Here is an 87,196-nt window from a genome sequence, read left to right as displayed (position 1 = left end):
GGAGCACCGTGGTGGGCTCGGCGTCGGCCGCCCAGACCGCGGGGCCGTTCGTGGGGGCGGACTCCGCAGCGGCCGGGCCTTCCTGCCCGGCGTCGCGCACGTAGGGGCGGACCAGGGCCGGGTCGCCGTCGAGCGGCGGCAGGACCGCGGTCTCGTCGTTGCTGAAGTCGCCGCCGACGGCGCCGTTGACGCCGCCGCTCACGCCGCCGTCACCGACGGCTCTGCCGTCCCCGTCACCTGGCGGAAACGCCATCATTCCCCCTGCTCGGGTCGCATGCGCGAACGCTCTTGCTCGGTCGACTCGTGGGTCGATCGGGGCGATTATGCAGCATCCGTGTGACGCGGCGAACAGGCGACCGGCAGGCGACCGTCAGTCGGTGAACACGCGGCCCGGCGCCTCGAGCGAGTCGTCGGCCAACGTGCGCAGCATGGCCAGGAGTTCGGCGTGCTGCTCGGGGGAGTAGCCCTCCAGCTTCTCGCTGAGCTGCTCCAACCGGGCCGCCGAGAGGCGGTCGATGACGTCCTTGCCGGCCGGAGTGAGCGTCAGCACGCCGAGCTCGTCCCGCTGGACACGTCCGGAGGCGACCATTGCGTCCAGTTTCGGGCGGATCTCGTCCGGTGTGACCTTAAGCCGTCGGCAGATCTCGTCCTCGGTGATGGGGCCGGCATTGTGGAGCCGGAAGAGCCCGTAGGCCTGCGGGACGGAGATGTCGACGCCGCTGCGGTCGATGGCGCGGCCGTAGCGCTCCCAGATGTTCTGGCGGCTGGACAGCCGGGTGATCATGCCCTCGATCTCCTCCGCCGAGCTGCGGAACGCGGGCGGCCCGGCCCCCTCGACCTGGTTCGTGCGCGTGGCCGTGCGCAACGGGACCTCGCGCAGGAACAGCGACAGGACGAAGGCCAGCACCGCGATCCCGGCCGCGACCAGGTAGACCGTCTGCAGCGAGACAGCGAAGATGTGCAGGAACGGGTCCAGCAGCGGCTTCAGCGCGGGCGGCGCCTTGTGCACGCTGGTCGGGTCGGCCAGCACCTGCTGCGTCGGGAAGTGCGGCGAGAGCGTCCCGTCCTTCTCCGCCGCGGTGATCTTCGACTTCAACTGGTTGTTGAGCACCGTGCCGAAGATCGACGCGCCGAACGAGCCGCCGATGGACCGGAAGTAGGTGACGCCGGAGGTGGCCGTGCCCAGGTCCGCGAAGTCGGTGGAGTTCTGCACCGCGATGATCAGCACCTGCATCACCAGGCCGAGTCCCAGCCCGAGGACGAGCATGTAGACGCCCATCACGGTGGCGCTGGTCCTCTCGTCCACCTGGGCGAGCAGCACCAGCGCGACGCAGGTCAGCGCGGTGCCGATGATCGGGTAGATCTTGTACTTGCCGGTGCGCGAGATCAGCTGGCCGGTGCCGATCGAGGTGATCAGCACGCCCGCCATCAGCGGCAGCAGCCGCAGCCCCGACTCGGTCGGGGAGTTGCCGTTGACCACCTGCATGTACAGAGGGATGTAGGACAGCGCCCCGAACATGCACAGGCCGATGATGAAGCCCATCCCGGAGCAGACCGTGAAGATCCGGTTGCGGAACAGCCGCAACGGCAGCACGGGCTCCGGCGCGCGCTGCTCCCAGAAGATGAAGCCGGCGATCAGCAGCACGGCGCCGATCCCGCAGCCCCAGACCTCCGCCGAGTTCCACTGCCACGTCGTCCCGCCGAGGCTCGCGATCAGCACCAGACAGGTGGACGCGGCGGCCAGCAGCAGGGTGCCCAGATAGTCGATCTTCGGCCGGGACTCGGGGCGCTTGGCGTGCAGCGCGGTCGCGATGACGGCGAGCGCGACCGCACCGACCGGCAGGTTGACGTAGAAGACCCAGCGCCAGTTGAGGTTGTCCACCAGGAAGCCGCCCAGCAGCGGGCCGACCACCGAGGAGACGCCGAAGACCGCGCCGATCACGCCCTGGTAGCGGCCGCGCTCGCGCGGCGGCACGACGTCGGCGATGACCGCCATCGCGAGCACCATCAGCCCGCCGCCGCCCAGGCCCTGGAGCGCCCGGAAGGCGATCAGCTCGGTCATGTTCCGCGACTGGCCGCACAGGGCCGAGCCGATCAGGAAGATGACGATGCAGATCAGGAAGACGTGCTTGCGCCCGAAGAGGTCGCCGAGCTTGCCCCACAGCGGGGTGGTCGCGGTGGCGGCCAGCATGTACGCGGTGACCACCCACGACAGGTGGTTCGCCCCGCCGAGGTCGCCGACGATCGTCGGCAGCGCCGTGGAGACGATCGTCTGGTCGAGCGCGGCGAGGAACATGCCGAGCATGACGCCCAGGAACACCAACCGCACCCGGCCCGCGGTCTCCGGCACGGGAGGCTGCTCCTCGGGACGCGCGTCAACCGCCTGCTGCTGGGCCATGCCCCCAGCAAACCCCGCCCCCGCCCCCCAGTCGTCCCAGCGAGGCCGAACGAGTGAGCCCCGCCCCGGTCCCGGTCCCGGTCACGCAGTCACGCAGTCACGCGTACGCGACCTCCAGCTGTTTGATGCCGTTGAGCCAGGGGGAGCGGAGGCGCTTGGGTGCGCCGCGGAGGCGGATGGAGGGCATGGCGTCGGCGATGGCGTTGAAGATGAGGTCGATCTCCAGGCGGGCGAGGTTGGCGCCGAGGCAGAAGTGGGGGCCGCCGCCGCCGAAGCCGAGGTGGGGGTTGGGGTCGCGGAGGATGTCGAAGCGGTCGGGGCGGTCGAAGACGTCCTCGTCGTTGTTCGCGGAGGCGTAGAAGATGCCGACGCGCTGCCCGGCCCTGATCTCCGCGCCGCCCAGGTCGACGTCGCGCGTCGCCGTGCGCTGGAAGGAGATGACGGGCGTGGCCCAGCGGACGATCTCGTCCGCCGCCGTCTGCGGGCGGCGCTCCTTGTAGAGCTCCCACTGCTCCGGATGCGTCAGCATCGCGTGCATGCCGTGGCTGGTGGCGTTGCGCGTGGTCTCGTTGCCGGCCACGGCCAGCACCAGGACGAAGAAGCCGAACTCGTCGCTGCTGAGGTTGCCCTGGCCGGAGGCGTTGACCAGCTGGGTGACGATGTCCTTCGCGGGGCAGGCCTTGCGCTCCTCGGCCATGCCCATGGCGTAGCTCATCAGCTCGATCGCCGACTGCATCCCCGTCTCCTGGCCCAGCGCCAGCTCGGGGTCCTCGTAGCCGACCATGGTGTTGGTCCAGTGGAAGATCCTGCTGCGGTCGGCCTGCGGGATGCCGATCAGCTCCGCGATGGCCTGCAGCGGCAGTTCGCAGGCGACGTCGGTGACGAAGTCGCCGGTGCCCTCCTTGGCCGCCGCGTGGACGATCCGCTCGGCGCGGTCGCGCAGGGTGTCCTGGAGCGCGTGGATGGCGCGCGGGGTGAAGCCGCGCTGGACGATGGAGCGGAGTCTGGTGTGTTCCGGCGGGTCCATGTTGAGCATGATCAGCTTCTGGCCGTCGATGCCGGACGGGTCGATGGAGGGGTGGAACCGGATGATCGCGGTGTTGGTGTGCGAGGAGAAGGTCTCGGGGTGGGTGGAGACCTCACGGACGTCCGCGTGCCGGGTCACCGCCCAGTAGCCGCCGTCGTCGAAGCCGGTCGTTCCGTCTGCCTGCGGTATCCAGCAGGCGGGCGCGGTGCGGCGCATCGTGGCGAACTCGGGGAGCGGCACGCGCTGCAGGTTCAGTTCCGGATCGGTCGGGTCGAATCCGTCGGGCAGGGCCGGACAGGACATCAAGGGCCTCCTGAGGGGCTCCTGGGGCTGGACGCTGTCGCTGATGGGACTCCGAACAGCTCTGACGGAGCGTCAGATTTTCACTCGACGGTAGTAACACGTTCTAGTGGATGCAAGGGCCTTGCGCCCAGGGTCTGCGGACGCATACAAAGGTCCGCAGAACTAGAACGAGTATCAGTTCTGGGCCACTCGGGAGGGACCGCTCATGGCCGCTGAGCCCGTCATCGTCGAGGCAGTGCGCACCCCCATCGGCAAGCGGGGCGGCGCGCTGGCCAACCTGCATCCCGCCTACCTGCTCGGTGAGACCTTCCGTGAACTGCTGGCCCGCACGGCCGTCCAGCCGGACGTCGTGGAGCAGGTCGTCAGCGGCACGGTGACCCACGCCGGCGAGCAGTCCATGAATCCGGCCCGCAACGCGTGGCTGGCGATGGGCCTGCCCTACGAGGTCCCGGCCACCACCGTCGACTGCCAGTGCGGCTCCTCGCAGCAGGCCAACCACATGGTCCACAACATGGTCGCCGCGGGCGCGATCGACGTGGGCGTGGCCTGCGGCGTCGAGTCCATGTCCCGGGTCCCGCTGGGCGCGGCCTCCGCGGGCGGCCACGGGCGTCCGTTCCCCGAGGAGTGGAACGTGGACCTGCCCAACCAGTTCGAGGCGGCCGAGCGGATCGCCCGCAGGCGCGGGCTGACCCGCGCGGACGTGGACCACCTCGGCCTCGTCTCCCAGCAGCGGGCCCAGCAGGCGTGGGCGGAGGAGCGGTTCAAGCGCGAGACCTACGCGGTGCAGGTGCCGACCACGGAGGCCGAGCAGCACGCGGGCCAGGGCATGTGGCGTCTCTTCGACCGCGACGAGGGTCTGCGGGACACCTCCGCCGAGGCGCTGGCCGGCCTGAAGCCGGTGATGCCGACGGCGGTCCACACCGCGGGCAACTCCTCCCAGATCTCCGACGGGGCCGCCGCCGTCATGTGGGCCTCCCGTCGCGCGGCCCGCGCTCTCGGCCTCACCCCGCGCGCCCGCATCGTCGCCCAGGCGCTGGTCGGTTCCGACCCGCACTACCACCTCGACGGCCCGATCGACGCGACGCGCGCGGTGCTGGGCAAGGCGGGCATGTCGCTGAAGGACATCGACATCGTCGAGATCAACGAGGCCTTCGCCTCGGTGGTGCTGTCCTGGGCTCAGGTGATGAAGGCCGACATGGACAAGGTCAACGTCAACGGCGGCGCGATCGCCCTCGGTCACCCCGTCGGCTCCACTGGCGCCCGTCTGATCACCACCGCCCTGCACGAACTGGAGCGCAGTGGCAGGGAGTTCGCCCTCATCACGATGTGCGCCGGCGGCGCGCTGGCGACGGGGACGATCATCCAGCGGATCTGAGGCGGCCGCGTCCGCCGGCGGCGGGCGCAAGGCGACGGCGCGGTCCGCACCGCGCCGTCGCCCTTGCACAGAAAATCAAGCAAGCATGCTTGATTGTTTCTTTTCCGGCTGCCAGGCTGGGCGCATCGCGTCGGGTGGGCTTGCCGGAAGGGGCAGAGGTGTCCGAATCGATCCTGCGGGTCGGGAACGCGTCAGGGTTCTACGGGGACCGGTTCGACGCCGTGCGGGAGATGCTGACCGGCGGGCCGTTGGACGTGCTGACCGGGGACTATCTCGCCGAGCTGACCATGCTGATCCTCGGCCGGGACCGGATGGGCGATCCGGGGCTCGGGTACGCCAGGACATTCCTGCGGCAGATGGAGGAGTGCCTCGGGCTCGCGCTCGACCGCGGGGTGCGGGTGGTCGTCAACGCGGGCGGCCTCAACCCCGGCGGGCTGGCGGAGAAGCTGCGGGAGCTGGCCGCGACGCTGGGGCTCGGGCAGGCGCGGATCGCGCATGTCGCGGGGGACGACGTGCTCGCCGCCGTGCAGGCGACGCGGACGGGGGTGCTCGCCGCCAACGCGTACCTGGGCGGGTGGGGGATCAGCGCCTGCCTGGACGCCGGGGCGGACGTGGTCGTCACCGGACGCGTCACCGACGCCGCGCTGGTCAGCGGCGCGGCCGCGGCGCACTTCGGGTGGGCGCGGGACGACTGGGACCGGCTGGCCGGGGCCGTCGCCGTCGGGCACGTGCTGGAGTGCGGCACCCAGGCGACCGGTGGCAACTACTCCTTCTTCCACGAGCTGCCGCCCGCCGCGCGGCTGCGCCCCGGCTTCCCGCTCGCCGAGATCCACGCCGACGGCAGCGCGGTCGTCACCAAGCACGAGGGCACCGGCGGCGCCGTCACCGTGGAGACGGTCACCGCCCAACTCCTGTACGAGACGGGCCCCGCCCGCTACGCGGGCCCCGACGTCACCACCCGCCTGGACACCGTCCGCCTCGCGTCCGACGGTCCGGACCGCGTCCGGATCAGCGGGGTGCGGGGCGAGGCCCCGCCGCCGACGCTCAAGGTGGGCGTCAACCGGCTCGGCGGCTGGCTCGGCGAGACCGTGTTCGTCCTCACCGGCCTCGACATCGAGGCCAAGGCCGAGTTGATGAAAGATCAGCTCGCCGCGGAGCTCGGCGAGAAGCAGCCCGCCGAGCTCCACTGGACGCTGGCCCGCACCGACCACCCCGACGCGGCGGGCGAGGAGGAGGCCAGCGCGCTGCTGCGGCTCGTCGTGCGCGACCAGGACCCGAAGCTGGTCCGCCACGCCACCGCGACCGTCCCCGTGGCGTCGGCGCTCGCCGGGTATCCCGGCTTCCATGTCGCCGGGCTGCCGCAGAAGCCCAGCCCGTACGGCATCTTCGAGGCGCTGACGGCCGATCCGGCCGAGGTCCGGCACACCGCGCTGCTCCCGGACGGCCGCGGCGTCGCGATCGAGCCCGCGCCCGCGAGACGGGTGCTGGAGCCGGTCCCTGAGCCCGAACTCCCGCAGCCGCTGGACGCGGCCTGGTTCGGGGCGGTCCGTCGCGCGCCGCTTGGCGCCGTCGTCGGCGCGCGCAGCGGCGACAAGGGCGGCAGCGCCAACGTCGGCGTCTGGGCCCGCTCCGAGGACGGCTGGCGCTGGCTCGCGCACACCCTCACGGTGGCGCGCCTGAAGGAACTCCTGCCCGAGGCTGCCGAGTTGGCGGTCACCCGGACCGTCCTGCCGAACCTGCGGGCGCTCAACTTCACCGTCGAGGGAATCCTCGGCGACGGGGTCGCCTCACGGGCCCGGTTCGACCCGCAGGCCAAGGCGCTCGGGGAGTGGCTCCGCTCCCGCCACCTCGACATCCCGGAGGCACTCCTGTGACCGTCCTGACCACCGACGTCGATCCGCGCGGCGCGGAGTTCGCCGAGCGGCGCGAGGCCATGCTCGCCAAACTGGCGGAGCTGGACGCCGAGCACGCCAAGGCGGTCGCGGGCGGCGGCCCCAAGTACGTGGACCGCCACCGCGCCCGGGGCAAGCTCCTCGCCCGCGAGCGCATCGAGCTGCTGATCGACCCGGACACGCCCTTCCTGGAGCTGTCCACCCTCGCCGCCTACGGCAGCGAGTACCCGGTCGGCGCGGGTCTGGTGACCGGCATCGGGCGGATCTCCGGCACCGAGTGCCTGATCACCGCGAACGACCCGACCGTGCGCGGCGGCGCCAGCAACCCGTGGACGCTGAAGAAAGCACTGCGCTGCCACCAGATCGCGCTGGAGAACCGGCTGCCGCTGGTGAGCCTGGTCGAGTCGGGCGGTGCGGACCTGCCCAGCCAGAAGGAGATCTTCATCCCAGGTGGCGCGATGTTCCGCGACCTGACCCGTCTCTCCGCCGCCGGCATCCCGACCGTCGCCGTCGTCTTCGGCAACTCCACCGCCGGCGGGGCCTACGTCCCCGGCATGTCCGACCACGTCGTGATGATCGACGAACGGTCCAAGGTCTTCCTCGGCGGACCGCCGCTGGTGAAGATGGCCACGGGAGAGGAGAGCGACGACGAGTCCCTCGGCGGCGCCCGGATGCACGCCCGCGTCTCCGGCCTCGCCGACCACTTCGCCGCCGACGAGGTCGACGCGATCCACCGCGCCCGCCGGATCGTCGCCCGCCTGGAATGGCGGAAGCAGGGCCCCGGCCCGGCCGCCGGGCCGGTCGAGCCGCCGAAGTACGACGAGGAGGAGCTGCTCGGCGTCGTCCCGTCCGACCTGCGGCAGCCCTTCGACCCGCGCGAGGTCATCGCCCGCGTCGTGGACGGCTCGGAGTTCGACGAGGTCAAGCCGCTGTACGGGCCCAGCCTGGTGACGGGCTGGGCGCGGATCCACGGCTACCCGGTCGGCATCCTCGCCAACGCGCAGGGCGTCCTGTTCAGCCAGGAGGCCCAGAAGGCCGCGCAGTTCATCCAGTGGGCCAACCAGCGCGACATCCCGCTGCTCTTCCTGCACAACACCACCGGCTACATGGTCGGCAAGGAGTACGAGCAGGGCGGCATCATCAAGCACGGCGCGATGATGATCAACGCGGTCTCCAACTCCACGGTGCCGCATCTGTCGTTGCTGGTCGGCGCCTCCTACGGCGCGGGCCACTACGGGATGTGCGGGCGGGCCTACGACCCGCGCTTCCTGTTCGCCTGGCCCAGCGCCAAGTCGGCCGTCATGGGCCCGCAGCAGCTCGCGGGCGTGCTCTCGATCGTCGCCCGCGCCTCCGCGCAGGCGCGTGGCCAGGCTTACGACGAGGAGGCCGACGCCGGTCTGCGGGCGATGGTGGAGCAGCAGATCGAGGCGGAGTCGCTGCCGATGTTCCTCTCCGGCCGCCTCTACGACGACGGCGTGATCGACCCGCGCGACACCCGCACCGTGCTGGGCCTGAGCCTCTCCGCGATCCACTCCGCGCCGGTCGAGGGCGCGCGCGGCTACGGAATCTTCCGACTGTGAGCGCGCAGCTGAGACGCAGAGGAGGTGGCGGGCCCCGGAGTGAGGAACGAGCGCAGGGGCACGCGACCGCATCGGAGTCGAAGCAAAGCAGGAACGAAGAAGGCGTGATGTGACGGCCATGACCACTGAACTGGGAGCCAACACCGTGATCGGATCCGTGCTGGTGGCCAACCGCGGCGAGATCGCCCGGCGCGTCTTCCGCACCTGCCGCGAACTCGGCATCTCCACCGTCGCCGTCTTCGCCGACCCGGACGCGGACGCGCCGTTCGTGCGCGAGGCCGACGCCGCCGTCCGGCTGCCGGGAGCCGTGCCCGCCGACACCTACCTGCGCGGTGACCTGGTCATCGCCGCGGCCCGCGCCGCCGGCGCGGACGCGGTCCACCCGGGCTACGGATTCCTCTCCGAGAACGCCGAGTTCGCCCAGGCCGTGCTCGACGCCGGGCTGACCTGGATCGGCCCGCCGCCGAGCGCCATCGCTGCGATGGGCGTGAAGACGCGAGCGAAGGAGCTGATGGCCGACGCGGGCGTACCGGTGCTCACCGTCGCGGGCGAGCCCACCCACGAGGACCTGCCGCTGCTGGTGAAGGCCGCCGCGGGCGGCGGCGGGCGCGGCATGCGCGTGGTCCGCGAACTCGGCCGGCTCGACGCCGAGCTGGCGACGGCCCGGCAGGAGGCGCTGGCCGCCTTCGGCAGCGACGAGGTGTTCGTGGAGCCGTACGTCGAGACCGGCCGCCATGTCGAGGTGCAGCTGCTCGCCGACGCCCACGGCACCGTCTGGGCGGTCGGCGAACGCGACTGCTCGATCCAGCGGCGGCACCAGAAGGTCGTCGAGGAGGCCCCCGCGCCGCTGCTCGCCGAGGACACCCGCGCCCGCCTGCACGAGGCCGCCCGGGCCGCCGCCCGCGCCATCGGCTATGTCGGCGCCGGGACGGCCGAGTTCCTGCTCGCACCCGACGGACGGTTCTTCTTCCTGGAGATGAACACCCGCCTCCAGGTCGAGCACCCTGTCACCGAGTGCGTCACCGGGCTCGACCTCGTCGCACTCCAACTCCTCGTCGCCGAGGGCGGACCGCTGCCGTCGGCCGAGCCGCCCGCGCCGCTCGGCCACGCCATCGAGGTCCGCCTCTACGCCGAGGACCCGGCCCGCGACTGGCAGCCGCAGACCGGCACCGTCGAGCGCCTCGACATCCCGGGCGTCACAGGCGAGTTCGCCCCGCCGCGCGCGGGCGAGCGGGCCGGGCTGCGCCTCGACTCCGGAGCCGTGGCGGGCAGCGAGGTCGGCGTCCACTACGACGCGATGCTGGCCAAGGTCATCGCCTGGGCGCCCACCCGGGCCGAGGCCGCCCGCCGGCTCGCGGGCGCGCTGGAGCGGGCCCGCGTCCACGGCCTGACCACCAACCGCGACCTGCTCGTCCGGATCCTGCGCCACCCCGAGTTCCTGGCCGGACGCGTCGACACCGCGTTCCTGACCCGGCACCCGGGCGCGGGCGCGCCCGAGAAGGACGTCGTGGCGCTCGCCGCGCTGGCCGCGGCACTCGGCGACGCCGCCGCCAATGCCGTGCCCATCGCCGGAGGTTGGCGCAACGTGCCGGCGCACCCGCAGGTCAAGCGGTACGCCCACGAGGGCGTCGAGCACGAGGTCCGCTACCGCCTCACCCGCGACGGCCTGCGCGCCGAGGCGTACCCGGACGTCGCGCTCGTGGCGGCCGCGCCGGACCGCGTCGTCCTCGAAGTCGAGGGCGTGCGACGGACGTTCGGCCTCGCCCGGTACGACTGCGGCCGGGGTGTGCCGCTCGTTCACGTCGACTCCCCGCTGGGCGCGATCGCGTTGACCGTGCTGCCGCGTTTCCCCGAGCCGGAGCGCGAGACGGCCGCCGGGTCGCTGCTGGCGCCCATGCCGGGCACGGTCGTTCGCGTCGAGGCGGCCGTGGGCCACGCGGTGACGGCTGGTCAGCCGCTGCTGTGGCTGGAGGCGATGAAGATGCAGCACCGCATCACCGCGCCGACCGACGGCGTGGTCACCCAACTTCGCGCGGCCGTCGGCCAGCAGGTCGACACCGGCGCGCTCCTCGCCGTCATCGGCGAGCCGACAGAGTCGTCAGCGAACCAGTCGATCGCCAGCCAGGAGGGGACTCGCACCCATGACCGCGACGTATGAGAGCACCTTCGTCGAATCCGAGGAGCGCCGCGATCTGCGCGCCGCCGTAAGGACGCTGGGGAGCCGCTACGGCCTCGACTACCTGATCGCCTGCGGCAAGGAGCACCGGCCCGCCGACGAACTGTGGCGCGAGGCGGGCAGGTCGGGCTTCCTCGGGGTCAACCTGCCCGAGGAGTACGGGGGCGGGGGCGCCGGCATCCAGGAGCTGGCCATCGTCCTTGAGGAGCTCGGCACGGCGGGCTGCCCGCTGCTGATGCTGGTGGTCACGCCCGCGATCTGCGGCAGCATCCTCGCCCGCTTCGGCACCGACGCGCAGAAGCAGGAGTGGCTGCCCGGCTTCGCCGACGGCACCCGCCGGATGGCCTTCGGCATCACCGAGCCCGACGCCGGCTCCAACTCGCACCGGATCACCACCACCGCGCGCCGCGACGGCTCCGACTGGATCCTGAGCGGCCAGAAGGTCTTCATCTCCGGCGTCGACGCGGCGGACGCGACCCTCGTCGTGGGCCGCACCGAGGACGCGAGGACCGGCAAGCTCAAGCCCGCCCTGTTCATCGTGCCCCGGGAGAGCCCGGGCTTCGAGTACAAGCCCATCGAGATGGAACTGCACCTGCCCGAGCGGCAGTTCCAGCTCTTCCTGGACGACGTGCGGCTGCCCGCCGACGCCCTGGTCGGCGACGAGGACGCGGGCCTGCTGCAGCTGTTCGCGGGCCTCAACCCCGAGCGGATCATGGCCGCTGCCTACTCCGCGGGCATGGCCAGGCTGGCTCTCGACCGCGCCGTCGAGTACGCCAAGGAGCGCACGGTCTGGAAGGACCCGATCGGCGCGCACCAGGGCATATCCCACCCGCTGGCGCAGGTCCGCATCGAGCTCGAGCTGGCCCGGCTGATGACCCAGAAGGCCGCGTTCCTCTACGACGCGGGCGACGACTTCGGCGCGGGCGAGGCCGCGAACATGGCCAAGTACGCGGCGGCGGAGGCGGCCGTGCGGGCCGTCGACCAGGCCGTGCAGACGCTCGGCGGCAACGGCCTGGCGTCCGAGTACGGCCTCGCCTCGCTGATCGCGGGCGTGCGGGTCGGCAGGATCGCGCCGGTCAGCCGCGAGATGATCCTCAACTTCGTCGCCCAGCACACCCTGGGGCTGCCCAAGTCGTACTGAGTCCCGTCCCGCTGGATCCGGTCCCGGTGGACGGATCCGCTGGTGCCCGCGGGGGCGACGTAGAGTTCCTCACGGAAAGGAAACACCGTGTCGACAGCAACCGCCGCCTCCGCGCGCGCCCCCAAGCAGGACCGCAGCAGAGCGACCCGCCAGCGGCTCCTGGAGGCGGCCGTCGACTGCCTGGCCGAGGCGGGCTGGTCCGGCAGCACGGTCGCCGTCGTCGCGGAACGCGCCGGCGTCTCCCGGGGCGCGGCCCAGCACCACTTCCCGACCCGTGAGGACCTCTTCACCGCGGCCGTCGAACACGTCGCCGTCCAGCGCCGCGCGGAACTCGACGCCCGCGCCGCTGCGCTCCCGGCCTCCGGCCCGCGCCGCAACGAGGCCGTCGTGCGGATGCTCGTCGGCCTCTACACCACTCCGCTGTTCCGCGCCGCGCTGCAGCTGTGGGTCGCGGTCAGCACCGACGACCAGCTCCGGCCCCGCGTCACCGAGCTCGAGTCCCGCATCGGCCGCGAGACCCACCGCACCGCGGTCGCCCTCCTCGGCGCGGACGAGTCCCGCCCGGGCATCCGGGAGACGGTGCAGGCCACCCTCGACATGGCGCGCGGCCTCGGCCTCGCCGACGTCCTCAGCGACGACAGCGAGCGGCGTGAGCGCATCGTGCGCCAGTGGGCGCGGATCCTCGACGCGCAGCTGTGAGCCGACTCGTTCGGGTGAAGACTTTCTGACCCCTGGCGTGCCTCTCCGACGCTCCGTGAAGCTGGTCCCGAACGCGGAGGGGGTGCACCATGAGTGCTATGACGCAAGAGGCGGTGCCTGCGGAGTCCGACCTCCTGGAGAGCTTTCTCGCCCTGGAGACCCCGAGGGGTTTCCGGGCCGAGCTCATCGAGGGGAGGATCGTGGTGTCACCTCCGCCGGACGGGGATCACCAGGACATCATCGAGCTCATCACGCATCAGGTGTATCGCCATGCGTCGGTCTCGATGCAGCAGTCGGGGAACACCGGATTGAAGCTGCCGGGTAGCCCGAAGAACCACGTGATTCCCGACATCACGTTCGCACCTCGGGAGCTCCGCCTCTTTCGCGGCGCTCCACCGTGGATGTCGAGCGACGGCGTCGCGATGGTGGTCGAGGTGACGAGCACACGGCCCTCGGACGACCGGACGATCAAGCGGCACTGCTACGCGCAAGCGGGCATCCCGCTCTACCTGATCGTCGATCGGACCGAGGGCCAGGTGATCCTTTACAGCGGCCCCTCGGGTGACGACTACCTGCACGGGGCGACGGTCGCGTTCGGAGAGTCGCTGGCGCTGCCCGAGCCGTTCGGGTTCGCGCTGGAGACCTCAGAGTTCCTCTGAGGTTCAGGACTGCCGGCGGCGGCGGGAGCGGCTCCAGCTGATGAAGAGGCCGCCGCCGACGCCTGCGACCAGCAGGGCGACGAAGCCGGAGATCTTCGCGGTGGTGTTGTCCTTCTTCGGGGCGGGGGTGGCGCTCGGGGCGGGCGAGGAGGTCGAGCTGTTGTTGTCCTGCCCCACGACCATGTTCGGGAGCGCGACCGTGTGGGTCGAGGACGAGCGGGGCGCGTCGGCGAACGCGGGAGCGGTGGCCCCCAGCAGAACGGACGCGCAGAGCGCCACGGCGGCCACCTGTGCGGCGGGTCGACGGACGGCGGAAAACATGACGAAAGGCCCCTTCGATGATCAACGTGTACGCATCACCCTAACCTGATCCGCCTACTGCTCCTGCACACGGCCGTGCCGGTCAACGGTCAACGTGCGTGGTACAGCGCGGGCTCCTCATCGGTGACGGCCTCCGCCAGGCCCGTCTTCACCAGTCGGCGCAGATGCGCCGCCGCCTCCGAGACGGCGAGATGGCGTGCCAGGAAGCCGAGTTCGGACCAGGGCCGGTTCCAGTGCATGCCCTGGGCGGCCTCCCACAGGGTCATGGGTCTGCCGCGCAACTGTCTGTGCAGGTCGGCGAGGCGAGCCGCGTGGTGGTCCAGCAACTCCCGCACCCGGCCCGGCGCGTCCGTGAAGCGGTACTGGTGCGCGGGCAGGATCTCCTCGGGGCCGAGCGCCGCGATGCGTTCCAGGGAGTCGAGGAAGTCGCCCAGCGGATCCGTCGGTTCGTCCTGCGGGTTCTCCGGGTACAGCGACACGACGGGGCTGATGGTCGGCAGCAGGTGGTCGCCGCTCAGCAGCCGGGTCCGCGGCCTCTCGTCGAGGAACAGGCAGACGTGGCCGGGCGTGTGGCCGGGCGTCCACATGACGCGCAGCTCGCGGCCGGGGACCCCGGCGCTCTCGCCGTGGACGAGTTCGCGGTCGGGGACGAGCGCGCCGAGCGCCGCAGGGCCGGCCTCGGAGTCGTCGCCCCAGGAACGCAGCGCCGCGAGGTGCTCCTCGGGCAGGCCGGCCGCGCGCATAGAGCGGGCCATCCGGTCGATCCACTTCTCCGCCGGGACGTCCCGGATCGCCCGCACGACCGCGGCCTCGGCCGCGTGCATGCCGACCCACGCGCCTGAGCTCGCCCGCACGTGCGCGGAGAGGCCGTGGTGGTCGGGGTGGTGGTGGGTGATCAGGACGCCGTGGACGTCCTCCAGGGCGAAGCCCGCCTCGGCGACGCCGGCGCGCAGCAGCTCCCGGCCGGTCGGGTCGTCCCAGCCGGTGTCCACCAGGACCGGGCCGGCGTCGCTCTCCAGCAGGTGGACCAGCGTGTAGCGCAGGGGGTTGTCCGGTATCGGCACGGGGATGCTCCACACGCCGCCGCCGAGATCCTGGACGGGCGGGAGCGCGCGATCGCGCCACGCCTTCCGGTCGGGCTGCTCCTCCTGCGGATCCGGCAAGGACACGGGCACGGCCACGGGCTGCCTCCTCGGAAATGCAACGCGTTCTTTGCGCAATACACCTATCGCGGCAGCGTACTGCATGGCCATTGCCGCCTATAACTAGAACTGGTATCAGTTCTCGTGGAGTGGATCGGGGAGTCGCGAAGACGCGGTTCGGGAGGAGAGAGACCGATGGTCGACGGCGTGACCGAGTACGGCGAGCTCTACATCGGCGGATCGCTCGTGGCGCCGGCCGGCGCCGAGGTGATCGAGGTGATCTCCCCGCACACCGAGGAGGTCGTCGGACGTGTTCCGCACGCCGCGCGCGAGGACGTGGACCGCGCCGTCGCGGCCGCGCGCCGGGCCTTCGACGAGGGTCCCTGGCCGCGGATGAGCATCGAGGAGCGGATCGAGGTCTGCGCCCGGATCAAGGACGGCATCGCCGCCCGCGCGGACGAGATCGCCCGCGTGATCAGCTCCGAGAACGGCTCCCCGTACTCGTGGAGCATCCTGGCCCAGGCCTTCGGGCCGGTGATGATCTGGGACTCCGCGATCACGATCGCGAGGGACTTCCGCTACGAGGAGTACCGCAACGGCGTCCTCAGCCCGTTGCTGGTCCGCCGCGAGCCGGTCGGCGTCGTCGCGGCCGTGGTCCCGTGGAACGTCCCGCAGTTCGTCGCGGCGGCGAAGCTCGCGCCCGCCCTGCTGGCCGGGTGCACCGTCGTGCTCAAGCCCTCGCCGGAGACGCCCCTCGACTCCTACCTCCTCGCCGAGATCGCCACCGAGGCCGGGCTGCCCGAGGGCGTGCTCAGCATCCTCCCGGCCGACCGCGAGGTCAGCGAGTACCTGGTCGGCCACGCCGGCATCGACAAGATCTCCTTCACCGGCTCGGTCCCGGCGGGCAAGCGCATCATGGAGGTCGCCTCCCGCAACCTCACCCGGGTCACGCTGGAGCTCGGCGGCAAGTCGGCGGCGATCCTCCTGCCCGACGCGGACCTGGACGCGGCGGTCGCCAACCTCATGGGCTCCTCCTACATGAACAACGGTCAGGCCTGCGTCGCCCTGACCCGTGTGCTCGCGCCGCGCTCGCGCTACGACGAGATCGCCGACAAGATGGCCGCCGCCGTCGGCTCCCTCGTCGTCGGCGATCCGCTGGACGGCGCCACGCAGGTCGGCCCGCTGGTCGCCCGGCGCCAGCAGCAGCGCAACCTCGACTACATCCGGATCGGCCAGGAGGAGGGCGCGAAGGTCCTCGCCGGCGGGGGCGTGCCCGCGTCGCAGCCGCGCGGCTGGTACGTCGAACCGACGCTGCTCGGCTCCGTGGACAACCGAATGCGGGTCGCCCGCGAGGAGATCTTCGGCCCCGTCGTCTGCCTGCTGCCCTACGACGACGAGGCGGACGCGATCCGCATCGCCAACGACTCCGAGTACGGCCTCTCCGGCAGCGTGTGGGCGGCCGACGCCGCCCACGGCGTCGAGGTGGCCCGGCAGGTGCGCACCGGCACCTTCTCGGTCAACAGCTTCAGCCTCGACTTCAACGGCCCGTTCGGCGGCTTCAAGAACTCCGGCCTGGGCCGCGAGTTCGGCCCCGAGGGCCTGGCCGGCTTCCTGGAGGACAAGACCATCAACCTCCCCCAGGGCTACCCCGTCCCGGAGGGTGAGTGAGCATGGGCGACCGCTGGCGGGTGGAGGTCGACCGGGGCGTCTGCATCAGCAGCGGCTTCTGCGCGAACAGCGCGCCCCGGTCGTTCCGACTGGACGCGGCACGGCAGTCGCATCCGGTCGAGGACGAGATCGACGCGTCCGAGGTGGTTCTGGCCGCCGCGGAGACGTGCCCGGTGGAGGCGATCCTCATCCAGATGGCGGAGACGGGGGATCCCGTCTTTCCCGACTAGGGACGCTTACTCCCTGGGGCGCGAGGAACTGCGCTGCCGGCCGCCGGCGTGCGGATGGCTCTGCTCGTTCGGGGATGCGCCACTCAAGGTGGCTTGTCGCGCAGTTCCCGGCGCCCCTGACGTGGTGCGACTAATCCATGGTCAGCAGCTTGCAGGCCGTCTCGAGGTCGATGCGGACCTGGGCGATCGAGGCGCGGCCGGAGAGCCAGGTGACCAGCGCCGAGTGCCAGGTGTGCTCGATGACCCGCACCGCCGCCAGCTGCTCGCGGGTGGGGGGTTCGGTCAGGCCCATGGCGTCGAGGATGAGCTGCCCGGTGATCCGGCTGACCTGGTCGACCTCCGCGCTCACCGAGCGGTCGGCGAAGGTGAGGGCGCGGACCATCGCCTCCGCGAGCTGCGGCTCCCGCTGCAGGCCGCGGAAGGTGCGCATCAGCGTGTCCGCCACCCGTGCGCCGGCGTCCTCGCCCACGACGGGGTGCTTGCGGGTCTGCTCCTGGAAGAGCTGCAGCTGGTCCTGCATCGTCGCGACCAGCAGGTGCACCTTGGAGGGGAAGTACCGGTAGAGGGTCCCGAGGGCGACGCCCGACAGCTCCGCGACCTCGCGCATCTGGACTGCCTCGAAGCCGCCGCGCGACGCCAGCTGCGCGGCGGTGTGCAGGATGCGGCGTCGACGCGCCTCCTGTCGCTCCGTGAGCGGTGGCGCTGCCGGGCGTGGGCTGGTCGTCATCGGGTGCTCCTACGTGCCTGCCACTGGACCTCACGCATGATGGCGTACAGCGCGGGCGTGGCGCGAATCACCCGCCCCGGCCGATTTGGTCAAGCTACGGACCGGTAATCTTCAAGCTCTCTCACTGCCCGCCATGCTGGAACGTGTTCTAGATTACCCTGGCCGGGATCGCCCCGGGAGGCCGCGTGCCGACCGGGCGGCGCACCGGGAGACCAGCAAGAGACCCAGGAGAGGGGTCGAGTTGACCGTGAGCCACGACGACGCGCCTCTGCGTATCGCGCTGCTCTCGTACAAGGGCAACCCGTTCTGCGGCGGGCAGGGCGTCTACGTCAGACACCTGTCGCGCGAACTCGCCCGGCTCGGGCACGACGTGCGCGTGCTCGGCGGCCAGCCGTACCCCGTCCTGGACCACCACGCCGTCGATCCCGACGGGACGGGAAAGCTGGCCTTCACCGAGATCGCCAGCCTCGACCTCTACCGTGATCCCGACCCGTTCCGGACCCCGGGGCTGTCGGAGTACCGCGGGCCGGTCGATGTGCTGGAGACCGCGATCATGCGCACCGGCGGCTTCCCCGAGCCGCTGACCTTCAGCCTCCGCGCGCGGCGTCACCTCTCCCTGCACCGCGGCCGCTACGACGTCGTGCACGACAACCAGACCCTCGGCTACGGCCTGCTCGGCCTGGATCGGATCGGCTTCCCGCTGGTCACCACGATCCACCACCCGATCACCGTGGACCGCAAGCTGGACCTGGCCGCCGCCCAGGGCGGGCTCAAGAAGCTCTCCGTGCGCCGCTGGTACGCGTTCACGCGCATGCAGCGCCGCGTCGCCGCCCGGCTCGACTCGGTGCTGACCGTCTCCGAGAGCTCCGCCCGCGAGATCGTCGAGCACCTCGACGTCGCGCCCGGTCGCGTCCACGTCGTGCCGATCGGCGCGGACGTGGAGCTGTGGTCGCCGGACCCGTCCGTCGCCGAGGTCCCGGGCCGGATCGTCACCACCTCCAGCGCCAACGTGCCGCTCAAGGGCCTGGTCTTCCTGGTCGAGGCGCTCGCCAAGGTCCGCACCGAGCGCGACGCCCACCTGGTCGTCGTCGGCCGGCGGCCCGAGGAGGGCCCGGTCGCGGACGCGATCAAGCGGCTCGGCCTGGAGGACGCCGTCGAGTTCCGCGGCGGCATCGACGACGCCGCCTTCGTCGACCTGGTGCGCAGCGCGGAGGTCGCCTGCGTGCCGTCGCTCTACGAGGGCTTCTCGCTCCCGGCCGCCGAGGCCATGGCCACCGGCACCCCGCTGGTCGCCACGACCGGCGGCGCGATCCCGGAGGTCGCGGGCCCGGACGGGGAGACCTGCCTGGCGGTCCCGCCCGGCGATCCCGGTGCGCTGGCCGCCGCGCTCGGCCGGCTGCTGGACGAGCCCGAACTGCGCGCCCGCATCGGCGCGGCGGGCCGGGCCCGGGTGCTGGAACGCTTCACCTGGCGACGCGCCGCCGAGCTCACCGTCGAGCGCTATCGCGAGGCGATCGCCACCGGCGTCGGGCAGCACGCCCGTGCGGGCCGCGGCTGGCGTTACGTCTGACCGCCCTTGCTCTCCTTTCTCTTCGAGCCTGTCATCGTTAGGAGCCCCCGGCCGTGCTGACCGTCGACTTCTCCCGCTTTCCGATCGCCCCCGGCGACCGGGTGCTCGACCTCGGCTGCGGCGGCGGACGCCACGCCTTCGAGGTGTACCGGCGCGGTGGCCGCGTGGTCGCCCTGGACCAGAACGCGGACGAGATCCGCGAGGTGCGCAAGTGGTTCGCCGCGATGGAGCTGGAGGGTGAGGCCCCGGCCGGCGCCTCCGCGATCGCGGTCGAGGGCGACGCGCTCAACCTGCCCTTCCCCGACGACAGCTTCGACAAGATCATCATCTCCGAGGTGATGGAGCACATTCCGGACGACAAGGGGGTGCTCGCGGAGATGGTCCGCGTCCTTCGTCCCGGCGGCTCGATCGCCATCACCGTCCCCCGCTGGCTGCCCGAGCAGATCTGCTGGGCGCTCTCCGACGCCTACCACGAGGTCGAGGGCGGCCACATCCGCATCTACCGCGGCGACGAGCTGCTGGAGAAGATGACCGAGGCCGGTCTCGTCCCGCACGGCACCCACCACGCCCACGCGCTGCACTCGCCGTACTGGTGGATCAAGTGCGCGGTCGGCGTCGACAACGACAAGGCGCTGCCCGTCCGTGCCTACCACCAGCTGCTGGTCTGGGACATCGTCGGCGCTCCCGTCATCGGCATGCTCACCCGCCTGACGGAGAAGGCGCTCAACCCCGTCATCGGCAAGAGCTTCGTCGCCTACGCGACCAAGCCGCGCACCGGCGAGGCCACCTCGTTCGACGGCGCCGCGTTCGAGGCGGGCGCGTGAGGACGCTGACCCTGGACGGTGTGCTGACCGCCCAGCAGGCCGCGGCGACCGTCCACAGCATCCTCGCCGAGCAGCGCGCCGACGGGGCGATCCCGTGGTTCACCGGCGGCCACCTCGACCCCTGGGACCACGTCGAGGCCGCCATGGCCCTCGACGTGGCGGGCGAGCACGCGGCCGCGGAGGCCGCGTACCGGTGGCTGATCGGCAGTCAGAACCCGGACGGCTCCTGGTACGCGGCCTACCGCGAGGGTGTGGCGAGCGAGCTGAACCGCGAGTCCAACTTCTGCGCCTACGTCGCGGTCGGAGCCTGGCACCACTACCTCTCCACCGGCGACGACGCCTTCCTGGAGGAGATCTGGCCCACCGTCGGCCGCGCCATGGCCTTCGTGCTGGCGCTCGGCCGCGCGGACGGCACCGTCTCCTGGCGTCGCGACCAGGACGGCTCCGCCCCCGACGAGGCCCTGCTGACCGGCTGCTCCAGCATCCACCACGCACTGCGCTGCGCCCTGGCGATCGCGGACCACCTGGAGGAACCCCAGCCCGACTGGGAGCTCGCCGCCGGTCGCCTCGGCCACGCGGTCGCCCACCACCCGGAGCGCTTCCTCGACAAGGACCGCTACTCCATGGACTGGTACTACCCGGTCCTGGGCACGGCGCTGCGCGGCGCCGCCGCGAAGGAGCGCATCGAGCGCGACTGGGACCGCTTCGTCGTCCCCGGCCTCGGCGTGCGCTGCGTCTCCGACCGCCCCTGGGTCACCGGCGGCGAAAGCGCCGAGCTGGCACTGGCGTTGTGGGCGATCGGGGAGTCCACCCGCGCGGTGGAGATCCTCAAGTCCATCCAGCACCTGCGCCACACCGACGGCGGCTACTGGACGGGCTACGTCTTCGAGGACGACGCGATCTGGCCTGAGGAGCGCACCACGTGGACGGCGGGCGCGCTGCTGCTCGCCGTGGCGGCGCTGGGCGGGGACGAGGCGACGGTGTCCGTCTTCGGCGGCGAGTCGCTCCCCGCGGGGCTGACGGAGGAGTGCTGCGCGGCTGTCCACTGAGGGGGCGCCGCTCCGTCCACGGGGTGCTAGCGTCCGCCCCATGGCTATGGAGTGGCTTGCACACGAGCAGTACCTCGATCACGCCGCCGATCACGCGCGCCGCACCGCGGAGCTCGCCGCGGACGCGGACATGGCGGCGCGCGTGCCGAGTTGTCCCGACTGGGTGCTGCGGGACCTGCTGTTCCACCAGGGCATGGTGTTCCGCTGGATCGGCGAGGTCGTGGCCCGCAAGGCGACCGAGCGGGTGCCGTTCCGTGAGGTGCCGGACCGGGAGATGCCGGAGGGCGGCGAGGCCGACTGGCTGCGGGCGGGGGCGGACCGGACGGTCGCGCTGCTGCGGGAGACCGGGCCGGACCTCGCCGTGTGGGGCTGGGCCCACGGCGGTGGGACGCGCTGGTGGGCGCGGAGGATCGCGCACGAGTCGCTGGTGCACCGGATCGACGCCGAACTGACCGTCGGCGTGCGGCCGGAGGCCGACGCCGCGCTGGCCGCCGACAACGTCGACGAACTGCTGACCAACGCCTCGGACTTCGACGCCCGTGCCTTCGCCGGCCGCTCCGCCCTCGCGGGCGACGGCGACAGCCTGCACCTGCACTGCACCGACGTGCCGGGCGAGTGGCGCCTGCGGCGCACCGCGGAGGCGTTCACCCTCGAGTACGGCCACGCCAAGGCGGACGCGGCTGTGCGCGGCAGCGCGCGGGACGTGATGCTCTGGCTCAACGGCCGTCTGCCGCAGGGCGAGGCCGGGCCGGAGCGGTTCGGCGAGGAGCGGGTGCCGGAGCTCTGGCGTGCGGGGCTCAGCCTCACCTGAACCGGGACCGCGAACGTCAGAGGACCAGCTCCGCCAGCGTCCTCAGCGTCTCCGGGTCGCGTGAGGTGACCAGCAGGTCGGTGACGGGCGTCGCACGCCACGCCGCCAGGCGGTCGGCGATGCGTTCGCGCGGGCCGACCAGGCTGATCTCGTCGGCGAACGCCGCGGGGACCGCCGCGACGGCCTCCTCGCGGCGGCCCGCCAGGAACAGCTCCTGGACGCGCCGCGCCTCGGCCGCGTAGCCCATCCTGGCCATCAGGTCGGCGTGGAAGTTGCGGGTGTGCGCGCCCATCCCGCCGACGTAGAAGCCCAGCATGGCCCGGATCGGCGCGAGCCCCTCGTCCACGTCCGCGCAGACGCGGGCGTGGACGAGGGGGGCGACCATGAAACCCGGCCGGGCGCCCGCCAGCGGCTCGGCGTAGAGCTCGTGCCAGCGCTCGGGGGAGAAGTAGAGCGGCAGCCAGCCGTCGGCGACCCGCGTGGTCTGCGCGATGTTCTTCGGCCCCTCCGCGCCCAGCAGGATCGGGATGTCCGGGCGCAGCGGGTGGACGATCGGCTTGAGCGGCTTGCCGAGGCCCGTGCCGTCGGGGCCGGGGTAGGGCAGCGGGTGGTAGCGGCCCTCCAGGGCGACCGGCTTCTCGCGGCGCAGGGCCTGGCGGACCACGTCCACGTACTCGCGCACGGCGGTGAGCGGGGAACGCGGGAACGGACGCCCGTACCAGCCCTCCACCACCTGAGGCCCGGACAGGCCGAGGCCCAGCAGCAGCCGTCCGCCACACAGGTGATCGAGCGTCATGGCGTGCATGGCGGTGGCGGTAGGTGTGCGGGCGGCCATCTGGGCGATGCCGGTGCCCAGCCGGATCCGCCGGGTGTGCGCGGCGATCCAGGTCAGCGGGGTGAAGACGTCGGAGCCCCAGGACTCGGCCGTCCACACCGAGTCGAAGCCGAGGCGCTCGGCCTCCTGGGCGAGTTCGACGAAACCGGGAGTCGGGGCCGCGCCCCAGTAGCCGAGGACCAGACCGAGCCGCATGACGGAACCCCCTCGTAGAGCTGACGGTCTGTCAGATTAGCGAGGGGGTCCGCAAGGAACAACGGCGCGCTCAGCCGCGCTGGATGCCGGTGGTGTCGACGAGCAGCCCGCTCTTGCCCTCCTGGGTCCGGGCGAGCAGCGCCTCGCCGCGCTGGGCGATGGCCAGGTACCAGGTGCCGGGCACGAGTTCGCCGACGGGCGCGCCCTTCGGGTCGTTCTCGGGCGCCAGCGGCCGGGCCGCCGGGACGGCGAACCAGAACGGCGCGAAGGCGGGCGCGGGCGTCACCGGCTCGGCGGCGGCAGGCATCGGCACGGCCGGGGACTGCGCGGCGGCCGGCGCGGCCGCGCCCAGGCGCACGGTCGAGGCCGAACCGGGCGGGGTGTCCTGCGGGGTGTGCCGCGGCAGCCGCGCGGTCGCGGCGGCGGAGGACTCGGGCGCGGCCGGGCCCGCGCCGGCCTGCTCCGCCGGGGTCGACAGCGGCAGCGTCGACGCCTGCCGCTCGGGCCCCTGGAACGGCTGGCCCGGCTGGGACTGCTGGACCGGCTGCGGGTGGAAGTGCCCGACGTGCGGGGGCTGCGGCTGGCCGGCGGGCGCGCCGAAATCCGGGAAGCCCGGCCGGCCCTCCGCGCCCTGCGGCGCGTACGGGGACGGCGGGGCCAAGGTCGTGGCCTGCGGCAGCAGTGGGGCGGCCAGGAACGGCAGGACTGGGGCGGCCACCGCCAGCAGGACGTCGAGTGCGCAGAAGACGAAGGCCAGGAACGCGCCGAGCTGCGGGCTGGAGGAGACCTCCGGGTGGCCGAAGAGGTCACCGGTCGGGCCGCCGAACAGCGTCCACAGCGCGGACCAGGCTGCGGCCACCGTCAGCACCACGCCCCACGGGCGCAGGCCGATGCCGAGCGCGGAGGGCTCGTGCGGCAGCAGCCGGCCCAGCAGCACCAGCACCGGACCGATCACGCCGAGCAGCACGACGCCGGGCAGCAGCGGGAAGAGCGAGGCATTCCACGCGTTGGTGGAGCAGGTGGAGGCCGTCCCGGTGCACTGGTCCGCGCCCGCTTGGAAGAACGTGAAGAAGGAGGAGACGAGGAGCAGCAGCGCCGAAGCCGCCAGCGCGGCGTCCCCTCGGGTGACGGTTCGCAGATTCACCGCGTAAGCCTCTCGTGTGTCGTGGGCCGTTGGCGCACGGAACCACTGGGACCGGTTGTGACCGTACCAGCCGGATCAGTTCCCCTCGTGGAGGACGAACTGGCTGAGGCCGTCGGCGATGCCCTGGGCCGCCTCCTGACGCCACGTGGCGGAGGTCACCCGCTGCGCGTCGCCGGAGTTGCGCATGTTGGCGCACTCGATGAAGACCTTCGGCACCGTGGACAGGTTCAGCCCGCCCAGGTCGCTGCGGATGTCGTAGCCCACGCCGCCGTTGATGTAGTTGGCGAACGGCTCGCCCGTCGCCGCCGCGAAGGCGGATCGCAGGTCCAGGCCCAGCGTGTGCGACGGGGCGACGATCGCGCTGTTGTTCACACCTCCGGCGATCACCGCCTGAGGCATGATCACATGGAAGCCGTGGTCGGTGGCGCCCGCCCCGTCCGCGTGGATGGAGATCGCCGCGTCCGCGTGGGCGCGGTTGCCGATCTCCGCGCGCTGGGTCACGCACGGGCCCCACGGTGTGCTGCCGTCCTGGGTGAAGATGACGGTGGCGCCCTCGGCCTCCAGCAGCGTGCGCACCCGCCGCGCGACGTCGAGGGTGAACTCCGCCTCCGGGTAGCCCGCGTTGGTCGAGGCGCCGGTGGTGTCGCAGGCCTTGCTGCTGTTGCCGACGAAGACCAGGCTGTTGATCTCGCTCGGGTGGTCGACGTTGTTCGGGTTGTGGCCCGGATCGATCACGATCACCTTGCCCGCGAGCGGCTTGCCGGCGCCCCCGGAGCCGGAGGGGGACGCGGAGCCGGAGGGCGGCGCGCTGCCGCCGGGCGTGCCCGAGGGGCTCCCGCTCGGAGCGGCGCCGCGGCTCGCTCCGCCCGCGGCGGCGGGACGGTTGCCCGATCCCTTGCCCGGCTCGCCGGCTATCGCCCGCCAGCCCAGCCAGCCCGCGAAGCAGAGGGGCACCAGCGCCGCCAGGACCAGCACGAGCGTCGTGGTCCTGGCGCGGTGCGGTCGCTGGGGCCCGAAGTCCTCAGAAGTCATTTTTCGTCCACGAAGGCAGTCCGTACTGTGCGGCGATCTGGTCCCATTCCACCACGAAGGCATTCTTGTCATTGGTGGCCGTCGTGTTGGCGGCGGTCACGGACTGGGGCAGCGGAGCGTTCGGGGTGCAGGTGCCGCTCGACGCCAGCGAGCCCGCGTAGCTCGCGTAGGCGTTGTCGGCGTTGGCCGAGTCACGCTCCGCCTGCGCGAGCTGCTGCAGCAGCGCGGCGCCGTTCGGCAGCTGCGAGACGTCCAGGGTGGTCGCCTGGTTCGCGAGGCTCTGGCGGCTGTTCGCCGCGTTCTGGAAAGCGCCCTGCGCATCGGCCAGGTTGGTGCAGCCGGACACGTCCGTGGCGGCCGAGCCGATGGACTGGCGCACGCCCTTGCTCTGCGACAGCAGGCTGTCGACGGCCTGCGCCTGCGCCTGCGCGCCCGCTGTGGCGCTCCCGGAGGCGGAAGGGGACGCCCCGCCGCTGGGTGAGCCGCTCGGCGCCGCCGAGCCGCCGGTGGAGCCGGACGCGCTTCCGCCGCCGCTCGCGACGGGTGAGGCGCCCGAGCCGGCGCTGCCGCTGGACCGTCCGAGCCCGAGCCCCCACACCGCGCCGACCCCGAGCACCGCGGCGACCACGATCACGATCGCGAGCATCACACCGGTCGACATCCGCCGCGGCGCTTCGTCGGCACCGGTGTAGGCGGCGGGCGGCGGCTGCGGGCCGCCGAAGTCCGGCCGCCGGAACGGCGGCGGCCCGGGCACCCCGTAGTCGGGGCTCTGCGCCGGGACCTGGAAGTTCGGCGCATACGCGGGCGCACCCACGGTCGGCGCCTCGGCGCCCGGCCGAACACCGGGCGGAGCGAAGGGAGCGGCACCGGCCTGAAAGCCGACCTGTGGGCTGGGCGGCGCGCCGAACCCCGCCCCGAACGGCGACTGCGTGCCGGGCGCGCTCACGGTCGGCACCTCGCCCGCGTGGCCGGGGTGGCCGCCGGGCGCGGCGGAGCGCGCGGTGGGCTGCGCACCTGGCGTGCCCATGGTCGGTACGTCGGCGCCCACGGGGCCGGGGTGGGCGCTGAATCCGGGGCCGTGCGGCGGCTGCGCGCCCGGCGGCGGGGGCTGCTGGACGCCGGGAGGAGTGAACGGGGTGGGACGGCCGGAGGCGTGGGGCGGAGTCGCCGGAGGCCGGCCCGGAGCCCCGGGGAAGTAGGGGCGGGCGATCGGCTGGTCGAGCTGGGTCGGCGAGGGCGCTTCCGCGGCGCCGCCCGCCGGGGGCGGGACGGTGCCGGGGACCGGCGGCAGCACCGCCGTCTCCTCGGCGTCGCTCGGCCGGGCCGCGCGCGGGTCCTGCGAGGCTCCGGCGTGCGGTCCGCCCGCGCCTCCGCGGACCCAGCCGCCGGCGCCGCCGTTGGCTGTCGGATCCCACACCGCGGGGCTCGTCCCGTCCCGTTCGCTCATCGCCCACCTCGCCGCGTACCGCAGGTACCCCGAAACCGATGGGCGCCACCGTATCGAACCCCCGCAGCGCGCAGGCGGGTTTGTGCGATCAAGAACTTCCGCGCTCAGCCCTCGCGGCACAGCACCCGCAGCGAGCCGGTGACCGAGACCTCGCGGAAGCCCTCGTCGAGCGCGCGCAGGTAGACCCGGTAGGGGGCCTGGCCGCCGTCCGTCGGGTCGGGGAAGACGTCGTGCACGACCAGCAGGCCCTCCGGCGCGAGGTGGGGGACCCAGCCCTCGTAGTCGCCGGTGGCGTGCTCGTCGGTGTGGCCGCCGTCGACGAAGACGAGGCCCACCCGCGTGCCCCACAGCGACGCGAGCTGCGGGGAGCGCCCGACGAGCGCGACGACGTGCGGCTCCAGCCCGGCCGCGTGCAGCGTGCGGCGGAACCGGGGGAGGGTGTCCATCAGGCCGACCTCGGGGTCGACCAGGCTGGTGTCGTGGTACTCCCAGCCGGGCTGCTGCTCCTCCGAGCCCCGGTGGTGGTCGACGGTGATCGCGACGGTTCCGGCCAGCCGGGCCGCCTCGGCGAGCAGGATCGTGGAGCGGCCGCAGTACGTGCCGATCTCCAGCAGCGGCAGCCCTGTACGGGCGGCCGCCTCGGCGGCTGCGGCGTAGAGGGCCAGGCCCTCGTCCACCGGCATGAATCCCGTCGCCGCCTCGAAGGCGGCCAGCACCTGCGCCTGCGGAAGGGCGGGGCCGGTCTGTTGCGTCGCGTCCATAGCGGGTCACCCTACCGGCCGGTCACCTGCGGGCACCGGCCGTTCGGGCCCCGCTCACCGGCGTCAGCCGGTGAGCAGGTCCTCGGCGATCGGCCCGGCCGCCGGGCGCAGCTCGGCGTCGATCGCGGCGGAGTCGGCCGGGCTCAGCCGGACCGCGGGCTCGGCCGTCTCACGGCTGCGGACGAAGGCCAGCCGCAGGTGGGTCGGCGGGTGGGTGCCGTCGAAGTCGTCGTGGGTCAGCTCGGACACGAGGAGACGCCGGGTGCGCTCCGCGGCCGGGATGGTCCGGACGTACTCCTGCACCTGCGTCCACAGGTCGCCCGCCGACAGCTCGGGCACGACCGGCTCGGCCGCACCGGGCGCACCGCCGCGGCGGTGTCGCTGGCCGGGGATGCGCTGACCGGCGACGCGACGTCGGTGGATGACGCTCTCGTACGCCGTCCCGAGGCGCAGCGCCTCGAGGAGGCCGGTGGCGCCCTCGGTCCCGGCGAGGCGGGAGGTGAAGGAGTCGGCCAGGTACTCGGCGCGGCGGCTGCCGATCCGGGTCAGCCAGTTCAGCAGCCGCGCGTAGAGCAGGACGAGCTGGGCGAGCCCGGCCGTCAGCCAGCTCACCAGCAGCATGACGAACGCCTCCAGGCCGTGGCTCCGGTTCCGCGCGAGGGCGCTGGTCTGCAGGATCCGCCACCACTCCTCCAGCCCGCTCAGCGCGGCGCCGAGCCACAGTCCGCGCCGCGCGTCGCCGTTGGCGCCGTGGCCGAACTCGTGGGCCAGCAGCGCCACCCGCTCCTGTTCCGACAGCGACGCCCACAGCGGCATGCCGAGCACCAGCACGACCCGGCGCCGCAGCCCCAGGCGCGCGTAGGAGGCGTTGAAACGCCGGCTGAGCACGATGGCATCGGCCCGTCGGGTGCCGAGCTCGTCGGCGACGGAGTCCGCCAGCGCCCACAGCGCCGGCGCGTCCGCGCGCGTGACCACCGCGGCCTTGCGGACGGCCTTCCGGTAGGAGCCGAGGCGCGGGCGGCACTGGTAGGCGATGCCGAAGAGCGCGGCGGCCGCGACCCAGCCCGGCCAGGAGCCGTAGGCGACCAGCAGGCCGCCCGCGACGAGCGCCGCCAGGGTGACCAGGTGCACGGGCAGCGCCAGCGCGGCCGCGGCGAAGAACGAGGCGTCCCGGTGGGGCTTCAGATCCCGGCCGGAGACGGCCTCCTGGAACAGCCGCTCCTCCAGCGCCCGGTCGAGCCGGCGGCGCAGGTTGTTCTCCTGAGAGGTCGGCTTGCGGGTCGTTTCCGGCAACGCGTTCCAATGGCACGAAGGGCACCAGACGGCAAATCGCGGGTCGTTGGTGAGCGAACCCGAGCATTCCGGGCAGACGGCGTTCTCGCTCGTCGTGGGGGTGGTCATGGCCGCAGATGATGCCCGAGCCGACGGCCCCGAGGAAAGGACCTCCCGGTGCCGGACTTCCCAATTTCTGGAACATGTTCTACTCTGACGCCACGTCAGCTTCGGAAGGGGACGTCCATGGCCGTCGGCATCAGCGAGGAGCACCGGGAGTTGCGGGGCTCGGTGCGGCGCCTGCTGGAGCGGGAGGTCCCCGGACCGGTGGTCCGGGCGGCGCTGGCGGAGGAGCCGGGTGCGGTGGGGACCGCCCGGCCCTCGTGGTGGAAGGCGCTGGCCGAGCAGGGGTTGCTCGGCCCGCACCTGCCCGAGCGGGCGGGCGGGGGCGGCGGCGGACTGCTGGACCTGGCCGTGGTGGTCGAGGAGACCGGCCGCGCGGTCCTGCCCGGCGGCTACCTGCCGACCGTCCTCGCCGCCGCGCTGCTCGCCCGCTGCGATCCCGACGATCAACGCCTCGCCGCTCTCGCCGACGGCGGGCTGACCGCCGCCGTGGCCTGGCGCGCAGCGGTGACGGCGACGCCGGACGGACGTCTGGACGGGGCGGCCGGCGTGGTTCTCGGCGCGGCGGAGGCGGAGCTGCTCGTCGTCCGGGCCGACGGTGGGGGCGGTCCGGTCTGGTGCGCGGTCCCCGCCTCCGCCGCGCGGATCACGCCGCTGATGGCGCTCGACCCGACCCGCGGCCTCGCCCGCGTCGAGTTCGACGACGTCCCCGCCGAGCACCTGGCCGCGCTCACCGACGACGACGCCCACGCGATCGTGCGGACCGTGCTCGCCGCCGAGGCCTGCGGCCTCGCTCGCTGGGCGCTGGAGTGCGCCGTCGCCCACGCGAAGGTTCGCGAACAGTTCGGGCGGCCCATCGGCCAGTTCCAGGCCGTCAAGCACCTCTGCGCCGGGCTGCTGGTCCGCGCCGAGAAGGCCGCCGCCGCGACCTGGGCCGCCGCACGGGAGACCGCGCCGCCGGCCGCCGCCGTCGCCGCGGCCCTGGCCGTCGACGCCGCCTGCGCCAACGCCGAGGACTGCGTCCAGATCCTCGGCGGTATCGGCTTCACCTGGGAGCACGACGCCCACCTGCGGTTGCGCCGGGCCCTCGCACTGCGCCAACTCCTCCGCGGCGAAGGGGCGCTGTGGCGCGCGGTCGCGGACACGGCCGCCGCGGCGGATCAGTGGCGTCCGCAGCTGGAACTGCCGCCCGAGGCCGAGGAGTTCCGCGCCGACGCGCGAGCCGCGGCGGCCTCGGTCGCCGGGCTCGGCCCGGCCGAGCAGCGCCGTCGCCTCGCGTCCGACGGCTGGGCCGCCCCCCACCTCCCGGCCCCGTACGGGCTCGGCGCCGGACCGCTGCGCCAGCTCGTCGTCGAGCAGGAGCTGCGCGCCGCGGGGGTGCGCCTGCCGGACCTGACCATCGGCAACTGGGTCGTCCCCTCCCTGGTCGCCCACGGCACCGACGCCCAGCGCGAGAGGCTGCTGATGCCGACCCTGCGCGGCGAGCTGACCTGGTGCCAGCTCTTCTCGGAGCCGGAGGCCGGCTCCGACCTCGCCTCGCTGCGGACCCGCGCGGTCCGGCAGCAGGACGGCAGTTGGCGCGTCGACGGCCAGAAGGTGTGGACCTCCAGCGCCCGGACCGCGGACTTCGGCATCCTGCTCGCCCGCACATCGCCGGAGAAGCCCAAGCACCAGGGCCTCACCTACTTCGTCGTCGACATGCGCGGCACCCCGGGCATCGACATCCGCCCGCTGCGCGAACTGACCGGCGACGCGGTCTTCAACGAGGTCTTCCTCGACGACGTCCGGCTGCCCGCCGACGCGGTGGTCGGCGCGGTCGACGACGGCTGGCGGGTGGCCCGGCACACGCTCGGCAACGAGCGCGTGCACATGGCCGACGCCAGCCCCACCGGCCCCGTCGTCCAGCGCCTGCTGCACGCCCCCGGCGGAGACCCGGCCGTCCTCGGCCGCCTGGTCGCCGACGAGCACGTGCTCGCCTGCATCGACCTGCGCACCACGCTCAGCGCGCTCGACGGCCTCGACCCCGGCGCGGGCGGCAGCGTTCGCAAGCTCGTCTCCGCGCCGCACGCGCAGCGGGTCGCCGCCTACGCGCTGGAGCTGTGCGGGGAGGCGGGCGCGGTCTACCAGGGCGTCGGCCGCGAGGCCGGGCACGCGGCGCTGATGTCGCGCTGCCTGACCATCGCGGGAGGCACCACCCAGGTCCAGCTCAACGTGGTCGCCGAGCGCATCCTCGGCCTCCCGCGCGACCCCCAGCCGTAGCAGCAGAGCCGCAGCAGCAGAGTCGGAGCAGAGATGACCGAGAAGGTGTTCCTCGTCGGCGTCGGCATGACGAGGTTCGAGAAGCCCGAGACGAGGGACTGGCACTACTGGGACATGGCCAAGGAGGCCGGCGAGGCCGCCCTGGCCGACGCGGGCGTCGGCTACGGGCTGGTCGAGCAGGCCGTGGCCGGCTATTGCCAGCAGCAGTCGACCGCGGGGCAGCGCGCCGTCTACTCCATCGGCCTGACCGGCGTCCCGGTCTACAACGTCAACAACAACTGCGCGACCGGCTCGACCGCGCTGATGGTCGCGCGCCAGTTCGTCGCGGGCGGGCTCAACGACTGCGTGCTCGCGCTCGGTTTCGAGGAGATGAGCAAGGGCGCGCTCGGCGCGGGAGCCGGTGCGGGCGGCTTCGCGGCCAGTCCCGTCGCGCGGCACTACGGTGTGATGGCCGCCCGTCACGGCTTCGAGGCCAGTCCGCCGACCGCGCAGATCTTCGGCAACGCCGCCCGCGAGCACATGGAGCGCCACGGGACCACCGCCGAGCAGCTCGCCCTCGTCGGGGTGAAGAACCACCGGCACTCGACGGCCAATCCGCGCGCCCAGTTCCGCGACGAGTACACGCTTCAGGACGTGCTGGCGGCGCGGACCATCCACGCGCCGCTGACCAAGCTCCAGTGCTCGCCCACCTCCGACGGGGCCGGGGCCGCCGTCGTGGCGAGCGAGCGCTTCGTGCGTGAGCACGGTCTGCGGGACCGCGCGGTGGAGATCGTGGCCCAGGCGATGACGACGGACACCGAGGAGAGCTTCGCCTCCGGCTCCTGCATCGACGTCGTCGGCAAGCCGATGTCGCGCGAGGCCGGGCGGGCCGCGTTCGAGCAGTCCGGCCTCGGCATCGAGGACGTCGACGTCATCGAGCTGCACGACTGCTTCTCCGTCAACGAGCTGCTCACCTACGAGGCCCTCGGGATGTGCCCGGACGGCGCGGGCGGCAAGCTCGTCGCCGAGGGCGCGACCACCTACGGAGGACGCTGGGTGGTCAACCCCTCCGGCGGCCTGATCTCCAAGGGGCACCCCCTGGGCGCCACCGGCCTCGCCCAGTGTGCCGAGCTGGTCTGGCAGCTGCGCGGCGAGGCGGAGGGCCGCCAGGTGCCGAACGCCCGGGTGGGTCTCGCCCACAACATCGGCCTGGGCGGGGCGGCGGTGGTGACCGTGCTGCGCAGGTGAACACGGACGGGTGGGCGTCCGGTCCGGCTCTGACTGACTGACCCGTGTCAGGGCGTTCTCAACTGAAGCGCTTTGCGCTAGAACTTGTTCTAGCTCAGCCCTCAGCCCGCGGGACCGGCCGGACCAGCAGCAGTCGGCGCCCGCGTCGAAGCGACCCCGGCGCGGCCGACGGTGCGGACGGCCGCGTCGGGGTCCACCAGTGCCGAGGCCAGGCCCGAGAATCCTGTGTGAGCGACCCCGGAAGACGAGAGAGGCCCTCCATGCCCATCAACCCCGCCGAAGCCCTCGCCGCCCCCGCACGCGTCACCGAACTCGCGTGGGACCACAAGGACGTGATCCTCTACCACCTGGGCATCGGCGCGGGCGCGCAGAAACCGGCCACCGACCCCGACGAGCTGCGCTGGACCTACGAGAAGGACCTCCAGGTGCTACCCAGCTTCGTCACCGTCGCGGGCGGCGGCCTGGCCAAGGCGGGCGCGTTCAACCTGCCGGGCCTGCAGATCAACCTCGCCCAGGTGCTGCACGGCGGGCAGCGCATCGAACTGCACCGCCCGATGCCCGCCACCGGCAGGGCCCGGCTGACCAGCTCGTTGGCCGCCGTCCACGACAAGGGCAAGGCCGCCGTTCTCGTGATGCGCAGCGAGGCCGCCGACGACGACGGCCCCCTCTACACCTGCGACACCGAGATCTTCGTCCGCGGCGAGGGCGGCTTCGGCGGCGAGCGCGGCGAGAGCGTCCGCATCGAACTGCCGGACCGCGAGCCGGACGTGGTGCGTGAGATCCCCGTCCGCCACGACCAGGCGCTGCTCTACCGCCTCTCCGGCGACTGGAACCCCCTCCACGCCGACCCCGACTTCGCCAAGCTGGCCGGCTTCGACCGGCCGATCCTGCACGGCCTGTGCTCCTACGGCGTCACCCTCAAGGCCGTCGTGGACGCCGTGCTCGGCGGCGACGCCTCCCGGGTGCGCGAGTACCGCACCCGCTTCGCCGGGATCTTCTTCCCCGGCGAGACGCTGCGCGTCCGGATCTGGCGCGACGGCGCGGACCGGCTGCTCGTCGCTGCGACCAGCGTGGAGCGCGACGACGCGCCCGTCCTCGCCGACACCGTCGTCACCCACCAGCCCTGACCCCTTCCCGACTCTCCCTTTCCCGACTCTCCCTCCGCACCGCCACGACCGAGGAGCGAAGAAGATGCGCGCAGCGGTTCTGCACGAGACCGGCCAGGAGAAACTGGAGGTCCACGACGGCGTCGAGACCCCGGCGACCGGGCCCGGCCAGGTCCGGATCAGGCTGAGGGCCGCCAGCCTCTGCCACTCCGACCTGTCCGCGATGAGCGGCGTGCTGCCGCAGCCGGCCCCGTTCGTCCCCGGCCACGAGGGCGCGGGCGAGGTGGTCGAGGTCGGCGCGGGCGTGACCGGCCTGGCCGTCGGGGACCGGGTCATCGTCTGCTGGATGCCCCCCTGCGGCGCCTGCCCCTCCTGCCTGCGCGGCGAGGGCAACCTGTGCCTCGCCGCCTTCGCCCACATGGGCACGCCGAACTACCGGCACGACGGCGAGGACGTCTTCGGCTTCTCCGCCACCGGCACCTTCGCCGAGGAGAGCGTCGTCGCGGCCGGCTGCGCGGTGAAGATCCCCGACGACGTCCCCTACGAGGTCGCCGCCCTCATCGGGTGCGGCGTCACCACCGGCGTGGGCGCCGCGGTCAACACCGCCAAGGTGCCGCCCGGTTCGACGGTCGCCGTGATCGGCTGCGGGGGCGTCGGCATCGCCGCGATCCAGGGCGCGAAGGTCTGCGGCGCGGCCCAGATCCTCGCCGTCGACCCCGTCCCCGCGCGCCGCGCGTGGGCGCTGCGCTTCGGCGCGACCGAGGCCGTCCACCCCGACGAGCTGAACGACGCCAAGGCCCGGATCACCGGCGGCGAGGGCTTCGACTACGCCTTCGAGGTCGTCGGCCGCTCGGCGACCGTGCGCGCGGCCTACGACGCGGTCCGGCGCGGCGGCGCGCTGGTCGTGGTCGGCGCGGGCGCGATGGACGACAACGCGCAGTTCAACATGTTCGAGCTGTTCTTCAACGAGAAGCGCGTCCTGCCCTCCCTCTACGGCGGCGCGGACGTGCCCGCGACCTACCGCAAGGTCATCGAGCTGTGGCGGGCCGGTCGCCTCGACCTCGAGGGCATGGTCACTCACCACGTCCCGCTGGAGCACGTCAACGACGCCATCGAGCAGATGCGCACCGGCGAGGCACTGCGGACCGTCATCGACATCAACACCGGGCAGGACGCGTGACCACCTCCCTGGCCGGCCTCACCGCCGTCGTCACCGGCGCGGGCCGAGGGCTCGGCCGCGCCGAGGCCCTCGAACTCGCCCGCGCCGGCGCGAACGTCGTCGTCAACGACTTCGGCGCGCCCGGCCGTGACGGCAGCGGCGGCGCGTCCGCGGCGCCCGCCGACGAGACCGTCGCCGAGATCCTCGCCCTCGGCGGCCGGGCCGTCGCGCACTACGGCGACGTCGCCGAGATCGGCACGGCGCAGGAGTTGGTCGACCTGGCGGTCGCGACCTACGGGCGGCTGGACATCCTGGTCAACAACGCCGGCATCCTGCGCGACCGCATGGTCTTCTCCATGACGGAGGAGGAGTGGGACTCCGTCATCCGCGTCCACCTGCGCGGCCACTTCGCCACGACCCGTGCGGCGGCCGCGTACTGGCGCGGGCGCAGCAAGGCGGCCGGAGCGCCGGTCTACGGGCGGATCGTCAACACCTCGTCGGAGGCGTTCGTCGCGGGCTCCGCGGGACAGCCCAACTACGCGGCGGCCAAGGGCGGCATCGTCGGCCTCACCACCAGCAGCGCGAACGCGCTGGCGCGCTACGGGGTCACCGCCAACGTCATCTGCCCCCGCGCGCGCACGCGCATGACGGAGGACGTCTTCGTCGGTTCCATGAGCGCGCCGGAGACGGGCATCGACCCGCTGGCCCCCGAGCACGTCTCCCCGCTGGTCGCCTACCTGGCCTCCCCGGCGGCGGCCTCGGTGAACGGCCAGTGCTTCGTCGTCCACGGCGGCATGGTCGCCGTCCTCGGCGCCCCGCCGGTCCTGGCGAAGTTCGACACGGCGAAGGAGGCCTTCACGCCCGGTGAGCTGGACGAGCTGATGACCCCGTTCTACGCGGGACGCAAGCCGGGCGACGGCTTCGCCAACATGGCCGTGCTGGGACTCAAACACGGGTGAGGTGCCACCCGGGGGCGCGGTTCCCCGCGCCCCCAGGGGTGCTACTCGGCGCGGCGGTGGCGGCCGTGGGGGTTCGCCTCCTGCGGCTCCTCCTCGGCGAGGTGGCCGCGGTGGCGGCCGTGCGGGTCCTCCTCCGCGGCGTTCTCAGTGGTGATGTCGGTGAGGGCATCAGACATGAGAGTCGTCTTCTCCGTGTTTGTTCTGTATTCCGGCATTCGTGCTGGTGACCCACCCTAGTAGCCCCGTGCACACCTCTCCCACCCGTTCACACCGTTCGCACGCTCCTCAAAAAGCTCGCCAACAACTCCTGCAGAAGAGGCGCACCCTCCTCCGCGAGCACCTCGTGGCCCGCGCGGGCCGCCTCGACGTACTGGAAGTCGGCCCCCTCGACCCGGCCGATCCGCAGCAACTCCTGCCGCAGCAGCCGGGATTGGGTGACGGGCACGACCTCGTCCCGATCGCCGTGGACGACCAGGACCTCCGCCGTCAGGCGGTGGCACAGCAACAGGACGTCCCGCGGGCCGTCCGGCAGGTCCGTCGCCGCGCCCATCCGCTCCGTGAGACCCCGCACCGCCGGGCCCGCCTCGGCGGCCAGGCGCGCACCGGAGAGGAACGGGGAGACCGCCGCCACCCGCGTGACCAGATCGGGGGCGGTGCCGGCCGCCAGCAGTGCGAGGAACGCGCCGTAGCTGACGCCGAACAGGGCCACCCGGCCCAGGCCCAGCGACTCGCGCTGGCCGCCGATGCTCTGCAGCAGCGCCAGCACGTCCTCCAGATCCGGACCGCCCCAGGCGTGCTGGACGGCCTGCGCGTGCTCGACCCCGTAGCCCGTGCTGCCGCGCTGGTTGGGGGCGACGACGGCCATGCCCTCGGCCGCCAGGCGCTGGAGGGTCGGCTCGAACTCCAGGTGCCAGGCGTCGGCGGGGCCGCCGTGCAACGCCATCACCAGGTGCTCGGCGCTGAGCCACGCGTCGCCGCCGTACACGACGCCCTCGACCGGGCCCGCGGCTCCCGGCAGGGTGACCGTCCGCGCGCTCTCCCAGGGGCGGCCGTCGCTGCGCCGGGTGCTGCCGTCCAGCCGCCAGCCGGTCTCCACGGGCTGCGGTATCACCTGCACCACGCTGGCCAGACCCGCGCTGCCGCCCTGGACGGGCGCCAGCCGGGGCTTCTCCGGCTGCGGCAGCGGCCGCGTCTCCCCGCTCAGCAGCAGGTCGACGTCGATCGAGGCCATCGCGGCCGGGTGGTCCGGCGCCGAGTAGGGCATCCGCAGGCCCGCCGCCGACCAGTGCGCCACACCGCCGAAGCGGCCGGGCGGGATCGGCAGCGGCTCGAGCCGGGTGCCGCCCGGCTCCCACAAGGCCAGCGTCGAACCGGCGCCCCAGTCCGCCTGGACCGCCACCCGGTTGCGCCCAGGCTCGATCGCGACCGGGCGCAGGAAGTGCCGGCCGCCGCGCAGGCACTCGGGGAAGTGCAGGGGCTCCGCCGAGCCGAGCCGACCCCAACCGAGCCGGTCCTCGCCCGGCGCGTCGCTGCGGACCAGGATCAGGCCGCTGCCCGGATCGCAGGCGACGAGCCGGTCGTTGCTGTGCTCGGTGAGCTCCAGCAGCGGCGAGAGCCCACCGGAGACGAGGTCCAGCACGATCGTCTTGACCCGGCCGGTGCCGTCGCCCAGGCGCTGCAGCCCGTCCAGAGCGAGCAGCCGACCGCCCCGGTCCAGCCAGACGCCGCCGCCGAACAGGCCGGGCAGCTCGGCGACCTGCTGCGGCGCGGAGACGCCGTCCGCGCTGACCAGCCACACCGAGGTGGAGCTCTGGCCGTCCGTGCCCAGGGCCAGCGCGACCGGCCCGCCCGCCCCCGGCGCGGGCAGCGGCAGCAGCCGCAGACCGGCCAGCGGGAGCCGGCCCGCCGACAGGTCCGCCTGCCCGTCCGTGCCGCGGACGATCAGCTGCTGCCGTGCGTCCTCGTGACGGCAGATCAGCACCCGCCCGTCGGTCAGCGCGACCAGCTGCGCGTGCACGTCCTCCGAGCGCAGCCCGCCCGCGCCCGGGCGCAGCGGCTGCGGCGCGCAGGCCTCGCCCGCGGCCCCGCCCAGCCGCCAGCTCTCCACGAACCACCGCCCGTCGGCCTCCGCCGCCAGGCAGGCCGCGTGCGCGCCGTCGGCGGCGAACGTGAAGCTGACGCGCCGCAGCGCGGCGGAGACCGACGCCCCCGGCCCGGTGGCGGAGCTGGAGCGGGGAGGAACGGTGAGGGGGATCGCGGTCACGGGTGCACCACCGCAGCTCGGTCGGGACGACACGGTCGCCGGAACGGAAGGATGACGGAAGGGAAGGATGAGGAGAGAACAGGAGAGAAAGAGGTGCGCAGCGTTCGGAAGAGCTCACGAGAGCCGCTCGCGTCGTTCGGGCTCGCCTTGGTTCGGGGCCTGGACGGGGCCCTCCGCGGTGGGGCCCGTCCGCACCACCGAAGCTACTGACGGGCGTGCGCCGCTCGCACGGGATCGCGGATACATCACCCGTACGGGTGGAGCTCCTTCCTGGCCCGTAACCTTGCGCGCTGTCCGACGCGGCCACCGCGCCGCGATACCCTCGGACACGTGCCGAAACTCTCCGACGTCCGCCGAGCCCTCGACGAGCTGTACCCGCCGGCCTGGGCCGAGTCCTGGGACGCGGTCGGCCTGGTCTGCGGCGACCCGGAGGACGAGGTCGCCCGGGTCCTGTTCGCCGTCGATCCGGTGCAGGCCGTCGTCGACGAGGCCGTCGCCTTCGGCGCGCAGCTCGTGGTCACGCACCACCCGCTCTACCTGCGCGGCACCACCACCGTCGCGGCCGACACCTTCAAGGGCAGGGTCGTGCACACGCTGGTCCGCCAGGGCGTCGGCCTGATCGTCGCGCACACCAACGCCGACCACGCCGACCCGGGCGTCTCCGACGCCCTCGCCGAGGCGGTCGGCCTGCGCGTCACCGGCCCGTTGATCCCGGACCCGACCGACCCGGCGGGACGCCGCGGCACCGGCCGGATCGGCGAGCTGCCCGCCCCGGAGCCGCTCAGTGCCTTCGCGGCCCGCGTCGCGGCCGGACTGCCCGCCACCGCCCAGGGTGTGCGCGCGGCCGGGGACCCGGACCGCCTCGTGCGCCGGGTCGCGGTCTGCGGCGGCTCCGGCGACAGCTTCTTCGCGGAGGTCCGCGCGGCCGGCGTCGACGCCTACGTCACCGCCGACCTGCGCCACCACCCGGCCTCCGAGGCCCGCGAGCACGCGGACATCGCCCTGGTCGACGCCGCCCACTGGGCCACCGAGTGGCCCTGGCTGCGCAGCGCGGAGAGCGCGCTGCTGGCGGTCTCCGAAAAGCACGGCTGGGGTCTCGAGACGCGGGTGTCCACCCACGTCACCGACCCCTGGACCGCGCACGCCCCCATGTCTTTCGCACCGACCACTGCCTGAGGAGCTCCAACTGAACGCCGCGCCCGCCGACCAGATCCGCCTGCTGGACCTGCAGGCACTCGACTCCCGCCTCGACCAGCTCGCCCACCGCCGGCGCACGCTGCCCGAGCACGCCGAGATCGAGCAGCGCTCCACCGACCTCGCCCAGCTGCGCTCGCTCACCGTGGCCGCCGAGACCCAGCTGAGCGACACCCAGCGTGAGCTCACCAAGGCCGAGCAGGACGTCGACCAGGTGCGCCAGCGTGCCGCGCGCAACCAGAAGCTGCTCGACTCCGGCTCCGTCGGCTCCGCCAAGGACCTCACCAACCTCCAGCACGAGGTCGGCTCGCTGGCCAAGCGCCAGAGCGACCTGGAGGACGTGGTCCTGGAGATCATGGAGCGCGTCGAGTCGGGGCAGACCCGCGTCAGCGAGATGACGGCCCGCCGCGACGAGGCCGAGCGCTCCGTCAAGGAGGCCGAGGAGCGCCGGGACACCTCCTACGGCTCGATCGACGCCGAGGTCGAGAAGATCACCCGCGACCGCGAGATCCTGGCCGAGGCCATCCCGGCCGACCTGATGAAGCTCTACATCCGCCTGCGCACCCAGAACGCCGGCATCGGCGCGGCGCGTCTCTTCCAGCGCCGCTGCGAGGGCTGCCGGGTGGAGCTCTCCATCACCGACCTCGGCGCCGTGCGCGCCGCCGCCGCGGACGAGGTCGTGCGCTGCGAGAACTGCGGGCGCATCCTCGTCCGCACCTCGGAGTCGGGTCTGTGAGCGCGCAGTTGGGGAGCCGAAGCTGAGCACGAACGGCGATGATGCCGTGACCGAAGGCGGGCAGGCTCGCCGGTTCGTCGTCGAGGCCGACGGCGGGTCGCGGGGCAACCCGGGCCCGGCCGGCTACGGCGCGGTCGTGCGCGACGGCGACACCGGCGAGGTGCTGGCCGAGGCGGCCGAGTACCTCGGCCGCGTCACCAACAACGTGGCGGAGTACCGCGGCCTGATCGCGGGCCTGCGCGCGGCGGCCGCGATCGACCCCTCGGCCACGGTCGAGGTGCGGATGGACTCCAAGCTCGTGGTCGAGCAGATGTCCGGCCGCTGGCAGGTCAAGCACCCGGACATGAAGCCGCTCGCGGCCGAGGCCCGTACGGCCTTCCCGGCCGGGCGGGTCCAGTACCGCTGGGTGCCGCGCAAGGAGAACAAGCACGCGGACCGGCTCGCCAACGAGGCGATGGACGCGGGCCAGGCGGGCCGGGCCTGGGAGCCCAAGCCGCCGCCGCAGGCGTCCCCGGTCACCGCCGCACCCGTCTCCGGGGCGTCCGCCGAGCCGACCGCCGATCAGGGCGCCGAGCCGAAGGCCACCGCCCCGGTGGGCTGGGCCGCGCCCGCGGACATGGGCAAGCCCACCACCCTCGTGCTGCTGCGCCACGGCGAGACCGCGCTGACGCCGGAGAAGCGATTCTCCGGCAGCGGCGGCGGCGACCCCGCGCTCTCCGAGCGCGGTCGCTGGCAGGCCGAGCGCGCCGCCGCGTCCTTCGCCGCGCGCGGGACGATCGAGGCGATCGTCAGCTCGCCGCTGCGGCGCTGCCGGGAGACCGCGCAGGCGGTCGCCGACGCGCTGGGCCTGGAAGTCCGGGTCGAGGAGGCCCTGCGCGAGGCCGACTTCGGCTCCTTCGAGGGGCTCACCTTCGCCGAGGTGAAGGAGCGTCAGCCCGAGGCCCTGAACGCCTGGTTGGCCTCGCCCAGGACGGCTCCGCCGGACGGGGAGAGCTTCGTCGCCGTCGGCCGCCGGGTGGCCGCGGCCCGGGATCGCCTGCTGGCCCGCTACGCCGGGCGCACCGTCCTGGTCGTCTCGCACGTGACGCCGATCAAGACCCTCGTCCGGCTCGCCCTCGGCGCTCCGACGGAGGCGCTGTACCGGATGGAGCTCAGCGCGGCGGCCGTCTCCGCCGTGGCCTTCTACGCCGACGGGAACGCGTCGCTCAGGCTTTTCAACGACACCTCACATCTGCGCTGACCAGCGAGCCGACCACCGACAACTTCATCACCGTCGACGTCGACGCGGACCACGCGCACACCTCGGTCACCCCGGGCGACGGCGACGGTCAGAGCTCGGCGACGACCACGTCCAGCGCCCACGGCTTCCCGCCCGTGGGCGGCTGCGCCTCCACCGTGAACTTCGCGTCTCGCAGCGCCTCCGCCAGCTCCGCGGGCGAGGCCGGCGCCGCGCCCGACTCCAGCAGCTGCCGCAGCAGGCGGCCCTTGGTCGCCTTGTTGAAGTGGCTGACGACGGAGCGCTTGGTCACCCCGCCCACGACCCGCTCGTGCAGCACCCGGACCGTCGCGGTGCGCGCCGCGACCTCCCCGGTCGGCTTCCACAGCGCCGCGTACGCGGAGGACCGCAGGTCCAGCACGAGGCCCTCCCCGGCGAGCTCCGGCATCGCGGCGGCCATCGGCCTGCGCCAGTGCGCGCCGAGGCCGCCGAGCGGCGGCAGCTTGGTCCCGCCGGAGCAGCGGTACGGCGGGATCCGGTCGGTGATCCGCACGACGCCCCACAGGCCCGAGAACACCACCACGCTCTCCTCGGCGCGGGCACGCGCCTGCGGCGCGAGGTCGGCCAGGCCGAGGTTGTCGTAGAGCACGCCCGTGTACAGCCCGCCCGCGGGCAGCGCGGCCGCGGTGCGGAGGTCCGCGTTGCGCGCCAGCTCGCCGCGCAGGCCCTCGCTGATCCCGAGCACCTCCAGCGCGGTCCCCTCGTCCCCCCGGCAGAGTGCGACCAGCGCGTCCAGCACGGCCTCCCGCGCCCCGGTCAGACCGGGCAGCACGAGCGACCCGAGATCGAGCGGCGCTCCCTCCCCGGTCGCGGCCTTGCCCTCCGACGGCGGCAACAGCACCAGCACTGAGCGACTCCTCCAGACACGGTCTTCCCGCCGACAACTCTAGGGCCTGGCTCCGGGGGCCCGTCCGGCCGCCTCATCGGCGCTCGCGCGGAGCCGCACCTCAGCGGCGCCGCGCGCCGCTGGAGGGCGCATCGAGGAACGGTGCAGGCGCCTGTCCGGGTGGCGGGACGGGCGTTCGGGCGGCGAGCCGTACTCGGTAGCCTTGGAGGCACCATGAACGCTAAGACTGCCGCCACCGCAGCCAGCCTCGATCCGGACAAGCCGACCCTTCTCGTCAAGGTCTTCGGCAAGGACCGCCCCGGCCTCACCTCGGGGCTGTTCGCCACGCTCGCCGAGTACGACGTCGACGTCGTCGACTTCGAGCAGGTCGTGACCCGGGGGCGGATAGTCCTCTGCGCGCTCGTGACCGCACCGCCCAACGACGGCGAGCTGCGGGCCCAGGTCCACCAGTGGGCCGAGAGCAGTCACCTCGACGCCGAAGTGATCTCCGGCCGCGGCGACAACCGCCCCCGCGGCGAGGGGCGCTCCCACGTCACCATCCTCGGCAACCCCCTCCCCGCGAGCGCCATCGCCGCGCTCAGCACGCACATCACCGAGACCGGCGGCAACATCGACCGCGTCTTCCGCCTTGCGAAGTACCCGGTGACCGCCGTCGAGCTCGCCGTGTCCGGCGTGCCGACGGAGGTGCTGCGGGCGGCGCTCGCGCCGGAGGCGGCCGCACAGCGCGTGGACGTGGCCGTCGTGGCGTCGGGGCTGCAGCGCAAGGCCAAGCGGCTGGTCGTCATGGACGTGGACTCGACGCTGATCCAGGACGAGGTGATCGAGCTCTTCGCCGCCCACGCCGGCTGCGAGGAGAAGGTCGCCGAGGTCACCGCTGCCGCGATGCGCGGCGAGCTGGACTTCGCCGAGTCGCTGCGGGCCCGCGTCGCCCTGCTCGCGGGCCTGGACGCGAACGTGGTGGACAAGGTCCGCTCCGAGGTCCGGCTGACGCCGGGCGCGCGCACGCTGATCCGGACGCTCAAGCGCCTCGGCTACCAGGTCGGCATCGTGTCCGGCGGCTTCACCCAGGTCACCGACGACCTGGCGGAGCGGCTCGGGCTGGACTTCGCCGCCGCGAACACCCTCGAGGTGGAGGACGGCCGCTTCACCGGCCGCGTCGTCGGCGACATCGTGGACCGGGCCGGCAAGGCCGCCATGCTGCGCCGCTTCGCCGCCGAGGCGGACGTGCCGCTGGAGCAGACCGTGGCGATCGGCGACGGCGCCAACGACCTGGACATGCTGAACACGGCCGGGCTCGGCGTCGCGTTCAACGCCAAGCCGGTGGTCCGCGAGGCCGCGCACACCGCGGTGAACGTCCCGTTCCTGGACACCGTGCTCTACCTGCTCGGCATCTCGCGCGAGGAGGTCGAGGAGGTCGAGGAGGTCGTGGAGAACGCCGAGGAGGCCGGGTTCGACGAGGACACCGAGGTCGGCGCGCCGTAGCCGACCCGGCCGGGGCGTCCGGCCACCATCGAGGGATGCAACTGCCCCTGCATTTCGGAACCGGACGCACCGCCCTGCTCTTCATGCTGGTGGCCTTCGTGCTCACCTTCACGCTCACCCGTCTGATCGTGCGCCTGATCCGCTCCGGCCGCGGGCCCTTCGGGAACGTCGCGGTGGGGGAGGTCCACGTCCACCATCTCGTGCCGGGCATCTTCCTGCTGCTGGTCTCCGGGGTGGTGGTCTTCCTCGCCGTGCCGCACGGCCTGTTCCGTGACTGCGTGGCGGCCGCGTTCGGCGTCGGCGCGGCACTCACGCTGGACGAGTACGCGCTGTGGCTGCACCTGTCCGACGTCTACTGGGCGGACGAGGGCCGCAAGTCCGTCGACACCGTCGTCGGCGTCGCGGCCCTCGGGGGGATCGGGCTGCTGGTCTCCAATCCCTTCTCGCGGCAGCCGGGGGAGGGGACCTGGTTGTTCGTCACCTTCATCCTGATCAACTGCGCCCTGTCGGTGGTCTCCGTCCTCAAGGGGCGGTACTTCCTGGGCGTCGCCGGCGTGCTGTTCCCCTTCCTGGCGCTGTGGGGCGCGCTGCGGCTCGGCTACCCGGGCTCGCCGTGGTTCCGCCGCTTCTACCGCGAGGGCGGCGCCAAGCGGGCGCGCGCCGAGCGCCGCGCCTCGAAGCGGCGACTCTCGGAGCGCTTCAAGGCCATGCTCAGCGGCCTCCCCGAACGTCGGTGAGTCGGCCCTCGGCTCAGCCGAAGTCGGCGCCGATCACGTGCTCGATGTTCCGTTCCGCCAGCGCGGTGATCGTCACGAACGGGTTCACCCCGGTGCTGCCGGGGATCAGCGAGCCGTCGGTGACGTAGAGGCCCGGGTAGCCGTGCAGCCGCCCGTACAGGTCGGTGGCCTGGCCCAGCACGCAGCCGCCGAGCGGGCGGTAGACGAAGTCGTCGCCCCAGGTCCGGTAGACCCCGAAGAGGTCGGTGCGGTAGATCGTCCCCTCGGCCCTGTTGATCCGGTCGAAGACGTTCGCTGCGGCCGTGATCGACGGCTGCGTCCACGCGGCCTGCCAGCTCAGGTCCACGCCGCCGGTGCCGGGGTTGTAGGTGAACGTGGCCCGGTTCGGGTTCTTGGTGATCGCCAGATAGAGGCTGATCCACAGCTCCGTCCCGGCCGGGAACGGGGAGATCTCCGCGAAGCACGGGTAGGTCGGGTCGTCCCAGTTGTCGATGCCGCGCACCGGCATGCACGCCTGCAGCGAACCGGTCGGCGCCCACAGGTAGTTGGCGCGACCGACCATCACGTTGCCGTTGTTGCCCCAGCCCTGGCCGACCGCGGCGGGCAGGTCCGGCAGCAGGCCGGTGTCGCGCATGGTGACCAGCAGCTTGCTGGTGCCCACGCTGCCGGCGCCGAAGAACACCTTGTCGGCGGTGACCGTCTTGACCGCGACCACGTTGCCGCCGGTGTCCAACTGCTGCATCGACACGCGGTAGCCGGAGCCCACAGCGGCGGGGGAGACGGAGGTGACCTTGTGCAGCGGGCTGATCGACAGCCGCCCGGTCGCGGCGGCCGCCGCGAGGTAGGTCTTGTCGAGGGACTGCTTGCCGTAGTTGTTGCCGTAGATGACCTCACTCGCCAGCGCCGAACGCGGCGCGCTCCCGGCCAGCTCCCGCTGCATGTAGGGGAAGCTGTAGACGTTGGGGACGAACACCGTGCTGAACCCGGCGTCGCCCGCCTGGCTGGAGCCGACGCGCGCGTACTGGTAGCAGCTCGCCGAGCCGTACCAGCCGGGATCGACGCTGTTGGCCCCCAGTCCGGCGTTCGCGCGCGGGTAGTAGACGGCGTACATCGCGTCCGCGTCGACCTGCGGCAGGATCTCCTCGAAGTACCAGCGTTTGGGCACCACCGCCATGCCGCCGTTGACGAGCGAACCGCCGCCCACGCCGCGCCCCTGGTACACGCGGGTGCCGGCGAAGTGCTCGGAGTCCAGCACGCCGGTGTAGCTGGGGATGGACCTCTTGTACGGCGCGCCGAGGAAGTAGCTCACCGGCTGGTCCGTCTCGGTGCGCAGCCAGTACGCGCGGCCGTCCGGGTTGAGCATGTCGCAGAAGATCTTCCCGTCGCTGCCGGGGGTGGTCCAGCTCTGGCCCATCTCCACCATGGCGACCGGGATTCCGGCCTGCGTGAGCCGCAGGGCGGTGACGGCCCCGCCGTACCCGGTGCCGACCACCAGCACCGGCACGTGGTCCCCGTTGCCGAGCGCGCTCGCGGGCGTGGCCGCGGCGGCCGTGATCAGTGCGGGCGCGGCCAGCGTCCCCGCTGTCGCAGCCGTCCGCGAGAGGAACTGACGTCTCGACAGGTTGCTCCCGGCACGAACCCTTCCAGGCATGACTCGACCACCACCGATCATCGACGGAACCCGGCTGAGCAGACCCATGGCGCGGACGCGCCGCCCGGATCAACGGAGGTGTGCTCGGCCCGGTCACGCGGCGGCGGGAACTGGAATCTCGCCCCGGGAGGTGGAGAAGTCAATAGCCACCGCGGCTCCGACGCCGTCGGCGCGGGCGGATCAGTCCTGCCGGGGGGCAGCAACCCGGCCGAGCGCCCGCGCATCCTCGGCTACCCGGGCTTCCGCGCTCCGGCGTGACGCCCGAGGGCCGCCCGCTACAGCGCGGCCGCAGGCGCGGGAGCGATCCCGACGAGGTGCGGGCCCATCGCCGAGCGGGTGAAGTCCCGGTGCCGCGCCATCCGGAGGCAGGCCGCGTCCACCAGGGGCCGGCCCTCGCAGAGCCTGGCCTCCGCCGCCCCGACGCGGCCCAGACGCGGCGCGGCCGCACCGCGCAGGGAGTCCGCGACCGCGGGGAAGTCGCCTTCGTACATCACCAGTTGCGTGGTCTCCCGCCACCTGGTCGCGCCGTCGGCGCCAGCCTCGGGCACCGCGATGACGTGGCTGCGGCGGCCGCGGAAGTCGGTCAGGTGCTCCGGCAGGTGCAGCAGCGTGGCCTTGTCCCAGCCGACGCCCAGCAGCAGCACCCGGGCGTTGAGCCGCAGCAGCGCGCCGAGCGGGCCGCCGGCGCCCAGTCCGTAGTCGAGCGGGTGCGGGGCCAGGACCTCCTGTGCCGCGGGTCCCAACGCCGCGAAGGAGTAGAGCGGGTGGGCGGAGCGACGCGCGGTCCGGCAGGCTCGCACCAGCTCCGGGAACCGGCCGAGGCTCGGCTGTGCGGGATGCACCTCGGGGTCGAAGGGCGGCAGGCTCGCACGGATCCGTGGCCACCACTCCTCGGGGACCCGGCGGCGGACCCAGGTGGCCGGATCGCACAGGTAGGTGGTGAACGTCGGCACCACCACGGTCCCCTGCGGTCCGAGGGCGTCGCGGAGCGCGACCAGCAGGGCGACGCCTCCGCCGATCGTCCAGCCCAGCGAGCGCAGCGAGCAGTGCACGATCACCGTGTCGCCGCGGCGCAGGCCGAGGGCCTCCAGATCCTCCGTCAGCGCGCGGCGCCCGAAGGGGCCCGGCGTGCCTTCTTCGGCGGCGGGGTGCAGCACGGGACGTCCTCCTCGGTCGGGTCGGCGGCCGCTACGACTCGGACGGCGCGGCCGCGACGGAGGCGGGCGCGCGCTCATCCGCTGGCGCGGCGGCCCGCTCCCGCTCCTGTTCCTGCCCGTGATCCTGCTGCCGCTCCTGCGGCCGGATGCCCGCGACGATCGGGGGCACCAGCAGCCCGGCCGCACCGAACAGGGCGGCCACCACCAGCCAGCCGCCGCCGTGGCCGGTTCCGACCAGCGCCGCGAGCAGCAACGGGCCGAGCACCGTCTGCAGGCTGTGGTAGAGCTGGAACGCGCCCAGGTACTCGCTGCGCCGCTCCTCCGGCGCGACCGCGAAGCCCAGGCTGAACGCGCTCGCCGAGTGCCACAGTTCGGCAGCGGTGACCAGGACCAGCGCCAGCACGACCAGGGCCGCCGCGGCCCACAGCGGCACGGCCCCGGAGACCGCCAGCGGCAGGCAGCCCGCGGCCCCGGCCAGCCCCGCGCGCCGGGCCACCCGGGCTGCGCCCGAAAGCTCCTCCGCGCCCCGGGCGAAGCGCATCTGCAGCAGTACCACGAGCACCGTGTTCAGGCCGATCAGCAGCGGGATCGTCGCCTTGGGCAGGTGGGTCCCGACGATGATCCACAGCGGGATGCCGATGCTCAGCACGGTGTCGTGCAGGCCGAGCAGCGCGTTGACGGCGACCACCCGCTGCAGGCGCCGGTCGCGCAGCGCCACCAGTCGCAGCCCTCCCCCCGGGCCCGGGCGGACCTCGGTCCTCGGCAGCCGCAGCACCAGCAGCCCCGCGACGACGAACGAGGCGCCGTTCACCAGCGGAAAGAGCTGGAGCATCGGGTGGCTGCCGAGGGCGGCGAGCAACGCGGCGGCCAGCGTGCCCAGGCCCATGCTGGCGTTGCCGACGGCGCGGATCGCCGCCCGGGTCGTCACCCGCGTCTCCTCGGGGGCGAACTCCGCGATGAGCGCCACGAACGACGGGCCCAGGCCGAACTGCAGCGCCCCGAGGAACCCGGCCAGCAGGTAGAACTGCCAGGCCGCGCTCACCGCCGGATAGACCAGGAAGCCGCAGCCGAGCACGACCAGGCGTCCGGCCAGATGCCTGCGCGCGCCGAGGGTGTCGGCCAAAGCCCCGGACATCACCGGCGCCGTCAGCCCCATCAGCCCGCCCACGGTGAGGCCGGTGCCGATCTGCTCCGCGCTCAGGTGGGTCACCTGCGTGAGGTAGACCGCGACCCCCGCGACGAAGAAGCCGCCGCCGACGCCGTCGATGCCGTGCAGCAGGGCCAGCGTCCGCATGGGGCCCTGCAGGGACGTGAGCAGGGATCGCACATCGGCCTCCCGGACGTCGCGGTGGTTAGGGTGCCTCCGACCACTCCGGACGGAGGAGCGAAAAGATCAACTGATCGTGCCAGTCCCCGGCGCGCCACTGCGCGCGACGCAGCCTGCCCTCCAGACGGAAGCCCGCCTTCTCGAGGGCCCGCTGCTCGGGGACGTTGTCGGCGTCCGTGGTCACCTGGATCCGCTCGACCCTGGTGTGGGTGAACAGGTAGGCCGCCAGCCGCCGTTGCGCCTCCGTGCCGATGCCCTTGCCGCGGGCTCCCGGGAAGAGGCCGATGGCGATCTCCCAGCACCAGGAGGTGTCGGCGCGCCCCCACGCGCGGCGGAACCACTCGACGCGCCCGGCCAGCTCCCCGCCCGCCGTCACCGACAGCATGTTCTCGTCGCCGCCCAGCAGCCCGCGCTGGGCGTGCAGTTCGCGTAGGCGCAGGGTCGGCGTCCAGCCGAACCACTGGTAGGGCCCCGGCCCTTCGGGCCCGGCGAACTCCGCGTCGAAGCGGTCCAGATCCTCGGCGGTCACCGGGCGCAGCGTGACCTCGTCGCCGCCGCGCCCGTCGCCGTCGCCCGGGTTGCCGCCGGTCCGGTTGTGGATGTCCATGGGAGCGGTCCTACCCGAGGTGCTCCGCCTTCAGCCGCACCGCGGACTTGAGCACCTGGCCGCCCTCGGCATTCTCCAGACGGTCTGTCAGCACGGCGCGCAGCGCGGCGAACCGCTCGGCGGGCGTCTGCTGGTGGTGCTGCTCGGTCAGCTCCACGTAGCGCGGGTCGTCGAGGAGTTCGGCGAGGAAGACCTGGGCGAGGTCCTGGGTGCTCGGCTCCTCGATGGTGATCGCCACGTGGATCGAGTTGCCCAGCCGCGCGGTGGCGGAGTGCGGGGTGCCGTGCGGCATGTAGAGGACGTCGCCGGGACGCAGGGTCACCTCCACCCGGCGGTCGGCCGGGATCACCCCGCCCGTGTAGCGGGTGGAGTCGCTGATCGAGGTCTCGTCGAGCCGCCCGACGACCCAGTCCTTGATCCCCGCCACCTGGAGCACGAAGACGTGCGCCCCGTCCATGTGGGCGGCGATCGCGGTCTTGCCGGGCGGGCTGAGGAAGACGAACGCTTCGAGCCCCGCGCGGAACTCCGGCTCCAGGCCCTTCACCAGAGCCCTGATCCGCGGGTGCCAGTGCTCGGCCTGGCTGAACTTGAACGTGCCGCCGGCCGCGAACTCCTCACGGATGTGCTTCTCGTTGACGTAGCCGGGGATGACGTGTCCGGCGATGTGGCGGCGGCGGGTCATGTCGGACACCGCGCTGCGCACGCCCTCGTCGAAGGCGGTGAAGTAGGGCCGGATCAGCAGACCGCAGTCCAGCTCCTCCCACATCTCCTCCTCGCTGATCAGCGCCGGCAGCTCGGCCGAGGAGCGGAACACCACGGGCTGGCTGCCCCAGTGGTTCTGGAAGAAGTCGTCGACATCCCCCACGAGTTGGGCGAGGGTGGTGGGCGCCTCGCCGGTCCTGTCGCTCATCCGGTCACCTCCCGCATCGAGGCCAGCGCCAGCTGCGTCCAGGCGCTGTCGTCCAGTCGGCCGGCGCCGTGCAGCAGGGCGGCGCGGGTGTTCTCGGTGCGCTGCTCCAGGGTGGTGGCGTGGAAGCGGTGCATCAGCTCCCAGTCCGTCTCCACCAGGTGGTTGACGAGCGCCTGGAGCAGGTCGTCGGGGGTGGGCTCGGTCAGCGTCAGCGTCAGGTGCAGCGAGTCGCCGTCCCGGGCCACCGCGTCGTGCGGCCAGCCGTGCGGGAGGTAGAGGACGTCGCCGGGCTCCAGCACGAACGTGTGGCTCGGCCGCTCGGCGTCCACGTCCAGACCCGCGCCGCTGCGGATCTGGCCGTCCTGGGCGAACAGTTGCCACTCCTTGCGCCCGTGCAGCTGGATCGCCAGCACGTGCGAGGCGTCGCGGTGCGGCAGCATGCCGCGGCGCTGGGGCGGGGTCCAGAAGACGTAGGAGTCGACGGCGGCGGGGACGACTGCCTCGATCTGCTCCACCAGACGGCGGGTCGGCCGGTGCCAGTGCGAGAGCTGGTTGAGCTTGAGCGTGCCGCCCGCCGCCATGAGGCGGCGGATGGCCACCGGGTCGGGGAAGCCGTCGCGCTGGTGGCCGATGACATCCCGGACGGTGGTGTAGTGCTCGGTGTGCGGGACGGCCCCGTCCCGGAGTACGGAGAAGTACGGCCAGCGCAGCAGGCTGGAGTCGAGCTTCTCCTCGATGAGGTCGGTGGTGATGTAGTCGGCGGGATCCACCGCTCCGCGCAGGATCTGGTGTTCCCGGCCCCAGTGTTCGGTGAAGGTCCCGCCGTCCTTCAGGACGTCGACGAGTGATGCCGCCATGGTTCGCTCCCGCTCTCCGCTCTATCCCTTCCCGGTGGTCTCGCCGAACCGAGCTCCGGACGGGCGCAGGCCCGACCGGAGCTCCGTGGAACGTCAGGCGGCGCTGATCTGGTTCATGATCGTCTTGGGGGCGTCGTAGCTGTCCTCCTCCTCGCTGAGCGAGGTCATGGCCAGGTCGGACTCCTCGGAAACGCTGGAGCTGTCGAGCGCCTTCTTGGTGTCGCGGATGCCCATCACTGCCTCCGATCGTGAAACCTCCTCCGCCGCGGACCGGCGGTTCCGGAGAGGTTGCCGCCCCCGTCTCGCAGGCTGCTCGAAGGCATGTCGAGACCCGAGACCTATAGGCCCATCGACACTAGTTGACAGAAGACTAGTTTCAGTGCAACTATGGAGTCATCGCAAGGAACGCACCGAAGCACGAACCCCGCACACCTCAGTCCTCGCTCGCACGGAAGGGTCCACCGAAATGGCCGAGTACACGTTCACCCCGACCAGGCACGTCGAGCGCTTCAACGTCGACCACACGGTCGTCAAGCGGCTGGGCCACTGGACCACGGCCGACTCCTTCGAGATCCGCGCCCGCGGCGGCGCCGTCGTCCTCGACCTCCGCTCGGCGGAGCTGCCGGCCGACCTCGAGATCCACGTCGACCTGCGCCGCGCCTCGGTCAAGCTGCTGCTGCCGGAGGAGACCGAGGTCGACCACTGGGACGTGCAGTGGACCGGCCGCGGCAAGGTCAAGGACGCCGAGAAGGGCACCACGCTCCCGGCCACCCGCCGGGTCCGCCTCGTCGGCGCCGCCGACAACAGCGAGATCCGCGTCCTGCGGGCCGGGGTCGCCGCCGTCGCCGCGATCTTCACCCGCGAGTGGCTCGACGACGCCCGCCGCGCCCGCAAGGAGGGCCGCCTCACCAACCTCGACGACCCGACCCGCAACCCCTACGCCGACCCGCACCGCGCGGCCTGAGCCGGGAACCGCCCGAAGCTCGGGCGGGGCAGCCAAGACGTGGCCGCCCCGCCCGAGCTTCTGCCGTCCGCGGCCCGAACCAGCGGCGTTCAGGCGCGGTCCGGCTGAGCCGGAGGCGTCAGACGGTCGCGTCGCCGTTCGCGGGGGAGCCGAGGCTCGCGACCCGGCGGCGCTGCCGCAGCGCTCGGACGGCCGGCACGGCGAGGGCGGCGAGGAAGGCCAGGCCGACGAGGGTGTAGAGCTCGCCCTGGAGGATCTGTGGGCCGTGCCAGCCGAACTCGGCGTGGTTGTCGTAGGGGAGCCACCAGATGATGCCCGAGGGCAGTGTGCCCGTCTGGGCGCCCTCGTAGCGGGGCCAGGCCGCGAAGAGAAGCAGCGCCGCGAGCGGGACGAGCCAGCGGGCGTCGAGGAGGCGACGGGCGCCGTGCGCGGCCCAGTCCGCGCCGACGACGAGCGCGGGCAGGATCCACACCCAGTGGTGGGACCAGGAGATGGGCGAGGCCAGGAGTCCGACCACGCCAGTGATCAGGATCGCGAGCATCTCGTTGCCGCGCCGGTGCTGCCGGGCGGCGAGCAGCAGCCCGACCACGGCCACCGTGCCCGCGACGACGAACCACACCGCCTGGACGGCCGCCCCGCCGTGCAGGGCCCGGTCGATCATGCCGTGCAACGACTGGTTGCCCACGTACTCGACCCCGCCCATGCGCGCGGAGTCGAAGAACAGCCCGCCCCAGTACTGCCGCGCCTCGGTGGGGAAGAGTGCGAACGAACCGACGACGGTCAGCACGAACGTCCCGGTCGCGACCGCGGCAGCCCGCCAGCGGCGGGTGAGCAGGAGGTAGGGGATGAACACCGCCGGGACGAGCTTGAAGCCGGCCGCCAGACCGACGCCGACGCCCTTGCCACGGAACCGGTCGGGCAGACACAGGTCGGCGACCACGATCACCATGAGCCAGACGTTGACCTGCCCGAACGACAGCGTCTGCTGCACCGGCTCGGTCCCCAGCGCGACCGCGCCCGCCAGCAGCGTCGCGCCGAAGCGTCCGACGGAGACCCGGTGGCCCAGGCGTCCCCAGCACAGCCAAGCCGTCGTGAACAGCGCGAGGACCGTGCCGGTGGTCATCAGGATCTGGACGTGGGCGAACTTGAGGAAGGAGGCGGCGGCGAACACCATCGCCGAGAACGGGGGATAGGTGAAGGGCAGGCGCACCCAGGTGTAGCTGCCGGTGTAGAGGTGGCTGCTACTGCGCAGCGCCTTGCCGCCGTCGTAGTACACCTGCAGGTCCAGGGTGGAGGCCATGCCGCCCTGGTGGCTGTTCATCCACGCCAGCCAGGCCCAGAGGGCCGCAACGGTGGCGACCACGCCGGGGACGATCAGCCAGGAAGGCAGAGCGATTCGCCCGCTCTGCGCACGAACGCGCTCCTTGCTGGCTGGCGGCTGTATGCCGGCCTCGGCGGCCATGATCCATCCTCCTGCCCCCCGGTCACCGCGCGGGGCCGTCGGCGAGTGCCGGGCACTGCCGCGTTCCTTGGCAGCCGCTCGCGCGGACAATTCGAAATCGGCGGGGCCCGGGGAGGCTACCACGCGTACGTGTGAGTACCTGGGATGTCGAATGCAACCCAGAACAGGCAAATTGCCAGGAAAGGCTCGGGGAAGGCGGGCGAACGGACAGCCTGGCATGCACGCCACAACGTCGTGTAGAGCAGACTGCGTGGCCCGGGTGTACGGCGTTCGAGGGCTCGAGGAGGAAGACCGTTTCGACCTCGGATACCGGGCCGTGTTCGCCCGAGGGCTCGAACCCGGCCGAGTTGGTTTTGCGGACAAGCACAGTGCACGGTTGATGCACGAGGACGAGAACGCTTGAACGACCGCCAGCCGAGCGGAATGAAGGGTCGGTGCCCAAGCACCAACCGCGAAAAGGGTGGCGCGAGCTATGCGTTGACCTGTTGAAGACATGGTGTGGCGGGCGGACGGTTCAGGATCGGCCTCCCCCTTAGCCGGCGCGAGATCGCGCGACTGTGAACAGACGACGAAGGCCCCGCCCACCGTGCCTGGACGGGGCCGCCGTGCCTCGCTAGCCCATCGGCCGGTACTCGAAGAACGCGGCGAGACGCTCCGCGATCTCGGGCACATCGATCAGCGACTGTGCGGCCTCAAGCACAAGGGTTTCGGCCGCGTCCTCATCAAGGGGCTCGGCAAGACGCCAGTCGTTGATGGTGAGGAACACGGCGGTGGACCACCACGCGGTGCGCTTGTTGCCGTCGATGAGTGCGTGGTTGCTGGCGAGTGAGTGGAGCAGGGACGCGGCCTTCTCAAACAGCGTCGGGTAGGCCTCGACTCCGTACGCGCCGGACTGGGGCCGGGCGGCGGCGCTGGCGAGCAGGCCGTAGTCCCGGACCTTGGGTTCCGTGTCGAATGCCCCCAGGTTGATGGTGGCGATCGCAAGGATGTCGTCGGCGCTGAGGTACGCGATGATGGCGAACTCCTGTGGCTACTTCTCGGCCAGGCGCTTTGCCAGGCCAGCGGAGATGCGCCCCACCTCTGCCGCGGCCTTGGCGACCTTGGCTCGGTGAATCTCCACTAGGGCGGCGTCGTGGACGAACGTCTTGAGGCTCGTTCCGGCGGGCGTCGCGCTGCGGAGCTGTTCCATCTCCTCGTCGGAGAATGTGATGTTCAGTGCGGGCATGGTGTCCGCCTCCGGCTCCAGGTGGTGGTTGGCGTGTGGCGTCGCCAGGTACCAAATCCGGTACCCGATCATAGGGTACCAAATCCGGTACCGAAAGCAAGGCTCGCGGGCGAGCACACACGACTGGTGCGTGCCGCAAAAGCGCAGGTCAGCGGCCAGTAAGGCGACTTCGCGCGCTGGTTCGCCGATGAGTGGATGGGCCGTCCACTTGAAGCGGCAGACGGCTACAGCGAGAGCGAGCGGGCGGCCGTCGAAGCCGAGCTGGGCTTCGAACTCCCGGCCGCCGTGCGCGAGGGATACGCGCTGTTCGGGCGTCGGCATGATCTGACCCAGCAGCAGGACCCCTTGGTCCCCGCGACGGGGCTATACGTCACCGATGATTTGGGCGGCATCTTGGTCTTCCGCCATGAGAATCAGGACTGCGCCTTCTGGGCGATCCCCCTGGCCGAGATCGAACAAGATGATCCGCCAGTGGTGGTGGAGTCCCGCGACGGCTGGATACCGTTCCTCGATCGGACGTCCCTCGCGTGGGTCGAACCGTGCTGAGTGAGTCGCTCTTCGGAGCGGACGACCTCCGTCTCTACGACGCCTGCGAGCTGCCGGACGCGCTCTTGCCGAGCCTCCACGAGCGCTATGCCCGAGTGGACCTGCCTGAATATCCAATGTGGGCCAGTAAGGACGACTCACCCGTGCGCTGGTACTCGGCACCTGGCCGGCTGGTCCGCAGAGACGGGAGCGAGAACCAGTCCTGGATCCATGCACGTGGGCGCACGGACGCTCATCTCGAAATCGTGCGCGAGGAACATCCTGGAAGGTTCGGCAAGGTTGGGCGTGATCTTGGGCATTCCGCCATTTCGGTGCATGCCGCGCGACGTTTGGGGGCCGCTCTCACAGCGCCATTTCAGTGCACAATCAGTGCCCAGTCGCGAGGGAAGTCCAGGGAACTCGCCTCGAAAGAAACCGCAGGTCAGCCCCCAGAACGAACCAGTCGGAGAGAACGAGCGGGACATGTCCGACTGGTCCGCGCCGAAAAAGCGCAGGTCAACGGCCTGGAAGGCGGACGAGTCGGCCTGTACGCCGGGGACCCTGGAGCGCCCAGGTGGATGCCCTTTGACCTGCGCGGATGTCGGCTGCCCCGGTGCAATGCACGGGTAGTGCACGAGGACGAGAACGCGTGAACGACCGTTGGTGGGGCGGTCTGAGCTTCGGGTCAGCAGGTTTGCGCGAACCGCGTCCGGTGCCGCAGCGCGAGGAGCCCTGGCTGCAGCTCAGCCGTCTCCGTCGTGGCGGGAGCGTGCTGGAAGCCGGCGAGGCGGAGGGCCGAGAGGGCGGGCAGGTTCTGTTCCGCCACCACGGCGTACAGCTCCTTGACCGCCAGGTGCTGGTGGGCCATCTTCGCGGCGGCGGCGAAGAGGTCGGCGCCCAGGTTCCTGCCGCGGAAGTGCGGCGCGAGCCAAGCGTTGACCTGACAATCTTCGAACAACTGCACGGCTCCGGCGTAGCGGCCGTGGTCGCGATCGACGACGATCAGGTGCCGGTACTCGAGAGCCTCGAGGTATCGGTGCCCGGCGCTGTCGTCGAGGTGTTCGTGCATGTGCTCACGGTTGGCGTCGTCGACGTTGAAGAACCAGTCACGGGTTTCCGCGACAGGTCCCTCCTGGTCCCAGGCGAGCCAGCGCTGGGCATCGTCGTCGTAGGCTCCGGCCATTGATCCCAGGAAGTCGAGGTCGTCGACGGGGGAGCGCACGATGAGCCCTCCGACGGCCACCTCGTGCCGCCCACTTGTGCAGCGAGACTGTCTTCCGGGCCAGGGCATTCGACCTACTCCTTCGATGGTGGGTGCGAGCTGGGGGTCAGCTTGCCGGCCTGTCGTCCGGGTCGGGGGAGTAGGGCGGGATGGTCCAGCGAAGGACGGTCGTGTCGGCGAGGGATTCGAGGGTGGCGGGGTAGACCTGTCCGTAGGCGCGCTCGCCGCGGTGGCGCATGGAGTGGTCGCCGGGGTCCCAGCCGATGCCGAGCACCGGGCAGCCACCGACCTCGGCAATCCCAGCCAGCAGGGGATGGCTCCAGCTGGCCCGGTTCAGCCTGTGGTAGTCGGTGTGGGCGTCGACCGCGATCATCAGGCCCTTTCCCGGGCCGTCGCGAAGCCACGTCTGGAGCCTCTCCGCGAGTGCCTCCGCCTCGGCGAGCGGCAGGTCGAGCCAACCGCGCGGCCCGTAGCCACCGTGGTGCTGAGGGACGCGTTCCCCGCCGAACTCGGCGTGAACATCGCCCTCGTACTTGCCCCAGTAGGTGACGTCGGCCAGGCCGTCGATGGACTCTCCGTCCAGACCTGTGAACCCGTCCAGGGCCCGCGCGTCGCCGAGCACCATGCCGCACCGGTCAACCGGCAGGTCGCCCAGCACCAGTGGTCCGGCGCCGCGGTCCTCGGGCCACGGCAGACCGAGGCCGACCTCGAGGACCGAGATCGTCGGCTCGCCGTCGAACGGCGAGGGTGATGTCAGTGCCCGTACCGGGAGCAGCCGGTTCGCCGCGGCTCGCACGACGATCGCCTCGCCGCTCCACGGGCGTGGCTCTCCGTCGACAGGCTCAAACAGATGGGAGCCGCCCGATGCCACGGCTGCGAACGCGCGCTCGGACAGCGGTTGGCCGGTCTCGGGCCAGAAATCGATCCAGGCCGCCATGCCCAGCACGAGGACACCTGAGGGAGCCGCGACAGCCCCGAGGTCGACATAGCTCTCGGTCACCCGCCGATTGAAGCCGCCCGAGCTCCCGCGATCAAGACGATCTGGCGGCCCACTGCATGTCACTTGTTGTCATTGCTGAACTTGTCCGAGCGATGTTGGCTGCTGTAGACCTTCGGTGGCCCGGATTGGCACGGTCAGACAGGTATGGCGGGCTGTACGACCAAGAAGGACGGCCGATGGACGAAGAGGAGGGCCTGCGCCGCTACGGGCTGCGCCCTGCCCTCGCGGACCTGGGCGAGATTCGCGCCCTACTCAGCGCGCACACGGAGCGCGAGCGACGCACTCAGGGTGAAGGTGACACCGAGTTGATGAAGCTCTGCTGCGTCCAACTGTTCAACAGCGGCGACATCGACGACGCGCTCCTCGTGTGGAGTGCGAAAGAAGCCAGTTACGACGCGGCCTGCTCGGTCGACATCGAGCTCATGCTCGGGCGTGGACTGGATGCAACGAAGGCGTATCTCTCGGCCCTCCCCATGACTGCTGCAGTCGCCGCGCTGGACCGCCTGTGCGAGCTTGAGACGGACGGTCAATTCGAAGGCTTCTCCGCCGACGAGTACTCCGCCTTCTACGACAGCTACTACAATGGCCCCTGAAGCCCGCGCCGTTGAGTTGGACTCTTGGGATTTGCCGTGGCTGATGACGGATTTGAGCACTTCGTCCCGCTTGTGAGGGCCCTGGTCAAGGCGGGTAACCGTCTGGTCCACGAAGACAGGCCTGGGGTGTTTCTGTACAACCAAGGCGGGGCGTATTGCGCACTGCAAGGCCCGCTGCACTTCGAAGCCGTGCGGCATCTGCCTCGTCGTCCGGAAGTGGACATAGACGAGGAGAACGACTGCATCGGGTGCTCGCACTGCTGGGCCTTGATTTACGGCGGTGAGCACGCTGCGAGGTGGAGCGGCTGATGTACCGGCCTCCAGCTGCCGCTTGAGGCGACCCAGAGCAGCCGGGGCAGCAGGTTCGTGCTAACCGCGTCCGGTGCCGCGGTCCCAGGGTCCCCGATTGTCGGTCGCTGATGGCATGCTCCCTGCAGAAGCAGTGAGGAGATCACTTTGGGCACCTGGGACATCGGCCCCTTCGACAACGACACGGCCGCCGACTTCGCCGACAGCTTGGACGAGGCCCAGCCCGGCCAGCGCGAGGGACTGATCCGTGGGGTCCTCAACCGCACTCTGACCGCGACGGACTACCTCCACGAAGCCCAGGAAGCGGTCGCTGCCGCAGCGCTGATTGCTTCGCAGTGCCCCACCGGCCAGCCCGTCGACAGCGGCTACGGGCCGCAGAGCATGATGCCCGAGCTGCCGCAGGACCTCCGCGCGCTCGCTGACGAGGTCCTCGCCAAGGTCACGGACGATTCCGGACTCGTCGAGTCCTGGGTCAATGCGGGCGACGGCACCCGCTGGCTAGCCATGATCAACGGACTCCGCCGGATTCTCAACCCGCTGCCCACGACTGATGTTCCGCTGTTCGACCTCGACGTATAGGCGCATCGAAGCCCAGTTTCGGGAGCACTGGATCCTTGGGTCGACTCGGGCACCGACACGGCCCGGTTCTGATGTGGGGGACCGGCAGACACCACGTCAGGCCGTGGACTGACCGTTGAGGCGGTACTCCTCGGAGGGAATCGAGTCCCATTCGGTGTTCGCGCCGTCGCGGGTCACCATGAACAACGGTCGCGATCGGAGGACCTGCCCAACCAGTTGTCCGCGCGTGACGACCCCGGGATCGTCTGGCCCCGCGTAGCCCTCGGGCGTGTAGCGAATGTGAGCGTGCATTGCTTCGGCATGTGCGATTGCGTCGCTCTCCAGTTCCGACAGGTCTCTCCCGACCAGCAGGAGTCCGCCGTTAGCGACCTGGGGACCGTACACGGCGTCGATAGCGATGCAGAACAGCCCCACGGCATGGCTCACATAGGCCGTGACGGCAGGCGGAGAGGGAGCCGCCCGGCGTCGGTGGACTTCGACCCTCCAAGTCGGCGAGAAGATCGCGTGGTGCCGGACACAATCGGCGACCCTCGTCGGGCCGAGAACCTCAGCCGCCCCGACCACTTCGCCTACGGTCATACCGAACCGGAGCGGTCCCACGCCGACAGCCGGCGTATAGGACCACTCGTCCCCGCCAGCGACTTTGAAGTCGGCTCCGGTCTTGAACGCCATCGTCGACCCTCCAGAGACACCTGAGAACTCGCTGTTGCCCATCATGTCAATCGCCGACCAGCAGACTGCCGAGTACCGCCGGGCGCCAGCAAGCCGGTGAAGTCGTCGACTGTCTCCGGCGACGGCCTGAAGCGCCCTGGGGGCGCGCTCCAGGGGTCCGCACCAGTGCACATTCAGTGCACAGTCGCTGGGGAAGACCAGGGAACCCGACCCGGGAGATGCCGCAGGTCAGCCCCTGCACGTACCAGTCGGTGAGTACCCGCGGGACTTCCCAGCGCCTGGGGAGATGCCCGTTGACCTGCGCCGATGTCGGCCGCCCCAGGGCAATGCACGGTTAATGCACACCGTCGGCGGGGCGGACTGAGCTCCCGGTCAGCAGGTAGGCGGGAACCGCGTCCGATGTCGCAACGCCGGTCCTCGGCTCCAGCTTCTCCGTCTCCGTCGCGGCGGGGGCGTCCTCGACAACGCCCCCGAACACCAGCCCGCGGGGCTTCGGGTGCTGATCAGGTGCGCACGCTTTCGGAGTAGGTGGTGAAGAAGCGGTCGCCGGTCAGCTTGTGGCGGGCGAGCTGTTCGCGGACGGCCTGTTCGTCCGCCCAACGGTCCGGGCTGCTGGCGAGGGCGGCCGCGTAGCTCGTCACGGCGTCCTTTAGCTTGTCGAACATGGCCGGGGTGACGACGCGCATGCCCAGCACCGCGCTTGCCACCCTGCCGTTTCCGGCCGAGCTGGAGGTCATCCGTTCGGTCAGCCCGCAGGAAAACTGGGGCCAACTCAGACCGTTAACGCCAACCATGCTCACCGCGGGCGGTCGCGTGATTCCGGCGTCACCATGGCGGGCTCGGGCTGCCGTCGGCTTCCAGACCCATCCGGATCAGCTGCTCCTGTGCATCGTCAGACGGCACAAGTACGCGAGCAAGCAGGGGTAGGCACTCAGAATCGCTACGGTCGACGGCTCCGCGATACCAGCGCTGCGCTGCAATGACATCTCCGCTCACCTCAGCCATCTGTCCCAGCAGCCAGTACGCCTGAGTGACGTGCGGTAGGGCCGTCATGAGCAGGCACTCGATCTGCTCCGGCATGTCGCCGGCGTTAGAGACCTCGCCCATGTGATTCCGAGACTTGTCACACCATCGGAGGAACAGCAGTTTCGACAGCTCGAATTGGGCCGATGGCTCGCCGTCGTCTGCGAGTTCGCGCAGGGTTGTCTCGGCGAAGCGGATCAACTCTGGCTGGCGACCGAGAAGCGGCCGCACGACCCGCACGACGGACCTCCCGCGACCCTCCCGCCGGGCCTGCTCGATCAGTGACCTGGCCTTGGCGAAGTCCCTGCTGATCAGATGGCTGCACAGCATCACCCAGGCGTCTTCATCGCCTCGCGTCCATGCCTGAGTGAGGACCTCGTCGGCCTCGTCGTCGCGGTCGGTCTGGTAGAGGTAGGAGGCCAGGCCGGACACGGCATGCCAGGCACCGGTATCAGCGACTGCCCGCAGCAACACCTCGAAGGCATCCTGCCCACCCGCTTTGCGCATCCGCAGGGACAGCCCGAGGATGACCAAACTCTGGTCAGTGGCGCCGTAGCGGACAAGTGCGCGAAAGCTCTGCCCCCGGTCGGCGACAAGGTGCTCGAAGGCAGCCACCGAATCGGCATCTCCACCGGCGGCGGCCCTCAGTACCGCGACCTCTCGCGAGAGCGCCTCGCGTGGCTGCTCGGCTGCTCGCTTTTGTTCGGCCTGACGGACGAAGGCGGACGCATCGACACCCTGGTCTCTGCACAGCTCCTTGAAGGCGTGTACCGCATCCATTGAGCCGGCCTCAAAGGCTTCGATGAGAACCGCCCCCGCCACTGCGGCGAGTCCTGGCTCGCTTTCAGGCTCGGTGGCAATGGACGCCAATGTGGAGCCCACGTACCACAGGCTGTATCCACCGTCATCGGCGCCACGTGCAAGATCGAGCAGCCTGTCACGGGTCGCCGCGAGCAGGATGTGGCCGGTCTCTGTGTACAGGTGGCACAAGCTCTCAACAGCCGGTGCGTGACCGAGTTCGGCGGCGCGCAGGCACAGCCGCTCCGCCCACCGGAACCGGCTCTTGTTGAACGCCTGGGTGCCCATCCGGTCAAGGTCGGCGCCATTGTCCAGATGATCGAGGGCAGCCCGCCAGAACGGGTCGGCGGGCACGTCGCCCCGGCGCTGCGAAGCCGCGCGCTCCTGAAGGTAGTCGGCCAGATCGAAAACGCCAGGCTGGGCACCCATCCCGTCAGTTCGCGGAACCAACTGCAGAGCGCCAGCCACGTCCTTGACTTCTTCGAGACCGTAAGCCAGAGCCTGATCGAACCAATCCTCGGGAGGGTTGATCCGGTGCTTGCCCACGAGATACACCGGTGCGGCACCGCGCAGAAACTCCGCAGGCAGCATCGACCGCACACCCAGACGCCGTGCATCGATTGCCGCAGTCAGAACGGCGCCGCCGTACGGGTTCGTTGCGTGAACCCATCGATCGAGTAGTTCAGGTCCGGCAGCGAGGGTTTGCGTGACCTCGCTGGGCGCAGACACCCAGTCGAGGGCCATCTCCAAGGCAGGGTCAACCCGAGCGAGACGACGCAAGTCACCCATCTGAGGTTCCGTGAACGCGTCAGGAACGGTGATTAGAGCAGATGAGCCGAGCAGATCGCGTGCCCGACCGTGCGGATCCGGGCGCGGTTTGAGCTCATCCTGGCCGGCCCGTGGCGCGGGGTGAGCCGTAAGCGCCCGATACTCCTCGGGCCATATCGTGGCAATCACGGCAATGGGCCCGTTCTCCTCGAGCAGGCTCTGCACGGTGGCTGCTGCCTGCTCTCCTTCTGGCTCGAAGAACAGTTGATGCGCGTTGTCCAACCACAGCACCGTGCGCTCGGTCAGAAGTCCGGCTTTGTGGGCGAGGATGATGGACTGCGCAGATTTGGGGTAGAGCAGCTGCCAGTCGGCCAGGCACTCCTTTACGGCCTCATAGGCGGTCCGGGTCTTGCCGACGCATGATCCACCACGCACCACCACGAGTTCTGCCCGTTGACCGCTCCTGATGCCGTTGAGTCGGTGGCGCAGCTCATCGTCGTGGGGGCGGCGCACGTATGCGGGGAGCGCGAAACGGCTCCGGGCATTCGGCACGTCACCAGGCACGGCCGCATGGATGTTCAGTTGCTGGGCGGTCCACTGCGGCACCGGCCTCGGCCGGTCAGGCGGGTCCACCTTGCCCTGCAGATGGAACTCATAGTGGACATCGCCGAGGTTGTTGTGGTGGCCACCCGGTCCTACGAGCCGGTTGTGGTCGCCTTCCACGCGCATGCCGCTGGCATCAACTGTGGCTGTGTCGGCTGAGGCAGGCGCCCGGACCGAGCCCGACTCGAGGACGGACGAGGGGGATGCCTCGGCGCGCTTCCGCCGGGAGAGGCGCTTCATGGCGTGTGGCTGTCCGGGTCGTCGCCGAAGTCGTTGTCGTGCGCCCCCGGGCCGGCTACCCGGTTCCCGTTTCCACGAACCGTCATGTTCTGTGCCGGGGCGGCGCGCTCGGCCGAGCTTGGAAGCTGCCTCGGACCGGAACCCGTGGTGCCCTTGGACGCCCGGTCGCCGAACACATTGCCGTACGCCCCCGCCCCGGCCGCCCGGATGTTGTCCCCCTCTACCTCGAATGTAGTGACGGCTGGAGCGGGCTCATCCTCGCGAGACAGCCGGTGGACGACAATCCCCACAGCGGTAGCGACGACCGTGGCGAAGCCCACGCACACGACCCACCGATTCGAACCGTCGTGAGGATGGCCGATGGCCGCGCATACTCCCCAGGAGATCCCCAGGACAGCGAGAAAGACGAGGCCCACGATGAGGACCTCGCGCCAACGCGCCCACCGTTGCCCCATATTCCCGTCTCTCCTTCTGTGGAGCCGCTTCGTCTGCCGCCCAATTTTGCGCCAGGGACGGACAGCCTAGTACTCCAGTGAGACTTCTTCGTTTTCCCTGGTCAGCGGCATGGTCGTCAGGAGTGTAGCGGGGCTGCGCCAGGGGCGGTGGGGTGTTCGCGGGGATGTCGCGCGAACGAGTGGCCGCGCCGCATGTAGTGGCAACGACGTGGACAGCTCCCGGTTGTGATCGATGATCTGGCGGAGGTGTGGGACCGGGACCTGAACGCCGCGGCGGCGGATGCGGGACTACGTGCGCGGGCTACTCGGCCCGGTGGGCCGCAAGAACAGCTGGCAACTGGCCGAGTTCGCCAGCCACCCGGCCCCGCACCGCCTCCAGCACCTCCTCGCCCGCGCCTGCTGGAGCGCGGACGAGGTCCGCGACGACCTGCAGACCTATGTCGCCGAACAACTCGGCACCCCCGACGGAGTCCTGATCATCGACGACACCGGCTTCGTCAAGAGGGGCACAGCCGCCAGATGATTAGAGTGACAAGAGCCGTATGACGGGAGGCTTTCAGGTACGGATCTGTGGTAGCCCGGGGCTGAGATGCCCAGGGCTACCCGACCATCCGGGTTACGCCCCCTTGCCAGCGCAAGACGCTGCTTCGTCGATGGCCCCGACGGGGCGGGGAAGGTCCCTTGCAGGCTCGGGCACCATCAGTCGGTGCCCGACCGCGAGCGGCACCTGCCGCGCCCGACGCCGGAAACCCGCGGCCGTCCGGGGGTGCTCGGCAGGCGACAGCCATGCGCTGCAGCGGCCGTGGTCGGACTCGTCGGAAGTCACCCCCTGATTCGTGGATCGAGTCGCTCGAACTTTTCGTGCGTTGACACCGCTCGAGCCGGTCACCAGTCACGGTCGTCCGGGGGCAGATCGTGCCGAGTTCTGCGAATGCTGTTCTGGGCAGACTCCGCAAGGGCTAGGTAGAACTCCTCTTCGACGCTGCCTGGGGCACAACGGCCAGCGAGCGCCTTGGCTTTCTCATGCTGTTCGACGTCTTTGGGGTAGGGCTGTCCTGGAACGGCCGAGAAAACACCGCTGTTGAGGGTTGATTCCAGAGCACCCTGCATGCTGGCAAGGAGCTTGTCGCCGTGCCGATCGGCGGCGCGCAGGCAACGGCGCACGAACGCGATGTTCCACACCAGATCCCGAGGAGCTTCGCTGAGGATCGTCGCGACGGTCCTCAGACGCGCAGGGTCAGGATCGTCGAGGTATTCGTCGATCAGCCTGATGACATGCTCGTCATAGGGCGCGGCTACGAGCGCGAACAGCTTGGCTCCTAGGAACCGTCTCCAGGCGGAGCCGGGGGCGGCAGTGAGCCAGTCCCCGATCTGGTGCAGGAGTTGAGGGAAGCTCTGGTGGTCGCGGAAAGGAGGAGACGCCTGCCAGGAATGGGGAAGGGCCTGGGGTGCCAGCGTGGAAGCGTTTTCGCACGCTTCAACGCGCGCTTGAAGGAGCTGGACGACCGCCGCGGGCGCTGTCTGTGCGATTACCCCCAGGAGCTGCAGGATCTCGTAGCTGTCGATCGAGCGGCATGCGGTCAACCGCGCAAGGCAGTCGTCCTGCTGCTGCCTGGTCAGGTCGGCCCACGAAATTGGACCCAGCGAGGGCAGCCCCAGGGCCATTGCCAGTTCATGCAGGCCGGCGTCATCATCGCGCGGCACGGTGAGCAGTTCAATCGCCAGGCCTTTGTGCTGGGCGCCGAGGCGCAAGACAGCGCCGAGCGTCGCCGAGTGCACGGCGCCGTCCTCGTGGGCTGCGAGATCTCGCAGCAGATCGGCTTCACCGGGCAGCAGGTCCGCCTGGCCGCGCTGGCGGCCGAATGCCATGGCTACCTCGCGTACCAGCTCGACGTTGCCGTCACTCAAGATGGATCGGCCCCAATGAACTGCCCGGCCGCCGGCGGTGTGGCCCATCGCGGTGAGGCTGACCGACACCAGCTCCAAGGAAGCCAGCGGGTCGGTTGGTGCGGACAGGGCGTGCTTGCACAGCAACTCGCCTATGGACGGCCTGCGTGAGACCAGCGCCCCCAGGAACAGTCGCGCGGAGCTGTTCTGGCTGGCGAAGACCTTCTGCTCCTGGCCCAGGAGGGCCCTCATGCGGGCGATGACTTCACTGTCGGACCAGGCTGTGAGCTGTTCTACCACGCGTGCGAACAGGTCTTCTGTCGCCTGGTGCCAGTCTGGGGCATCGGGGGAGTCGGTCGGATCGGTCGGGCCGCCGTGCAGAGCACGAGCGAGCTCGTTGTCCACGGTCCTCGGAATCGAGTCCAACACCACTGTGACGGGCCCTCTAAGCTCCTCCGGACCGTACTGTGCGAGCCACCTGAGCTCTTCCCGGACAGCCACCAGAATCGTGGGCTCCAGTGGGTGCTCGGCAAGGCAACGCTGCAGCCGACCGACGACAGCCTCGATGTAGGACGTCCACGGCTGGCGCATCTCGGGCGTCACCGTTATCCCGAAGCCGCCGTGAGGCAGACTGAGTGCCGCGCCGATCAGCTTGACCGCCGCCGCGGCGCGTTCGAGTTGGGCGTTCCCCAGCTCTGTGAATGCGAGCTCGAGTACCTGGTCGCGCAGTTCAAGCACCCCCGGGTCCGGCGGGACCATGTAGGCGATGAACGTCAAAGTGTCAGGCCTGCGCCACACCTCGTCGTGTCCGTCCGTGGCCAGGATGGGAGACAGCACGGTCAGCGGCTGGTGAAGTGACTCGGCGGATTGGCGCCGAAGCCAGCGTTCGACCTGCGCAACAAGGATCTGCTGGTAGACAGTGGGGCCGAAGCGGGTGAAGCTGGCGAACTCGTCCAGAACCCGCAAGGGATGATCAGGGTGCTGGTTAGTGGGGCGGGCGTCGTCCCTCCCCAGTTCCCACAACAATCCAGCTGCCCCGGCAAGGAACTCAGGATGGTAGGCGACAGCCCGCAGGACAGACGGCACGGCCTGCCGGACATCGTCGTCCGTGAAGGCACGCTTGTAGCCGAAGCCGATGTCCGCGGTGATCGGGGCACTGGGATGGGCCATCGCCCAAGAGACCAGTTCCAGCGCCCGGCGAGGCTGGAAGAACGCCACCTTCGCCACCACCTCCAGCGCCCGGGCGCGGTCCTGCGCGTCCGCGGCGGCCATGAAGGATTCCGCGAGCCACGCCCAGACTGGCTCGATCAGCCCGTTGGCGCTGACGTCTCGGTCTTGCCAGTCCACGCGCCCGGCGTTTACAACGAGATTGATCAGCGCCCTGCCCTGGGCTGCTTCCAAGGCCCTGTTGAGGTAGCCGGTAGCGATCCCCGTTCCGGGGTGTCGCGCTGCCTTGATCAGGAGTGCGTCACCCAGCAGATCGGGAACTATGCGCATGGCGGTGTTGTGGCGCAGGACTACCCCCGCCTGCTCCAGAGCAGTCAGATGCGAGGAGAGGGTTTCAGGGGGAGAACCGGTCAGTGCCTCCAGCGAAGCGAAGGCGGCGGGATCATCCAAGTGGACCGGTTGGAACGCAGCCAGGGCGCTCAGCAGGTCGTGCCGCGGCGCGGTCGAGTTCGAATCAATCGCCAGTGCATCGGCCAGGCGGCGCGTGAGTTCGACGTGGAGCTGCTGCTCGCCCTCGAAACGGCGGGGATCCAGGTCTCCGCGATTGATCAGTGCGGCCCCGGTGACAATCAGCAGTGGGCAATCCCGCGCCGCTGCTGCAAGCCGCAGCGCATAGCCGTGGTTCGCCTCGTCGAGGACCTCACGGGCGAGGGACTCAGCATCTTCGAGCTCCAGATCGCCGACCTCGATCTGCGCTGCTTCGCTTGAGTGCATGTTGACACGGGACAGCTCGCGGTAGGCATGGGGGAGCCCGTAGGGGCGCAGCGCGACCAGCACGTTGGCAGCACCGTTGGCTTCCTGAATGCCAGCGATGATCCTCCCGAGGGGAAACGTGGGATCGTGTGCGTCGTCGATCACGACCAGCAACTTGCCCTCGTTCGGCAACTGATCGAACGCTTCCTGGTTGATCTCAGGACTCTGACCCAGGATGCGCACCGCCACCGAAGGCGCTGCGCCTTCGATCGCCTCACAGAAGGCGGTCAAGACTCTGGTCTTTCCGACTCCGCCCCTACCGACCAGGAGAGCTACAGATCCTTCCTCGCTGTAGGCGAGTGACAGGAGGCGGTCCATGATCTGGGCTCGTCCGGCGAGCCGCCACCGGTGGGAGTAGATCGGCCCCCTTTTCATCTGCTTCAGGTACTGACCTGGCGCCAACCAGGTGTTGGCCTGGGCTTTTGGCTGGTTGATGACTGTGATCGGTGCGGTGTTGATACCGGTGACCGTGACGCCACCGGGCGACTGCGAGACGATGGCATCGCCTGAGTCAGTGAGGTCCCCTGTGTTGTTGTGATGGGCTCCCGCTCCAAGGGTCGTGTTGGCGTTGCCTTCCACGTAGACATTGCCGACCGACTTGGCGGGAGAGGCGACCGGCGTCGGCGCAGGAGTAGGCGACGGGGCCGGGCGCTTGGCGCCGCCCAGCCAACTGGGCCGACGAAAGAGTGGGGTCATGACTGCCGCGGACTCACTTTCAACAGGGCACACGTAGTGCCTAACCGTGCAACGAGCCACGGACCGCTAGACCGGGGCCACGCGGTCAGCGTCCATATCAGCATGGTGCCTCGTCCAGCTGACATACACCGAGGCCACCGTGGGATCGAATACCTGAGGACTCCCCGGAGGGAGCCGCCCGGCCAGCCTCTGCATCAGGTTCGGATACTCGTTCAGGGTGACGACCTGATAGCGCCCTTACCAGGCACGCCGGAGCGCATTTTGCGCGGGCTGACACCACTCCATCCCGAGCTCGTCCAGCTCCTTAATGCGCTCGGCGTCCAGCACGGCCTTGTAGCGGCGTTGGTCGGCTACCCACACCCCGAGCCGGTGGCCGGACGGGGCCCGGTAGGCGTAGGGCACCCGCGCGTCGCTGAACTTCTCCTGGTAGGCCAGCACCAGACCGCGGCGAAACTCCGCCCGCTCGGGATCCAGCACACGGGTGCGCACGAACGCCGCGATCACGGCCGGAGCGCGCTGGGTGGAGGACTGCAGCAGCTGTGCCTCGCCGGCTGCGGAGCGAAACTCGTCCGGCTCCCCCGCTCCCCGGCGCGCCTGGGCTCCCTCGGCGGCCGGCTCTCAGACTGCGGCATCGCGAGGCGCTCGATCGCGGCCGCGTCGTGGGACACGTTTGTTCTGCCCATCCAGCAGTCGGCCACGCCCGTGGCCTGGGCCTGTCCGGAACGCCCGTCCCCTCGTTCAGGCGTCCGCCACCGCGTAGCCGAGCGTGCGGGCGCGGTCGGCTGTCGCCTTGAAGTCCGCCGCCGGATTGAGCGCAGCGACTGTCCGATGGTCCAATGGGGCGGCGGCCAGGAGTGCGGCGACAGCCTGCCGGTCGACGGGGCGTTCGTAGTAGTCCTCGGCGTCATTGCAGACGGCCTCGGCGCTGTCGTCGGTCAGCACCGCGAAGAGCCAACCGGCTCCATCGGACTCTCCCGGCGCGAACACCACCGGACCGCACTGCCACGAGGTTGTGCCCGTCTCGCGCCATGCGCACACCGTCGCGTCGAAGAAGCCCTCGAACTGTAGCTCCGGTTCGGCCGGGTAGTGCGCCAGCGCGGCGGGCAGGCCCTCCAGCAGCCCGGGCCAGTGCGCCCTGGGCCAGTCCCGCCACGGCGTGGCGTCGCATTCGTGGTCGAAGCCGTAGAGGAAGACCCCGGCCGGGTCGAAGACGATCCCGTACAGATCACCGGAACCGTTCTCCATCGTGGCCAGGTCCACGCCTGGACGCCAGCTCGGGAGGTAGTCGTGCCTCGGGGCGAAGCCGCCGAGTACGGCGTCGAGCAGCGTGAGTGCCCGGCAGCGGGCACGCAGGATGTCGGGGTCGGCTAGCGCGGGCAGCAGCTCGTGAACGTTCATGGCGGACATTGAACAGGTCACTGCTGACAGCCGGACGAGGACGAGCGGTCTGCGGCTGCGGGCAGGAGCGCGCTCATCGCGTTGGCGGGGAGGGAGGGGTTGGCGGCGGCCGCCGTCGCGACCTGCCAGTGCTCGTCGGCCAGCAGGCTGATGAGGACGCTGGTGGGGAGCTCCGGACGGGCGGCGGCGATGGGGCGGGCCTGAGGGTCGGCCAGACAGGCGAGGAGTGCCGGGAGTGACGTGTTCGGGTGGCGGGCGATCTCCCGGAAGGCCTTACGCGCGGAAGCGGGCTGACGGGTCAGTTGCTCAAGGACGATCGCAGTTGCGTCGGGGTTCGTGGCGGCCTTCGCAGCCACGCGGGGACCGTGGCGGTCGATCATGGCGAGCAGTTGTGCCTCGGAGAGGCCCGGGTGCGGGGCGATCGCCTTGAGGACCTTCGCGTCGCAGTCGCGGGCGAGCGTGTCGCAGATCGCATCCGGCAGGTCGCGGCGCAGGGCGGCCAGCATGCGCAGGGTCGGGTCGGCCGCTGTGGCGAGGCCGGCGACCTCGGCGGGCGTGGCCGCGGCGATGCGCGGGAGCAGCGGGGAGCCGAGCTTGGTCGAGCGGGCGAGCTGCGCCAGAACGTCGAGCGGCAGGTCCGGGTGGTGTGCGAGGGACCGTTGGACGTCGTGGCCGCGGTCCTCGGCCAGCCTGCGGACCAGGGGCTCGTCGATCGACGGGTTCTTTGCCAGTTCCGCGCGGACCCCCGGCATCGGATCCCCGGCCAGCCGTGCGTACGCCTGTTGGGGCAGGCCCTCGCGTGCAGCGACGAGTTCACGCAGCAGCGCCGACGGGTGATCGACGAACCGGGCCACGGCCGGCGCCGGGGTGGCCGGGTTGTGCAATGCCTGCCATTGAACGTCGTGTACGGCGGACTGGTGGGATCCGTCGCACGCGTCTCCGGGCAGCAGCCGGCAGTCGACGCGGGGGCAGTCCGGGGCATGAGCGAAGGGAACCCGCTCCTGGTCGCAGACCCGGCACAACTCCACCGGAGGGATGCCTTCGCCGGTGAGCAGCGCCGCCAGCAGCTTCGGTGGCGCCGCCTCGTTGCTGGCGACCGCGCAGCGGACCTCCGCATGCGGATGCGGCGCGAGTTCGGCGGCCAGGTGGGTCGGGGCCCATCGGGCGAGTTCGGCGACCACCCGGACATCGGGGTCGTCCGCGAGGCTGCGGGCCACGTCCGGCGGGATTCCGGGACAGGCGGCCAGCTTCTCCCGGTGCTCCACGCGCGGATCCGCGGCGAAGTACCGGGCCCACTGTGACAGGCCGGCCCCCTCGTCGAGCAGGGCGAGTGCGGCGAGCGGCTGCGAGGCCGGGTTGACGTCCTCCGGCTGCAGTCGGCCGCAGTGGGCGAGTTGGACGGCAGCCGCCTCGGACCGAGCCGCCAGCGTGCGGACCTGAGCGCGGTTCAGGCCCGGACGCAGCGCCAGCTCGCAGGCGAGCTCCTCGTCCGCTGCGTCGATCAGCCGGTCGACCAGGCGGGACGGGAGGGCGGGGTTCACAGCGAGGCCGAGCAGCGCGGGTTTCACACTGCGTCATCCTGCTGCACGCACCGCGGGGTGTCCTCCGAAATTTTCGACCCCGCCCGGCCTTCGCCCAAGCCAGCGTCGGGGTAGCCCGCCGGACGCTCCTGGCCCTTGGTGAGGCCACGATCCGTGCCGCTGGCCAGGACGGGGGAGTGTCTGATCCTTTGTGGGTGATCAGGTGCTCATTCGGTCGGGTCTAGTGGTCGGTGACGGGGTCGCCGAAGTAACCGGTGAGGCTGTTAATGGCCTGCTTCCAGGACTGGGTCCGGCCGGTGACGTTGCCCTGGTTCTTGATCGGGTTCTGGATCACGAGGTAGAGGACCTTGAGGGCCGCGTCGTCGTCGGGGAAGTCTCCGCGGCGGCGTGAGGCCTGGCGGAAGCGCGATGGCCCCGAGGCGTTCCCTGTGTGCTCAGGCAGCCGCCTGACCTGCGGCGTTGTATGGCGGCGGACGAGTCGGCCATGTACGCCGGGGACCCTGGAGCGCCCAGGTAGATGCCTGTTGACCTGCGCGGATGTCGGCTGCCCCGGTGCAATGCACGGGTAGTGCACGAGGACGAGAACGCGTGAACGATCGTCGGTGGGGCGGTCTGAGCTTCGGGTCAGCAGGTTCGCGCGAACCGTGTCCGGTGCCGCAGCGCGAGGAGCCCTGGCTTCAGCTCCGCGGTCTCCGTCGTGGCGGGAGCGTTCTGGAAGCCGGCGAGGCGGAGGGCCGAGAGGGCGGGCAGGTTCTGTTCCGCCACCACGGCGTACAGCTCCTTGAGTCACAGGTGCAAGTGGGATCGGCGAGGCTCTGCGCCTGCTGACATCGAGGCCAAGGCCTTGCGCCGTGAAGCTGAGCCACGTGAGCACTGACTCGCCTGATCAGGATTGCTGGGGGCTGGAGAAGCGTCTGGAGCTGTCTTGTTCGGACGGGGCGCCGGTGCCGCCAAAGTCCAGAGCGCTCGACGACGCCGTCCCTCGCCTGAAGCTGGACAGGGCCGGTTCCCGATCGGTCAAAACTGCTCGGTTCAGATTGCGGGGGTTGACGGGTTGACGCATCATGGCGACATGAGTGACCGCTATGACCAACTGGTCGAAGGGTTTCAAAAGGGGCTCATCGACATGAAGGACCTGCTCGAAGGGCTGCCGGATGACGTCGATCCCCATGACGTTGGCTATGAGGCGGCTCGCGCCGCCTTGGCGCCGGTGGCCTGGGCTCGTGCAGTGGGTGATCGGATGCAGACGGCCGAGGCGACCGATCTCCTGGGAGTCACCCGGCAGGCCCTGCAGAAGAGAGTCCAGAAGCACACCCTGATCGGGCTCCCGGGGAAGCAGACGACCCACTTTCCAGTCTGGCAGTTCGATCGCTCGCGTCGCCAAGTGCGACCCGCGGCCGAACGAGTTCTGCAGATCTTTCGAGCGAGCGGCGAGTTTGATCCGTACATGATTGCAGCTTGGATGGTCGCGCCATGCGAGGAGCTTGGACAGGCGGCGCCCGCTGGACTGCTTGAAGATGAAGGGAGGGTGGAAGAGGTCTTCAAGCTCGCGAGAGCTGTCGCGAAGAGGTGGGCTCAATGACTTCCAGCGCTCCTCGATCCAAGAAGCAGATCAACCGCCTCGGGGAGACTTTCCCGAAGGCCCAGATTGAGCCCGCCGAAACGCTTTTTCGCTCACACAGCGAGTCGAATGGCGCTCTCTACTACTGCACGGACGGTAGCTGCCGGTTTGACCCACCCCGGAACATGAAGACCGAGTATGGATGCTGCTGCACCGCCACCGCCCCCGAGACCGCCGTCCTGGAGAACCTCGCCGGAGCTCCAGTGATCAGCACGACCTGGGCGGAGAGCCACCGGGTGTCCGAGGTTACGCCCAAGACGACTCACGGGGTTGCCGACCTCACCGCCCCCAAGTCCGTCGGCCTTTGGGGTATCGGAGCCGAGATCCAGGTCGGCACGATTCGTCGTCAGACGCAGAGCTGGGGGCGGGCCTTCCGGAAGGCTGGCTTCGACGGCGTCCGCCATAGGTCCAGAAGGGCGAACATGTCGGGCGCCGACTGCGTCGCCTTCTACGGTCGGCCGGGTGAGCATGACGATCGCCTGCAGTGCGGAGAGCCAAAGCCGATCAATTCGCACCTGCTCCGAGAGATCGAAAGAACCTTTGGTGTTCCCCACTTTCCGCCGGTGCCGCTCTTCGACTGAGGTTCTCTTCACGCTCTGGCTGGCTGGGAGGCCGACACGGCCGTGGGTCAGAGGATTGCCGCGAATCGGCCGGCCCCTGCCCGTTGAAGTCACCACGGCCGGACATTCCCGTTCGTTGTGGGTCGTCGATGACAGCATCCCCGCCAGCGCAGCGAGGAGATCACCAATGGCGCCTGGGACATCGGCCTCTTCGACGACATGGCAGACGACTTTGCCGTCAGCTTGGACGAAGCCCAGCCCGACGAGCGTGAGTTCCTGATCCGCCGGGTCCTTTAGCTGGCGCCGTGCGGGAAACCTGCACGCTGCTGACTAGTGCTTCGTTAGCTTGATCGGCGTGACACTCACGAAGCGCACTGCCGCATCGACCGGGCGGCCCAAATGACATCTACTGCTTCCCTGTTCGCATGCCGTCCAGCTGATGTGACTCTGGAGCGGGTTCGCGAGCTTGTGGCTGTCGGCCAACCCGAGAGCCTGACCTTGGAGTACAAGGAGAGCTTCGCCCAAAAGATCCCCGACTCGGTTGCGGCAATGGCCAACACCTACGGCGGCATGATCTTGGTCGGGGTGACCGAGCGCAATCTGGATGACCGGATCATCGGCGTCCCGGAGTCGACGATCGTTCAGATTGTCAGCGCCTGTCACCAGAAGCTGGAACCGCCGTGGGAGCCCGAGATCATTCCGGTGCCGCTGCCCGGCAGCGACGGCCTGATGGTGCTGGTGGTGCGCGTTGACCCCGCACGGGCGCCCAGGCCCCTGTTGATCCAGGGCGCGGCCCCGATCAGGCTGCATGGCCGTAACGCGGTCGCTGGTCTGCCGCGTCTGACTCAGCTGATCACCGAAGCAGCGCCCCAGGTGAAGACCCTTGGTTGGCGCCTGCCACATCCTGAACTGCCCCGGGACGCCAATGGCCAGCACGCGGCCGACTTCCTGGTTCACACCGGGATGTTCGTCCCGGTCGACGCCTCTGCGACCTGGAGCCCGCTCTCCGAGAGCGCGGTGGACGCCTTCGCCGGCGCCCTGAACAACTCCCCACTGCACCAGGCACTGTTCCACTGGTGCGCTTCGCTCGGGACTGGCGGGATGAACCCGTTCCACCGGTCCGGCTTTAACCGGGCCCGCACAGTTCGGCTCCTGTGGCGAGGCGGCCCCGGCGCGGCGGAGCCGTATGCCCTGGAAGCCGTTGCAAAGCTCGAACTGCCAGCCTCCTACGGAGCCCCCGTCTCCCACTTGCGGGTCAGCTTGGAGGCTCTCGTGCGGATTGGGCACGCCCTGAAGATGCCCAGCAGCCCGGCTCTGGCCGTCGGCCGTCTCCACGACCTGGTTGACTCCATGGTGGCCACGCTCGTTGACGAGCGCGTGACTGCCGCGCTCGCCACCCTGGCCGGCGTCGACCCCTTGGTCGTACCCCAGCCTCTCAGCCTGGACTTCGTCACCGGGCCGCCCGTGCAGGATCTGCTCACTGGGAACGGCCTGACGCCCTTTCCTGATGCCGGCTCCTCGCACGGAGCCAACCTGCTGGCGGACCCGGGCGTCGATCAGCGCGACCAAGGCGAACGTCGCACTCTGGTCGACAACTGGCTACAGCAGATCAGCCTGGATGCGGGACTACGTGGCATGGAGCAGGCTCTGCGCCGACTCCATGCCACTCCCCGACCCTGATGCGCAACCACTGGACCCCGGGGCCAGCTCGATCACTCGCGCCGGGGTCCCAGCAGTAAAGCTCAACTCATGGCATCAGTCGGTACCCCGTATCCGCTCGCCGCCTCTCTCTGAGGCACGCCGCGTCGGCCGGAAGCCCCGGGTGACTTGTGGGCTGTCGGACGACGTGATCGACCCGAGTACTCAATCACTAGCACGGCTCATCAATCGCTCGGTCATCAGGTAGGTCTGGGGCAGGATTGGGCTCAGGATTCAACAGCTCATTCCCACGAGCGCGAGCCCAGAACTGGCCGTCCAGCGAGAATTTCGGTCGGGCATCGTCAGATGAAACGGGAACAAGGTGGGTGGAGATCCATTCGCCCTTGATCGGTACTGGCAGTTCGAGCGCGCGGGCGACCTGCGGGTGTGACCCTTGGTGACCCAGCACGACGATCCCGTCGGGGCGTAGATGCTTTCGTGCGTCGCGTGCACGCTTCGGCGAGTCGTCCTGCTGACCGACGGTCAACACAGTCTGTCGGCCGACGATCCGGTCTCGCACCTCGCGGAACAGCTGGTTCAGCCGCTGCTGGCCCGACGAGCGCCGGCCCGGCAGCGATGCAGAGAGAATCCGCTCGCGTGCTTCAGGATCCAGGTGGCGCAGCAGGTTCGTCGGCAGATCGGTCTGGAGGCCGCCCCAGAGCCAGTACACATCGGACTTGGCGGTATCGGAGAGCTTGCGCTTGTTGTCCCGGTTGTACGCTCGGACGCGGTCGCTGTTTGCAGCCGTCGCCTTCTTCCAGCGCAGGCGCCCGTCGGTGATCCGCACGATGCCCGCGGCCCACTGGCTCGTGTCGTCGTTCATCCAGGTCACGACTGCAGCATGGTTGGCTCGACCACCCCGCTCACCGTGGTCGCCGCACAGATACATCTCCATTGGGATCTCCCAACCACCGAGGTCCTTGGAGAACTTGCAGTCAATGTCAAGGTCTGCGATCGACCAGTCGAGGTCTGCGCCGTTGGCGATGGCGAACTCCTTGGTGAGGTTCACCTCGACGGCCGTGCCGAGATACGTCTTCTCGGTCTTCGTCAGGTGCTGGTAAGCCCAGCGCCCCGTCCGCTGACCATCGAGCAACTCATCGAGGGAGTCGCGCAGCGCCCATCGGAACCGCTCCCGTGCCTCCGGCTGCTCGTTGAACCACTCAACGAAGGGGGCAAGGTCATCGGGGACCTGCTGCGTAAGCCCCGACTGTATCCGCCATTCGCGCGGCACCTTGCTCATGGGCTCGCACGGGGGGTCCCAGGTGCGGAACGAGTTGCGGCGCGAGTGCATCGCCGCCAACGCTCGCGACTCCTGCATGCCAGCCTGAGCAACATCCTGCGGGAAAGGCAGACCCTCTTGTATCGTCACGCGCTGCAGTCTGGCAGCAGGCACCGACAGACTGGAGTGCTCACCCGCTCTGGGTCGAGCAGGTTGGCGGTGGCGCCTGAGACAATCCGGTCCGTGCCTCTCCTCCTCAACTGCAGGCGCTCGGGACTTCGATCGAGCATTGTCGGGTGAGGTCGACGATCAGCTCGTCAGCTGGCTCGGGCTGGGTCCAGGCGGCTGCGCTCAGTTCCACCCTGTCGACTTCGGCGTCGTGGTTCCTCACGTGAGTGGTGAGGTCGCCGATCGCCAATGACTGCTGCGGGTGGGGCAGGGTGGGAAAGATCAGGAGAAGGTCGTAGTCGCTGTCGGGGCGGGCGCGACCCGCAGCTCGCGAACCGAAAAGCCGAACCTGAAGGTCCGGGACCCATTTGCGGGCCTCCGCAGCGGCAGTGCTGAGGAGGACCTGATCTTGAGGATCCAGATCTTCCCAGTTGATCGGCTGTGGCGAGGGTGGGACGGCCAAGTCGGTCGGGGGCGTCGAGTTGCTCAGCTTGTGCAGGGAGTCGACTGCTGCGGTGGCCAGTGCGTGCAGTTGATCGAAGGGGAGTTTCGCGTCGGTTTGCCCCTCGGCAGCCCAGATCCCGACTACTGCGGTGGCGAGGGCGGGCGGGGTGTGGGGGCCGAGCGTGTCGAAGATCCGCTGAGCTTTCGGGCCAGCCTTCACTGGGTGACCCCAAGCGATTCCGAGGCCGCTAACGGCATACTCCAACGAGCGCGCCAGAACCTTACCGGAGTCGGGCCAGGACAGCTTCTGCTCCACGGGGTAGGCGAGTCGGTCCCGGCTGTAGTGAAAGGCAGCGTCGATCGCGTAGTCGTAGCGCTTCATCGTCATTCCACCCCTGTTCGCCCTGTCGGCGTCTGCGCCTTCACCATTCTCGCGGCCTGCTGGGCGAAACCGACCCGCAACTTCGTGGGACCAGCTCGACTTGCTGACACTCTGGACGGCGCGGCGGCGCAGCGTCTCTGAGGCTGTCGGGGAAGCCAGCACGGCACAGAACGCTCGCTCGGTAGGCCCCGGCATGCAGCGCGACCGACCGGCGGCGATGAGCCGGTACTCCGGCAGCAAGGTCCTGGGCGGGAAAGCAGACACGTTCGGGGCCGCCCGAAGGCTCCGGTTACTCGGAGGGGCTGGAGCCGCTCGGCACAGAGGTATCGGCGGCTGGCGATGAGGGGCCGTGTGCCTTCCAGGTGTTGAGGCTGCGCAGCATGGCCTCGGACGGAGGGGACCAGCCGAATGCAGCGGACAGCACGTGCATGGCGAGCCGCGGGGGAACGGCGTTGCCGATCTGCTGCCCGACGTCGCGCCCGGACCACGGGTAGTCGGTCGGGAATGTTTGCAGGCGCCCCGCCTCGGAGAAGGAGAAGCGGTCCAGCTCGGAGCCGTCTAGCCCGACGACGCGGTTGCGAGAGATCTTCCCGGTGACCGTGGCTGACGGCTCCCATGATCCTCGACGGCCGCGTGCCTTGGGGTCGCCGCCCGTGCCGTAGTTGGAGATCACTTCGAAGGCGGTGGGGCGATCGATCACGTCGGCCATCCTGCGCCACTCTTCGAGGGCGGCAGGTCCCTCCTCGCGGGGCACGCCCTTGCGGTACGTGCGGTGAGTGGGGTCGGGGAGCGCCACTTCGACATCCCCATGCCGGGCGATGAGTACGGCACGCCTGCGCGTCTGAGGGACTCCGAATGCCTCGGTGTGCAGGATGCCGACGTCGACGGTGTAGCCCTCGCCGTCCAGCGCTTCGGCGTAGGCCTGCCACACGGGGAGCACCGCCGGGACCTGCTCAAGAACGATTGCCCGGTACGGTCGGTCGAAGCGATCGATGGCGTCCAGGGCCCAGCGAAGAGGTTGCAGGACAAGACCCGTCCGCTCGTCGTCGAGCTTGGAGAGATCCTTCTCGATCTCCTCACGGCTCTCCCGGGCGACGAATCGCTTGACGAAGTTCAGGACGTCGTCGAGCGCCCTACGGCCGGCCCCGCTGCCAGCGACGGTGAAGGTCTGGCAAGGAGGTCCTCCGGCCAGGACGTCGGCCTCGGGGAAATGGGACGGGTCGTACAGGCGTACATCCCCCTCCACCGTCTCCAGACCTGCCGCGCGGCGGGTCGTGCACGCCGCCGAGTCCCATTCGACTCCCACGGTTGGGACACCAAGCTTCTCTGCCGCCACATCGAGTCCGCCGGGGCCGGCGAACAGGTCCACGATCTTGGTGGGCTGCACTTGGGTCTTCTCCAGGTATGTCGTAACGGGGCGACGGTGCCATCAGCTCGGTGATCTCGTTGCCCGCTCTGACTGTCGTTGTTCGGCGACCCTGAAGATTACCGCGGCGCACTGACAGTGACGCTCCGCGCCTCGATGTGCACCCTCTGTCGTGTTCAGTCGCAGGAGGACCATCTGCGGAAGGGCCCGTCGGGCCTTGCTCTCCAGCTCGGCCCGCTCGGTGCGCCCGGTGCCCAGAAATGCTGGGCTGACGGGTCCAGTACTGGTGGGCGGCTGCCCAAAGTCACCCAAGAAGGATCTCTTCCGGCCTGCGGTTAAGGACCTCGAGCGGACGGCCGCTGAGCAGGTGCTCCACACACGCGGAGAGATCGCCCCCGTGGTCCTCCCGGGCGATCTCACGGAGCTCCTTGACGAGATCCTGGCCGTTGATGAGGACGATCGGGTACTGGTCCTCGACCATCTCGAGCTGAGCCGGCTCCGAGTAGGAGCCCGTTGTGACATAGACGCCGATCCACCCGCGCTGAAGCCTGGCCACCACCCGGGCGATCTGCTCGGCTGAGATCAGACTGTCCGGCTTGACGCATTTGGCCTGACCCAGCACTACAAGCTTGGTGCCGGCGAGCCCTCTGCCGAGGTCTATCCGCCCTACGAAGTCCGCGCCGCCGTCTCCCGACCGACGGGTCAGCCAGCCTTCCAGGTATCCGTGCCCAGAGGCGCGCATCACTCGAGCTGCCACCGCGGAGGCCAGCGCCTCGAAGGCGTGCTTGTTGCCGTCGAAGCGCTGGTAGACAGCCTGCAGGTCTGCTGCCGCGCTGCTGCCCACCGTGGGGCGTTGGTCGCGTACCTTGACGACGCTGCTTCGAGCGACTCGCCGACGAACCTGTGGGAGAACGGAGTGTCCGTGCTTCACCCACTCCCGCCAGGCCGCCGGGGCCAGCTTCAACACATCGGCATCGGACCTGCCGGGATCTCGGCGTGCTGTGATCCACTCCCAGTCCAGCTTGTCTCCCTCGGCGGACAGGTCGATCACAGCCAGGTCGAAGACGTAGTTGGTGAACGTGCTGCGGGCCTGACCCGCCCATTGGACGACCCGTTCGGCGCGCTCGATCAGGCCGACGCCGCAGAAGTCGACGTGCCCCTTGACCTTGCCGTTTCGCGATACGGACCGAAAGAGCAGCAGCGGTGCAGCGGCCGCGCGTCCCGCGGCAGTCGGGGCCTGATGCTCGTCGAAGGCATCGAGCAAGGCGGAATTGCCTGTTGTCCCGCCGACGGGCTTGTCGGTATTGACCTTGTGATCGCCGAAGTAGCGGACGTGGCCGTGGTCGAGGTCGAAGACGTCGTGCCACGGCGTCTGCTCGGAGCCTGCCTTCCATGGACTGGAGCGGATCAGCACCGCCGGCCGCCGTGCGCCGACCGGCGTGCGAACCTTGGCCACCGGGTTGATCCCAGCCTCCAGCAATACTCGCTTCTGCCCTGGGCTCTCGGTGACGAAATAGAAGTTGTCGAAGCCGTCGATCAGCGGAGGGGCGGCGTCCTTGGCACTCGTGTACCGCAGTACGCCGCCCATGCCCAACGTACGCCCCATGGCTCCCCCTTCGTGGCCCGAACGCTGCGCAGTGATCGTGCCACAGGGCACCGACATGAGGACGCACGAGGATTGCGACCGCGGCGCCGTTCGCCGAGAGGGCGTCAGGCCTCCGTCAGTTCACCTGTTCCAGCCGGGCCGACGCGGTCGGCGCTCGGGATCAGGGCTGCCTCGGGCAGCCCCGCCGGTGCGGGAATTCCGTACAGCTCGGCGAAGGAGGCCGGGGCGTTCTCCCAGTCGACCTCCCAGACGAGGTAGCCGTAGGTATCCAGCGTCTCGGCGAGCCTGGCGTGGCGCATCCGAGCCTGGACCTTGCGGGGTTCGAGCCCAGAAGCGACCAGCACGGCGTCGACGAAGTGTCTGAGATCCCGGAAAGTCGCATTGGCCGGGACATCGACTCCGCGCGCTCGGGCGCCCGCCTTTGCCAGATCGAAGGCGCGGCACAGCCCGCTCTCGCACACCGGGGTCCAGAAGCGCGAGAGCGTGACCAAGTCCGAGTACTCGTTCGGGATCGGGGGCAGCCCGCGTCGATCGCGCTTGCGCAGGGCCGCCTCCCGCAAAGGGGTGCGCCAGCGGGCCAGATGAACCTCGTATTCTCCGCGGAGGAAGGAGCCGACCGCGAGTGGCGCCCGACTGGCCGACGTCTTGAGCGGTCCGGCCTTGCCACGCTGGCGTTGTTCCTCGACAAGTTGCATCCCTGGCACTGTCTCCATGTCCGAGAGGCGCACGCCCGTCGCCTCCATGGAGCGGAGGGCCTGGAGCGCCCCGAACCACACGAGCAGCCGATAGCGCTGATCGATCTCGTCGGCCAGAGCAACGACGTGGAGCCAAGTGAGGCGGACCTCGCGGCTGCGCCCCTTCGGCAGTCGGATACCGGCGACGGGATTGCCGTCCAGTAGCCCGTCCTCGACTGCCATGGAGAGCATGGCCGACACGGCCTTTTTCACTGCGGATCGAGTGGAGTCGGGCATCCCGCTCCGTTTGAGCGAGGTGAAGAAGTCCCGGTAGTCGCCGCGCTTCACCTCGCGCAATTCGCGCGAACCGAGCGCTGGGACCAGATGCGTTCGCAGCCGGTAGCCGTATGTGGCCACGGTTCCCTGGCGGCCCTCGTGACGGGAGAGGAAGGTCTCGGCGTACTCGGCAATCGTCGGTCCTGTGCTCTTTCGGGGCTTCCTGCCGCGGTGGGGGAACGGGTCGCGTCCTTCGGCCACAGCGGCGCGCTGGCTTCGCTGGAAGGCGAGTGCCGCTGACTTCTTGTTCTTCGGATAGTTCTTTGAGCGCTGCGCACCCGCGGCATCACGCCAGCGAGCCTGCCAGCGCATTTCGCAGCCATGCTCGGGGCTCGGCACGAGACCGGGATGTTCGCTGCACTCCGGCTCGCCGGGCTCCGGACGAGCCTTGTGCCAGCGGTCGTAGGGCTGCTCAATCCCCATGTCGGATCTCCTCGGCCGGGAAGCTCGCGATCAGGCCACTTGCTCGAGCGATGCGATGAAAGCCGCCACATCGGACTCCCGGTAGCGCAAGCACCGCCCGCCCAGCCGCAAGGGCTCCGGCCCGCGGTGCTCCAGTGCCCAGAGGCTGGCCCAGTTGTAGAGGGTCTTGCGCCTGAGCCCAAGGCGGTCGGCAGTCTGCTGCGCAGTCAAAAGCTTGTCGGGGTAGGGGGAGTGGCTCGACAACACGGCCTCCGGAATGGGTGAGGAGGCAGCCGGGCCCCGGCGGCGCGACGCGACGCGGGTCTCGATCGGCTGAGGGCAGAGGGATTGCGGTGCGGCTTCGGTGAGCGCTTCGCGTCATGGCACGAAGACCTTTCTGCGGTCCCGGACGGCGGCCCGGTCGGGCCGCCGTCCGATGGACGCTCTCCACCAGCGAGAATGTCAACCAGAATGTCGAGCCGGGGATGAGCAGTCGCCATGCCCGGTCCACCACTTGGCCGGGAGCTACTCGGCGGCGACTTGGCCGATCAGGGGTCCGCCGGCATTGGCCGCGCCGTTGCTCTGCTGAGCGGGGGGACAGCCCATACGGGGCGAGGGCACCCGCAGGCACAGCAGGTCCTCGTGCACGATCAGCGACATGGGGATGCCGGCCGCTCGGGCGGCGCGGACGTTGCGGAGCTGGAAGAACGAGGGCCGGGCCTGCAGGTGTCCGTCGCGGACCGCGGCCAGCAGTGCGACGCACCGCTCGACCAGGACGAGGCCAGCCGCCTGGCCGGCGGCGACCACGGCCGCCGGGAGGTCGACCAGTTCCCCGTGCTCGCGCCAGGGCCGGGCGGTGACCGCGACGGTGGCGCCGTCCGCGAGCAGGGGCCGGCAGGAGCGCAGGATCTGCGTGAACGAGTCCAGCAGTTCGTCGGTGGGCGCGTGGGCGAGGTTGCCCATGCTCGTGCCGTAGGTGTCGTGGAACTTCACGATGCCGTCCTGGCCGGTCTCCCGGGTGGAGCGGACCTGCCCGTGCAGGGACGCCCCGTAGGGGGGTGAGGTGAGCAGCAGGTTCACGCTGCCGTGCAGTTCGGGGTTGACGATGCGGTCGGCGTCGCGGGCGTCGCCGCGGTAGACGGTGGCGGCACCTTGGGCACCCTGGCGGTGGGCGTGCATGACGTTGCCGCGGGCGACCTGGGCCCAGCGGTGTTCCAGTTCGACGCCGATGGCGTGGCGGCCGAGGTGGGTGGCCTCCACCAGGGTGGTGCCGATGCCGCACATCGGGTCGAGGACGGTGTCGCCGGGCTTGGTGTAGACGTCGATGGCGTGACGGGCGATCGCGGGGAGCATCTTGCCGGGATGGGCGGTGGAGGTGGGCAGGTAGCGGCCCTTGCGCTGGGCGGCCGGGCTGGCCTGGGCGGTCACCCAGACCGAGCACGGCGCGTCGGCCAGCGCGGCGCGGGCGGCGTCGAGCGGGGAGGAGGGGGAGTCGAGGTTGCGGGCGATGGCGGTCACGTTGGCTCCCTGGGCTACTTGGTGAACACGAGCAGGTCGTGGTGGGCGACCTGGTGCCGTCCGGCCCGGGCGGCGGGGCCGGTGCAGGCGCAGTCGGGGCCGTGCGCGGGGGAGGCCTCGGTGCGGGGGCGCAGCTTGCCGTTGGCGGCGGTGGCCTCGACGGCGGCGACGTGCTGGAGGTAGGTGAACCCGGCGGCCTGGGCGAAGGCGGTGAGCAGGCCGGGCCGGTCCTGGCCGGGCTGCTGGCGGGTGACGATGACCGTCACACCGCCGGGTCGCAGGACGCGCACCGTGGCATCCAGGACCGGCGCCAGTTCGGAGGCGCCGGCGGGGTGGTGCGGGGCCAGGATCGCGAGCGCCGCGCGGGAGGCGAGACGTTCGCTCTGGCCCGGCAGGCCGGCGGGCGGGACGTGCCGGAGTACGGCCAGGGAGGCGACTTCGGTGGGCTGCTCCTTGAGGAGCGCTGATGTGGTGCGGGCGTGGTCTGGGGTGCGGGCGTAGCCGATCACCTTGCGGCCGCAGGTGACGGGGCCGATGAGCGGGCTGCCGTTGCCGGCGTCCGGGACCCACACGACGTCGCCCGGTTCGCTGTAGGTCTCGGTGATCTGCCGGACCAGCGCGAGCGGGAGGCGGCGGGCGCAGGCGGTGCCGACCGGGTCGGTGCACAGCGGGCAGCACCCGGTGAGCGGTTCGGTCAGCCAGACCGACAGCGGGACGGAGGGCAGCCCGTCCAGGCGGGGGGTTTCGCGGCGGTGCCGGCCGCGAGGGGCGGGGACGGGGTCATCGGTGGAAGTGGGTGTGCGGTGGTCGTTCATGGACGGCTGGCCCGACGGGCGCCGCAGGACGTTGACACCCTAAGAAACGCATTTTTCGGGCCGATCCAAACGCACGATCAGAAATTCGACCGCAGCAGTCTTTTGCGATCCCGGTCGAAGCGGCACCCAAGGTGAGCGCGGTGGGCCGTCGGCAGGAGCCGTGAGTCAGCTCTGGGACCGGGGCAGCGGCAGGAGCGGGGGACGTTGCCGGAGGTTGCTGTGGTGGTGGCGCGCCGTGGATCACCAGCTTGGTGAACAGCGGAGTGCTGCGCCGCGTTCTGGCTGGTCAGGGCCGTACCTCCGGTCTTCCTTCGGTGCGCCTACCTGGCGTGACCGGAGGAAGACCGGAGGCACGGCGGAGGTTGCATGTCGCCGTGCCGCACGCAGGTGCGCGCCACCCAGGCCCGATTCGAAGCCCGTGGGGTGGTCGTCGGTCAGGCAGGTCAGCGACTGATGACCGGTCCGTTCAGGCCGAGCCTGAAGTCCGAACTGGGGGCGGGGGCGCTGGGCGCGTTGATGTGCATGCTCGTGTAGCGGCCGTTTGTGAGGCCGCTGACGGTCACCGTGGCGGAATAGGAAACGGAGCCGCCGGCGGCGCAGTTCGGTACGCACGTGTTCTGCCGCAGTCGGCCGGTGGCGGTTGCGGCGGGTTCTCCCCAGCCGGTCCAGCCCAGGCCCTCCAGGGCCGCGCCCGCGTCGCCGCACGCGAGGATGAACGTCACGGGCTGGTTGACCGGCTGCGCGCCACAGTCGTAGATCACGACCTTGGTCGCCGTTGCTGAGGAGCCACCCCGCGAGGTTGGTGTGGCGCGTGGCGAGGTGATGGCGACGCTCGCCGTGGGCTGCACCGCGTGCGCGCTGGTCGGCGGCAGCGATGTGTGTGTGGGCGCGGTAGTGCCTGGGGTGGGTGCGGACTGGTGAGTGACGGTCGTGGTCACCGTGCGCGTCGGGTTGATCGACTGGGAGGTGGCAGCGGACGAGCAGGCCGCGACGCCGGCCAAGGTGCCCACCACTGCGACAGCGACCATCACGCCTTTCACGTTTTCAGGCTAGGCCGGGCGCTGACCAGCCGCACCCCCGTGCTGCGACGGCGAGCCGGCGGGCCGCGAGCGTGTGCGGCCGATGCACGCTCGCAATCGGTCCGTGGGTGCAAGCGGCGGAGAACAGGAATTTCGCTGCACGCGAGGACAGGGTCTGCGCCGCGGGCTCTTGTGACGGCGGTGTCGTCTGCGCAGGTCAGCGGCGGACCTCCGGTGCGCCGGCCGCTCGGGACCAGCCTCTTGCGGGAGGTGGATCGGGTGCCTGCCGGAGATGGTCGAGAGGTGCTGCGGGGCTGGGGCGGAGGGACGAAGGAGGCGACTTCGGCGCGATAGGCCCAGGCGGCCCGTCGGGGTCGCCGCCGGCCTTCGACGAAGGGGATCGCGACATGACTGCCGCTGGAGCGCTGTACCCGCTGGAGCAGGTGGCGCGGGAGTTCCGTGCGCTGGTGGAGCGGCCGGTGCCGCTGGAGATGAAGACCGCAGACCTGGATGGGGAGGGCCTGCCGGACGGGCCGGTGGACGTGGTGGCGTTGCGGGCACTGCTGCTGCACCCTCAGCTCGGCCACCAGGCCCGCGGCGAGGTGTGGGCGAGGCTGCTCGAACTGGCGGGCCTCGGTGGACGCGAAGGCGAGGACTGGCGTCTCGCCGCGGTCGGGATGGCCTTGCCGGGGCTGACCCGGGTGAGCATGCGCTGGGCGCAGACGGTGAAGGCGACCGGCTCTGAGGAGCGGGCGGAGATCCAGATGATCGTGCTGGGCGGCTTCTGGGAGCAGCTCGCCGCCATGCGGCAGGACGGGACGTGGCGGCGTGACCCGGCCCGGATCCCGGCCCGACTGCTGTGGGCCGCCGAGCGGGCGGCGCGTGCCGCACTCACCCGGACCTCCCGCGTCCGGGAGGCGGAGGTGGAGCTGGAGCACGTTCCTGCCCCGCCGCGCGAGCGGGTGCTGCCGGAGCAACTGCTCGCCTTCGCGGTCCGCAAGGGCATCGTCTCCGCCAAGGGCGCTCGGATCGTCGCATGGTCCCGGCTGGAGGGCATGCCGATGGCCGAAGTCGAGAGGCGACTGGGCGGATCGAGGGAGAGCCTGTTCATGCTCCGGACGCGCACCGAGCGCAAGCTCGCGGCGGCGATCGCGTCGGGTCGACTGTCCAGCGAGGACGTCGAATTGAATTTCGAGCGTTTGGATCGGCCTGAAAATTGCGTTTCTTGAGGGTGAGAGACCACGCCGGCCGGCACCAGTAGTCGCCGGCCGTGGTGCTCCCGGGGTCCGCGCCGCGGACGTTGACACTTCGCACCATCCGGTCCTTCACGACTCCTCGTAGGGAGGTGAAGGTCCGACGGACTCCCCGGGCTCACCACACCCAGCCTCTCCCCGCTGAACCGGGGGTGGTGCCGCTGAACTTCGGCGGCACCACCCCCCGCCGTCACTCCCTTCCCGCCCCTGGCCCGTGGAGGTTCCCGCATGCCCAGATTCCGGTTCCCCCGCCCCCGGCGCCCGCCGCAGTGCTTGGTTCTCGCCGTCGTGTCCGCCGGCTGCTGGCTGATCGGCAGCCCGGCGGCGTGGGCCGCGAGCAGCGTGCTCGCGGTGGCGACGATCGACCAGACGATCTCGAACATCACGACCTGGATCGTCGGCCTGCTGGCGGGACTTGCGACGCTCTTCCTCACGATCGGCGGCGTGCGCTACCTGATGGCCGGCGGCGACCCGGGCGAGGTCGAGAAGGCCAAAGGCGCCCTCAGGAGCGCCGGCCAGGGCTACATGCTCGCGATCCTCGCCCCCGTCATCGTGACCGTGCTGAAGAAGATGGTCGGAGCATGAGGTGCCACCGCCTCCGCCGCATCACCGTCCTTGCCGCCCTCGCCCTGCTTCCCTTCGTGGTCGTCCAGGCTAGCGCCGTCGCCGATCCGGGGGTGCCGCAGCCCTCGGCCGGAGCACCGCCCACGCCGCCAGCCCCGGGCAGCGTGGGGAAGGTTCCGGCTCCCGCTCCGGGACCGTCGCCCGCCCCGGTCAGCGGATCGCCTGGCGGCGGTGGGGACGCGGGTAAGCCGGCTCCGCCGCCGGGCGGCGGGCTGATCCAGCCGGCTACCCCGTCCGACCCGAACGCGACCGGGATCTTCGACATCCCAGGCGAGGTGAAGGACGCGATCACATCCTTCCTCGCGGCCCTCCTGCAACCCTTCGTGACGCCCGTAATGGCGCTCCTGGCCCATTTGCTGCTGTCCACGCCGGACGTCACGCAGCTGCCGACGGTGGCCGGGCTGTGGGACGGGCTGCGGCTGCTGGCGTGCTCGCTGTACGTGCTGGCGGTGCTCGCCGCCGGGATCCTGGCCATGAGTCACGGCACCGTGCAGCAGCGCTGGGCGGCCCGCGACCTGGTCCCGCGCCTCGCCCTGGGGATGCTGGCGGCGAACCTGTCGTTGACCATGTGCCACCAGGTGATCGGTCTGGTGAACGCGATCAGCAGCGACGTGTTCGTCGACGGCATCACCGCCGACGACCTGGCCGCGACCCTCACCGGGATGCTCCTGAACGGCAACCCGACCACCGGCCCGGTCTACCTCGTGGTGCTGGCTCTGGCCGTCACGGTCATCGCCGTCGCGGTTGTGATCACCGTGCTGATCCGCGTCGCCTGCGTCCTGGTTCTGGTCGTGGCCGCGCCGCTGCTGCTGGCCTGCCACGGGTCACCGGCCACCGAGGGGGCAGCCCGTCTGTGGTGGAAGGCGTTCTTCGGAATCATGGGTGTCCAGGTCCTGCAGTCGGTGGTCTTCCTGGTGACCGTCAAAGTGCTGCTCGACCCCGGCAACTACGCCCTCCTCGGTGTCCCCACCGCGGGTCCGCTGATCAACCTGGCCGTTCTCGGAGGCTGCCTCTACCTGCTCGTCAAGATCCCCGGATGGATCCGGCGCCTGGTCACCAGCCCGGTCCAGCGCACCGTCGGCGGCGGCCGGGGCGGCCTGCACCTGCTACAGAAGGTCGCCCTCGGCGCCCTGGGCCTGCCGTTCGGTCCGTACGCGCTCGGCGCGCAGATCGCCGGACGCTTCGGCCCGCCGGGGGCACAGGGACTGTTCGGGATGCTCCGTGGGGGACCACGCCGTCCACCGCGCACACCGGGCGGACCCAACCCGCGCAGACCGAGGCCACCTGGCCCGCCCGGGGGAGCGGGCCGGCCCGGTCATCGTGGACCGGGCGGCGCGCCCGGACGCGGCGCACCCGGCGGCCCGCCAGGAGGCCCGGGCTCTGGTACCGGCGGCGC

General features: G+C 71.0%; 77 protein-coding genes and 2 pseudogenes. 34 read left to right on the top strand and 45 right to left on the bottom strand.

Features of this window, described 5'->3' with window-relative positions; translation table 11 throughout:
- The 3 genes from TR48_RS43120 to TR48_RS11495 form a co-directional block, all read right to left on the bottom strand.
- On the bottom strand, window positions 1–202 hold a 202-nt coding region (locus TR48_RS43120; RefSeq protein ID WP_042365961.1), incomplete at its 3' end, for a hypothetical protein.
- A 168-nt stretch (window positions 203–370) separates the two neighbouring features.
- The gene (locus TR48_RS11500) at window positions 371–2,398 is read right to left on the bottom strand and encodes an MFS transporter (protein WP_042365960.1); all 2,028 of its coding nucleotides are present in this window, start codon (window positions 2,396–2,398) and stop codon (window positions 371–373) included.
- Window positions 2,399–2,495: 97 nt separating this feature from the next.
- Entirely contained in the window at window positions 2,496–3,728 is a 1,233-nt protein-coding gene (locus TR48_RS11495; RefSeq protein WP_042365959.1) for a cytochrome P450, read from the bottom strand.
- A 205-nt stretch (window positions 3,729–3,933) separates the two neighbouring features.
- On the opposite strand from TR48_RS11495, the gene TR48_RS11490 reads away from it, so the two are divergent.
- The 7 genes from TR48_RS11490 (at window position 3,934) to TR48_RS11460 (ending at window position 13,250) form a co-directional block, all read left to right on the top strand.
- Window positions 3,934–5,103 (top strand): steroid 3-ketoacyl-CoA thiolase, encoded by a 1,170-nt coding sequence (locus tag TR48_RS11490; RefSeq protein WP_042365958.1) that lies wholly within the window; start codon window positions 3,934–3,936, stop codon window positions 5,101–5,103.
- 158 nt (window positions 5,104–5,261) lie between these two features.
- Window positions 5,262–6,977, top strand: a complete 1,716-nt coding sequence (locus TR48_RS11485; RefSeq protein ID WP_042365957.1) for an acyclic terpene utilization AtuA family protein — start codon at window positions 5,262–5,264, stop codon at window positions 6,975–6,977.
- Window positions 6,974–8,575, top strand: coding sequence for an acyl-CoA carboxylase subunit beta (locus TR48_RS11480; RefSeq protein ID WP_042365956.1), 1,602 nt, complete (start codon window positions 6,974–6,976; stop codon window positions 8,573–8,575). Before TR48_RS11485 ends, TR48_RS11480 begins: the two co-directional genes overlap by 4 nt.
- Before the next feature lie 118 nt (window positions 8,576–8,693).
- Window positions 8,694–10,733 (top strand): acetyl/propionyl/methylcrotonyl-CoA carboxylase subunit alpha, encoded by a 2,040-nt coding sequence (locus TR48_RS11475; protein WP_052442582.1) that lies wholly within the window; start codon window positions 8,694–8,696, stop codon window positions 10,731–10,733.
- Window positions 10,717–11,892 carry an acyl-CoA dehydrogenase family protein gene (locus TR48_RS11470; RefSeq protein ID WP_042365955.1) on the top strand — a complete coding sequence of 392 codons (1,176 nt, stop codon included), beginning with the start codon at window positions 10,717–10,719 and terminating at the stop codon, window positions 11,890–11,892. Before TR48_RS11475 ends, TR48_RS11470 begins: the two co-directional genes overlap by 17 nt.
- Window positions 11,893–11,979: 87 nt before the next feature.
- The gene (locus tag TR48_RS11465; protein WP_042365954.1) at window positions 11,980–12,591 is read left to right on the top strand and encodes a TetR/AcrR family transcriptional regulator; all 612 of its coding nucleotides are present in this window, start codon (window positions 11,980–11,982) and stop codon (window positions 12,589–12,591) included.
- 98 nt (window positions 12,592–12,689) lie between these two features.
- On the top strand, window positions 12,690–13,250 hold the full coding sequence (locus tag TR48_RS11460; RefSeq protein ID WP_042365953.1) for a Uma2 family endonuclease: 561 nt from the start codon (window positions 12,690–12,692) through the stop codon (window positions 13,248–13,250).
- A 3-nt stretch (window positions 13,251–13,253) separates the two neighbouring features.
- On the opposite strand, the gene TR48_RS11455 is transcribed toward TR48_RS11460, so the two are convergent.
- Entirely contained in the window at window positions 13,254–13,571 is a 318-nt protein-coding gene (locus TR48_RS11455) for a hypothetical protein (RefSeq protein WP_152627922.1), read from the bottom strand.
- 89 nt (window positions 13,572–13,660) lie between these two features.
- A complete protein-coding gene (locus TR48_RS11450; RefSeq protein ID WP_042366015.1) occupies window positions 13,661–14,650 on the bottom strand; it encodes an MBL fold metallo-hydrolase in 990 nt (329 codons plus the stop codon).
- A 258-nt stretch (window positions 14,651–14,908) separates the two neighbouring features.
- On the opposite strand from TR48_RS11450, the gene TR48_RS11445 reads away from it, so the two are divergent.
- Both TR48_RS11445 and TR48_RS11440 read left to right on the top strand, forming a co-directional pair.
- The gene (locus TR48_RS11445; protein ID WP_042365951.1) at window positions 14,909–16,381 is read left to right on the top strand and encodes an aldehyde dehydrogenase; all 1,473 of its coding nucleotides are present in this window, start codon (window positions 14,909–14,911) and stop codon (window positions 16,379–16,381) included.
- A gap of 2 nt (window positions 16,382–16,383) precedes the next feature.
- The gene (locus TR48_RS11440; protein ID WP_042365950.1) at window positions 16,384–16,611 is read left to right on the top strand and encodes a ferredoxin; all 228 of its coding nucleotides are present in this window, start codon (window positions 16,384–16,386) and stop codon (window positions 16,609–16,611) included.
- Window positions 16,612–16,741: 130 nt separating this feature from the next.
- Here TR48_RS11440 and TR48_RS11435 read toward each other — a convergent pair whose 3' ends face one another.
- On the bottom strand, window positions 16,742–17,338 hold the full coding sequence (locus tag TR48_RS11435; protein WP_042365949.1) for a TetR family transcriptional regulator: 597 nt from the start codon (window positions 17,336–17,338) through the stop codon (window positions 16,742–16,744).
- A gap of 133 nt (window positions 17,339–17,471) precedes the next feature.
- Between TR48_RS11435 and TR48_RS11430 the strand changes: the two genes are divergently transcribed.
- From TR48_RS11430 to TR48_RS11415, 4 genes are read left to right on the top strand one after another with little or no spacing between them, the layout of a single operon-like run.
- Entirely contained in the window at window positions 17,472–18,908 is a 1,437-nt protein-coding gene (locus tag TR48_RS11430) for a glycosyltransferase family 4 protein (RefSeq protein ID WP_084729226.1), read from the top strand.
- A gap of 53 nt (window positions 18,909–18,961) precedes the next feature.
- Complete coding sequence (locus TR48_RS11425) at window positions 18,962–19,732, top strand: class I SAM-dependent methyltransferase (RefSeq protein WP_042365947.1); 771 nt, start codon at window positions 18,962–18,964, stop codon at window positions 19,730–19,732.
- A gap of 20 nt (window positions 19,733–19,752) precedes the next feature.
- Window positions 19,753–20,781, top strand: a complete 1,029-nt coding sequence (locus TR48_RS11420) for a prenyltransferase/squalene oxidase repeat-containing protein (protein WP_042366014.1) — start codon at window positions 19,753–19,755, stop codon at window positions 20,779–20,781.
- 40 nt (window positions 20,782–20,821) lie between these two features.
- Window positions 20,822–21,592, top strand: coding sequence for a maleylpyruvate isomerase N-terminal domain-containing protein (locus TR48_RS11415; protein ID WP_084729224.1), 771 nt, complete (start codon window positions 20,822–20,824; stop codon window positions 21,590–21,592).
- A gap of 16 nt (window positions 21,593–21,608) precedes the next feature.
- Here the strand turns inward: TR48_RS11415 and TR48_RS11410 are convergent, their stop codons facing one another.
- From TR48_RS11410 to TR48_RS11385, 6 genes are all read right to left on the bottom strand, one after another.
- The gene (locus tag TR48_RS11410; RefSeq protein WP_042365946.1) at window positions 21,609–22,622 is read right to left on the bottom strand and encodes an LLM class F420-dependent oxidoreductase; all 1,014 of its coding nucleotides are present in this window, start codon (window positions 22,620–22,622) and stop codon (window positions 21,609–21,611) included.
- Between the two features lie 70 nt (window positions 22,623–22,692).
- Window positions 22,693–23,766, bottom strand: coding sequence for a hypothetical protein (locus tag TR48_RS11405; protein WP_042365945.1), 1,074 nt, complete (start codon window positions 23,764–23,766; stop codon window positions 22,693–22,695).
- Between the two features lie 75 nt (window positions 23,767–23,841).
- Window positions 23,842–24,798 (bottom strand): N-acetylmuramoyl-L-alanine amidase, encoded by a 957-nt coding sequence (locus tag TR48_RS11400; protein ID WP_042365944.1) that lies wholly within the window; start codon window positions 24,796–24,798, stop codon window positions 23,842–23,844.
- Window positions 24,788–26,245: a hypothetical protein gene (locus TR48_RS11395; protein WP_161789811.1), complete on the bottom strand. Its 1,458-nt coding sequence runs from the start codon at window positions 26,243–26,245 to the stop codon at window positions 24,788–24,790. The genes TR48_RS11400 and TR48_RS11395 overlap by 11 nt, the downstream gene beginning before the upstream one ends.
- Before the next feature lie 104 nt (window positions 26,246–26,349).
- Window positions 26,350–27,006, bottom strand: coding sequence for a class I SAM-dependent methyltransferase (locus TR48_RS11390; protein WP_042365942.1), 657 nt, complete (start codon window positions 27,004–27,006; stop codon window positions 26,350–26,352).
- A 63-nt stretch (window positions 27,007–27,069) separates the two neighbouring features.
- Entirely contained in the window at window positions 27,070–28,407 is a 1,338-nt protein-coding gene (locus TR48_RS11385; protein WP_084729222.1) for a M48 family metalloprotease, read from the bottom strand.
- Between the two features lie 117 nt (window positions 28,408–28,524).
- Between TR48_RS11385 and TR48_RS11380 the strand changes: the two genes are divergently transcribed.
- The 5 genes from TR48_RS11380 (at window position 28,525) to TR48_RS11360 (ending at window position 35,111) form a co-directional block, all read left to right on the top strand.
- On the top strand, window positions 28,525–30,660 hold the full coding sequence (locus TR48_RS11380) for an acyl-CoA dehydrogenase family protein (RefSeq protein ID WP_042365941.1): 2,136 nt from the start codon (window positions 28,525–28,527) through the stop codon (window positions 30,658–30,660).
- Between the two features lie 33 nt (window positions 30,661–30,693).
- Window positions 30,694–31,887: a lipid-transfer protein gene (locus TR48_RS11375; protein WP_042365940.1), complete on the top strand. Its 1,194-nt coding sequence runs from the start codon at window positions 30,694–30,696 to the stop codon at window positions 31,885–31,887.
- A gap of 260 nt (window positions 31,888–32,147) precedes the next feature.
- The gene (chsH3, locus tag TR48_RS11370; RefSeq protein WP_042365939.1) at window positions 32,148–33,014 is read left to right on the top strand and encodes an enoyl-CoA hydratase ChsH3; all 867 of its coding nucleotides are present in this window, start codon (window positions 32,148–32,150) and stop codon (window positions 33,012–33,014) included.
- A gap of 64 nt (window positions 33,015–33,078) precedes the next feature.
- Window positions 33,079–34,173, top strand: coding sequence for a Zn-dependent alcohol dehydrogenase (locus TR48_RS11365; protein WP_042365938.1), 1,095 nt, complete (start codon window positions 33,079–33,081; stop codon window positions 34,171–34,173).
- Entirely contained in the window at window positions 34,170–35,111 is a 942-nt protein-coding gene (locus TR48_RS11360) for a 3-oxoacyl-ACP reductase (protein WP_042365937.1), read from the top strand. The genes TR48_RS11365 and TR48_RS11360 overlap by 4 nt, the downstream gene beginning before the upstream one ends.
- A 41-nt stretch (window positions 35,112–35,152) precedes the next feature.
- On the opposite strand, the gene TR48_RS46295 is transcribed toward TR48_RS11360, so the two are convergent.
- Window positions 35,153–35,287 (bottom strand): hypothetical protein, encoded by a 135-nt coding sequence (locus tag TR48_RS46295; RefSeq protein ID WP_268873572.1) that lies wholly within the window; start codon window positions 35,285–35,287, stop codon window positions 35,153–35,155.
- Window positions 35,288–35,376: 89 nt separating this feature from the next.
- Window positions 35,377–37,374: an alpha/beta hydrolase family protein gene (locus TR48_RS38790; RefSeq protein ID WP_052442579.1), complete on the bottom strand. Its 1,998-nt coding sequence runs from the start codon at window positions 37,372–37,374 to the stop codon at window positions 35,377–35,379.
- Between the two features lie 330 nt (window positions 37,375–37,704).
- On the opposite strand from TR48_RS38790, the gene TR48_RS11350 reads away from it, so the two are divergent.
- Genes TR48_RS11350 through TR48_RS11340 form a run of 3 tightly spaced genes read left to right on the top strand, consistent with a single transcriptional unit; the run spans window position 37,705 to window position 40,544 of the window.
- Entirely contained in the window at window positions 37,705–38,550 is an 846-nt protein-coding gene (locus TR48_RS11350) for a Nif3-like dinuclear metal center hexameric protein (protein WP_042365936.1), read from the top strand.
- A gap of 10 nt (window positions 38,551–38,560) precedes the next feature.
- Window positions 38,561–39,304, top strand: coding sequence for a zinc ribbon domain-containing protein (locus tag TR48_RS11345; RefSeq protein WP_084729241.1), 744 nt, complete (start codon window positions 38,561–38,563; stop codon window positions 39,302–39,304).
- Window positions 39,305–39,350: 46 nt separating this feature from the next.
- Window positions 39,351–40,544 (top strand): bifunctional RNase H/acid phosphatase, encoded by a 1,194-nt coding sequence (locus tag TR48_RS11340; protein WP_042365934.1) that lies wholly within the window; start codon window positions 39,351–39,353, stop codon window positions 40,542–40,544.
- 88 nt (window positions 40,545–40,632) lie between these two features.
- Here the strand turns inward: TR48_RS11340 and yaaA are convergent, their stop codons facing one another.
- Complete coding sequence (gene yaaA / locus TR48_RS11335; RefSeq protein ID WP_042365933.1) at window positions 40,633–41,427, bottom strand: peroxide stress protein YaaA; 795 nt, start codon at window positions 41,425–41,427, stop codon at window positions 40,633–40,635.
- Between the two features lie 213 nt (window positions 41,428–41,640).
- On the opposite strand from yaaA, the gene serB reads away from it, so the two are divergent.
- Both serB and TR48_RS11325 read left to right on the top strand, forming a co-directional pair.
- Window positions 41,641–42,909 carry a phosphoserine phosphatase SerB gene (gene serB / locus TR48_RS11330; RefSeq protein ID WP_042365932.1) on the top strand — a complete coding sequence of 423 codons (1,269 nt, stop codon included), beginning with the start codon at window positions 41,641–41,643 and terminating at the stop codon, window positions 42,907–42,909.
- A gap of 35 nt (window positions 42,910–42,944) precedes the next feature.
- Window positions 42,945–43,646: a hypothetical protein gene (locus tag TR48_RS11325; RefSeq protein ID WP_042365931.1), complete on the top strand. Its 702-nt coding sequence runs from the start codon at window positions 42,945–42,947 to the stop codon at window positions 43,644–43,646.
- 13 nt (window positions 43,647–43,659) lie between these two features.
- Here the strand turns inward: TR48_RS11325 and TR48_RS11320 are convergent, their stop codons facing one another.
- The 7 genes from TR48_RS11320 to TR48_RS43115 form a co-directional block, all read right to left on the bottom strand.
- A complete protein-coding gene (locus tag TR48_RS11320) occupies window positions 43,660–45,297 on the bottom strand; it encodes a GMC oxidoreductase (protein ID WP_084729220.1) in 1,638 nt (545 codons plus the stop codon).
- 275 nt (window positions 45,298–45,572) lie between these two features.
- Window positions 45,573–46,454, bottom strand: a complete 882-nt coding sequence (locus tag TR48_RS11315; protein ID WP_052442578.1) for an AAC(3) family N-acetyltransferase — start codon at window positions 46,452–46,454, stop codon at window positions 45,573–45,575.
- 31 nt (window positions 46,455–46,485) lie between these two features.
- Window positions 46,486–47,781 (bottom strand): MFS transporter, encoded by a 1,296-nt coding sequence (locus TR48_RS11310; protein ID WP_052442577.1) that lies wholly within the window; start codon window positions 47,779–47,781, stop codon window positions 46,486–46,488.
- 25 nt (window positions 47,782–47,806) lie between these two features.
- Window positions 47,807–48,388 (bottom strand): GNAT family N-acetyltransferase, encoded by a 582-nt coding sequence (locus tag TR48_RS11305; RefSeq protein WP_052442576.1) that lies wholly within the window; start codon window positions 48,386–48,388, stop codon window positions 47,807–47,809.
- 10 nt (window positions 48,389–48,398) lie between these two features.
- A complete protein-coding gene (locus tag TR48_RS11300; RefSeq protein WP_042365930.1) occupies window positions 48,399–49,298 on the bottom strand; it encodes a JmjC domain-containing protein in 900 nt (299 codons plus the stop codon).
- On the bottom strand, window positions 49,295–50,155 hold the full coding sequence (locus tag TR48_RS11295; protein ID WP_042365929.1) for a JmjC domain-containing protein: 861 nt from the start codon (window positions 50,153–50,155) through the stop codon (window positions 49,295–49,297). The genes TR48_RS11300 and TR48_RS11295 overlap by 4 nt, the downstream gene beginning before the upstream one ends.
- Window positions 50,156–50,248: 93 nt before the next feature.
- Window positions 50,249–50,389, bottom strand: coding sequence for a hypothetical protein (locus tag TR48_RS43115; protein WP_161789810.1), 141 nt, complete (start codon window positions 50,387–50,389; stop codon window positions 50,249–50,251).
- A 232-nt stretch (window positions 50,390–50,621) separates the two neighbouring features.
- On the opposite strand from TR48_RS43115, the gene TR48_RS11290 reads away from it, so the two are divergent.
- Window positions 50,622–51,119 carry a hypothetical protein gene (locus TR48_RS11290; RefSeq protein WP_042365928.1) on the top strand — a complete coding sequence of 166 codons (498 nt, stop codon included), beginning with the start codon at window positions 50,622–50,624 and terminating at the stop codon, window positions 51,117–51,119.
- 118 nt (window positions 51,120–51,237) lie between these two features.
- Here the strand turns inward: TR48_RS11290 and TR48_RS11285 are convergent, their stop codons facing one another.
- The 3 genes from TR48_RS11285 to TR48_RS11275 all read right to left on the bottom strand — a co-directional run bounded on the left by TR48_RS11285 (window position 51,238) and on the right by TR48_RS11275 (window position 53,806).
- On the bottom strand, window positions 51,238–52,581 hold the full coding sequence (locus tag TR48_RS11285) for a glycosyltransferase 87 family protein (RefSeq protein ID WP_042365927.1): 1,344 nt from the start codon (window positions 52,579–52,581) through the stop codon (window positions 51,238–51,240).
- A 613-nt stretch (window positions 52,582–53,194) separates the two neighbouring features.
- The gene (locus TR48_RS40295; protein WP_084729216.1) at window positions 53,195–53,593 is read right to left on the bottom strand and encodes a type II toxin-antitoxin system death-on-curing family toxin; all 399 of its coding nucleotides are present in this window, start codon (window positions 53,591–53,593) and stop codon (window positions 53,195–53,197) included.
- An 18-nt stretch (window positions 53,594–53,611) separates the two neighbouring features.
- The gene (locus tag TR48_RS11275) at window positions 53,612–53,806 is read right to left on the bottom strand and encodes a hypothetical protein (RefSeq protein ID WP_042366006.1); all 195 of its coding nucleotides are present in this window, start codon (window positions 53,804–53,806) and stop codon (window positions 53,612–53,614) included.
- Window positions 53,807–54,001: 195 nt separating this feature from the next.
- On the opposite strand from TR48_RS11275, the gene TR48_RS41800 reads away from it, so the two are divergent.
- The gene (locus TR48_RS41800) at window positions 54,002–54,352 is read left to right on the top strand and encodes a hypothetical protein (protein ID WP_063770965.1); all 351 of its coding nucleotides are present in this window, start codon (window positions 54,002–54,004) and stop codon (window positions 54,350–54,352) included.
- A 664-nt stretch (window positions 54,353–55,016) separates the two neighbouring features.
- On the opposite strand, the gene TR48_RS11265 is transcribed toward TR48_RS41800, so the two are convergent.
- On the bottom strand, window positions 55,017–55,553 hold the full coding sequence (locus tag TR48_RS11265; protein WP_236652106.1) for a GNAT family N-acetyltransferase: 537 nt from the start codon (window positions 55,551–55,553) through the stop codon (window positions 55,017–55,019).
- 106 nt (window positions 55,554–55,659) lie between these two features.
- Window positions 55,660–56,553 carry a hypothetical protein gene (locus TR48_RS44680; protein ID WP_174501688.1) on the bottom strand — a complete coding sequence of 298 codons (894 nt, stop codon included), beginning with the start codon at window positions 56,551–56,553 and terminating at the stop codon, window positions 55,660–55,662.
- Window positions 56,554–56,729: 176 nt separating this feature from the next.
- On the opposite strand from TR48_RS44680, the gene TR48_RS11250 reads away from it, so the two are divergent.
- Both TR48_RS11250 and TR48_RS11245 read left to right on the top strand, forming a co-directional pair.
- Window positions 56,730–57,146 (top strand): hypothetical protein, encoded by a 417-nt coding sequence (locus TR48_RS11250; protein WP_042365924.1) that lies wholly within the window; start codon window positions 56,730–56,732, stop codon window positions 57,144–57,146.
- 456 nt (window positions 57,147–57,602) lie between these two features.
- Window positions 57,603–58,034, top strand: a complete 432-nt coding sequence (locus tag TR48_RS11245) for a DUF4259 domain-containing protein (protein WP_042365923.1) — start codon at window positions 57,603–57,605, stop codon at window positions 58,032–58,034.
- Between the two features lie 96 nt (window positions 58,035–58,130).
- Here TR48_RS11245 and TR48_RS11240 read toward each other — a convergent pair whose 3' ends face one another.
- The 3 genes from TR48_RS11240 to TR48_RS11230 form a co-directional block, all read right to left on the bottom strand.
- Entirely contained in the window at window positions 58,131–58,751 is a 621-nt protein-coding gene (locus tag TR48_RS11240) for a hypothetical protein (RefSeq protein ID WP_152627918.1), read from the bottom strand.
- 458 nt (window positions 58,752–59,209) lie between these two features.
- Complete coding sequence (locus TR48_RS11235) at window positions 59,210–59,443, bottom strand: hypothetical protein (protein WP_042365921.1); 234 nt, start codon at window positions 59,441–59,443, stop codon at window positions 59,210–59,212.
- Between the two features lie 88 nt (window positions 59,444–59,531).
- On the bottom strand, window positions 59,532–62,024 hold the full coding sequence (locus TR48_RS11230) for a hypothetical protein (RefSeq protein WP_152627917.1): 2,493 nt from the start codon (window positions 62,022–62,024) through the stop codon (window positions 59,532–59,534).
- Window positions 62,025–62,861: 837 nt separating this feature from the next.
- On the opposite strand from TR48_RS11230, the pseudogene TR48_RS11215 reads away from it, so the two are divergent.
- Window positions 62,862–63,101 (top strand): annotated as a pseudogene (locus TR48_RS11215) (transposase); the annotation flags it as partial.
- A 377-nt stretch (window positions 63,102–63,478) separates the two neighbouring features.
- Here the strand turns inward: TR48_RS11215 and TR48_RS11210 are convergent.
- The 6 genes and pseudogenes from TR48_RS11210 to TR48_RS43110 form a co-directional block, all read right to left on the bottom strand.
- Window positions 63,479–67,039, bottom strand: a complete 3,561-nt coding sequence (locus tag TR48_RS11210) for a hypothetical protein (protein WP_152627916.1) — start codon at window positions 67,037–67,039, stop codon at window positions 63,479–63,481.
- Between the two features lie 354 nt (window positions 67,040–67,393).
- A complete protein-coding gene (locus TR48_RS11205; protein ID WP_042365916.1) occupies window positions 67,394–67,660 on the bottom strand; it encodes a helicase associated domain-containing protein in 267 nt (88 codons plus the stop codon).
- Window positions 67,661–67,894: 234 nt separating this feature from the next.
- Window positions 67,895–68,554: a hypothetical protein gene (locus TR48_RS11200; RefSeq protein WP_174501687.1), complete on the bottom strand. Its 660-nt coding sequence runs from the start codon at window positions 68,552–68,554 to the stop codon at window positions 67,895–67,897.
- Window positions 68,555–68,571: 17 nt separating this feature from the next.
- A complete protein-coding gene (locus TR48_RS11195) occupies window positions 68,572–70,122 on the bottom strand; it encodes a hypothetical protein (RefSeq protein WP_042365914.1) in 1,551 nt (516 codons plus the stop codon).
- A gap of 193 nt (window positions 70,123–70,315) precedes the next feature.
- Window positions 70,316–70,504 (bottom strand): annotated as a pseudogene (locus TR48_RS46795) (IS256 family transposase); the annotation flags it as partial.
- A gap of 215 nt (window positions 70,505–70,719) precedes the next feature.
- Window positions 70,720–70,863, bottom strand: coding sequence for a hypothetical protein (locus tag TR48_RS43110; protein WP_161789808.1), 144 nt, complete (start codon window positions 70,861–70,863; stop codon window positions 70,720–70,722).
- 304 nt (window positions 70,864–71,167) lie between these two features.
- Here TR48_RS43110 and TR48_RS38785 point away from each other — a divergent pair, with 304 nt between their 5' ends.
- The 3 genes from TR48_RS38785 (at window position 71,168) to TR48_RS40280 (ending at window position 73,956) form a co-directional block, all read left to right on the top strand.
- Window positions 71,168–71,677, top strand: a complete 510-nt coding sequence (locus TR48_RS38785) for a hypothetical protein (protein ID WP_052442575.1) — start codon at window positions 71,168–71,170, stop codon at window positions 71,675–71,677.
- Window positions 71,674–72,297: an RES family NAD+ phosphorylase gene (locus TR48_RS11180; protein WP_042365913.1), complete on the top strand. Its 624-nt coding sequence runs from the start codon at window positions 71,674–71,676 to the stop codon at window positions 72,295–72,297. The genes TR48_RS38785 and TR48_RS11180 overlap by 4 nt, the downstream gene beginning before the upstream one ends.
- Window positions 72,298–72,774: 477 nt before the next feature.
- Window positions 72,775–73,956, top strand: a complete 1,182-nt coding sequence (locus TR48_RS40280; protein WP_161789807.1) for an ATP-binding protein — start codon at window positions 72,775–72,777, stop codon at window positions 73,954–73,956.
- 190 nt (window positions 73,957–74,146) lie between these two features.
- On the opposite strand, the gene TR48_RS11170 is transcribed toward TR48_RS40280, so the two are convergent.
- The 9 genes from TR48_RS11170 to TR48_RS41795 form a co-directional block, all read right to left on the bottom strand.
- On the bottom strand, window positions 74,147–75,343 hold the full coding sequence (locus tag TR48_RS11170; RefSeq protein WP_236652105.1) for a NaeI family type II restriction endonuclease: 1,197 nt from the start codon (window positions 75,341–75,343) through the stop codon (window positions 74,147–74,149).
- 106 nt (window positions 75,344–75,449) lie between these two features.
- Window positions 75,450–76,187, bottom strand: coding sequence for a nucleotidyltransferase domain-containing protein (locus TR48_RS38775; protein WP_084729240.1), 738 nt, complete (start codon window positions 76,185–76,187; stop codon window positions 75,450–75,452).
- Window positions 76,188–76,476: 289 nt separating this feature from the next.
- Window positions 76,477–77,574, bottom strand: a complete 1,098-nt coding sequence (locus TR48_RS11160; protein WP_042365912.1) for a DNA cytosine methyltransferase — start codon at window positions 77,572–77,574, stop codon at window positions 76,477–76,479.
- A 283-nt stretch (window positions 77,575–77,857) separates the two neighbouring features.
- Window positions 77,858–79,141 carry a restriction endonuclease gene (locus TR48_RS11155; protein ID WP_042365997.1) on the bottom strand — a complete coding sequence of 428 codons (1,284 nt, stop codon included), beginning with the start codon at window positions 79,139–79,141 and terminating at the stop codon, window positions 77,858–77,860.
- Between the two features lie 122 nt (window positions 79,142–79,263).
- The gene (locus TR48_RS11150) at window positions 79,264–80,592 is read right to left on the bottom strand and encodes a site-specific integrase (protein ID WP_042365911.1); all 1,329 of its coding nucleotides are present in this window, start codon (window positions 80,590–80,592) and stop codon (window positions 79,264–79,266) included.
- Window positions 80,593–80,622: 30 nt separating this feature from the next.
- A complete protein-coding gene (locus TR48_RS46570; RefSeq protein ID WP_042365910.1) occupies window positions 80,623–80,838 on the bottom strand; it encodes a helix-turn-helix transcriptional regulator in 216 nt (71 codons plus the stop codon).
- A 258-nt stretch (window positions 80,839–81,096) separates the two neighbouring features.
- A complete protein-coding gene (locus tag TR48_RS11140; protein ID WP_052442572.1) occupies window positions 81,097–82,089 on the bottom strand; it encodes a TRM11 family SAM-dependent methyltransferase in 993 nt (330 codons plus the stop codon).
- Window positions 82,090–82,103: 14 nt separating this feature from the next.
- Window positions 82,104–82,904 carry a hypothetical protein gene (locus TR48_RS11135; protein ID WP_042365909.1) on the bottom strand — a complete coding sequence of 267 codons (801 nt, stop codon included), beginning with the start codon at window positions 82,902–82,904 and terminating at the stop codon, window positions 82,104–82,106.
- Window positions 82,905–83,347: 443 nt separating this feature from the next.
- Complete coding sequence (locus TR48_RS41795; protein ID WP_152627915.1) at window positions 83,348–83,944, bottom strand: hypothetical protein; 597 nt, start codon at window positions 83,942–83,944, stop codon at window positions 83,348–83,350.
- 386 nt (window positions 83,945–84,330) lie between these two features.
- On the opposite strand from TR48_RS41795, the gene TR48_RS11125 reads away from it, so the two are divergent.
- From TR48_RS11125 to TR48_RS43105, 3 genes are all read left to right on the top strand, one after another.
- A complete protein-coding gene (locus tag TR48_RS11125) occupies window positions 84,331–85,152 on the top strand; it encodes a hypothetical protein (protein ID WP_042365908.1) in 822 nt (273 codons plus the stop codon).
- Between the two features lie 252 nt (window positions 85,153–85,404).
- On the top strand, window positions 85,405–85,761 hold the full coding sequence (locus TR48_RS11120; protein ID WP_042365907.1) for a pilin: 357 nt from the start codon (window positions 85,405–85,407) through the stop codon (window positions 85,759–85,761).
- Between the two features lie 314 nt (window positions 85,762–86,075).
- Window positions 86,076–87,196, top strand: a 1,121-nt coding sequence (locus tag TR48_RS43105) for a TrbL/VirB6 family protein (RefSeq protein ID WP_500799093.1), incomplete at its 3' end; no start/stop codon positions are given.

Origin of the sequence: Streptacidiphilus neutrinimicus, assembly GCF_000787815.1 — a bacterium.
Taxonomy (GTDB): domain Bacteria; phylum Actinomycetota; class Actinomycetes; order Streptomycetales; family Streptomycetaceae; genus Streptacidiphilus; species Streptacidiphilus neutrinimicus.
This window is presented reverse-complemented; position numbering and strand designations above follow the sequence as displayed.

What these genes read in the sequence shown, in the direction of transcription:
- TR48_RS11250 (WP_042365924.1), top strand. Translation starts at nt 56,730, where the DNA reads ATGGACGAAGAGGAGGGCCTGCGCCGCTACGGGCTGCGCCCTGCCCTC.
- TR48_RS11500 (WP_042365960.1), bottom strand. Translation starts at nt 2,398, where the DNA reads ATGGCCCAGCAGCAGGCGGTTGACGCGCGTCCCGAGGAGCAGCCTCCC.
- chsH3 (WP_042365939.1), top strand. Translation starts at nt 32,148, where the DNA reads ATGCCCATCAACCCCGCCGAAGCCCTCGCCGCCCCCGCACGCGTCACC.
- TR48_RS11390 (WP_042365942.1), bottom strand. Translation starts at nt 27,006, where the DNA reads ATGGACGCGACGCAACAGACCGGCCCCGCCCTTCCGCAGGCGCAGGTG.
- TR48_RS11470 (WP_042365955.1), top strand. Translation starts at nt 10,717, where the DNA reads ATGACCGCGACGTATGAGAGCACCTTCGTCGAATCCGAGGAGCGCCGC.
- TR48_RS11240 (WP_152627918.1), bottom strand. Translation starts at nt 58,751, where the DNA reads ATGATGGGCAACAGCGAGTTCTCAGGTGTCTCTGGAGGGTCGACGATG.
- TR48_RS11460 (WP_042365953.1), top strand. Translation starts at nt 12,690, where the DNA reads ATGACGCAAGAGGCGGTGCCTGCGGAGTCCGACCTCCTGGAGAGCTTT.
- TR48_RS11290 (WP_042365928.1), top strand. Translation starts at nt 50,622, where the DNA reads ATGGCCGAGTACACGTTCACCCCGACCAGGCACGTCGAGCGCTTCAAC.
- TR48_RS11135 (WP_042365909.1), bottom strand. Translation starts at nt 82,904, where the DNA reads ATGAACGACCACCGCACACCCACTTCCACCGATGACCCCGTCCCCGCC.
- TR48_RS38785 (WP_052442575.1), top strand. Translation starts at nt 71,168, where the DNA reads ATGAGTGACCGCTATGACCAACTGGTCGAAGGGTTTCAAAAGGGGCTC.
- TR48_RS11380 (WP_042365941.1), top strand. Translation starts at nt 28,525, where the DNA reads ATGGCCGTCGGCATCAGCGAGGAGCACCGGGAGTTGCGGGGCTCGGTG.
- TR48_RS11125 (WP_042365908.1), top strand. Translation starts at nt 84,331, where the DNA reads ATGACTGCCGCTGGAGCGCTGTACCCGCTGGAGCAGGTGGCGCGGGAG.
- TR48_RS11385 (WP_084729222.1), bottom strand. Translation starts at nt 28,407, where the DNA reads ATGACCACCCCCACGACGAGCGAGAACGCCGTCTGCCCGGAATGCTCG.
- TR48_RS11435 (WP_042365949.1), bottom strand. Translation starts at nt 17,338, where the DNA reads ATGACGACCAGCCCACGCCCGGCAGCGCCACCGCTCACGGAGCGACAG.
- TR48_RS46295 (WP_268873572.1), bottom strand. Translation starts at nt 35,287, where the DNA reads ATGTCTGATGCCCTCACCGACATCACCACTGAGAACGCCGCGGAGGAG.
- TR48_RS11230 (WP_152627917.1), bottom strand. Translation starts at nt 62,024, where the DNA reads ATGCGCGTGGAAGGCGACCACAACCGGCTCGTAGGACCGGGTGGCCAC.
- TR48_RS11155 (WP_042365997.1), bottom strand. Translation starts at nt 79,141, where the DNA reads ATGGGCGGCGTACTGCGGTACACGAGTGCCAAGGACGCCGCCCCTCCG.
- TR48_RS11415 (WP_084729224.1), top strand. Translation starts at nt 20,822, where the DNA reads ATGGCTATGGAGTGGCTTGCACACGAGCAGTACCTCGATCACGCCGCC.
- TR48_RS11445 (WP_042365951.1), top strand. Translation starts at nt 14,909, where the DNA reads ATGGTCGACGGCGTGACCGAGTACGGCGAGCTCTACATCGGCGGATCG.
- TR48_RS11200 (WP_174501687.1), bottom strand. Translation starts at nt 68,554, where the DNA reads ATGAACGTTCACGAGCTGCTGCCCGCGCTAGCCGACCCCGACATCCTG.
- TR48_RS11120 (WP_042365907.1), top strand. Translation starts at nt 85,405, where the DNA reads ATGCCCAGATTCCGGTTCCCCCGCCCCCGGCGCCCGCCGCAGTGCTTG.
- TR48_RS11285 (WP_042365927.1), bottom strand. Translation starts at nt 52,581, where the DNA reads ATGGCCGCCGAGGCCGGCATACAGCCGCCAGCCAGCAAGGAGCGCGTT.
- TR48_RS43115 (WP_161789810.1), bottom strand. Translation starts at nt 50,389, where the DNA reads ATGGGCATCCGCGACACCAAGAAGGCGCTCGACAGCTCCAGCGTTTCC.
- TR48_RS11295 (WP_042365929.1), bottom strand. Translation starts at nt 50,155, where the DNA reads ATGGCGGCATCACTCGTCGACGTCCTGAAGGACGGCGGGACCTTCACC.
- TR48_RS11400 (WP_042365944.1), bottom strand. Translation starts at nt 24,798, where the DNA reads ATGACTTCTGAGGACTTCGGGCCCCAGCGACCGCACCGCGCCAGGACC.
- TR48_RS11325 (WP_042365931.1), top strand. Translation starts at nt 42,945, where the DNA reads ATGCAACTGCCCCTGCATTTCGGAACCGGACGCACCGCCCTGCTCTTC.
- TR48_RS11440 (WP_042365950.1), top strand. Translation starts at nt 16,384, where the DNA reads ATGGGCGACCGCTGGCGGGTGGAGGTCGACCGGGGCGTCTGCATCAGC.
- TR48_RS41800 (WP_063770965.1), top strand. Translation starts at nt 54,002, where the DNA reads ATGGGCCGTCCACTTGAAGCGGCAGACGGCTACAGCGAGAGCGAGCGG.
- TR48_RS11375 (WP_042365940.1), top strand. Translation starts at nt 30,694, where the DNA reads ATGACCGAGAAGGTGTTCCTCGTCGGCGTCGGCATGACGAGGTTCGAG.
- TR48_RS11490 (WP_042365958.1), top strand. Translation starts at nt 3,934, where the DNA reads ATGGCCGCTGAGCCCGTCATCGTCGAGGCAGTGCGCACCCCCATCGGC.
- TR48_RS11235 (WP_042365921.1), bottom strand. Translation starts at nt 59,443, where the DNA reads ATGACCTCCAGCTCGGCCGGAAACGGCAGGGTGGCAAGCGCGGTGCTG.
- TR48_RS11365 (WP_042365938.1), top strand. Translation starts at nt 33,079, where the DNA reads ATGCGCGCAGCGGTTCTGCACGAGACCGGCCAGGAGAAACTGGAGGTC.
- TR48_RS11305 (WP_052442576.1), bottom strand. Translation starts at nt 48,388, where the DNA reads ATGGACATCCACAACCGGACCGGCGGCAACCCGGGCGACGGCGACGGG.
- TR48_RS11180 (WP_042365913.1), top strand. Translation starts at nt 71,674, where the DNA reads ATGACTTCCAGCGCTCCTCGATCCAAGAAGCAGATCAACCGCCTCGGG.
- TR48_RS38775 (WP_084729240.1), bottom strand. Translation starts at nt 76,187, where the DNA reads ATGAAGCGCTACGACTACGCGATCGACGCTGCCTTTCACTACAGCCGG.
- TR48_RS11455 (WP_152627922.1), bottom strand. Translation starts at nt 13,571, where the DNA reads ATGTTTTCCGCCGTCCGTCGACCCGCCGCACAGGTGGCCGCCGTGGCG.
- serB (WP_042365932.1), top strand. Translation starts at nt 41,641, where the DNA reads ATGAACGCTAAGACTGCCGCCACCGCAGCCAGCCTCGATCCGGACAAG.
- TR48_RS11275 (WP_042366006.1), bottom strand. Translation starts at nt 53,806, where the DNA reads ATGCCCGCACTGAACATCACATTCTCCGACGAGGAGATGGAACAGCTC.
- TR48_RS11320 (WP_084729220.1), bottom strand. Translation starts at nt 45,297, where the DNA reads ATGCCTGGAAGGGTTCGTGCCGGGAGCAACCTGTCGAGACGTCAGTTC.
- TR48_RS11150 (WP_042365911.1), bottom strand. Translation starts at nt 80,592, where the DNA reads ATGGGGATTGAGCAGCCCTACGACCGCTGGCACAAGGCTCGTCCGGAG.
- TR48_RS11410 (WP_042365946.1), bottom strand. Translation starts at nt 22,622, where the DNA reads ATGCGGCTCGGTCTGGTCCTCGGCTACTGGGGCGCGGCCCCGACTCCC.
- TR48_RS11430 (WP_084729226.1), top strand. Translation starts at nt 17,472, where the DNA reads ATGCTGGAACGTGTTCTAGATTACCCTGGCCGGGATCGCCCCGGGAGG.
- TR48_RS11300 (WP_042365930.1), bottom strand. Translation starts at nt 49,298, where the DNA reads ATGAGCGACAGGACCGGCGAGGCGCCCACCACCCTCGCCCAACTCGTG.
- TR48_RS11395 (WP_161789811.1), bottom strand. Translation starts at nt 26,245, where the DNA reads ATGAGCGAACGGGACGGGACGAGCCCCGCGGTGTGGGATCCGACAGCC.
- TR48_RS11495 (WP_042365959.1), bottom strand. Translation starts at nt 3,728, where the DNA reads ATGTCCTGTCCGGCCCTGCCCGACGGATTCGACCCGACCGATCCGGAA.
- TR48_RS11475 (WP_052442582.1), top strand. Translation starts at nt 8,694, where the DNA reads ATGACCACTGAACTGGGAGCCAACACCGTGATCGGATCCGTGCTGGTG.